This window comes from Fibrella aquatilis (assembly GCF_017353255.1).
Taxonomy (GTDB): domain Bacteria; phylum Bacteroidota; class Bacteroidia; order Cytophagales; family Spirosomataceae; genus Fibrella; species Fibrella aquatilis.
In genome coordinates, this window is sequence record NZ_JAFMYU010000002.1 from 343,214 (window position 1) to 458,556 (window position 115,343).

The 115,343-nt window shown below is 56.1% G+C and carries 95 protein-coding genes and 1 pseudogene (2 of these 96 running past the window's edge); 41 read left to right on the forward strand and 55 right to left on the reverse strand.

The window, feature by feature from the left end:
- The 6 genes from J2I48_RS03725 to J2I48_RS03750 form a co-directional block, all read left to right on the forward strand.
- A protein-coding gene (locus J2I48_RS03725) for a beta strand repeat-containing protein (RefSeq protein ID WP_207334048.1) crosses the window boundary here: on the forward strand, positions 1–6,720 show its 3' portion. 42 nt of this gene lie to the left of the window's left edge; the window shows 6,720 of its 6,762 coding nt (coding positions 43–6,762); its start codon lies off the left edge, out of view; its stop codon occupies positions 6,718–6,720.
- A 127-nt stretch (positions 6,721–6,847) separates the two neighbouring features.
- Positions 6,848–7,663 carry a T9SS type A sorting domain-containing protein gene (locus tag J2I48_RS03730; protein ID WP_207334049.1) on the forward strand — a complete coding sequence of 272 codons (816 nt, stop codon included), beginning with the start codon at positions 6,848–6,850 and terminating at the stop codon, positions 7,661–7,663.
- Between the two features lie 213 nt (positions 7,664–7,876).
- Positions 7,877–10,726: a DUF11 domain-containing protein gene (locus J2I48_RS03735; protein ID WP_207334050.1), complete on the forward strand. Its 2,850-nt coding sequence runs from the start codon at positions 7,877–7,879 to the stop codon at positions 10,724–10,726.
- A 4-nt stretch (positions 10,727–10,730) separates the two neighbouring features.
- Positions 10,731–12,317: a T9SS type B sorting domain-containing protein gene (locus tag J2I48_RS03740; RefSeq protein WP_207334051.1), complete on the forward strand. Its 1,587-nt coding sequence runs from the start codon at positions 10,731–10,733 to the stop codon at positions 12,315–12,317.
- Between the two features lie 168 nt (positions 12,318–12,485).
- Positions 12,486–13,934 (forward strand): O-antigen ligase family protein, encoded by a 1,449-nt coding sequence (locus J2I48_RS03745; RefSeq protein WP_207334052.1) that lies wholly within the window; start codon positions 12,486–12,488, stop codon positions 13,932–13,934.
- A 109-nt stretch (positions 13,935–14,043) separates the two neighbouring features.
- Entirely contained in the window at positions 14,044–15,225 is a 1,182-nt protein-coding gene (locus tag J2I48_RS03750) for a glycosyltransferase (RefSeq protein ID WP_207334053.1), read from the forward strand.
- Here the strand turns inward: J2I48_RS03750 and J2I48_RS03755 are convergent, their stop codons facing one another.
- The 5 genes from J2I48_RS03755 to J2I48_RS03775 form a co-directional block, all read right to left on the reverse strand.
- On the reverse strand, positions 15,226–16,182 hold the full coding sequence (locus tag J2I48_RS03755; protein WP_207334054.1) for an RpnC/YadD family protein: 957 nt from the start codon (positions 16,180–16,182) through the stop codon (positions 15,226–15,228). It lies immediately after the preceding gene.
- A 57-nt stretch (positions 16,183–16,239) separates the two neighbouring features.
- Positions 16,240–17,109 (reverse strand): alpha-1,2-fucosyltransferase, encoded by an 870-nt coding sequence (locus J2I48_RS03760; RefSeq protein WP_207334055.1) that lies wholly within the window; start codon positions 17,107–17,109, stop codon positions 16,240–16,242.
- 110 nt (positions 17,110–17,219) lie between these two features.
- Positions 17,220–18,173: a hypothetical protein gene (locus J2I48_RS03765; RefSeq protein WP_207334056.1), complete on the reverse strand. Its 954-nt coding sequence runs from the start codon at positions 18,171–18,173 to the stop codon at positions 17,220–17,222.
- Complete coding sequence (locus J2I48_RS03770) at positions 18,174–19,331, reverse strand: glycosyltransferase family 4 protein (RefSeq protein ID WP_207334057.1); 1,158 nt, start codon at positions 19,329–19,331, stop codon at positions 18,174–18,176. It lies immediately after the preceding gene.
- Positions 19,332–19,343: 12 nt separating this feature from the next.
- Positions 19,344–20,117 (reverse strand): 4'-phosphopantetheinyl transferase family protein, encoded by a 774-nt coding sequence (locus tag J2I48_RS03775; protein WP_207334058.1) that lies wholly within the window; start codon positions 20,115–20,117, stop codon positions 19,344–19,346.
- A 104-nt stretch (positions 20,118–20,221) separates the two neighbouring features.
- On the opposite strand from J2I48_RS03775, the gene J2I48_RS03780 reads away from it, so the two are divergent.
- Both J2I48_RS03780 and J2I48_RS03785 read left to right on the forward strand, forming a co-directional pair.
- Positions 20,222–22,300 carry a hypothetical protein gene (locus J2I48_RS03780; protein WP_207334059.1) on the forward strand — a complete coding sequence of 693 codons (2,079 nt, stop codon included), beginning with the start codon at positions 20,222–20,224 and terminating at the stop codon, positions 22,298–22,300.
- 75 nt (positions 22,301–22,375) lie between these two features.
- Positions 22,376–23,812, forward strand: a complete 1,437-nt coding sequence (locus J2I48_RS03785; protein WP_207334060.1) for an MOP flippase family protein — start codon at positions 22,376–22,378, stop codon at positions 23,810–23,812.
- Between the two features lie 43 nt (positions 23,813–23,855).
- Here J2I48_RS03785 and J2I48_RS03790 read toward each other — a convergent pair whose 3' ends face one another.
- The 6 genes from J2I48_RS03790 to J2I48_RS03815 all read right to left on the reverse strand — a co-directional run bounded on the left by J2I48_RS03790 (position 23,856) and on the right by J2I48_RS03815 (position 29,563).
- Positions 23,856–24,173, reverse strand: coding sequence for a hypothetical protein (locus J2I48_RS03790; protein ID WP_207334061.1), 318 nt, complete (start codon positions 24,171–24,173; stop codon positions 23,856–23,858).
- A gap of 99 nt (positions 24,174–24,272) precedes the next feature.
- The gene (locus J2I48_RS03795) at positions 24,273–26,837 is read right to left on the reverse strand and encodes a penicillin-binding protein 1A (RefSeq protein WP_207334062.1); all 2,565 of its coding nucleotides are present in this window, start codon (positions 26,835–26,837) and stop codon (positions 24,273–24,275) included.
- Positions 26,838–27,042: 205 nt separating this feature from the next.
- Positions 27,043–27,489, reverse strand: a complete 447-nt coding sequence (gene msrB, locus J2I48_RS03800; protein ID WP_374758147.1) for a peptide-methionine (R)-S-oxide reductase MsrB — start codon at positions 27,487–27,489, stop codon at positions 27,043–27,045.
- A 130-nt stretch (positions 27,490–27,619) separates the two neighbouring features.
- Positions 27,620–28,063 carry a DMT family transporter gene (locus J2I48_RS03805; RefSeq protein WP_207334064.1) on the reverse strand — a complete coding sequence of 148 codons (444 nt, stop codon included), beginning with the start codon at positions 28,061–28,063 and terminating at the stop codon, positions 27,620–27,622.
- Positions 28,064–28,147: 84 nt separating this feature from the next.
- Positions 28,148–28,663, reverse strand: coding sequence for a GNAT family N-acetyltransferase (locus tag J2I48_RS03810; RefSeq protein ID WP_207334065.1), 516 nt, complete (start codon positions 28,661–28,663; stop codon positions 28,148–28,150).
- A 105-nt stretch (positions 28,664–28,768) separates the two neighbouring features.
- Complete coding sequence (locus J2I48_RS03815) at positions 28,769–29,563, reverse strand: sugar isomerase domain-containing protein (protein ID WP_207334066.1); 795 nt, start codon at positions 29,561–29,563, stop codon at positions 28,769–28,771.
- Between the two features lie 155 nt (positions 29,564–29,718).
- On the opposite strand from J2I48_RS03815, the gene J2I48_RS03820 reads away from it, so the two are divergent.
- Positions 29,719–30,741 (forward strand): hypothetical protein, encoded by a 1,023-nt coding sequence (locus J2I48_RS03820; protein ID WP_207334067.1) that lies wholly within the window; start codon positions 29,719–29,721, stop codon positions 30,739–30,741.
- A 58-nt stretch (positions 30,742–30,799) separates the two neighbouring features.
- Here J2I48_RS03820 and J2I48_RS03825 read toward each other — a convergent pair whose 3' ends face one another.
- The 13 genes from J2I48_RS03825 to tilS all read right to left on the reverse strand — a co-directional run bounded on the left by J2I48_RS03825 (position 30,800) and on the right by tilS (position 47,459).
- Complete coding sequence (locus tag J2I48_RS03825) at positions 30,800–31,708, reverse strand: ROK family protein (RefSeq protein WP_207334068.1); 909 nt, start codon at positions 31,706–31,708, stop codon at positions 30,800–30,802.
- 120 nt (positions 31,709–31,828) lie between these two features.
- Entirely contained in the window at positions 31,829–32,632 is an 804-nt protein-coding gene (locus tag J2I48_RS03830; RefSeq protein WP_207334069.1) for an SDR family NAD(P)-dependent oxidoreductase, read from the reverse strand.
- A 110-nt stretch (positions 32,633–32,742) separates the two neighbouring features.
- A complete protein-coding gene (gene trxA / locus J2I48_RS03835; RefSeq protein ID WP_207334070.1) occupies positions 32,743–33,051 on the reverse strand; it encodes a thioredoxin in 309 nt (102 codons plus the stop codon).
- 353 nt (positions 33,052–33,404) lie between these two features.
- On the reverse strand, positions 33,405–34,916 hold the full coding sequence (locus J2I48_RS03840; protein WP_207334071.1) for a S41 family peptidase: 1,512 nt from the start codon (positions 34,914–34,916) through the stop codon (positions 33,405–33,407).
- Positions 34,909–35,265, reverse strand: a complete 357-nt coding sequence (locus J2I48_RS03845) for a hypothetical protein (protein WP_207334072.1) — start codon at positions 35,263–35,265, stop codon at positions 34,909–34,911. Before J2I48_RS03845 ends, J2I48_RS03840 begins: the two co-directional genes overlap by 8 nt.
- A gap of 279 nt (positions 35,266–35,544) precedes the next feature.
- Complete coding sequence (locus tag J2I48_RS03850) at positions 35,545–36,777, reverse strand: helix-turn-helix domain-containing protein (protein ID WP_207334073.1); 1,233 nt, start codon at positions 36,775–36,777, stop codon at positions 35,545–35,547.
- Between the two features lie 12 nt (positions 36,778–36,789).
- Entirely contained in the window at positions 36,790–38,253 is a 1,464-nt protein-coding gene (locus tag J2I48_RS03855) for a S41 family peptidase (protein WP_207334074.1), read from the reverse strand.
- Positions 38,254–38,304: 51 nt separating this feature from the next.
- Positions 38,305–38,964, reverse strand: coding sequence for a hypothetical protein (locus J2I48_RS03860; RefSeq protein WP_207334075.1), 660 nt, complete (start codon positions 38,962–38,964; stop codon positions 38,305–38,307).
- A gap of 193 nt (positions 38,965–39,157) precedes the next feature.
- On the reverse strand, positions 39,158–39,922 hold the full coding sequence (locus J2I48_RS03865) for an oxygenase MpaB family protein (protein ID WP_207334076.1): 765 nt from the start codon (positions 39,920–39,922) through the stop codon (positions 39,158–39,160).
- 14 nt (positions 39,923–39,936) lie between these two features.
- Positions 39,937–40,656: an OmpA family protein gene (locus tag J2I48_RS03870; RefSeq protein WP_207334077.1), complete on the reverse strand. Its 720-nt coding sequence runs from the start codon at positions 40,654–40,656 to the stop codon at positions 39,937–39,939.
- A 184-nt stretch (positions 40,657–40,840) separates the two neighbouring features.
- Complete coding sequence (rho, locus tag J2I48_RS03875) at positions 40,841–43,231, reverse strand: transcription termination factor Rho (protein WP_207334078.1); 2,391 nt, start codon at positions 43,229–43,231, stop codon at positions 40,841–40,843.
- 504 nt (positions 43,232–43,735) lie between these two features.
- A complete protein-coding gene (locus tag J2I48_RS03880) occupies positions 43,736–46,030 on the reverse strand; it encodes a carboxypeptidase regulatory-like domain-containing protein (RefSeq protein WP_207334079.1) in 2,295 nt (764 codons plus the stop codon).
- A 67-nt stretch (positions 46,031–46,097) separates the two neighbouring features.
- Entirely contained in the window at positions 46,098–47,459 is a 1,362-nt protein-coding gene (gene tilS / locus J2I48_RS03885; RefSeq protein WP_207334080.1) for a tRNA lysidine(34) synthetase TilS, read from the reverse strand.
- 76 nt (positions 47,460–47,535) lie between these two features.
- Between tilS and J2I48_RS03890 the strand changes: the two genes are divergently transcribed.
- Together J2I48_RS03890 and J2I48_RS03895 are read left to right on the forward strand one after the other, a co-directional pair.
- Entirely contained in the window at positions 47,536–49,899 is a 2,364-nt protein-coding gene (locus J2I48_RS03890; protein ID WP_207334081.1) for an OstA-like protein, read from the forward strand.
- A 103-nt stretch (positions 49,900–50,002) separates the two neighbouring features.
- Positions 50,003–50,647, forward strand: a complete 645-nt coding sequence (locus tag J2I48_RS03895) for a T9SS type A sorting domain-containing protein (protein WP_207334082.1) — start codon at positions 50,003–50,005, stop codon at positions 50,645–50,647.
- 424 nt (positions 50,648–51,071) lie between these two features.
- On the opposite strand, the gene J2I48_RS03900 is transcribed toward J2I48_RS03895, so the two are convergent.
- On the reverse strand, positions 51,072–51,893 hold the full coding sequence (locus J2I48_RS03900; RefSeq protein WP_207334083.1) for a thymidylate synthase: 822 nt from the start codon (positions 51,891–51,893) through the stop codon (positions 51,072–51,074).
- Between the two features lie 71 nt (positions 51,894–51,964).
- Positions 51,965–52,720, reverse strand: coding sequence for a lysophospholipid acyltransferase family protein (locus J2I48_RS03905; RefSeq protein ID WP_207334084.1), 756 nt, complete (start codon positions 52,718–52,720; stop codon positions 51,965–51,967).
- Positions 52,721–52,891: 171 nt separating this feature from the next.
- Here J2I48_RS03905 and J2I48_RS03910 point away from each other — a divergent pair, with 171 nt between their 5' ends.
- Together J2I48_RS03910 and J2I48_RS03915 are read left to right on the forward strand one after the other, a co-directional pair.
- Positions 52,892–53,836, forward strand: a complete 945-nt coding sequence (locus J2I48_RS03910; protein WP_207334151.1) for an acyl-ACP desaturase — start codon at positions 52,892–52,894, stop codon at positions 53,834–53,836.
- Positions 53,837–53,960: 124 nt separating this feature from the next.
- Positions 53,961–55,745 (forward strand): hypothetical protein, encoded by a 1,785-nt coding sequence (locus J2I48_RS03915; protein WP_207334085.1) that lies wholly within the window; start codon positions 53,961–53,963, stop codon positions 55,743–55,745.
- 105 nt (positions 55,746–55,850) lie between these two features.
- Here the strand turns inward: J2I48_RS03915 and J2I48_RS03920 are convergent, their stop codons facing one another.
- Positions 55,851–56,675: an SDR family NAD(P)-dependent oxidoreductase gene (locus J2I48_RS03920; RefSeq protein WP_207334086.1), complete on the reverse strand. Its 825-nt coding sequence runs from the start codon at positions 56,673–56,675 to the stop codon at positions 55,851–55,853.
- 205 nt (positions 56,676–56,880) lie between these two features.
- Between J2I48_RS03920 and J2I48_RS03925 the strand changes: the two genes are divergently transcribed.
- Entirely contained in the window at positions 56,881–57,174 is a 294-nt protein-coding gene (locus tag J2I48_RS03925; RefSeq protein WP_207334087.1) for a four helix bundle protein, read from the forward strand.
- A gap of 38 nt (positions 57,175–57,212) precedes the next feature.
- Here J2I48_RS03925 and J2I48_RS03930 read toward each other — a convergent pair whose 3' ends face one another.
- On the reverse strand, positions 57,213–58,850 hold the full coding sequence (locus J2I48_RS03930) for a putative maltokinase (protein WP_207334088.1): 1,638 nt from the start codon (positions 58,848–58,850) through the stop codon (positions 57,213–57,215).
- A gap of 87 nt (positions 58,851–58,937) precedes the next feature.
- On the reverse strand, positions 58,938–60,410 hold the full coding sequence (locus J2I48_RS03935; protein ID WP_207334089.1) for an amidohydrolase: 1,473 nt from the start codon (positions 60,408–60,410) through the stop codon (positions 58,938–58,940).
- Positions 60,411–60,504: 94 nt separating this feature from the next.
- On the opposite strand from J2I48_RS03935, the gene J2I48_RS03940 reads away from it, so the two are divergent.
- Positions 60,505–61,464 (forward strand): HNH endonuclease, encoded by a 960-nt coding sequence (locus tag J2I48_RS03940; RefSeq protein ID WP_207334090.1) that lies wholly within the window; start codon positions 60,505–60,507, stop codon positions 61,462–61,464.
- A gap of 40 nt (positions 61,465–61,504) precedes the next feature.
- Here J2I48_RS03940 and J2I48_RS03945 read toward each other — a convergent pair whose 3' ends face one another.
- Together J2I48_RS03945 and J2I48_RS03950 are read right to left on the reverse strand one after the other, a co-directional pair.
- Positions 61,505–63,406 (reverse strand): PD-(D/E)XK nuclease domain-containing protein, encoded by a 1,902-nt coding sequence (locus J2I48_RS03945; RefSeq protein WP_207334091.1) that lies wholly within the window; start codon positions 63,404–63,406, stop codon positions 61,505–61,507.
- Positions 63,393–64,241 carry a hypothetical protein gene (locus J2I48_RS03950; RefSeq protein WP_207334092.1) on the reverse strand — a complete coding sequence of 283 codons (849 nt, stop codon included), beginning with the start codon at positions 64,239–64,241 and terminating at the stop codon, positions 63,393–63,395. The genes J2I48_RS03945 and J2I48_RS03950 overlap by 14 nt, the downstream gene beginning before the upstream one ends.
- Before the next feature lie 76 nt (positions 64,242–64,317).
- Between J2I48_RS03950 and J2I48_RS03955 the strand changes: the two genes are divergently transcribed.
- The gene (locus J2I48_RS03955; RefSeq protein ID WP_207334093.1) at positions 64,318–64,833 is read left to right on the forward strand and encodes a hypothetical protein; all 516 of its coding nucleotides are present in this window, start codon (positions 64,318–64,320) and stop codon (positions 64,831–64,833) included.
- Here the strand turns inward: J2I48_RS03955 and J2I48_RS03960 are convergent.
- Positions 64,827–65,126, reverse strand: a complete 300-nt coding sequence (locus J2I48_RS03960) for a DUF2442 domain-containing protein (RefSeq protein ID WP_310587250.1) — start codon at positions 65,124–65,126, stop codon at positions 64,827–64,829. The genes J2I48_RS03955 and J2I48_RS03960 overlap by 7 nt on opposite strands.
- Positions 65,127–65,947: 821 nt before the next feature.
- Positions 65,948–66,409, reverse strand: coding sequence for an IS200/IS605 family transposase (gene tnpA / locus J2I48_RS03965; RefSeq protein WP_207334153.1), 462 nt, complete (start codon positions 66,407–66,409; stop codon positions 65,948–65,950).
- Between the two features lie 237 nt (positions 66,410–66,646).
- Between tnpA and J2I48_RS03970 the strand changes: the two genes are divergently transcribed.
- Positions 66,647–66,913 carry a hypothetical protein gene (locus J2I48_RS03970; RefSeq protein WP_207334094.1) on the forward strand — a complete coding sequence of 89 codons (267 nt, stop codon included), beginning with the start codon at positions 66,647–66,649 and terminating at the stop codon, positions 66,911–66,913.
- Positions 66,914–66,949: 36 nt separating this feature from the next.
- On the opposite strand, the gene J2I48_RS03975 is transcribed toward J2I48_RS03970, so the two are convergent.
- The 3 genes from J2I48_RS03975 to J2I48_RS03985 all read right to left on the reverse strand — a co-directional run bounded on the left by J2I48_RS03975 (position 66,950) and on the right by J2I48_RS03985 (position 71,130).
- On the reverse strand, positions 66,950–67,909 hold the full coding sequence (locus J2I48_RS03975; RefSeq protein ID WP_207334095.1) for a phosphatase domain-containing protein: 960 nt from the start codon (positions 67,907–67,909) through the stop codon (positions 66,950–66,952).
- Between the two features lie 220 nt (positions 67,910–68,129).
- On the reverse strand, positions 68,130–69,185 hold the full coding sequence (locus J2I48_RS03980) for an RNA ligase (RefSeq protein WP_207334096.1): 1,056 nt from the start codon (positions 69,183–69,185) through the stop codon (positions 68,130–68,132).
- 349 nt (positions 69,186–69,534) lie between these two features.
- Positions 69,535–71,130, reverse strand: coding sequence for a TROVE domain-containing protein (locus J2I48_RS03985; RefSeq protein WP_207334097.1), 1,596 nt, complete (start codon positions 71,128–71,130; stop codon positions 69,535–69,537).
- Positions 71,131–71,436: 306 nt separating this feature from the next.
- Between J2I48_RS03985 and J2I48_RS03990 the strand changes: the two genes are divergently transcribed.
- Positions 71,437–72,447, forward strand: coding sequence for a helix-turn-helix transcriptional regulator (locus J2I48_RS03990; protein ID WP_207334098.1), 1,011 nt, complete (start codon positions 71,437–71,439; stop codon positions 72,445–72,447).
- Positions 72,448–72,473: 26 nt separating this feature from the next.
- On the opposite strand, the gene J2I48_RS03995 is transcribed toward J2I48_RS03990, so the two are convergent.
- Together J2I48_RS03995 and J2I48_RS04000 are read right to left on the reverse strand one after the other, a co-directional pair.
- On the reverse strand, positions 72,474–73,433 hold the full coding sequence (locus tag J2I48_RS03995) for a VOC family protein (protein ID WP_207334099.1): 960 nt from the start codon (positions 73,431–73,433) through the stop codon (positions 72,474–72,476).
- A gap of 57 nt (positions 73,434–73,490) precedes the next feature.
- Positions 73,491–75,311 carry an outer membrane protein assembly factor BamB family protein gene (locus J2I48_RS04000; protein ID WP_207334100.1) on the reverse strand — a complete coding sequence of 607 codons (1,821 nt, stop codon included), beginning with the start codon at positions 75,309–75,311 and terminating at the stop codon, positions 73,491–73,493.
- Between the two features lie 172 nt (positions 75,312–75,483).
- Between J2I48_RS04000 and J2I48_RS04005 the strand changes: the two genes are divergently transcribed.
- The gene (locus J2I48_RS04005; RefSeq protein WP_207334101.1) at positions 75,484–76,038 is read left to right on the forward strand and encodes a hypothetical protein; all 555 of its coding nucleotides are present in this window, start codon (positions 75,484–75,486) and stop codon (positions 76,036–76,038) included.
- 113 nt (positions 76,039–76,151) lie between these two features.
- On the opposite strand, the gene J2I48_RS04010 is transcribed toward J2I48_RS04005, so the two are convergent.
- Positions 76,152–76,622 (reverse strand): GAF domain-containing protein, encoded by a 471-nt coding sequence (locus J2I48_RS04010; protein WP_207334102.1) that lies wholly within the window; start codon positions 76,620–76,622, stop codon positions 76,152–76,154.
- Between the two features lie 118 nt (positions 76,623–76,740).
- Between J2I48_RS04010 and moaA the strand changes: the two genes are divergently transcribed.
- Positions 76,741–77,721 carry a GTP 3',8-cyclase MoaA gene (gene moaA, locus J2I48_RS04015; RefSeq protein ID WP_207334103.1) on the forward strand — a complete coding sequence of 327 codons (981 nt, stop codon included), beginning with the start codon at positions 76,741–76,743 and terminating at the stop codon, positions 77,719–77,721.
- Positions 77,722–77,822: 101 nt separating this feature from the next.
- On the opposite strand, the gene J2I48_RS04020 is transcribed toward moaA, so the two are convergent.
- Positions 77,823–78,401: a type 1 glutamine amidotransferase domain-containing protein gene (locus J2I48_RS04020; RefSeq protein ID WP_207334104.1), complete on the reverse strand. Its 579-nt coding sequence runs from the start codon at positions 78,399–78,401 to the stop codon at positions 77,823–77,825.
- A gap of 116 nt (positions 78,402–78,517) precedes the next feature.
- Between J2I48_RS04020 and J2I48_RS04025 the strand changes: the two genes are divergently transcribed.
- The gene (locus J2I48_RS04025) at positions 78,518–78,985 is read left to right on the forward strand and encodes a Uma2 family endonuclease (RefSeq protein WP_207334105.1); all 468 of its coding nucleotides are present in this window, start codon (positions 78,518–78,520) and stop codon (positions 78,983–78,985) included.
- Positions 78,986–79,052: 67 nt separating this feature from the next.
- Here J2I48_RS04025 and J2I48_RS04030 read toward each other — a convergent pair whose 3' ends face one another.
- Entirely contained in the window at positions 79,053–80,243 is a 1,191-nt protein-coding gene (locus J2I48_RS04030; protein ID WP_207334106.1) for a Gfo/Idh/MocA family protein, read from the reverse strand.
- 228 nt (positions 80,244–80,471) lie between these two features.
- On the opposite strand from J2I48_RS04030, the gene J2I48_RS04035 reads away from it, so the two are divergent.
- The 3 genes from J2I48_RS04035 to J2I48_RS04045 are packed head-to-tail and all read left to right on the forward strand — an operon-like array spanning position 80,472 to position 82,970.
- Entirely contained in the window at positions 80,472–81,629 is a 1,158-nt protein-coding gene (locus tag J2I48_RS04035; protein WP_207334107.1) for an acyl-CoA dehydrogenase family protein, read from the forward strand.
- The gene (locus J2I48_RS04040; protein ID WP_207334108.1) at positions 81,613–82,383 is read left to right on the forward strand and encodes a PIG-L deacetylase family protein; all 771 of its coding nucleotides are present in this window, start codon (positions 81,613–81,615) and stop codon (positions 82,381–82,383) included. Before J2I48_RS04035 ends, J2I48_RS04040 begins: the two co-directional genes overlap by 17 nt.
- Positions 82,380–82,970, forward strand: coding sequence for a class I SAM-dependent DNA methyltransferase (locus J2I48_RS04045; protein WP_207334109.1), 591 nt, complete (start codon positions 82,380–82,382; stop codon positions 82,968–82,970). Before J2I48_RS04040 ends, J2I48_RS04045 begins: the two co-directional genes overlap by 4 nt.
- Here J2I48_RS04045 and J2I48_RS04050 read toward each other — a convergent pair.
- Complete coding sequence (locus J2I48_RS04050; RefSeq protein ID WP_207334110.1) at positions 82,950–84,101, reverse strand: glycosyltransferase family 2 protein; 1,152 nt, start codon at positions 84,099–84,101, stop codon at positions 82,950–82,952. The two genes, J2I48_RS04045 and J2I48_RS04050, sit on opposite strands and share 21 nt — an antisense overlap.
- 162 nt (positions 84,102–84,263) lie before the next feature.
- On the opposite strand from J2I48_RS04050, the gene J2I48_RS04055 reads away from it, so the two are divergent.
- Positions 84,264–85,721 (forward strand): nitrilase-related carbon-nitrogen hydrolase, encoded by a 1,458-nt coding sequence (locus J2I48_RS04055; protein WP_207334111.1) that lies wholly within the window; start codon positions 84,264–84,266, stop codon positions 85,719–85,721.
- Here the strand turns inward: J2I48_RS04055 and hslU are convergent.
- Positions 85,706–87,133, reverse strand: a complete 1,428-nt coding sequence (hslU, locus tag J2I48_RS04060; protein ID WP_207334112.1) for an ATP-dependent protease ATPase subunit HslU — start codon at positions 87,131–87,133, stop codon at positions 85,706–85,708. The genes J2I48_RS04055 and hslU overlap by 16 nt on opposite strands.
- A 213-nt stretch (positions 87,134–87,346) precedes the next feature.
- Here hslU and J2I48_RS04065 point away from each other — a divergent pair, with 213 nt between their 5' ends.
- The 8 genes from J2I48_RS04065 (at position 87,347) to J2I48_RS04100 (ending at position 98,318) form a co-directional block, all read left to right on the forward strand.
- The gene (locus tag J2I48_RS04065) at positions 87,347–88,075 is read left to right on the forward strand and encodes an SOS response-associated peptidase (protein WP_207334113.1); all 729 of its coding nucleotides are present in this window, start codon (positions 87,347–87,349) and stop codon (positions 88,073–88,075) included.
- Positions 88,076–88,125: 50 nt separating this feature from the next.
- Entirely contained in the window at positions 88,126–88,725 is a 600-nt protein-coding gene (locus J2I48_RS04070; RefSeq protein WP_207334114.1) for an RNA polymerase sigma-70 factor, read from the forward strand.
- A 144-nt stretch (positions 88,726–88,869) separates the two neighbouring features.
- Positions 88,870–89,961: a FecR family protein gene (locus J2I48_RS04075; RefSeq protein WP_207334115.1), complete on the forward strand. Its 1,092-nt coding sequence runs from the start codon at positions 88,870–88,872 to the stop codon at positions 89,959–89,961.
- A 55-nt stretch (positions 89,962–90,016) separates the two neighbouring features.
- Positions 90,017–93,013, forward strand: coding sequence for a TonB-dependent receptor (locus J2I48_RS04080; RefSeq protein ID WP_207334116.1), 2,997 nt, complete (start codon positions 90,017–90,019; stop codon positions 93,011–93,013).
- 95 nt (positions 93,014–93,108) lie between these two features.
- The gene (locus tag J2I48_RS04085; protein ID WP_207334117.1) at positions 93,109–94,005 is read left to right on the forward strand and encodes an AEC family transporter; all 897 of its coding nucleotides are present in this window, start codon (positions 93,109–93,111) and stop codon (positions 94,003–94,005) included.
- Between the two features lie 119 nt (positions 94,006–94,124).
- Positions 94,125–95,420, forward strand: a complete 1,296-nt coding sequence (locus J2I48_RS04090) for a cation:dicarboxylate symporter family transporter (RefSeq protein WP_207334118.1) — start codon at positions 94,125–94,127, stop codon at positions 95,418–95,420.
- Between the two features lie 165 nt (positions 95,421–95,585).
- Complete coding sequence (locus J2I48_RS04095; RefSeq protein ID WP_207334119.1) at positions 95,586–97,859, forward strand: NADP-dependent malic enzyme; 2,274 nt, start codon at positions 95,586–95,588, stop codon at positions 97,857–97,859.
- Between the two features lie 84 nt (positions 97,860–97,943).
- Positions 97,944–98,318: a hypothetical protein gene (locus J2I48_RS04100; protein WP_207334120.1), complete on the forward strand. Its 375-nt coding sequence runs from the start codon at positions 97,944–97,946 to the stop codon at positions 98,316–98,318.
- Between the two features lie 435 nt (positions 98,319–98,753).
- Here J2I48_RS04100 and J2I48_RS04105 read toward each other — a convergent pair whose 3' ends face one another.
- On the reverse strand, positions 98,754–101,102 hold the full coding sequence (locus tag J2I48_RS04105; protein WP_207334121.1) for a S8 family peptidase: 2,349 nt from the start codon (positions 101,100–101,102) through the stop codon (positions 98,754–98,756).
- A gap of 133 nt (positions 101,103–101,235) precedes the next feature.
- Here J2I48_RS04105 and J2I48_RS04110 point away from each other — a divergent pair, with 133 nt between their 5' ends.
- On the forward strand, positions 101,236–102,102 hold the full coding sequence (locus J2I48_RS04110) for a DMT family transporter (RefSeq protein WP_207334122.1): 867 nt from the start codon (positions 101,236–101,238) through the stop codon (positions 102,100–102,102).
- Positions 102,103–102,186: 84 nt separating this feature from the next.
- Here the strand turns inward: J2I48_RS04110 and J2I48_RS04115 are convergent, their stop codons facing one another.
- The gene (locus J2I48_RS04115) at positions 102,187–103,041 is read right to left on the reverse strand and encodes an OmpA family protein (RefSeq protein WP_207334123.1); all 855 of its coding nucleotides are present in this window, start codon (positions 103,039–103,041) and stop codon (positions 102,187–102,189) included.
- A 203-nt stretch (positions 103,042–103,244) separates the two neighbouring features.
- On the opposite strand from J2I48_RS04115, the gene J2I48_RS04120 reads away from it, so the two are divergent.
- Positions 103,245–104,279: a hypothetical protein gene (locus J2I48_RS04120; RefSeq protein WP_207334124.1), complete on the forward strand. Its 1,035-nt coding sequence runs from the start codon at positions 103,245–103,247 to the stop codon at positions 104,277–104,279.
- A gap of 152 nt (positions 104,280–104,431) precedes the next feature.
- On the forward strand, positions 104,432–105,556 hold the full coding sequence (locus tag J2I48_RS04125; protein WP_207334125.1) for an ATP-binding protein: 1,125 nt from the start codon (positions 104,432–104,434) through the stop codon (positions 105,554–105,556).
- Between the two features lie 22 nt (positions 105,557–105,578).
- Here the strand turns inward: J2I48_RS04125 and J2I48_RS04130 are convergent, their stop codons facing one another.
- Positions 105,579–106,331 carry a DUF5602 domain-containing protein gene (locus J2I48_RS04130; RefSeq protein WP_207334126.1) on the reverse strand — a complete coding sequence of 251 codons (753 nt, stop codon included), beginning with the start codon at positions 106,329–106,331 and terminating at the stop codon, positions 105,579–105,581.
- A gap of 150 nt (positions 106,332–106,481) precedes the next feature.
- Entirely contained in the window at positions 106,482–107,525 is a 1,044-nt protein-coding gene (locus J2I48_RS04135) for a glycoside hydrolase family 130 protein (protein WP_207334127.1), read from the reverse strand.
- Positions 107,526–107,742: 217 nt separating this feature from the next.
- Between J2I48_RS04135 and J2I48_RS04140 the strand changes: the two genes are divergently transcribed.
- The 3 genes from J2I48_RS04140 (at position 107,743) to J2I48_RS04150 (ending at position 108,918) form a co-directional block, all read left to right on the forward strand.
- Entirely contained in the window at positions 107,743–107,973 is a 231-nt protein-coding gene (locus tag J2I48_RS04140) for an adhesin (RefSeq protein WP_207334128.1), read from the forward strand.
- Positions 107,957–108,145 (forward strand): hypothetical protein, encoded by a 189-nt coding sequence (locus J2I48_RS04145; RefSeq protein WP_207334129.1) that lies wholly within the window; start codon positions 107,957–107,959, stop codon positions 108,143–108,145. Before J2I48_RS04140 ends, J2I48_RS04145 begins: the two co-directional genes overlap by 17 nt.
- Before the next feature lie 221 nt (positions 108,146–108,366).
- Positions 108,367–108,918 (forward strand): hypothetical protein, encoded by a 552-nt coding sequence (locus tag J2I48_RS04150; protein ID WP_207334130.1) that lies wholly within the window; start codon positions 108,367–108,369, stop codon positions 108,916–108,918.
- A gap of 22 nt (positions 108,919–108,940) precedes the next feature.
- On the opposite strand, the gene J2I48_RS04155 is transcribed toward J2I48_RS04150, so the two are convergent.
- Positions 108,941–109,585: a LysE family translocator gene (locus tag J2I48_RS04155; protein ID WP_207334131.1), complete on the reverse strand. Its 645-nt coding sequence runs from the start codon at positions 109,583–109,585 to the stop codon at positions 108,941–108,943.
- Positions 109,586–109,664: 79 nt separating this feature from the next.
- The gene (locus J2I48_RS04160; protein ID WP_207334132.1) at positions 109,665–110,213 is read right to left on the reverse strand and encodes an NUDIX domain-containing protein; all 549 of its coding nucleotides are present in this window, start codon (positions 110,211–110,213) and stop codon (positions 109,665–109,667) included.
- A gap of 51 nt (positions 110,214–110,264) precedes the next feature.
- On the opposite strand from J2I48_RS04160, the gene J2I48_RS04165 reads away from it, so the two are divergent.
- Both J2I48_RS04165 and J2I48_RS04170 read left to right on the forward strand, forming a co-directional pair.
- Positions 110,265–111,266, forward strand: a complete 1,002-nt coding sequence (locus J2I48_RS04165) for a cation diffusion facilitator family transporter (protein ID WP_207334133.1) — start codon at positions 110,265–110,267, stop codon at positions 111,264–111,266.
- A gap of 338 nt (positions 111,267–111,604) precedes the next feature.
- Positions 111,605–112,519 (forward strand): TIM barrel protein, encoded by a 915-nt coding sequence (locus J2I48_RS04170; RefSeq protein WP_207334134.1) that lies wholly within the window; start codon positions 111,605–111,607, stop codon positions 112,517–112,519.
- 103 nt (positions 112,520–112,622) lie between these two features.
- Here the strand turns inward: J2I48_RS04170 and J2I48_RS04175 are convergent, their stop codons facing one another.
- From J2I48_RS04175 to J2I48_RS04200, 6 genes and pseudogenes are all read right to left on the reverse strand, one after another.
- Complete coding sequence (locus J2I48_RS04175) at positions 112,623–113,048, reverse strand: BrxA/BrxB family bacilliredoxin (protein ID WP_207334135.1); 426 nt, start codon at positions 113,046–113,048, stop codon at positions 112,623–112,625.
- A gap of 110 nt (positions 113,049–113,158) precedes the next feature.
- Positions 113,159–113,470, reverse strand: a complete 312-nt coding sequence (locus J2I48_RS04180; protein WP_207334154.1) for an SUF system Fe-S cluster assembly protein — start codon at positions 113,468–113,470, stop codon at positions 113,159–113,161.
- Between the two features lie 11 nt (positions 113,471–113,481).
- The gene (locus J2I48_RS04185) at positions 113,482–113,901 is read right to left on the reverse strand and encodes a SufE family protein (RefSeq protein ID WP_207334136.1); all 420 of its coding nucleotides are present in this window, start codon (positions 113,899–113,901) and stop codon (positions 113,482–113,484) included.
- A gap of 3 nt (positions 113,902–113,904) precedes the next feature.
- Positions 113,905–114,096: pseudogene (locus tag J2I48_RS28625) on the reverse strand (type II toxin-antitoxin system RelE/ParE family toxin); the annotation flags it as partial.
- A gap of 89 nt (positions 114,097–114,185) precedes the next feature.
- The gene (locus J2I48_RS04195; protein WP_207334137.1) at positions 114,186–114,395 is read right to left on the reverse strand and encodes a hypothetical protein; all 210 of its coding nucleotides are present in this window, start codon (positions 114,393–114,395) and stop codon (positions 114,186–114,188) included.
- 23 nt (positions 114,396–114,418) lie between these two features.
- Positions 114,419–115,343 carry the 3' portion of a cysteine desulfurase gene (locus tag J2I48_RS04200; RefSeq protein ID WP_207334138.1) on the reverse strand. The gene runs 314 nt beyond the window's last position, so the window shows 925 of its 1,239 coding nt (coding positions 315–1,239); its start codon lies beyond the right edge, outside the window — the gene reads right to left on this strand; it ends in the stop codon at positions 114,419–114,421.

The following is a 115,343-nucleotide window of genomic DNA, read 5'->3' on the forward strand; positions in this document are numbered from 1 at the left end:
CTGATCGTGTTGATTGGGGTAAAAGCGGCCTCGGCTGCTGCACCACAGGTAGTCAAATACAAACTTACCCGCGACAATACGGGCACCTACCGGGTCTACATGACGGCCACGGCTTCGTTCACGTCGTCGGGAGCACCCAGTGCTCGGATCACCACGGGTCAGGTGACGGTGGTGGTGCCCACGGGTACGCTGCTCAACCTGCCCATGGGCACGGGTACGCCTACGGTGGCTAGCGTGGCCAACATGAACTGGGCCGCCAACACCCGCATAGACCAACCCGCAGAAGACCCGACGCACGATTTTATTTCGTTCGGGTTCAGCAATGCGGCTTACACGGTCTTTAACATCACCGCCAACACCGACATTCTGTTGTTTTCGTTTACCGACAACGGTACCTGTCCGGGACTGGTACGACTGCATGAAAATACAGTCAGCCCCTCGGCCGACTTGTTTCAGGGTGGCTCTACCAGCACCACGCCGGGCAACCAGCTGTCTATTCTGGGCAACGGCCTGGGCAATGCCTACGCGGGCACCTACGGCAGCGCCACCAACTGCGGTCTGGGCACGCCCGACCTGATCTCGACGGTGGGGCCGGTGCCTTCGCTGACGGTGGGGCAACCCGCCAGTTTGCCCGTGAGCCTGAGCAACATCGGCACGGCCTCGGCGGCGGGACCACTTACGTTTACCAGCCTGTTGCCGCCGGGTATTAACGCGCCCGTGTCGTTTACGTCAAACGGCTGGGGGTGCACCACCGCAGCACAAACCGTAAGCTGTTCAAATTCAACGTCATTGGCAGCGGGCAGTAGCTCGGCCTTTGCTATACCCATTACCCCGCAGCCGGCTTCGGCGGGTACAACGCCCACATTTTCGGGCACGGCTGGCAGCGCCAGCCCCGACGCTAACACCGCCAACAACATGGCCCCACCCGCAGCACCTGCCCAGCCTGTGGCCCCCGCTGCTACTACCGTTACGCCGGGAAGTCCTTGTTTGTCAGGTGATTGTGGTACGAAAATTCGGTACGGGCTAAAGGCCATTTCGAACGGCAATAGCTTCACCTACACCGTCTACATGAAGTCGGCCACGGCGTTTACGGGCATAAACGCCCTGGTGTCTACGGCTCAGGTGACGGTGCGCGTACCGGGTACGGTGACGGTGCTGGCCAACCAAGTAAACCTACAGGCGGGCATGAACTGGGCGCAGAATGCCTCGGTGCCTAATCCGGTTGAAAACCCGGCCTACTCCTACATTTCGCTCGGCTACAGCAACGCCAACAGCAACACCTTTGTGGTGGGCAGCAACGTCGAAATTCCCCTGTTCAGCTTTGAACGGGCGGGTAACTGCATCGGCGACGTGGGCCTGTGGAGCAGCACCGATCTGCTCACCTTTCCCAACCAGGAAAGCGCCAACGTGGGCAACGCCATGACCATGTTTGGCTACGGTAACTCAAACGCCTACGTCTGCAACTACACCTGTCCCATTGCCTGCCCCAACCCGGTGCTGGCCCTGGTGAAACAGGCACCGCCTACCATTGCCCAAAACGTACCCTTCAGCTACACCTTCACGGTCAATAACAGCGGCAGCGGGGCCTCTTCGGGCCTGACGAGCGTGGTCGATGTGTTACCCACCGGCCTGCAATTCCTGTCGGGTGGGGGCAACGGCTGGTCGTGCGCGGCGGTAGGGCAAACGGTGTCGTGTTCGTCGGCTACGCCCATTTCGGCGGGTGGCAGCAGCCCATTTACCCTGCTCGTGAACCCCACGCTGGCGGGCGGCCTGGCCAACTCGGCTACACTCACGGGCGGCGGGCAAACCTCGGCCATCGCGTCGGCTCCCTGTGCGCTGTGCCCGCCCGGTTCCACTACCTCAACAGTACTTGTGCAACCCGCCGATTTGGCCATTGCCATTCAGCAGCCTGCCAATCTGGTAGCTGGGCAAGCCACGGCGCTCAACCTGACCCTGACCAACGTGCTGTCGGGTGTAGCAGCTGGTCCTCAGTCGATTACGCTGACGTTGCCTGCGGGTGTCAGCGCCCCGACCACGTTTACGGCGGCGGGCGGCTGGGTCTGCACCACCACCGGCCAACTGGTAGTTTGCCAGAATCCGGCGAGCCTGTCCTTATCGCAAAGCCTGTCGCTGGCCATTCCCATCACGCCCTCGGCGGCGGTGATCGGGCAGTCGCTGAGCTTCGTAGCCACGGCGGCGGCAGCGTCTAACGAAACCAACCTGGTCAACAACAATACCTCCATTACCACTACGGCACTGGTAACCGGGGTTGACTTGGCTCTGTCGTTTGGTGCACTCAGCGCCATTCAGCCCAGCGTGCAGTTTCTGCTACCTGTGACCATTGGCAACGTGGGTGCGGCAACGGCTTCGGGTCCCTTAAACCTGCAACTGAGCCTGCCAGCGGGCTATTCGCTCAACGCGTCGGCTCTGCCCAGTGGCTGGGTGATGACCGCCTCGGCGGCGGGTGCGGGGGGGAGCACGGTCTACAGCCTCACCAATGCCAACGGCGCGGGCATCAGCGGCCCGGCGGGCAGTATCAGCTTCTCACTGCCCGTGGTGCCCTCGGCATCGGTGACGGGTTCGGCTACCTTCAGCGCCACGGTGGCCCCGCTGGCTTCCGAAATCGTACTGGCCAACAACAGCAACACCGTTACGGCCCCGGTGGGTACGCCCGACCTGAGTGTGGCGTTCGTGACGCCCGTGCCCACGTTTGTGGCCGGGCAACCCGCCACGGTGCCTTTTGTGCTCACCAACGTAGGTACAGGCATCGCGTCGGGACCGCTCACCACGTCGATCACGCTTCCGGCCAATTTCGCACTGAACTCGTTTACGGCACCGACTGGCTGGGTACTGCAATCGTCGACCAACAACCCTGGCGGCACTACTACCCTGGTGCTGGTCAACGCGGCGGGTAGCCTGAGCGCGGGCCAAAGCCAGACCATCAGCCTGGCCCTCACGGCGGGTGCGGCTAGTGGCGGACAGGCCGGACAGATCGTCGTCAGCGCCGCGGGCGTGGCAGGCGAAGTGGTGCTGGGCAACAATACTACCAGCACCAACACCAACCCGCTGGCTCCCAATGTGGCGGTTAACGTGCTGATGCCTAGTTCATTCACGGCCGGTCAGCCTTCCAGCGCCAGTCTTGTCTTTACCAATACCGGTTCGGCGCCCTACACTGGTCCGTTGAGTACGCAATTAACCTTGCCCCCCGGCGCTACGCTGGGGCCGCTGGCTCCGGGTTGGGTGGTGCAGTCGCAGACGACCAACGCCAATGGCAGTATCTCCTATGTGCTTTTCAACCCGTCCGTGACGCTCGGGATTGGCAGTACGCTGACGCTGCTGGCACCCATCACGCCCGCGGCCAACGTGCCCGGACCCCTGTCGGTGACGGTGGTGACGCCAACGAATCCGGCCGCTCCGTCGGGGGGGAGTACCACGGTGGTGGCTGGCCCGGTGCCGGTGCAGATCCCGACCGCGCCCAACGTATCGGTGGCGGTGGGGGTACCCTCGCCCACACTCACGGTAGGCCAAACGTCATTGCTGCCCATCACGCTGACCAACAACGGCAACGGTCCGGCCACGGGGCCCATCAGCACAAGCATTACCCTACCCGCGGGCCTGAGCCTGAACCCCGCGCAGTTGCCACCGGGCTGGGTCATTGGCGGCACCTCGCCGGGACCGGGTGGGTCTACGATCTACACGTTGGTGAACACTACGGCCTCGATTCCGGCGTCGGGAGGGACACTCTCGTTCACGCTCCCGATCACGGTAAGTCAGCCTGCGGCGGGCACCACGCCCACCATCACGGTGGTTACCCAGCCCACGGGTCAAACCGCCCCCGGCACGGGTAGCTACGTTAGCCCATCCATTACGGCTCCTAACCTGCTGATTACCATTGGTCAGCCGTCGCCCGCGCTGGTGGCAGGTCAGCCTTCGAGTATTCCGCTGACGCTGCAAAACATGGGCAACGGCCCGGCGTCGGGGCCACTGTCTATGCCCTTCACACTGCCCGCCGGGGTGTCGCTGAACACGGCGGCCCTGTCGCTGCCGTCGGGCTGGACCTACACCACGGCGGCTGGTCCCGGTGGCACCACCATCGTCACGTTCACGTCGGTTAACGCGGCTGGCCTGGGTGCGGGTGGTTCGGTGACCATCAACGTGCCGGTTATTCCAGCGGGCAGCACGGTAGGTACCACGCCGGTGTTCTCGGCCACCATTGCCCCCGTCAACGGCCAGACGACCTCGGCCACGGCTACCATGACGACCCAGGTGGCGGTGGTGGCTGGCCCGGCTCCCGACCTCAGCATCAGCGGGGCACCGGTGAGTTTCACGGTAGGCCAAACGTCGCTGCTGCCCGTCTCGATTCTGAACAATGGTAATGGCTCCGCTACGGGACCGATTACGGTACAACTGGCCGTACCCACGGGTATGAGCCTCAACGCCAGTGTGTTACCCGCTGGGTGGTCGCTGGCATCGACGTCGGCTATTTCGGGTGGTTCGCTCATTACGCTGATTAACAACAGCCTCACGATAGGGGCGGGGGCCACGGCCACGCTCAACGTGCCGCTGGTGCCTGCGCCGTCGCTGGCGGGCACCACCATGACATTCGGGCTGGCAGTGCAACCCGTGGCGGGCGAACTCGTGACGAGCAACAACACCAATTCGGTACAAATCACCGTGCCCGTGGCGGCTGTGGCCGTGCCTGACCTGAGCATTAGCGGTACGCCGGTAAGCTTCACGGTAGGCCAAACGTCACTGTTGCCGGTCACTATCCTGAACAGCGGCAATGCGGCCGCCGGTGGTCCGCTCACTATTCAGGTCGCCGTGCCCACGGGCCTAAGCCTCAACGCGGCGCAGCTGTCGGGGGGGTGGTCGCTGGTGTCATCGTCGGCTGTGTCGGGTGGTTCGCTCATTACGCTGGTCAACAACAGCCTCACCCTGAGTCAGGGGCAAAGTTCGGTGGTGTATGTGCCCCTGGTGCCGGGCGCGGCTCTAGCGGGTGCCACCATGACCCTGGGCCTGGGCGTCAATGCCGTGGCGGGTGAGGTAAACGTGAGCAACAACACCAGTTCGGTAGCCATCAACATGCCGGTGGTAGCGGGTCCGGCCCCCGACCTCGCCGTGTCTATTCCGGCGCAATCATTTATGCTGGCGGTCAACACCACCTCGTCGGTATCGTTTAGCGTGGTCAACGTGGGCAGTGTCGGGGCGGCAGGTCCGCTGACGCTCCAGTTTGCCATGCCCGCTGGTTTCTCTACCGCTACCAGCACGTTCAGCACGGGCGGCTGGGGCTGCGCCACGGTGGGCAGCGTAGTAAGCTGCACCAACGCATCGGGCCTGAGCGCGGGCGGCGGGTCGTTGCTGACTATGCCAGTGCGGCCGCTGGCGGGGGTGGCGGGGCTAGTGAACCCGTCGTTTGCCATCAACGTGGCGGGTGCTTCGGGCGAGACCAACCTGTTCAATAACCTGGCCGTGCTGAACATAACGGGCACCGTGGCCGTGGCCGATTTGGCCGTGAGCTTCCCGGCGCAGTCGTTTACGCTGGTGGCCGGTCAGCCGTCATTGGTGAACATCCTGGTGCAAAACGTGAGCGGTGTGGCTAATGCTATGGGGCCACTGTCGCTGACGCTTGCCATGCCTACGGGCTTCTCGGCCAGCGCCGGTTCGTTTACCAGCAACGGCTGGGTATGCACGCTCACGGGCACCACGGTCACGGCCACTTACAGCGGTAGCCTGTCAGCGGGTGGGTCGCTCAGCCTGACGGTGCCGGTGGTGCCGCTACTGACTAACTTGCTGAATCCCAGTTTTGTAGCCATCGTGGGCGCGGTAGCGGGTGAGCTTAACCTGGCCAATAACATCAGCCAGCTGAATTACGTCGGCATGGTGTTGCCGGGCAGCAACTTGTCGCTGGCGGTGCGGGTGCTGTTACAGGGTGCTTTCGACCCCAACACGGGCCTGATGCACGACAAGCTGCGGGTGGCAGGGCTTATTCCGGCGGGGCAACCCTATGGTTCATTGCCGTCGATGTCGTCGTACGTATTCATCAACAGCGGTACCGAAACGGTGTCGTCGGCGGTGCTGTCAGTGACGGGCACCAATGCCATTGTCGACTGGGTGATGGTGGAACTGCGCAGCGCGGCCAACCCCCTCACGGTGCTGGGGTCTAAGCCCGGCCTGTTGCAGCGCGATGGCGACGTGGTGAGTTCGGTAGATGGTGTCTCGCCGCTGACGTTCAGCAGCCTTGCGCCCGCGTCGTATTTCGTGGTCGTGCGTCACCGTAATCACCTCGGCGTGATGTCGGCGGCGGCGGTGCCCCTGTCGCAAACCACTACGACCTATGACTTCACCTACGCCACCACCCCGGCCAGCATATCGGCCACGGTCTATCTGAAACCGGGTGCGGGCACGGCGCCACAGTCTATAACGGCGGGGCGGTCAATGCTCTGGGCGGGCAACACCAACGGCGACGCGGCGGTGATTTTCCAGGGACCCGACCCCGACATCGACCCCATTTCGACGACGGTGATTCTGAGTCCGATGAACACAGGCCACATCGCCAACTACATTCATATCGGCTACGACATGACCGATGTGAATATGGACGGTACAACAGTATTACAGGGTGATCAGAATGAAGTCGACGTGATCTTCTTTAATGTCATGGGTCACCCTAATAATACTGGTCTGTTAGCCAATTTTATTATTCAACAACATTTACCATAAAAGGAATTTGGGATTGAGGATTTCGGATTTATTGCTTACGCTATCGCAAAGGTATTCTGGCGTAAGCAACAATCCGAAATCCGCAACCGCAACGGCGGACCGCCCCAATCCGAGATCAAAACTTGTCATGAAAAAACAACTCGCATTATTGCTATTGCTGACGGGCGCTGGCCTGATGGCTTCGGCTCAGGTGAAATTTAAAGTAAGCCGCCAAAATAACGATACGTATTTGGTGAGCATGGTGCCGCAGCAGTCGCTTGCTGCCAACGTCTCGATTACGGGCACGGTGCAGGTAACGGTGAAAATGAAGGCTTCCGAAGGCTTCGACCTCGCCGCCGTGCAGTCGCAGCAGGCGGGTGTGGAGTGGGACAATGGCACCCTGCTGAAAAGCCCCGACGGGGCCCGCGACTATGACTATTTGTCGGTGGCGCTGAAAAATATGGGTGCGCGTGGCCTCACGTTCGAAGCCAACAAGGAGGTGCCGCTGTTCACGTTTCGGAACGCGGGTAGTCCCGTTTCGAAAGTGCAACTCATTGATAATAAGATGGATGAATTGGTACTGGCGAAGCAAAACCGGTACAACGTGCTGAATCACATGAGCGTATTAGGCTATGGTCGCCGGAATGCGTATGAGGGAAACCTGCTGGCTGAGAACACCCTGACCGACAAAGTGGGGCTGCGGTCAGTGTTTCCAAATCCCGCCAATGACCACATCACCGTAACCTGGGACAACTACGTGAACGGCTACGAGGGCGAGGTGAAACTAGCCATCACCGACGCCGGTACCGGCCGGGTACTCAGTCGCGACACGGCCTACATGCGGGCGGGTGCCAACACCAAAGAGCTCAGTGTGGAAACCCTCAACGCCGGTGCGTTCCTGATCAGCCTCGAAAAAGATGGTGCCAAACTTGGTAACGGACTGAAATTTTTAATTGTCCGTTGACAAGCCATACTTCACTGTGAAATAATAGTCTTTTTAGGATCTAAAACGAGTGTTTTTTTGAGTAACTAAGGAGATAGCTAAACGAACAGGTTTGTTGAGAGAAAAATAAAAATTACTAAGCAATAAATGGCCTATTTATTGCTTAGTAATTTTTATTAGTCATTCGTTCATTTTCTACTTAACAGCCTCGGCCTTTTACCATTCTTTAGCAGTATGAAAACGTACAAACATTGTCTCCAGTTTATCATGCTGCTCCTGTTAGGCTGGCAGTCGGTACTGGCTCAGGTTACGTATAAAGTAGACATCGATCCAGCCGTCACGTCCACGATCCGGTACCGGGTTTTCATGACCTCGGCCCAGAGCTACACGGGTACGAACCAGATCATCAGTACGGCCCAGGTGACGCTGCTGATTCCCAACGGTGGCACGGCGGGTGGGTCGGTTAACTACATTGCCAACGTAGTGGGTAAGTCGGGCAAGACCCCGTCTAACCTGACCCAGCAGATGAACTGGAACCCCGCCATTGCCGGTGGCCCTGTTGAAAATCCGCAGCTTGACTACCTTTCGTTTGGGTTTAGTTACGGTGGCAACCCAGTGTCATTCAGCATCACCGCCAACCAGGCCATTGAACTGTTTCACTTCGACTATACCGGCCCCTGCCCCGGCGCTGTATACCTGATCGAGAGTGCCGCCAACAGCCCCAATCCCGACCCGTTTCTGAAGCCTAACTCGCTCGGCACCGGCCCGGAAAACCAGATGACCATCTACGGCTTCGGCACGCAAAACGCCTACGTAGGCAACCAGGGCGGCACCGCCGACTGCCGCACCACCTTCCCCGACCTGAGAGCGAGCATTGCCGGACCTGCCAACCTGGCACAGGGCGGCACGGCCAGTTATGCGGTGAACCTCAGCAACATAGGTGCGGCCAGCACCATAGGTATCTATTCCACAACGGTTGCTTTGCCCGCGGGCGTGAGCTTCACCAGCGGTGCGGGTGCGGGCTGGACTTTTAGCAGCAGCCTGCTGGGTAACGGCACCACCCAGGTAGTAGCCAAAGCCGCCAATACCGTCATTGGGGCGGGGGGTACCAACGCCTTCACACTCAACGTGGCCACGTCGGCCTCGGCGTCGTCAGGAGCGGCAGTCATCAGCGGCGGCGTGGGTGGCGGCAGTGAAATCAATCTGGCCAACAACGCGTTTTCACAGAACGTGAGCATTGGCACCGTGGCGGCCTCTGCCGACCTGGTAGCCAGCATGGCCGGTCCGGGTGGACTGGTGGCGGGCGGCACAGGTAGCTATGTGGTGAGCCTAACCAACATTGGCGGCGCAGCCACAGCCGGGGCTTATTCCACCACCCTCATTTTGCCCGCCGGGGTTACGCTCAGCAGCGGCTCTGGTACGGGCTGGAGTTTCGCCAGCACCCTGCTGGGCAACGGCACGACGCAGGTAGTAGCCACGGCCAGCGCGGCCATTGCCCAAAATGCTATGGGTGCGTTTACCCTCAACGTGGCCGTTTCTGGCGCGGCGGCTTCGGCAAACGTGGCCATATCGGGTGCCGTGGGTGGTGGGGGAGAAGTCAACCTGGGCAACAACGCTTTTGCACAAAACGTGACGATCACCGCCGCCGTAGGCACCAGCCCCGACATCTCGGTAGGCATCAACGGGCCGTCGGTACTGACGCAGAATAACCCTGGTAGTTACAGCCTCACGGTGACCAACGCGGGCAGCGGGGCCACCACAGGGCCAACTACCATTACGGCCAGCCTGGCAGCGGGCACTACCCTCAACAGCATCAGTGGCCCCGGCTGGAGCGTGACCACCACAGCCGGACCGGGTGGCACCACCCTCCTCACGGCCGTTTATGCCAACCCCATTGCCGGTGGCGGTAGCGTTGCCTCACCACTTATCCTGAACGTGACGCCTAATACCACCAGCGCCGTTGGCCTGACGGGCGCGGCCAGTACGCCGGGCGAAACCAACACGGGTAATAACAGTTTTGCCCTCGGCGTACCAGTAATCCCCGTGCAGGCCACCCTGCCACCCGACCTTTCGGTGTCGCTCACGGGGCCGTCGGTAATTGCGGCGGGTGTACCGGCCAACTTTGTTTTTGGCGTAAGCAACGGGGGCACTGGCCCCACCACCGGGCCGTCGGTGTTGACCATTCCGCTGCCTGCTGGGATGAGCTACATTGGGGCCATCGGCAACGGCTGGACCTGCGCCACCAACGCTACCCCGGCCGTGAGCTGCACCTATGTGGCCATTATTCCGGCGGGTCAGTCGGCCCCCAACCTGTCGCTGGGGCTGTCGGCGGCATCATCGCTGACGGGCACGAGCGTCAACTTACAGGGCACCATAAACACCCCCGGCGACCCTGTTCCGGGCAACAACTCCAGCACGCCCAAGTCGGTGGCTGTTACGTCCGCCGCAGCGGGCACCCAGGCCGACCTGACCACCACGGTATTCATGAGCACCCAGGCTCCCAACCAGTACGAGGCACTCACGGCCACGGTGGTGGTGACCAACCTCGGTCCGGCGTCGGCTACGGGCGTGGTGTCGCAGGTGACGTTGCCCACGGGCTACCCCATCACGTCGATTCAGTCAGCAGCGGGCACGGCGTTTACGTCGGGCAACGGGGTCTGGACCATTGGTTCGCTGGCGGCGGGGCAGAGCGTCACGCTCACCGTTACCATGTCAGCGGCCACGTCGGGGCAGGCTACGGTGGCCAGCAGCGTGACATCGACGGGCGGCAACGACCCTGCTTTGGCCAATAATGCGGCGCAGACTTGTTTTTCGGTGCCCTATAACCTGTGTGCCGGCGGCTCATTTGCGGCCACCATTCCGGGGGCCTACACCAGCATTCAGTGGTTCCGCAACAACCAGCCTATCAATGGGGCTACGTCCAACACGCTGACTATCACTCAGGACGGCACCTACACGGTGTCGACCACGGGCGGGGCGGGCACCTGCGCGTCGGGTTCGTGTTGCCCTATCTACGTGCGGCAGGCGATCAACTGCTGCGAACCATCGGCTTGTATTCCTATTACGATCCGAAAAACGAAGTAAACGCATGAGGTACCCACAAAGAGGCTGCTCCCACCTGCGCTGGTGGGGGTGGCTTTTGGTGTTCGGGCTACTGCCACTGGCGGGCCGGGCGCAGGTGACGCTGAAGATCGTGCTCGACCCCGACGAGGTGACGTACCGGGTCTACATGCGGTCGGCGGTGGCGTATTCGGGCATTCAGGGGCTGATCACCACCGCGCAGATTACGCTTTCGGTGCCGCATGGCGTGGGGCCTAAGCACTTCGAGATCAGCAACGTAACCTCGCCTGTTCCGAAGATGCGCTGGGCACTCAACGACCGGGTAGATGCCCCTGCCGAAAACCCCGACCGCGACTACCTGTTTTTCAGCTTCATCAACAACGCCTCGCCGCTGGTGCTGTTTCCCATTCCGGCCAACACCGACATCCTGCTCTTTCAGTTTACGCGCACCAGCCCCTGTTTGGGCGGGGTGCAACTCATCAGCAACGACACCGACGAGTTTCGCACGCCCAACTCGCGGGGCATCAACGTAGGCAACAGCCTGTCTGTGCTGGGCTTTGGTGGTAACGCCTACCGCCTCACCGACAATGCGCCCCCCACGGTGACTATTCAGGCCTCTGTCACGCAGCTTTGCGCGGGTGAACTGGTACGTTTTCAGGCTGTTCCGTCCGTGGCCGATCCCACCTACCAGTACCAGTGGTTTGCCGACGGCCGGGCCATCACGCCGGTGGTTTCCACGCCGGGGGTGAGCTACGCCTTTGCCAATCCCGCCGATGCCTACACGGCGGTGGTGCGGGTGAAGCTCATTAGTCCGGGCGCTACGCCCTGCCGGAGTCAGACGGTGTCGGCCAGTACGTCGCTGCTGGTGAAGCCCCTGCCCATGGCCCTGATCCGCAATGCCGACGCCCGTTGCGTGCCCCTGCCCACCCGGCTGGAGGCCTTGCCCGTGGCTGGCGCCACCTACGAATGGCGCAACGACGCAGGCCCTGTTTCGCCGGCGGCGGTTGGTACCGATCCCAGTTATGATGCCCCTGTTAGCGGTACCTACACGGTGCGGGTGACGCTTAACGGCTGCGCCGCCACCTCGCCGCCGCTACCGGTGGTGGGCGTGACGCAGGCCGAAAAAACAAGCGTCAGCATCGGGGCCGGACAAACCCTGCTGGCCGGACAGCCCGTTGCGTTGGAGCCGGTGGTAAGCAATGCCGTTTCGTTCTCCTGGACCCCCACCGACGGTCTCAGCAACGGGCGTATCCGCAACCCCGTGGCCCGACCTACCGGCACCACCACCTATACCCTCACGGCCTACAGTAAGGCGGGTTGCCCGGCGCAGGATACCGTCACGATCAGGGTGCTGCCGCCGCTGTTTGTGCCCTCGGCGTTCACCCCCAACGGCGACGGGCAAAACGATGTCTGGACGCCCATCAATGCTCAGCAGTACACTGATTATCAACTGGTTATTTTGAACAGGTGGGGGGCTGTGCTGTACGAAACCAGGGCAGCTACCCCCGGCTGGGATGGTCAGATCAACGGCACCCCCGCCCCCGCAGACACCTACCACTACCAGATTCGCACCCCCTTCCATGAGTACGCTGGCTCCGTCACGCTAATTCGGTAGGGGGTGAGTAGACTCAATACCCATCATTCACGCTGAATCACGTATTGTATGGCCCTGCTATGTGGCGAACGCGTTTAGTGAGGTTCTAAAGACCAGATAATGGGGTTTACTAGAAACGCATAACCCTTTACGCCGCACAACCTAACGGCGGCTACGTACCTTTGCCTTATGCTAGACCGGATTTACCAGCTTACCGACGGGTGGCGGCACAGCCGCCTGCTATTTGGCGTGCTGGGCCTGTTGCTGGCCGTGCTGGCGGGCTACCTCATCGGCAAAATGGGCATCATGGGCGGGCTGCTCGTTATTGCTTTGCCCGTGGGTATCGCTACGCTGGTGGCGGTGCTGCTGGAACCCAAAATCGGTATCTATATCTACGCCAACCTCAGCTTCCTGATCGGGGCTGCCCGCTTCATGGACGGCGATATTCAGGTGGGCCTGGGTCTCGACGGCCTGCTGGTGCTCACCTTCGCCGGTACGCTGCTCAACGCCAAACGCATGACCTGGAAACGGTTGAAAAACCCGGCCTTCTACTGCGTGCTGCTGTGGCTGTTCTACACCATTCTTGAATACTTCAACCCCGACTCGCCCTACCCGCCCGCTTGGTTCTACCACGCCCGGTCGTTCTCGCTCAGCTGGTCGTTCATCGCCTTTATCGTGCTGGTCAACCCCATCACCAAAAATGATGTCTGGCTGCTGATTAAAACGTGGCTGGTGTGGTCGGTGATTGCGGCGTTTTGGGGGTTCAAGCAGCAATATGGTCACGCCGTTGGTCTGCGCGACCTGGAGCAGGCCGAACTCAACTGGCTGGCGGCAGGTGGTGCGCGTACCCACATCCTCTGGGGGCAGTTGCGCAGTTTCTCGTTCTATTCCGACGCCGGGCAGTTCGGGGCCGAAATGGCGGGCGTCACGCTCATCTGCATCATCTTGCTCATGGCCGAAAAACGCTGGTTCTACCGGTTCCTGTACCTCGGTCTCACGCTGGTCATCTTCTGGGGCTTTGCCGTGTCGGGCACCCGGTCGGCCCTGTTTGTGCTCATTGGCGGGTTTGGGGCGTTTCTGGTGTTGCAGCGCAAGCTCATGCCCGTTATCTACAGCGCCATCGTGGGCATTCCGATCCTGTGCATTCTGCTCTTCACGCACCTCGGCGACAGCGTTTACCAGATCTACCGCATCCGTACGGCTCTGCGCCCCACCCAGGACGAATCGTTTCTGGTGCGGCTCGAAAACCAACGACGATTGAAAGCTTACCTGGCCGATTTACCCTTTGGCACGGGCATCGGCAGTTCGTCGGGGGCAGGAGTGCGGTTTACGCCCTGGCACTGGGCCGCTCAAATTCCGCCCGACAGCTGGTACGTGCAGCTCTGGATCGAAACGGGCATTGTGGGCCTCAGCATCTACCTGTTTGTGCTGGCGGGCATTATCCTGACGGGCATCTGGCAGCTTTGGCGGATTAAAGACCCCTGGCTGACTACCCTGATGCTCATTCTCCTCTGCGAATTTATCGGCATCTGCGTCGTGAGCTATTCAAACCCCATTCTAGGCCAATTTCCCACCAGCACCATGCTCTACATCAACTCTATGCTGTTCGCCAGCGCGGGAAGGTGGGAGAAGGAATAATTTACGAATTACGAATTACGATGTACGATTTCTGCTGACGCCAGCGTACTCGTGCCGCACCGGCGGACCGGTCAGCAGAAATCGTACATCGTAATTCGTAAATCAATACATGCAAAAATTCGACAGCATCATTTGCGTTGGGCAAACCACCTGGGAGGGCGACTTTCAGAAGGCGGTGGTGCAGCTTATGCGCGAACTTTCGGTACGGCACCGGGTCTTGTATGTCGACTATCAGCATACGGCCAAAGACCTGCTCATGGGTGCATTGGGTCGGCAGAAGGGGGTGCCCGTGAAAGCCATGTTTGGTCTGGCCAATGCCCTGACTACTAAAGACGGCAAGGATGGCAGCGCGGTACACGTCTGGCAGCCGCCCACTATGCTGCCTATCAACTTCTTGCCAGCAGGCATTCACGACCGGCTGCTGACGGTCAACGCGGGGCGGCTGGCGCGGGGACTACGGAGGGTAATGCAGCAACTGGGTTTTGAGAAGCCGCTGATTATCAACGGTATGCACCCCGTACTGGGCATGGCTCTGCTGGGCAAACTGAACGAAGCGGGCACGATTTATTATTGCTTCGACGAAATCACGATCTCGCCCTGGATGCGGGAGCACGGTGGTCGCTATGAACCCAACTACATGCGCCGCGTCGACGCCGTCATTACTACGTCAGAGGCCCTTCGCGAGGCCAAAGCGCAGGTGCAGCCCCGCACGTTCTGCGTGAAAAACGGCGTCGATTTTCCGCTCTTCAGCCAAACCCGCCTTCTCGCGCAGCAACACCCGCCCACCCGCCCCACCGTAGGCTACCTCGGCACCGCCGACGACCGCCTAGACATCGACATCGTAGCGCATTGCGTACGCACCATGCCCGACGTGACGTTTCAGTTTATTGGCGAAATCAAAGAACCGGCTATCACCGCGCGGCTGGGTCAGTATCCCAATGTGGTGTTCACCCCGCCGCAGCAGCCCGCGCTCTTGCCGCCGCTGTTGGCGCAGCTTACAGCCACCATGATTCCGTTCGTCTGCAACGCGCACACGAAGACGATTTACCCGCTAAAAATCAATGAATACCTGGCTGGGGGGCTGCCCGTTGTGTCAACGCCGTTCTCAAATCTGTCTGATTTTGAGGGTGTTGTGCCGATGGTAGCCACGCCCGAAGCCTTTGCCGCCGCCCTGCGCCACGCCCTCACCGACAATGACCCCGCCCGCGTTCAGGTCCGCATTGATATGGCCCGCGCTAACTCATGGGCACACCGCGCCGAAGAGTTCGAAGTGGTGTTTGGCCAGTTATAATCAGGCTAATTCCTGCCGTACCTGCGCCACGAAGTCCACATTGACTTCGGCCAGGTCGGCGATTTGATCATCGGAAAAAGCCGTTTGCCGAATCATATTGACAACCACCGCTCGGCTTTTGCCAATGCGCCCCTTCTCAATGCCTTGTTCCAACCCTTGTTCTAACCCTTGTTCCAACCCTTGTTCTAACCCTTGCTCAAGACCGGCTTTCCGCTCGCGGTAAAGCAAAAATTCTTCGAGTCCCATAGTCTGCTGGCGGTTTGTTAGTTGATCTAATGCTTGATCAAATTTAGTGATTGTTTCGGCCTCCTCAAACCGGATGTAGTACCGCAAAAAATTCAACAGCTGCCGAATCTTTTGCTTGTCGAACGACTTGGTTAACAGTGCTTTAGCTAAACTGAGCTTTAGCGAAAAGAGATCTTCTTCTGTTAGTTTTTTCTTTTGCAGAGCCAATTGTACAACCAGCGCCACCGCAGCAAACGGGTTATCGCTGGCGGCTAACTCAGCCGTATCCTGCGCCAAAATTTTGTAGCTATTGAATTGATATACCAGAGACGTGCCCAAAAAATCTTGCCGGTATTCGGTCGGCAGAAAAGCAGAGTTGCGGTCTGTTAGTATGGAAAAAGCGGTGATGGGTCGCCGGTACTTATCAAAAATTCGGGCGAAGTAAATGAACATACGCTCGGCAAAAGCAGCATCGGCGTAACCCTGAACTTCTACGTGCACCAGAATCCATTTCTCCTCGCCTTCACGCGTAAACACCTGTACTAGTTTGTCAACGCTACGGTTGCTAAAGGCATCGCCTTCGGGCGGGAAAAGCTGCTCCAGTTCTTTGTCCAGAAAAACAAAGCCCCGCTGCATGTCGAATACCTGGTCGGCATTTGGGATAAAAAAGCGCAAGAAATCATCGAAAATGTCCTCCAGAATAGCTTTCCAAAGCGTGTCGTCACGATTCATACACAGGGTATTTATAAACGGTGGGTGGTACTAAACATCTGGCTGTTGATGAGTTCATCACAACCTCAGCCACGACGCGGGCACTAAATCTTTGGTGTCCCAGGGTTTGTTGGCGAACCACCGCTGGGGGGCAATCACCTGTTTGTTGGGGTGGGGGTTAAGCCACGCGCCCCACCAGCTGAAGCTGCTGTTGGCAATGACGTGGTGGCGACACAAACTCATCAGTTGCAGGTCGTCGAGGTCGGCGTCGGGGCCGGTGTTGGTGACCAACACGTGCGGCTGTTCGGTGTGGATATTGGCCTGCACCCAGTTGGGGTCGTCGCTGAAAAGGAAGAACGTGGCGTTGGGAAACTGCCCCGTAAGCCTTGCCAAGGCCTTTTGGTAATAGTCCAGCCCCACAAACCCAAACGACTGGCTGAACTCAGGATGCGTGACGTAGTCGCCCCGCCGAATGTGAACTGAGATGGGTACCTCGGCCTGCGCGATCTGCTGTTGGTAGGCCAGAAAGGTGTCGCCCAGGGGCCGGTTGAAGGTCAGTTCCTGCCGAATCTGTGCGGCACTGTCGGCAAAATACTTCTCCGACTGCCAGAATCCCCACAAGATGGTGAACGGTGCCGCCGGACGGACCACCGCCGGGTCGAAGTGGAAATCCGCCTCGGAACGGGTGTCTATGAGCGGGCGCAGCGACCGGCCCGGCAACAGCCGCGTGGCCTTGGCCGCATAGAGCCAGGGTGACGAATCGAGCAGGTTGTACGGGATGGTAAACCGGTCGAGCTTGAACTTCCGGACGGTGTCGGTGGCGTATTCCTGGTGAAAATACCGCAGGTCGAACCAGAGCGACGTCTTCCCCTGCAAGGCTAGATGCCGCCCCAGCGCATACTGAAACAGCTGATTACCAAGCCCGGACGTGATTTTTGTGATAACCATGTTTTGATTTACGACTTACGATGTACGATTTACGATTTGTTGCTGTCGCCAGATTACGCTTGCTACAGCGTATTCGCGACAGCAACAAATCGTACATCGTAAGTCGTAAATCAAAACCTTCCCTCCACCAGCGTAAACACCTCTTCGCGGCTTTTGGCGTGGAGGATGGTGGCGCCGGAGAGGTTAGGAAACAGGTTGTTGTATTCATTGAATTCGTGCTCGAAACCGCCGCCGGGGTGCGACAGCAGGATGTTGGTGCCGCCAAAACAACTGGCCAGCGCTGCCGTGCCACCGTGCATCGATATGAAGTGGTTGCAGTTGGCATAGACCAGCAGTTGCAGGTGGTTAAAGTTTTGCACCGTGGCCGCGTGCTGATCGAAGAGGTCATTCATCAGCAGCACCTCTGGGTGGGTGGTGCGCAGCCAGGCATGTTCGCCCAAATCCATAATCTCGCTGTTGTCGTGCACAATCTGCCCACCCAGCGGCCGGTTATACACGATCTGATAGCGCGATTTCAGCCCCGAAATAAGCCGGTCCAGCGCCGGAATATCCAGAAAATTAATGGGCGGCTTGTCCCACTCGATGTTATACTTGTTGGCAATCACCAGCAGCGGTTTGTCATAAACAAAAACGTCGTTCTGGTAGTGGCTTTTAAACGGCACCCGCGCCCATTTCGAGAAGTCGTACGTCGGGGCGTGGGTCATGTTCGGAATACTGTAATTGCCGTATCCGGCCTCCCAGACCCGTTTTTCGTACTTCTCGACGTGGTCCGGGCTAAAAAAATAAAAGGGACGGGTGTTTTTGCTGGCCACGGTCTGTTTCAGCGTGCCGTTTAGAAAATGCCAGTACGCAAACGGCATGGCGTAGCGGATTTCCTGGTCAAATTCGCCGTAGAACTCGACTACTTTGTAGGGCGTTTTGGTCAGGAAATCGGCTCGCCAGAAGCGGAGTTGATTCAGCCGCGCGAAGTAATTGTCGCGCACGAAATAACGCAGGTCGGGCCGGATGCGGGGATACCGCAGGGCCGCCAGCACATACAGCGATTTCAGGAGCCATGATCTCATCTAGCAGGCCACTTCGTCATAAATTGTTACTAACTGCCGGGCCGTATTTTGCCACGAAAACAGGGCTGCCCGGTCCAACCCGCGTCGGCGTAGGTCGGCGCAGAGGGCCTCGTCGGTGAGGAGGCGGTGGAGTTGGCGGGCCATATCGTCGGGCGAGGCGGGGTCGGCCAACAGGGCGGCCTCACCGGCTACTTCGGGCATGGCCGACGTGCTGGCCGTGAGCACGGGCGTACCGCAGGCCATAGCTTCCAGAATGGGCAGGCCGAAACTTTCGCGCAGCGACGGACACAAAAACACCGTGGCCAGGTTATACACCACCGGCAGTACCGTGTTGGGGATATAGCCGCAGAGGACGATATCGTTGGTCAGCACCTGCCCGCCAATCTGCGCCAGCACCCCCTGCACGTAGGCGGGCGTGACGTTAGCTATCACCAGGGGTAAGGTTAGCTGCCCGCGCTGTTTCAGCAGCAGCAGCGCCCGCAACACATTCGGGACATTCTTCTTCGGGTCGGGGTTGCCCAAGAAAAAGATAAACTGCTCAGGAAGAGCATATTGCACTCGAACGCGGGTCAGCAGTTCGGCGTCGGTGATGACCCGAAACTGGCGGCTCACGGCGTTGTGCACGGTGGTAACCCGCGCTGGGTCGATGTGCAGGTGGTCGATGATGCGCTGCCGTTCAAAGTGCGACACGGTCAGGATGCGGGCGCTGGTTTTCACCACGCGGGGCACGTTCCAACGGCGATACACATTGCCAAACCGCTGGTACCAGGTGCCGCCCACCACCGCTTTCTCCAGGAAAATGATGTCGTGCAACGTGAGCACCACCGGTACTGAACTCCGCAGCGGGGCGGTGTTGGCGGTGCAGTGCAGCACGTCGAGATGCTGGCTTTTCAGAGCATTGGGCAGGGCCACCTGCTCCCAGATAGGGTACGGCCCGGTCAGCTCCACCACCGACACACCGGCCGACGTGGGTATGTCGGTTGAGGCACGAACGGGGCTTTTTGGGCCTGTGGGGGCCTGTTCCGGGGTGGGTTTGGTGAATACCACCAGTTCGTGACCACCTAGCTCGGCTAGGGCATGCAGCGTTTCGAGGGCCACAATGTCCATGCCGTGTTTGTGGGGCCGAAGCAGCCGCTGGGCTTCAAAACCAATGCGCATAAAGTGGGTAGGTCAAACGGTGAAGCAAGTTACGGGAGAATGGTCGGTGGGCAACGGCCCCGACCAGGCCACCGCCGCCGGGTGATGGGTGTCGACCCAAAAACCCGCCACGTTCCAGTTACCGGCGGCATTGGGTAGGGCGGTGGGTACAGTATGCGTGCCGGTCAGAACGGGTAGTTGGGGCAAGGCGTCGGTGATGCCCTGCCCAGTAGCTTTCACCAAGGCTTCCTTGCGGGTCCAGCCTTCGTAAAACGCCTGCCGGGGGTCGGCCTGTTCCACTACATACTGTTGTTCCAGGTTGCTGAATGTGCTGGCCATCAAAGATTTATAGTCAATGGCTGGCTGAATCGTTTCCAGGTCTACGCCCACAGGAGTCTGGGCCAGGGCCAGCAACACCCACTTGTCGGCATGAGCCAGGTTCATGTGCCAGCCGCCGTTATTTACCCAAACGGGCTTGCCGCGATACCCCAACTCAAGCGTCACCTGTTCAGGCGGTTGGCCGGTGAGCTTACCCGCCACCTGCCGAAACAAGGCACGGCCCAGCACAAACCGCTGCCGGTCGGCGGGTTGGTAAAACCGGTCGGCGCGTTGCCATTCAGTAGGGGTGAGCCAGTGGGGTGGGGGAGTAGCCAGCGGATGGCCAAGCGAACACCGGAATAGACTGATGGTGTTGTCAGGCACCTGACCAGGCATACTGCCTTGCCAAACGGACCACAAAACGGGGGGTATCAGCAGGCAGGAAACGGTGGGCATCAGCGCGTACGGCAAGCCGGAGAGAACAGACAAATCGGGTGACGTTTGTTGGGGTTTAGAGTCAAAAAACGGCCTTTGGTCACGATATAGGCCATTTTTCGCCTTAAGGTCCGCGTTTTTGTACCCTAACGGATTGTATGAAATACCTCCTGTTGCCGGTTGCCGCCATTGGCGTAATGGTACTGCTCAACGCCCCTTCCACGCCCACCCGGCCCGCCGTGGCGCAGCCGCCCGCCAGGCTCCACCGCATTCCCATCGACCCCCGGCGGTGGTACCAGGTGGTCAACGCCAGCACCGGCCTGCACGGGTTGTTCGACGGGGTGTTGCAGGAAAACGTGAATACCGGCTGGAGTAAGCTATTGCCCAACTACGACGCTTACTACCCCCTGCGCCCCGGCGAAACCATGCGCATCGACAGCATTCGCCTCTACGATTTCGCCGACCAGAACCTCGACAAGCCCATGACCCTTTTTGCCGTCACCGACACTTGGCAGCGGGTGCCCATTGCGCGGTTTACGGGGGCCAGCTATAACGAATGGGTCGGGCCAGATCCGGCCAATCCAGGTGTGTTTGCCCTAAAAACGCCCGTAGCCAACGTGCGCTACCTGGTGATCAACACCTGGGGAGCCTACCCCGCCGAGATGGAGTTATACGGCACCTATACCCCCGGCAAAGATCCGATGGCCACGCCCGTTCCAATCCGAAAAACGCCGTTTGGGCAGGCGGTGGGGGTAAATATGTTTGAATGGAACCTGGAAGAAGCCGCCCGGTCGTGGGAGATCGACGAGAGCCGGGTGCCTGCTGTGAAGGGGTTTGCGGCCGTGCGGCACTACATGGACTGGGATAAGCTGGAGGGCGAACCGGGGCAGTATACCTATAACCTTACCCTGCATGGCGCCTGGAACTACGACGCCCTCTACACCCGCCTCAACGCCGAACACGTGACCGTGCTGGCCTGCCTGAAAACTATTCCGAAGTGGTTAGAAAACCTGTACCCAGCCGGTCAGCGCGACTACGGCAACAACCCCGTTCGCTACGGCAGCGACCTGAGCAAACCGGCCTCCTACGCCGAGCAGGCGCGGGTGGCGTTTCAGTACATGGCCCGCTATGGTTTCAACAAAAAAATTGACCCGAACCTGATCAAAATCAGCACCGTAAAAACCTGGATGCCCATGAACGAAAAGAAAATCGGGCTGGGGCTGATTCGGTATATCGAGTGCGAAAATGAGCGCGACAAAACCTGGAAAGGCCGCGACGGCTACCAGACCGCCCGCGAATATGCCGCCAACCTGTCGGCATTTTACGACGGCCACAAAGGCGCACTTGGCCCCAATGCGGGCGTGAAAACCGCCGACCCCGGCGTGACAGTGGTGATTGGAGGGCTGGCCGCCGCCACCACCGACTACGTGCGAGCCATGGTAGACTGGTGCCGCGAGTTCAGGGGATACCGGCCCGACGGGCGTGTGGACCTCTGCTGGGACGTGATCAACCAGCACCTCTACGCCAACGATGCCCACAACTCCCAGGGCATGGTGGTGGGCGGCAAAAAAGCCACGCGCGGGGCCGCCCCGGAGGTAAGCGGGGTGGGGCTACAGGCGCGGGAGTTTGTGAAGCTGGCACACGAAATAGGTTACGACATGCCCGTCTGGATCACCGAAGCCGGCTACGACACCAATCCCGGCAGTCCGTTTCACGCCATCGCCATCGGCCCGAAATCCGTGCTCGACACCCAGGCCGACTGGACCCTGCGCACGGCCCTGTTGTATGTACGGACAGGTATTGACCGGGTGTTTTTCTACCAGCTCTACGACGAAAACCCCGCCGACGGCACCCAGTTTAGCTCTATGGGCCTCATCAACGGAAACAAAACCCGCAAGCCCGCTGCCGATTTTCTGCATCAGGCCAACCAGCTCATTGGGGCGTATCGTTACCAGCAGACTATGGCGGCAGACCCCCTGGTTGACCGCTACGAACTGGCCGGAAAACAAGCCTACGTGCTCACCATTCCCGACGAGCGGGGCCGCACCGCCACCTATCAGCTACGGATTCCCCAAGGCGACAGCGTGCGGGTGTGTACGCCCAGGGCGGGCCGCGAAACCATGCCCTGCATCCGGCAGCTAAGTCAGACCGGAAGTATTCCCGTTTTTGTTTCTGAGACCCCTACCTTCGTGCTGCATTCACCACGTAACATTTCGCCGGTTTCTTCGTCTAAGTGATACGCAGAGCAGCGTGCGCCAGCTAGTACATACCAGGCACAGTATCCACCACAACATCCCACGAGTCAGTAACGTATGAGTTCAACCAATGCGGCCATGAACGGGGGCAAGTGGATCACCATCGCCACGGTGGTATCTACGGTTCTTCAGTTTGCGCAGATAGCCGTTTTGACTCGTTTGTTAACCCCAGCGGCTTTTGGTCTGGTGAGCGTTAGTAGCTTGATAATCACGTTCTTTCAGCTGTTCACCAACCTCGGCTTTTCCAATTCAATCATCTACAAACAGGAGAGCGACCGCACCGTGCTGTCGACGCTCTATTTCCTGAATCTGCTGGTTGGGCTGGTCATCTTTGCCGCCGTTCAACTCTCGACACCAGCCATTGCGGCCTTCTACAACCAACCCAAACTGGACCGGGTGCTGCACCTGTCGTCGATCTATTTTCTGATCGTCTACTTCGGGCAGATCTACCTGTTTCTGATGGAAAAGGAATTGCGGTTCCGGTCTATTGCCAGCATCGAAATCATTGGCGCGGTGGTGGGCACCATCACCACGGTGGCCCTGGCCTACAGCGGCTACCATGAGTTGTCGCTCATTATTGGGCAACTGGTGATGCAACTGGTGAAGACCACGGGGCAAATCATGCTGGGACGCGGGCTGTTCAAACCGTTGCTCAGCTTCTCGCTGGCCGAAGCCAAAGACCACCTCCGGTTTGGCCTTTACAATCTCGGCGACGGGCTGCTGGGCTTCGTGCAGTCAAATTCCGATAACATTCTGATTGGCAAGATGTTGGGCGTAGAAATGCTGGGCTACTATACTATTGCCTACCAGCTGGCCATCTTCCCGATCACCAAGCTGAACCCCATTATTTTGCAGGTGGCCTACCCCATTCTGGCCAAAATGCAGGGCAACAACGCTGAACTGAAACGGGCGTATCTGAAAATCCTGGATATCCTCAGCTATTGCAACATGCCGCTGCTGGCGGGCCTGTTTGTCACGGCCGAAAGTGTGGTGCCGCTGGTGTACGGCCCCGGCTGGGAAAAGACCATCGAGCTAATCCACATCTTTGTGTTTGTGGGCCTGTTTATGTGCCTCAGCCACCCGCTCTTCACGCTGGCGTTTACCAAGGGCAAACCCAACCTATTGTTCTACCTGAACTTGGTAACGCTGGTGATGAAAATTCCACTCGTCTATTTCCTGGGGCAGTACTACGGCGTCATTGGCATTGCCACGGCCTTTTTGCTGGCTACGCTCTTCAACCTGCTGGCCAACTTCGCCATTGTACATTACTTGATTGGCGATTTTATGGGCACGTTTCTGAAAAACATTGTCCGCCCCACGGTCTTTTGCCTGCTTATGGTGAGTGCCGTAACGGCCTACAAAGCCGTTTTTGGCCATGAAGGTTCTATCAACACCATCGCCGAAATCGCCCTTGGCGGGGCCATCTACGCAGGCCTTACCCTGGCCTTCAAACTCTCCATTCAGGAGCTAAAAACCTACCGCGAGGCGCTCTAGAAAGTAGGTAATGGGCAGTTGCAGACAACAGGGTTAGCACCCGCTACACCCCGTGTTGTTCTTCATCGGTAGGTCCTGCGCCGGTGTTGCCTTCGGTAATTACTTTTTGCGGCGTACCCACGGTTGGGGCGGCGGGAGGTGCCCCGGCTAGCCCGACACCGCTGCCATCGAGGGCATAGGCCAGCGCATTAGCCAGATCATCGGCGGGGGTTTCTTCGCCTGCTTTCGGTTTCTCTATGCCCGATGGGTTTACCTCGGTGGGTTGATCCTTAGTAAGGCCATCGGCGGTTTGGTCAATCACCTGTTCGTCGGCGTTGGGGTCGGTTTCCATGCCCGTGGGCACGTTTTTGAGGTCTTTCATAATAAGAGGTTCAACGTTTAATGTCTAAAGTTGGCAGACGCGAAAATGCTCCTGCGTCAGCCAACTTTAGACATTAGACATTAAACGTTGAACCTCTTGTTATGGTTTTTGCCTGCCGGTGGTGTCGGTGGGTTCGGGTATGGCTACGGGTGGGGGCACGTTGAGCGAATCGGTCCCGCCGCTGCCGCCGTCCGTATTGGTCGAATCGGATTCCACGCTTTCATCACTATAGCCGTCGTCCTCATAGACACAGTCGTCATATTGTTTCTGAATGTCAACGGTGGCTTTGGGGAATGGCCCCTGCAAATCGCGGAATTTGGGATCGGCGTACACTTTTTCCAGAAAACCACCTACAATGGGCAGGGCTGTTTTGGCACCCTCGCCCATGTCTGTAGACCGGAAGTGGATACTGCGGTCGTCGCCACCCACCCAGGCACCCACCACGAGCTTGTCAGACACCCCTACAAACCAGCCGTCGGAGTTGTTGGAGGTGGTACCGGTTTTGCCGCCCATCTGATGGTTATGCTTGAAAAGATCAAACGACCACAGGTTTTGCGACGTGCCACCACGCTCCTGCAAGCCGCCCTGCAACATATACAGCATCAGATAGGCCGATTCGGGCCGAATGGCGGGCCGGCGCTCAGGTTTAAACGACTCGATTTCTCTGCCATCCCGGTCTTCAATGCGCTGAATCAGCATTGGTTTGGTATACTGCCCTTCGTTCACGAATGAACAATAAGCCGACACCAGTTCATACAGCGACACGTCTGACGACCCCAGGCCGATAGACGGTACGGCATCGAGCTTGCTGTTGATTCCCAACTTGTGGGCGTATTCAACCACGCGCTCCGGCCCCACCATGTCGGTGAGTTGAGCCGTGATCGAGTTGACCGACCGGGCCAACGCCCGGCGCAGGGTCATGTTGGAATAGGTGAAGCCCCCGCCCGAGTTTTTAGGCTCCCAGACCTTGTCTTCGCCGTTTTCGCGGTAGGGCTTGCGAAACGGCTTGTCCCGAATCCGGTCGCAGGGGGTCATGTTAAAGGCCGTGTCGTCGATGGCCGTGGCGTAGACAAACGGTTTAAACGTTGACCCCGGCTGGCGTCGGCCCTGCTTCACGTGGTCATACTTGAAATAGTCGTAATCAAGGCCACCCACCCAAGCGCGGATAAAGCCCGTGTGGGGGTCCATAGCCACCATGCCTGCCTGCAAAAAGTGCTTGTAGTAGGCAATGGAGTCGTAAGGGGTCATGCTGGTTTTGCGGGCATTGTCTTTGCCGTTCCAGTCGAAGACTTTCATGGGCTGCTTTTTCACCTTCATGTAGTAATCGACCGAGTCGGGGTAGATCTGGAATTTCTTCACCAGGCCTTTGTACCGTTCGGTGCGGCGGGCCACCGAGTCGATAAAGCCGGGTAGTTCGTTACCGTCTTCGTCGGTCCAGGGGTTACGGCCTTTCCAGTGGTTGTCGAAGGTCTTTTGCAGCCGTTTCATCTTCTCGGCGGTGGCTTCTTCGGCATACTGCTGCATCCGCGAGTCGATGGTGGTGTGAATGCGAAGGCCGTCGGTATAGAGGTTGTAGCCGTTTCTATTGCCCCATTCGGTCACGAATTCAACCACGGCATTTTTCAAATAGCTGGCCGGGCCGGCGTAAGGGTTTTCGGGCGTGTAGTCGGTAAGCAGGGGCAGTTCGCTGATCGAATCGGCCTGGGTTTTGGTGATGTACTTGTATTTGGCCATCTGCTGAATCACCGTATTCCGCCTTTTCAGCGAGTTTTGGGGGTTTTTCAGTGGGTTGTAGTACGTCGTGGCCTTTTGCAGGCCTACCAGTACGGCACCTTCCTGTACGTTCAGGCTATCGGGCGTTTTGCCGAAAAACGTCTTGGCGGCAGTCTTCAGCCCAAACGAGTTGGACCCAAAATCGACGGTGTTGAAGTAGTAGGTCAGAATCTCCTGTTTGGTGAAGTTTCGTTCCAGCGTCAGTGCCATCAACCACTCTTTCGACTTGTAAATTACCTTGCGCACACCCGGAATGCGGTTCAGGAAGCCATCGTTGGTACGGCGGCGGGTCTTAAATAGGTTCTTGGCCAGTTGCTGCGTAATCGTAGAGCCGCCCCCATCGCGTCCGAAGCTAAACGCTGCCCGGCCAATGGCGCGGGGGTCAATGCCGCCGTGGTCGTAGAAGCGGGCATCCTCGGTCGCTACGAGGGCTTCAATCAGGTGCTTCGGAATATTTTCGTACTTAATGGGCGTGCGGTTTTCGGCATAGAACTTGGCAATCATCTTGCCGTCCAGCGAATAGATTTCCGATGCCTGGTTGAGCTTGGGGTTGCGCAGGTCTTCTACGCTGGGCAGCGCACCCGTGAGGTAGAGAAAATTGGTTTGGAGCACAAAGACGTAGCCAATCAGAAACAGCAGAAACATAAGGCTGTATTTGGCCAGGCCGCGCAGGTACGGATAGTACCAGCTGTTTGGGTCTACATACTGATGAACGAAGGTCCTGAACTGTTCGCGCCGGGCCATCAGGCCGTCTTTCCAGGAACTCACGCGCTCTTCGCCAATGATGCGTGAAACGCCCGCGCCCAGCTGCGTACGTCGGTGTCGGGCACGCTGCCGAAAGGAATTAACACCTCGCTGCACAGCCCGAAGCCGCTCTCTATGGATACTCATATATACGTTTGGGTAGTCTGAAACCTGTTACGACAGGTAGTCAGCAAAGATAACGTAAACTAGAGCCAAACAGATAAAAAGCCCCCTCCGCAAGCTACGGAGGGGGCTTTTTAGAGTTTACAGTTTGCTGTTTTCAGTCTTCAGTTGCTCTGCAAGGGTAATCCACGTGCGAAGCAACTGAAGACTGAAAACAGCAAACAGAAGACTACTTTTTTGCAAATGTCATCGCCACACCGTTCATGCAGTAGCGGAGGCCGGTGGGTTTAGGGCCGTCGTTGAAGACGTGGCCGAGGTGCCCGTTACAGACCGAACAAAGCACTTCGTCGCGGTCCATGCCGTAGCTGTTGTCTTTGCCCACTTTCACCGCGTTTTTGCTAATTGGCTCATAGAAGCTAGGCCAGCCCGTGCCCGATTCAAACTTGGTCTTATAAGAGAACAGTGGGTTGTGGCAGCCTGCACAATAGAACGTGCCGTCTTCGTGTACGTTCAACAGGGGGCTGGTACCGGCGCGCTCGGTGCCGTGTTTGCGCAGCACTTCATACTGGTCGGGCGTTAGCTGTTTCTTCCATTCGGCATCGGTTTTCACGACGGTCTTGCCGCCCGGCGGGTTTTGCCCCTGACTGTACAACGCGGCCGATTCTTTAGCCGACATATTGGTTTGGCAGGCAATGGTTGCCAGGATAGCAATAACTAAGGTGCTGTTAACGAGGTAGTTCATTGGATGGTTAGCGGTGATGAAGCTGCTGCTTTGCCGCTACCTAATAAACGTAAAATTGGCGCAATCAGTTTTTCACCACCAGCCACACCCCCGCCAGAATCAGGATGATGCCCAGCAGCCGCCAGCCATTGGCCGAATGTTGCGCAAAGCCCAGCAGGCCATAGTGATCCAGCACCACAGCAGCGATCAACTGCCCAGCCACGCTCAGGCTCACCAGGTTGGCCGTGCCAATGCGCGGCACCGACAGAATCACGGTGGTCACATATACGGCCCCGATCACGCCGCCTGTGTACTTCCACCACGCCAGCGACCGAAGCGTGGTCATAGGCGGCAGGCTCCCCCTCATACCCAGGTGCAGAATGAGCAGGGTAACGAACCCCGTACCAAACGAGATCAGTGCCGCTAAAACGGGATTATTCAGCCCCAGCCGCAAGTTTGAGTTGACCCCCGCCTGAATAGAGATGGCTACACCAGTGAGGAAAGCAAGGAGGAGAAAGAGTGGGTACATAAGGCAATTAAGAATTAAGACTGCAGAATTAAGAATGACTGACGCGAGAACACAGTTGCGTCAACTATTCTTAATTCTGCATTCTTAATTCTTAATTCCTTTCGCCAGTTCCCACCACATTGTGCGGTCATCCTCGGCGAAGGGGTGGAAACTGTTGTGGCGGAGTACGGCCTGCGAGGCGGCGTTGGTGAGGTCGGTTTCGGCGGTGACGCGACGTACGCCTGGTTGGTTGAGCGCCCAGGTTACCAGCCCGCCTACGAGTTCGGTCATGTAGCCACGCCCTTGAAAAGTAGGATAGGTGCCGTAGCCGATCTCGATGGTCTGTTCTTCGTCGGGGGCACCTTTGAATTTGGCGTCGGCCACAAACTGATTTAGGGTCCGGTCGCGGGCAATCCAGATGGTGTCGTAGAGGGGTTGACGGTTGGGGTTTTGGAGAAACGGAATCGTGAAGTGCTTCAGGATGCTCAGCAGCGGTTCGGTCACCTCGCGGTGGCCGGGCAACGCGCCCAGTTCATCTTCCAGCAACGTCCCCCCGGCCAGGTGTAGCCGCAACTGTTCCAGAGTTAATGGTCTGATCGACAGCCGGTTCGTTTCAATCATAGCTCGTTGAGGGAGGTGGTCACGCGGTGCGTCAGAATGTCGATCAACTCATTATTCATATGCTCAGAAATAACAAACCAATAAGGTTTTTGAAACCTTATTGGTTTATTCCCCGCTCACATAACTCGCCGTACCTACCTTTTCATACAGCTTGGCCAGGCGATGGGCATGTTCGTCGTAGGCGGCTTCAAAGAGCGAAACGGCCCGGTCGGTACCCACTACTACACTGGCACTAAGCACGTTGGGTGGCCGGCTGGCTTCGGTGAGTAGCTTCGCGGTTTCGGCTTTGAGGCAGTTAATGAGCACGGCTCCACCTACAGTGCTGCCGGGGGCCACGGGCGTGTCGAGGCCCGGCACGGTCACCATTGCATCACCGACGGGGGCGCCGGTGTCGAGGATGAGGTCGGCGAAATCGCTCAGCTTTTTGCCGTCGGCACGCTTGCTCATGCTTTGGGCGGCGTGCTCCTGCGTGACCAACGCAACTACCTTAATGCCCTGCTGCTGAAACAGTTCGGCCATCTCGATGGGCACTACGTTGCAGCCGCTGGACGAAATGATGAGCGCTGTATCCAACTTGCTGAGGGCGAAATTTCGGAGAATACGGTTGGCCAAACCGGGTACATTTTCCAGAAACATGGCCTGCCGCTGTCCATTGGCCCCCACTACCAGGTTATGGAAGGTAAGCGAGAGTTCAACGATGGGATTGAAACCAGGAAACGACCCGTAGCGCGGCCACATCTCTTCCACCATAATACGGCTGTGGCCCGAACCGAAAACGTGTACCATACGGCCCGCCAGGATGCTGTCGGCAAACCACTGGGCACCCTGCTGAATCTGTGCCTCCTGCGCCGCCACCGTATCCAGTATAGCGCGGCATTTTTGGATATAATCTTGTGTCATAAGGTGGGGATGTTTTTAATGTAAAATGAAGAATGTAAAATGGGTGTTAGCGGGTCGGCTTCGCGCCTGCAACACTGAAAGCGCGAAGCCGACCCGCTAACACCCATTTTACATTCTTCATTTTACATTCATTCTCCAACCCTAATAAGCCCTCCATGCCCCTTATCTCCCGAAAAAAACTGGTTTATCCCATTCGCCAGCCCCTGCGCGACTACCTGACGCACTACAACCGCGAACATAAACTGCCAATTCAGTACAGCGACCTGCTGCGCTACGACAACTCGGCGTCGCTCTTCGACAAGCGCAACCGCGACACGCTCTGGGAAACGGTTTATTTTCCGGCATCAGAGGCCAACGACATGCTGCTGGGGCTGAAACAGATCTATGCAATCCTGAAAGCCGACGGCGACATGTCGGTCACGGGCCACCTCACCATCGACCGGGTTGATCTGTGTAGTTATGGCAACACCCAGCCGTTTCGGGTGCGGGTGCGAAACCTGGTGAATGACAATTTCGACTATTTCTATATCAAAAACGCCGATGCCTCGCGGGTGTATGGCCTTGAATTAGAGCATATTCTGTCGCCAAACCGTATCAGTTACCTCACCAGCGGGCAGACCCTGATTGAAGAACACATTGCGGGGATTCCAGGCGACATGTTTTTTGAGCAGCAAATGAACGACGCCGACCGGAACCCCGTGCGGCTCTGCAAGGAGTTTGTTAAATTCAACGAACGCTGCTTCGTGCGCCTCCTGGGCGACATGCACTCCAGCAATTTTGTGGTCGACGTGACGCCCGATTTCGACGAGGTGTACTACCGCATCCGCGCCATCGACTTCGATCAGCAGTCGTATGAGGGGCGCAAGTCGGTGTATATGCCGCAATACTATCGGCAGAATGCGCCCATTATCAAGCTGGGTACCGAATACCTGACCCCCGAAAGCGTGCGGCAATACCAGATCGAAGAACGATCGCTGATGGCCGGGCGGCTGCGGGTAGAGCAAGCCCGCATCGGCGACCTAATGGCGGCTATGCGTTTCGACGCCATCGCCCCTGAACCCAACGTTCGTCAATTGGCTGACTCACTTGACCGGCATTACCATACCCGCCTGTTCGACACGGGCCGCAGCATGGGTGACCTCGTCTGGCGCAGCCTGGAACTACTGGCAGGGCATTGATTTGGTTATTGGCCGAGGCAAAAACAATCCATCCGCGTATTATCAGTTAATACAAACCCTACACCACTTCCTGAATGGCAAAGCTTGCGGCACCGATGGCGCCGGCCATGTCGCCGAAGTGGGCGATTTTGATGGGGGTAGTCAAACCGCCGGGACGCCATTCGTAGGCATCCATAAAAGAGGTGAGCGGCAGCAGCAAATCAGCATCGGCCTGGGTGATGCCGCCGCTTAAGACCACTACGTCGGGCGAGAAACAGTTGATCAGCGAACAAATGCCTACGGCTAGTTTCCGCACCGACGATAGCCACACCCATTGCGCAAACGGGTTGCCCTGTTTGTAGGCTTCCAATAGTTGGTAGGTACTCGTGTAGCGCCCCAACGACCGTTTTTCAATGGTGGCGTTGCCGATGGCATCTTCCAGACTGCCCGGCAGGCCCATAATGTCGCGGTCGCCTTCGGTGTCGACCGTGATGTGGCCGAGGTGACCCGCCCGCTGACTATTACCCTGGTACAGCCTCCCGTCTACGAGCAGTCCGCCGCCCACGCCCGTGCCTAGGGTTAGCAGCAGTACGTGGCGACTGCCTTTAGCCACGCCAAAGCGCGTTTCGGCCATGAGCGCGGCATGGGCATCGTTAACGACATACACCGGCGCGTTCAGAAAATCGCCCCAATGGAAGCCCTCTAAACCAGGCAACCGACCCGGCATGTAGGCAATGCAACGGTTCGTCTCGTTGGGCAAACCCGGTGCCGATAGGCCAATTGCTTTAATCGTACTGCCTTGATCGTCAGTTGGTTTCACTAAGTCGGCATGTTGCTGTAATTCGGCTACGGTTTCGGCCACAGCCTGTTTCCAGTCCTTATCGCCGTGGGTGGGGTGATAGAGTTGCTTCACCATCTCGCCGGTGTCGATGGTCATCAGGACGCCCTTTATCCAGGTCCCGCCAAGGTCAATGCCAATTGCAAACATGAGGGTAGAGATTTACGAATTACGATGTACGATTTACGATTTTTGCTGACGCGTCAGCTTGCTGTAGCGTAAATGGACGCGTCAGCAAAAATCGTAAATCGTCCATCGTAATTCGTAAATCTAGAGATACTGTCCTTCGCTCAAATCCCAGCCGCCATCGACGGTGAGGATTTGGCCGGTGGTGAAAGCAGACTGGTCGGAGAGGAAATACACGGCGGCCCCGTCGAGATCTTCAGGTTTGCCAATGCGGCCACCGTCAAGGGGTTGCTTGGTTTTGATAAACGACATAATGGCCTCGTCGTTGGCGGCGCGTTGGGCCATCGGCGTTTCAACCAGGGCCGGAATAAGGCAGTTAACGCGGATGTTCTGCGGGGCGTAGTAGGCTGCAATAGAGCGCGTGAAGCCAATCACGGCTGCTTTGGCCGCTGCGTAGGCGTGGGTGACGAAATAGTTAGGCGAGGGTGAATAGCTCAACACCGACCCAATGTTCAGGATCACGCCCGGCCAAGGTTTGCCATCGATGCCCGCCGCCTGAAATGCCCGGATCGCTGCCTGATTCGACAGCATCAGCGAGGTGAGATTGAGTTGAAACGTAGTATTCCAACCTTCCAAAGTCAGGTTGTGCAATGGCCCGTCGCCAAAGCGACGCCCCGACCCGCCAGCCACGTGATAGAGGCCATCGAAGCCCCCGAAGATGGTTTGGCAAAGCTGAATGGCCTTGATGGCCGTTTGCGGGTCGGCGGCATCGCCGCTCATAGCCAGACCGTTACCGTTGAGGAGTTTTTCGGCGGCGGCGCAACTGTCGGGATTGCGCCCCACCACTACCACTTGCGCGCCCTCGCGCACAAAAGCCTGCGCGGCCGAGAGGCCCATGCCGGTGGTGCCGCCCACCACCACGATTCGTTTGTTAGTCAGCCAAGTCAACGCTGTTTACGATTTTACGGTTTACCGGTTGACGAGCTACCAGCCCACGCCAACGCATGTGCTAGTTAGCCCCGCAACGGCAAACGGCAAACCTCTGGCAGCAAACTTTTCTACAAATGAGGCTTTACGGCGGCCTCCAGTTTGTTCAGGGGCTGAGCACCGGTTTGCCGCCATACCACTTTGCCGTCCTTAAATAAAATCAGCGTAGGGATGCTCTGAATCTGATACTTATCGGCGGCAGCGCGACTACGGTCAATGTCGACTTTCACGATCTTGAGCTTGTCGCCCGTGCGGTCGGCAAGTTGTTTGAGGGTAGGGGCCATAGCCTTGCAGGGGCCGCACCAGTCGGCATAAAAATCGACCAGCACGGGTTGGCCACTCTTAATAAGTTCGTTGAAAGGAAGGGGTGCCTTGTTCATGTGTGTGTTGTTTACAACCAAAACAGACCCCTTCGGGCCAACGTTCATTTTTTTGAGCGAAGGGCGAGGGAGTTGGTTGGTAGTTGGTGGTTGGTAGTTGGCTGACGCCCAGTCCGGCGTTCCGGCCGCGCGTCAGCCAACTACCAACTACAAACGAACACGGCTTGGCGATGTGGCGGAATTTGAAAATCGTCAGCCCGTAACCGCTGCTGAATAAAGTTACAAAAATTCATTGTTAATTCTGCTGTTCATTAGTATTCCGTCGGCTGGAACTGAAGCTGATCAGCGAACAAAAAGCTGAGAATATATTTGCCGCCCCGCCATATTGTCAAACCGCCTGTTGTGTGCCGTTTTTATTTCGCACTTATCATCTTTTTCACAAACTCAATCTCTGTGTCAATTCCTTTGAGTTTATCCTTAATTGTCGGTATTATTTTATAGTCTAAAAAGTTTACTGGTGGTATAGTGAAGGGTTTGTCAGTACCACCACCTGTAACTGGTATAGTTACTTTTATTTTGCTATTTGGTAATACAACATTTAAACTCCAACCACCACTGCCTACACCTGCATCCATATCATCTCCATTGTCTTCGCCAACAACTTTGACAAAGCCATTGTCCCGTTGAATTAAGTGTTTCATTTTGCCTGCAAAAGCAAAGCCTGCGGAAAATGTCAAACCGTTTTGCAATAGAAAAACTTTTCCGTTGTAGGCATTTGGCATTAGTGGCTTTCCTTTTGTGTCGTGTTCGGTATACTCTGGTTTCAACTTGAACCTTCCATCAGGCAATTTGTCAATTAGTGCATAAGGATTGTATTGAAATACCATTAGAAGTTGTTTGTTCTGTTCAGTTTGCTCAACATACTTTATTTGAGTGAACTTATCACTTTGTATAAAAGACAAGCCTTGATTGTTGTCTTTGGGAATGGCTCTAAAATAACTGGTTGCAAGTTGCCAAGTATCGTTACCACCTTCATTGTTTCGTATATCCACAATTAAATTTTCAATTCCGTCCTTTTTAATTTGGGTGAACATTTTTTCTAATAATGAAGCAAACTTTACACTATCATTTTCTACTCGTTGTGGTGCAAAGGTCTCAAACTTTACATATCCTAATTTTAATTTTGGTTCAATTTGTTTGTATTCAATAAAAGTATCCCAAGCGCCAATGTCTTTACCTGTTTGTTCTTTGTAAGCATTGGCAATAGTTTGTGGTAATTCGGTTTGCACGGTAATTTTTACCTTTGATTTTTTACCAAATGGAATAATTTCTACCAGATAATTTTCGGATGGATAAAGCACTTGTAATAAGTACTGAAACTGGTAGTAAGTGCCTAATACTTGATACTTAAAAGTGGTATTTCGCCCATTGGCAAAAATGTAGTTGCAAAATTCCTTTGAAAGTTCTGCCGTTGTTTTGCCATTGATAGCTACAATTTCACTTCCATTTGGAATTGATTTGTTGCTGCTGCAATTATTAATGATGTATAGCTTTTTATCCAAAAACATTAGAACAAAAGGCATATGTTTTCTGCTTTTTGGTAAAGTTCCCATTTTGAAGTTAATACCACCTTCGCCATTTGTCATACCAACACCATCGTGTCCGTGTTTTAATGCAGCCATACAATACCTTAATTTCAAATTAAATAGCTCTGTACTCGTATTCTCATTTAATGTATTATAAACACTGTCATGAAGCACTTTAAATCGTTCAGGAGTTATAAACCAATTTAACCCGGCATGCATTTCTTGCACACTAGTTCTAAATATATTGAAGTCTTCCTGTTGTTGGGAAAGTGTCAATTGCTGCTGTGCTTTTGCTTGTTGTAAAACCAAAAGCAAAAAAATTAGAATTAGCTTATTCATTGATTTTGTAATTAATGGTTAAGGTATTTGGATTGAAATTTTTAATAAAAAGATGCCCATCAGTTGGAATGAAAACTGTCTGACTGCTATTAGCTTGAAGCGATGGATTAATCCATTTTTCGATACCGTTATTTTTTACATAATAAATCTCACAGGATTGATTAGCGTTTGAGTTTGTCAATACAACATCAAAACTTGGGTGCTTGATGTCCTTCCAAACTCTAAGTTCTCCTTTTGCTGGAACTTCAAGATTGCCCGATTTTGGTTGAATGCTTGCAAGGTTTTTGCTTGAATTACAAGCGTTAGCAATTACAATAATTGCTAAAAAAACGAAGATTATTTTTTTCATGGTAGTTTGGTTGAAATGATTTACAAATGTGTCATTATTACTGTTGTAAGTCGTCTCAAATTAGATTTTGTAGGTCTCAAATTATGATTTGTGTCGGATTTTGAGGTGTCTATAAAATGGCACACAACTACCAACCACCAACCAACTCCCCCGCCCTGCGCTTATTTTCTGAAAAATAACCCCACAATGTGGCAAGGCTGAAACTATTCGGACGGTTTGGTGGTTCACCTATCATATCCCAATAACAAGCCCCGGCAGATAACCTGTCGGGGCTTTTTTTTAGGCTACCGTGGGCACGACACTGGGTTCGGTGATCTTGGCCTTTTCGGCAAATTCTTTGGGCATCAGCCCCGTAAACTTCTTGAAAGCCCGGTTGAACGTTGCTTTGGAATTGAACCCGCAGTCGAGGGCAATGCCGAGCAGGCTCAGGTGCCGGTTCACCGGGCTGCTTACTGCTGCCTTGAACGCCTCGACGCGGTAGCTATTCACAAAATCATTGAAGTTCTTGCCCACTCCCGCATTAATTACCTGCGACAGCGCCACTGGGTTGGTGTGCAGCCGCCGGGCCAGATCCGCCAGCGACAGTTCAGGCTCCAGGTAGGGCCGTTCGGTGGTCATAAACGTCAACAGTCTGGCGTACAGCATTTTATAGTCGTCAGACAATTCAGGATTTATAATTAACTGATTACTAGCTGATTGGCTTTGGGTCGGGTCTGCATCAACTGGTGCAGAAAGAGTATAATCAGCTGGTATAACGTCGTTTGCTGTAGCTTGAAAAAGCAGGTGCCGGGTGGGTTGTGGCTGGGCATAGCCGGTAATGCTGGCATAGTAGATCAGCACCACCGTAGCCACATCGTCCCACCAGTTTTGCCAGTACGATAGTCCGTATAGCACACTCAGCAGGTTCATTAGCAGCGACAGTACTGCCGTGACCGTCAGCCCGATCAGGAAGTTGCGAAACCACCGGAAGCTGATGATCTCAGTGTCGGAAAACTGGGTTTTTATCCAGTCGCGGTAGGCCCTATACAACCCCAAAGCCCGGTAGAGGTAATACAACTGCGAACCTATACCAACCGCATAGAAGAAATCGCCAATATAGTAGGGGTCGTGAACGGTGCGTTCCCACTGAATGACGAAATCATGCCCGAAGGAAAATACGACCAGCTGATACGTAGTCTCGATCAGAAAGGGGGTGGCATGAACAAAATCGGCCCTGGTGAAGTGGAAATCAGCATTTAGCTGACTTCGGAGGTAGAAATAGCAGAGCGGCGGAAAGAGCAGACCCAAGTTGCGGGGAAAAAACTCGAGTTGCCGCCACAAGATCTCGATGCCGCCGAAGCCCAACATGTAAACCCAAATATTGAAGCAACACCCCACCAGCACCCACCCCAGCAGGCTATCGGAGAGGCGTTCTTCACGCCGCCCGCGCACCCAAAGCAAGATGGCATAGACCCACCCCTGCATAAACCCAAATAGCAGCAGTACCGAATAGATATTGAAGTGAAAATCCATAAGGTGGGCTATTCAGTTATGCTTCTCAATCAGCTTTTGCACCATAACCAGTTCCGTGTCTACGCCGTTGAGCGCGTCGAGCAGGCTGGGTTTCACATACACGTCGGGCATGATACCGGCGTCGGGGCGTTTGGCCGCTTCGGCGTAGTCCATACCAATGAGCGGCACATCGACTTCGATTTTCGTGTTCGGCAGTTCAATGAAAAACAACGCGCCCGCCGTAATGCCCTTCTGGTTGCCGCCTGTTTGCTGCCCTACCAGCGTGGCCAGCTTGTGCTCTTTCATAGCCGCCGCAAACTGCAACGCTGCCGAACTGTTGGTGGCACTCGTCAGCAAAAATACACGCGCCACAATCGGTTTGTAGTTCGGGTCAAGGGGTTTTGGTTGCCGCTCATTTACACTCCGATACTGCCCGCTGGCCGACTTAATAAATTCATTGTCAGTACGATAGCGCCATTGGTAGGCCCATTTGTTCAGGATATACGGATTCAGTGTAGAGTCCATGCAAACATAGGCCCAGCTATTCTGCTGTTCATTGATGACGATGGGTTTCGTGATCAGGTGACGAATCAACTGCTTCCCGTTCCAGCTATCGCCACCCTCGTTATCGCGGATGTCGATGATAAGGTTTTGCCCCGATTTTTGCCCGAACTCAGTGGCGGCGGCTTCGTAGAACTTGCCAAAGTTGAAGGGTTTGTTATACGCAGCAAACGTGTTGATCCGCAGAATGGCTGTAGCCGGATTGAGCCAGCGGAATGTAGCCACGGTATCGGTACTGATGGTGTATGCCTTCCGAATCTGCTCGTTCCGCACCACATGCCGCATGCCCTGCACGGTTACAGCCAATGGTTTGCCCGTGCGCAAGTTGGCCAGTTCCAGCCTGAAAGCGGGCAATCCTCTTGGGTAAAGCATGGGAAACAGCACATCGAAATACTCGAAGCCTTGGCCGCTGATTTCCAGCAATCTAAGCCGCTTTCCATTGTTCGCCCCATCAGCGCGAACCAGCGGTAGCATGGTGTTGATGATCGTGGCCACGGGCGTTCCGTTGATGGTCTTCACTTCCATACCTACCGCCACCGCCGGGTCTATACTGTGCGTCACAAGCATCCGGTTGTCGATCAGCCGAAACTGAAACGGCAGGCAGTTATCTTGCTCAAACAGGGCTTTCACGGCCCCTTCCTGATTGTAAAAGTTGGGGTACGAATGGCCGCATTTTAACTGCGCTGTTAGCTGCATAACACTCAGATACGCGTCCGTCAGCGACTGATCGTGATTCAAAAGAGCCTGACAATCAATGAAATAACGGTCTATGGTGGCTGAGTCGGCGTATTTATATAGGCCGGGGTGAAGCGTTTTGTAGGCTTTTTGCAAAACGGCAAAATCGGCCTGAAGCTGCGCTTTGGTAAAAGTCTGCTGAGCCGAAAGGGAGCCGCAAAGAAGCAAGAGGCCAACGAGAATAGTGAGACAAGGGCGCATAGGGTGGGGTGGCGTTGGGCAGGATAGGCCTGCCCAACGCTCATTAGCAAGTTAATCAGCGATGTTGAACGATTGGCCGGCGTCTTCTTTCTTCACCAGAAGAAAGGGTTTGTTGCTGTCGATCCGTTTTCCGGCCATAATCACATCAACCTGTGCATTGTCGGCTAGATAGAGTTTAGTGCCAACGGGAAAACGTTGCCGCGACGAACCGTAAGGCCCCATAATAAAGATAGTAGTGCCGTTGCCAGGCTGACCTGGTTCATACGAAACGAGCGCTACTTTCTTAGGCCACAGGCTGTTGTTACGTATTCTGAAACTGACCATGTTTGGCGTACTGGGCTTTACCCGCTCGGTATTTACGGTCTTGCCTGCATCGTCGGCCGTTACGGTCAGGATGTAGCTGTCGTTGGTTTCGCCATCGGCGCTGAAATAGAGTTTTGTACCCACGGGCCAGTTTTTGGGTGTGGTCTCATTCCGGTTCATGGTGAACCCATAGGCAATGCCAGGGCCATAGGCCCGAAACATGCAATGCCGACCGGTGGTGTTTTTCAACGAAAACGAAACCCGCTCGGCAGATGGCGCCAACGGTGGGGGCACATCGGCTGGCTGATTAGGTTGGCCGGGTTGAGTCGGCGTTGACTGCGCCATGCCGTTGATAGACAAGATAAAAAACAGCGTTATACTGGCGAGGTACTGGATGCAGGTTTTCATGGACTTCGTGCGGTTTGGCTTGCGTTTAATTACCGAACAAAGGTGCCAGATACCCCGCCCCCAGTCGTCGCAAAAGAAATTTGAGACGTATCAGATCATGAGTTGAGACTTTTTTAGATTCGAGAAGCAAGAAGTGAGAATCAAGAAGAAAGAGATGAACATAGCCAACTTCTTGTTTCTTGCTTCTTATCTCTCACTTCTCCTTCACTTCAAGTGCCTGAATACGAGACAAATAGGCGGTGGGGAGCAGTACACGCTGCATGACCGAGCGGAGCTGGAGGGCGTTGGCAAGGCCGTAGAGCCAGAGCGTTTTAGCCAGTAAGGGACGGGCGGGCAGGTCGAGCAGTTGGCGGACGTGGTCGGGTACCAGCAGCGCCTGCGCCTGCCGGAGCAGGTTGTAGCGCCAGCTGCCGAGTTCTTCTTCGTAACGTTGGAAGAGCTTGTCGGTAAAGGCGCTGCGGGCCAGGTCAGTGTCGAGGTGTCGCATCCGGTCGGGTAGCCAATCAGCGTAGGTGGTGGGCAGGTTGGGTACGCCCATGCCGATACCAACCTGCGAAAACGTGTCGAAAAGCTCAGTGCGTTCGGCGTTGGTGAGGGGACGATGAAGCAGCGTGTAGGCCCGCTCTGAATAGTCGATGAGCATATAGAGCACGTCGCGGTAGGCCCAGTCGGGAATGGCATAACCCCGCTTGTTTTCTACTCCGGCATGAATACTCGCCATACGGCCTACGGCCTGCCGGGCCTCGGCGTCGCTCGAAAACACGATTTGCTGGGCATATTGCACCGTCGAAAAAAGCCGCCCGATGGGGTCGGCGGGTAGTTTTCCGGTGAAAAACAGCCAGTCGACAGCCTTGTTGAGGGCAAATTCGGCCGCCGAACCCGCAAAAATCAGCAGGATTACGTCGGCGTCGCCCCAAATGCGGCGCACGATGGAGTTATGGGGAACGAAGGGGGGCATTGGCCGGATAGTTGTTACTTCGCCAAAACAACGAATTCTACGCGACGATTCTTACGCTTGTTTTCTTCCACGTCGTTGGGCGCAGCTGGCCGTGAACTGCCATAGCCGTTGTGCCGCAATCGGGCTTCGGGTATCCCTCTGGTAATCAAATAACTGGTAATCACTTTGGCCCGCTGTTCCGACAAAAGCTGGTTCAGCCGCCGGTCGCCAACGTTGTCGGTATGGCCCGCAATTTCAATCTTAAGCGTGGGCGCGGTTTGCAACGTACGCAGCAACTTATCCAGCTGATCGTACGATTCGGTGCGCAGGTGGTAGCTGCTTTGGTCGAAAAACACCTTGTCGAGTTGAATAGCCTGCCCTTCTTTGAGGTTCCGAAACACGGTGTCGGCCTTTTCCATCTGCACGGCATAGCCGTAGTTGGCGCAGGTGTCGCAGGTGACTACCATCACCTCTTCGGCTTCGAGGTAGCCGGGCACGTTCACCACTACGTTGAGGGTATCGGCGCGGGTGAGCATGAACGTGTATTCGGTGCCGGGGCGGCTGGTACCCGCGTAGTTCTTCTTAGCCAGAATGGCCCTGATTGCGAACCGGGCGGGTAATTCAGCCTCCGTTTTTTCGTCGACCGCCTTAATAGCAAACAGCGTTTTAGTGGGCTTGGCAGACAGTGTCTTCTGGGCAACGGCAAGGGTTGCCGTCAATGAGAACACAAGGAAGAAAACAAGCTGGAAACGCATAAGAGAGAGGGCTTAATCTAGCGTGAGTTGTAGATGAGTAGAGCGCGAAGCCATACCCGCACTAATCAGCCACATGTCGATCATCATTAACCCGTCAAATTTCGGGCCGAATAGGCGATAGCAAAACGGTCAGGCCCGGAAATTACCCGACCTGACCGTTTGTAGTATATTGAAAATGAGTAGATTACCTATTCATTGAGATTAAAAACTCGTCGTTGTTGCGGGTGCCGCGCATCCGGTCGAGCAGGAAATCCATGCTTTCCATAGGGTTCATGTCGGCCAGGTGTTTGCGCAGAATCCAGACGCGTTGCAGGGTTTCGCGGTCCAGCAGCAGGTCTTCCTTGCGCGTGCCCGACGCCATCACGTCAATAGCCGGGTACACACGCTTGTTCGACAGCTTGCGGTCCAGTTGCAATTCCATGTTGCCGGTGCCTTTGAATTCCTCAAAAATCACCTCGTCCATTTTCGACCCCGTGTCGATCAGCGCGGTGGCAATGATGGTGAGCGAACCGCCGTTTTCTACGTTGCGGGCCGCGCCGAAGAACCGCTTGGGCTTGTGCAGCGCGTTGGCATCGACACCACCCGACAAGATTTTGCCCGACGACGGTACCACCGTGTTATAGGCACGGGCCAGCCGGGTAATCGAATCGAGCAGAATCACCACGTCATGACCACATTCGACCATCCGCTTGGCTTTTTCGAGTACCATGCTCGCCACTTTCACGTGCCGGTCGGCCTGCTCGTCAAACGTTGACGAGATCACTTCGGCGTTGACGCTGCGGGCCATGTCGGTCACCTCTTCAGGGCGTTCGTCGATGAGCAGAATGATGAGATAGACTTCGGGGTGGTTTTTGGTTACGGCGTTAGCTATCTCCTTGAGCAGCACCGTCTTACCCGTTTTGGGCTGGGCCACAATCATGCCGCGCTGCCCTTTGCCGATGGGAGCAAACAGGTCCAATACGCGGGTCGAAAACTGATCGGGACGGGTGCTGAGCTTGAGTTGCTCTTCGGGGAATAGCGGCGTGAGGTATTCAAACGGAATCCGGTCGCGTATTTCTTCGGTCGTCTTGCCGTTGACGGTATGCACTTTCAGCAGGGCAAAATACTTCTCGCCCTCTTTGGGTGGCCGGATGGAGCCGTTAATGGTGTCGCCGGTTTTCAGGCCAAACAGCTTGATCTGCGAGGGCGACACGTAAATATCGTCGGGGCTGGCGAGGTAGTTGTAATCGGCCGACCGCATGAAGCCGTAGCCTCCGTCAGACATGATTTCCAGTACGCCTTCGTTGTCGATGATCCCGTCGAACTCCTTCACGTGCTGATTGTACTGGCGGCGAATGCGCTGACCGTACTCGATCTGCTCTCGTGTAGGCTGGTGCCGGGCTTCGGTTTCACCATCCGGATTTTCCACTTCGCCAACTTGTTCGGGAGCCGTTGGGGCTATGTCGGTTTCGCCGCTTCGGGTCATCATACCCGGCGTTTCGTCGCTCACAACGGTTGGCGTAACAAATTCTTCTTCTGGTTCCGCGTTGAAATTCGTTGCCGATTCGTCGCGGACAAACCGCCGCTCGTTTGGCAGACCCTGGTTGGGCCGGGGCGACTGCTGCGGATTCTGCGACCGGTAGTTTTCGCGCAGTTCGCGGCGGGTTGGTCCCTGGCTGTCGTTGCGCGGATTGTCGCTGCGGGGTATATCGTTCCGGTTGCCGTCGCGGTTGGGTTGCCGGTTCATGGGCGCATTGCCAAAGCGTTCTGGGCGGCCGTTGGGGTCATTGCGCATTCCGCCCTGACGGGGGTCAGCAGACCGGTTGTCGCGGGGGTTGCCGTAGCCGTTGTTGTCGCGGGGGCGGTCAGGTGTGCGGCCGTTGCGGTCGTCCATTCGGTTACCCCGGTTATCGGCGTTGCGGTCAGGGGCGTTGGGAGTCCGGTCTGTGCGGTAAGCGTCGTTGCGGTTTTGCCGGTTGTCGCGCATACCACCATCGCGGGGAACACCATCGTTGTTTCGCTGTCCGCCCTCATTCCGGTTCATGGGTGGCCGCGAACCATTGTCGCGGGCGGTGCTGCTGTCTGATCGGGTGGGGCGGTTGTCCATCCGCTGGCGGGGTTCGCGTTCGCGCTGCTGATCGCCGTCGGCTGGTGCGTTCTGGTCTTCAACAACTGAAACAGGCGTTTCCTGTGTAGGAGGGGCTATTTCGGCGGGTATCTGGCTGGCAACTGCTTCGGCGGCGGGGGCTACGTCAGTGGCGCGTTTGGCCCGTTGGCGGGGGCGGGGTGCCGCTCCGGTAGCCTCAACGGCGGGTATAACGACCACCTCGGCGAGGGCTGTTTCGGGTACTGTTGATGCCACAGAAACGGTGTCGGCGGGGGTGGGCTTTCGGGCGCGGGTGGCGCGTTTAGGGGCCTCGTCGGCTACGGGTGTGGTAGCTGCTTCGCCCGGTTCCGGGCGGCGTGATTGTTCGTCGAGCAATTTATAAACGAGATCTTTTTTCGTGTATTTGGTCGTATTAGTCATGCCAAAGTCCTTGGCAAGACCCTGAAGCTCCGGGAGGAGCTTATGGTTCAACTCATCAATGGTATACATACGTAAGGGTTAGCGCAGGGAGCAAGCTAAAGCCGGGGTAAAAGGGGTAGGTGTAATTAGGTTGTACAGCAACTGGCGGGGCCAGTAGGCGGGTGGTAAACCCGGAGGTGGTCAACAACGGCGTGTTTGTGAGGGTTGGCCTAAAGACCTGGGCTGATGTGGTGGCAGCAGCCAATTAATCAGTAACGTAAAAGAGCAACGATGGATCGTGCAGCAGACTAAGAAAAAACGGTTGGTGAACTACCCCGCCTGCCGGGCCTATAGATTGACAAATGTAGTACAATCCAATTAATTATCTATGTAACGCTTCTTTGAGAAAAATGTTTCCACAGAAGGGATTTTGGATTGGGGATTGCGGATTTCGGATTGTTGCTGACGCACGGGTTTGCGCTGGCGTAAGCAACAATCCGAAATCCGCAATCCAAAATCCAAAATCCCTAAATGGCAAAGCGCAGGCCATCATGACCTGCGCTTGCTGAAACCTACCTCACAACACAAACTTGTCTATTTCACGGCCAGGATCTTGAACTCCGTTCGCCGGTTTTGCTGGTGCTCACTTTCGCTACAGTTCACCCCGTCGCTACAGCCGTTGACCGGATCGCTTTCGCCATAGCCGTGGGCCGTGAGCCTGTCGGCCGAGATACCACGCGAGGCAATGTAGTCGAGGGCGGCGCGTGCCCGGTTTTCCGACAGCTTCATGTTATACACGTCGCCGGAACGGGCATCGGTATGTGACCGCAGTTCAATCTTCATTTCCGGGTATTCTTTCAGTAGCGTCACCACGCGGTCTAGCTCGCGGGCGGCGTCGGGCCGGATAAAGAACTTGTTGAGGTCGTAATAAATGTTTTTCAGCTGAAACACATCGCCTTCACCATAGAGACTAAGCGAATCGGGGGCGGCGCGTTGCGTCTTTTTGGCCAGCTTACTCTTGTCGTATTTGGCCTTCTTGGTGGCGTAGCGGTCTTTTTGGGCTGTGATAGTATATGGCGCGTTGGGCTTCACGGCAAACTCATAACCACCGTCGGGACCAGTCACCACGGTCTTCTCCGACTTGTCTTTGTCGTTGCGGAGCGTCACCTTCACCCCTTCGGCGGGCCGCTGGTTCACTTCCGTCTTCACCACACCGCGCACAATGGTGTTCTCGCTCTTTTCCAGGTAAATGGATACGTTCACCTGCGGCCGGTTCGACTGCGTCAGCGTCGAGAACTTGGCCGTGTTGGGGGCGTAGCCTTCTTTTACCACCTTAAACTCGTACTCGGTGTTGGCGTCGAGGCAGAGATCAGTTTTGCCTTCGTTGCTGGTTACTTTCAGGTCCTGGTTGGTGCCGTTGCGCACAATCCGTACGTCGGCGGCTTCCAGCGGCGCACCCGATTTGGCATCGAACACCAGGATGTTCAACTGTTTGCAGGCCCGGTTGAAGGTGTAGATGTCGTCGTCGCTGATGCCCTTGCGGCGGTTGCTGCTGAAATAGCCGCGCGTCCGTCCCCGGTCGGTGATGAGGCCGAAGTCGTCTTTTTCCGAGTTGATGGGGTAGCCCACGTTCTGCACGCCCCGGTAGGCCACACCGTCTTTGAGTTCGGCATAGAAAATGTCGAGGCCGCCAATGCCTTCGTGCCCATCCGACGCAAAATAAATGTTGCCCGTCTCGTCGACGTAGGGGAACATCTCGTTGCCTTCGGTATTGATGTCTTTGCCCATGTTCACGGGCGTACCCCACTGCCCGTTGTTGAATTCAACGACGTAGAGGTCTGTGCCGCCAAAACCACCGGGCATATCCGAGACGAAATACAGCTTCTGATCGTCGGGCGAAAAGGCGGGGTGGCCTACCGAATATTCCGAACTGTTGAAAGGCAGTTCAGTCACGTCGTGCCACTTGTTGTTGCGGTTCACGGCCGAATACAGTTTCAGCTTACGAACGCCGTCGGTGCTTTTGCCGGTCTTGCCTTTGCTGCCGTTGTTGCGGGTAAAGACAATGAAATTCTGATCGTGGGTAAACGTAACCGGACCCTCGTGGTATTTGGTGTTGAGTGTGCGGCTAAACTTCTCCGACTTGGAGGTGGGTTTGGTTTCGGCTTCAATCTCAATAGACTGGTCGGCGGCGGGGCCACCACCACCCAGCACGGCCGTGCCCTGCGGACGAATAACGGGGTCGAAACCGGGAATACGCAGTTGGTTGGTATCGGGAAAGAAATACAGGTCCAGAAAAGGCGTTTGGTTCCAGTTGAACACCCGCTTGATCACGCCGCCCTCATCGCGCGACGAGACAAAGACAATGCCCTTTTTGTAGTACATAGGACTGAAATCGGCCTGCCGCGAGTTGATAGGCAGGTTCTGAATCCGGTACGACGACGAGTCGATGTAGAACCGGCTCATGTCCATATATGACACCGTGAAGCGCCGCCCACGCAGGTCGTCGCCCTGTTTCTGCCCAAATTGGCTGTACATCTTCTGCGACTCGCGGTGCTTGCCGTTGGCGGCCAATGCCTGGGCGTAGTAGAGATAGAGTTCGCTTTCCAGGTCGGGGTAATTGGCAATCAATTCGCCATAGACCCGCTCGGCATTGCGCGAATCCTGCAACTTCCGATAGCAGAAGCCCAGCTTGGTCAGCGCCTCGCGGGTTTCGGTGGCATCTTTCGGTTTACTGCGCAGAAAGTCTTCATATAGGCGCACAGCCGTCAGGTAGCTGTAATTTTCATACTGCTTGTTGGCTGCTCGTAGCCGCCCGCTCTGTGCCTGAAGCGACAGTGCCGTCAAGAAAAGCCCCGCCACTAAAAGCAGGACCCGTATAGGTCGGTTCATGAGAGTAACAGATTTAACTATGGGTCTCTTCGTGGATTGTATCAAAATGAGTGCCAAACTCCAAATTTTAGCGTTGTAACCTAAAATTGATTAGTTGGCGTGATTGGTCTGTAACGCGGGCGTTGTGGGCCATGCGTACCCCCAGCACCCAGCAAATGGTTTTAGCGCTCTCCAGCACCCAAACGTGCTCACGTTCAGGCAGTGGCAGCTGTTGTTCCTGTAGCAAATCGCTCACCAATTTTGATCCGTTCATGCCCAGTGGTCTGAATCGGTCGCCCTGCTGCCAGGGCCGGATAAGCCAGGGAAAGGGGAGCAACGCACGATCAAAAAGGGCTTCGGTGGGTGAGGTCGGCCAGGTGCCGGTCCAGCTTTCGCGGTCGACTGGCGTAACGGTGAGCCACCCGGCCCAACCCAGGTTAAGGGGTTCGTTGGGCCATTCGTTCACCAAAATGGGGATGTTGGGTATGCTGTAGCGGGGGCCTAGCCAGAGGCGACCCTGATGGTGTGTGAGTTGATGTGAGGCTGAGTAAAACACTTGTCCTGTTTTGACGGTGCCTAACCCGGTTTGGTCAACACCCGCCCAGCATTGCGCCAGCGCGTCGGGCGTGAAGCCATAGGGACGTAGCCACTGATTTAACCGATAGAGTGGCTCTTCTATTCTACTAAGCTGTTGGCAATCAATAAAATAGCCCTTGAGTGTTGGCGTGGCGCAGGCAGCAAACGACCGATCGAGTTCGGCCTGAAGTATTTTTTCAGCTGCCTGAATCTGGCCAATCGTGCGGGGCAGCGTTTGCAGCAAACCGGGGTTGATCTGTTCCAGGGCGGGCACCACCTGATGCCGAATCCGGTTGCGGCTATAGGCATCGGTGGCGTTGGAGGCATCGTCGCGCCAAACCAACTCCTGCGTTTGGGCGTAGGTCTCTATCTCGGCGCGGGTAGCAAACCAGAGGGGCCGCACCACGCCCTGTTCATTCTTGACAGGAATACCGTGCAGCCCCGCCAGCCCGGTGCCCCGCGTGAGGTTCAGGAGCATGGTTTCCAGCACGTCGTTGAGGTGGTGGGCCGTAGCAATGGCGGCATAACCGTGTTCATGCCGGAGGGCCTGAAACCAGTCGTAGCGCAGCTGGCGGGCCGTAAGCTGAATAGACTCCCCCCGTTTGGCGGCTTCGGCGGCAGTATCGACCCGGAGTTGGTGAAAGGGAACACCGTAGGCCTCGGCCCTGTTTTGCACCAGGGCGGCGTCGGCGTCGGACTCGGCCCCGCGCAGACCAAAGTTGACGTGGGCGATGGCGAAGGCGAAACCACAGCGGTGCAGCAGGTGAGCCAGCACCACCGAATCGACGCCCCCGCTCACGGCCACCAGTACACGTTGGCCGCTGGTGAAGAGTTGATGTTCGTTAATAAATGCTAAAAAGCCCTGTTCCAGCACGCGTTGGCGTAGTTTTGTTTTCTAAGGAGACAGAAGACTGTAAAACAGAAGACTGCTTTCCAAAGACTCGTTTTCAATGGATTTACAAAAATACAATCTTTCATTGCGTTGGCTGCTGACGGCGTTGCTGCTGGTGGTGGCACCGTGGGCGGTGGCGCAGGTGGGTCGTCCGCCCATGATGGGTGGCGGGCAGCCGGGCACGGGTACCGAACTGGTGCAGCTGATTCATGCCGACTCGCTGATTGGGTTAAGCTCGCCGGGGGTGTCTATCAAGCGGGTGGTCAACAACGTGAAGTTCAGCCACAAAGGGGCATTGCTCTACTGCGACCTGGCTATTCAGAACAGTACCAACAACGTGATTGAGGCCTATGGCCACGTGCGCATTGTACAGGGCGACACCGTGACCGTGCAGGGCGACACTATGTATTATTACGGCAACACCCGCTCGGCCACGGTGCTGCACCGCGTGGTGCTCAAAGACCGGAAGATGACACTGACCACTGCCCGCCTGGACTATGACATGGCCAACGGGCTGGCGCACTACCCCACCAAAGGCCGCATTGTGGATAAAGAAAACGTGCTCACCAGCGAAGAGGGCTACTACAGCACCCGCACTAAAGAGTTCACGTTTATTCGCAACGTACGGTTGGTGAACCCCCAAACTACGCTCATTGCCGACTCGCTGCTCTACAACAGCGCCACTAAGGTTGCCACCTTCCAGGGACCAACGAAGATTATCAACAAAGACGGGACGCTACAGGCCCGCGATGGCACCTATAATACCACCACGCGGGTATCGAATTTTCGGCAACGTGCCACAGCTTATACCGACAAATACACCCTCACCGGCGATACCCTGAACTTCGACAATGTGACCGAACTGGGCATTGCTAAAGGCAACGTGGTCATGGTGGCCAAGGAAGATAAAACGACCATTACGGGCAATCAGGGCCGTTATAATGGCAAACTGGGCATCACGCGGGTAACGGGCAACGCTGTGGTGCGCACAGTGAGTGCCCAGGATACGCTCTACATGCGTGCCGACACCCTGTTTTCGTACGATACGCCGTCGGGGAGTAAGGAGAAAAAGCCGCGCAAGCTGGTGGGTCAGAAAAACGTGCTCGTGTTTAAGCCCGACATGCAGAGCCGTTGCGATTCACTGGTGTACACGGCCGTTGATTCGAGCTTTTATTTCTACAAAAAGCCTATTGTCTGGAGCCAGAATTACCAAATGGAGGCCGACACGATTACGGCCCGGCTGAAGAGCAATCGGATCAACACGCTGCTGCTACGGGGGCGGTCGTTTGTGGTGTCGCAGGATACGATGAAGTTTTTCAACCAGATCAAGGGGCGGTCTGTCACGGCTTATTTCAAGTCGGTGTCTGACACGCTGAAGCCCAGAGTGGTGCGTATCGTGAAGCGCACTAAAGGAGCCGCCGGCACGGGTAAGCCGGGCACGAACAAGCCCGCCACTACGCCTCCCACCTACACCACGGCGCTGGTGGGGGGCAGCCCTACTGGCAGGCCGCCCAAAGTGGAAGAGAAAACGCAGCTGGATAAGGTGGTAGTCGAGGGCAACGGACAGAGCATTTATTTCGTAGTGGATGATAAAAATGTGTTCACGGGAATGAACCGCGTTGACTGTAGCAAAATGACCATCGAATTTGCAAAAGGGAGGGTGGGTAATATTCGGTTTTATGGCCGTCCCGATGGCATATTGACCCCCCCCAAACAACTAACCAACGACAAGAAAACGCTCGACGGTTTTCGGTGGCGCGTGAACGAAAAACCCACCAAGGCCAATGTGCTCGGCGAGACGCCCTACGGCCCCGCTATGCCGAAAACCAGCCCGCCACCGCCGCCCAGTCAGGTTATTGCCGATGTGTCTGACCGGGTTCCATCGCGGACGTCGTCTGTTATGAAAACGGCCACTATGTTAGGCCTGCCAACGTCGGTCAGCGCCGTGAAGGTGGTGTTGGCGCAGCCCGCAACGGCGAGTGTGGTGGCTACAGCCACAGCTACGCTGGCTAAATCCCTGCCCGCAAGTACTACGGCTGTAACAAGTCTTATCAGCACCTCGGCGGTCACTGTGCTGCCCAAGGTTGCCTTACTGACTGATAGTCTGACGACTGATTCAGCAGCCATAAGTGGATTGAAAAGCGTGATTGCGCCAGTTATCCCAAAGGCCGACAGTGCTCTGTTGACCGTGCCTGTTTCGGCAACGGTCGGTGCGGCGAAAGCAGATGTTAAAAAGACAATGCCTGCCAACATGGGTGCGGGAAAAACCAACGTTCCGCCGCCGGTTAGTCAGGATCCGTTGCAGACAAAAGATGTCTCTGACCTGGAAAAGGTTTTAAATAAAAAACCATTGCATAAAAAGGGCATTAAAGTTGATGCAATTAATAAACCTTTAGAATCTAAATCGGGTCAAAAGCAGTAAATCGCTTTAAGAATTAACAATTTTTCACCCATAACCGCGTTGGTTTTGACTTATTCCCTGAGTACGTTTGTAAGTCGTTCGGTTAACGCGTTGATTATCAAGCATGAAACAAATTTTACTGGCATATGGGCTTTTCATCGGTCTGCTGTGGACCACTTCGGCGCGGGCGCAGGAACCGGGGCGGAGTCGGCTTGAGCTGGGCCGAAAGAACAGCCCGGCTTCGGTGGCGAATACCAGCAGCAAACCACAGCGCCTGCTGATGCCCCGGCCCATGCCCATGTCGCCGATGGACCGTCTGCTTACGCAGGGTCGTAACGACATGCTCCGCGCCTATTACCGATCTATTTTGTTGGCTCCTACGGCTGTGAAAGCAACCACGCCCCGTTTGGGTGTGGCCACGCCAGAAAGCACCATGACCAGTCAGCCCGTTATGGACCGGCAGGCCGATGATGCTGTGCGGTCGGAAGATCAGATGTACAGTAGCAACCGCCTCACGGTATCGAACATCTACCCCAACCCGGCGCATGATGTGGCTGAAATAGACTACACCATGCACAGCAGCGTGGGCGACGTAAACATTACGCTCCTTAACGTATTAGGCACCCCCGTAGCTGAGTATTCGCTGGACCGCAACGAGCGGAAAGTGCGTATTCAAACCCGCGATATGCCCACTGGCTATTACTTCTATCAACTGTCGGTAGAAGGGGTGAAGGTGGCTACCAAGAAACTGCTGGTGAAGCATCAGTAATTCAGAAGTAGCGGCAACAATTGCCATTACAGGTCGTTTTTGAGAACGTAATAAGTACCTTGTCACCTTAAAACCACGAGCACCATGGCTAAAGCACAAGACGCCCGATCTGAAAAGAAAAAAGAACCTGCCAAATCGCCGAAAGAAAAAAAGGCGGCTAAGGCTGAAAAGAAACAAGAAAAAAGCCGCCGTCAGGATTAACCTCCGGCAGTGCACAAAAAAGGCCTCACCACTACTGGTGAGGCCTTTTTTGGGTTGATAGTTGGTGGTTTGTAGTTGCTTCGCGCTACGTGCCCCTCGACTGCGCTCGGGGTGACAACAACCTTGAATCAATTCAAGAACTTGGATCTATCTGCCTGTCACCCCGAGCGCAGTCGAGGGGCACGTAGCGCGAAGCAACCACAAACTACAAACCACTACCCCCCTACACCGCCACGGGGGCTTTGATAGCGGGCCAGGGGTCGTAGTTTTCCAGGGTGAAATCGTCGTATACGAAGTCGAAGATGGCTGTCACGGCCGGATTGAGACGCATGGTGGGCAGGGGACGGAACGAACGCGACAGCTGGGTTTCGACCTGTTCTAAGTGATTGATATACAAGTGTGTGTCGCCGCCCGTCCAGATAAATTCGTGGGCTTCATAACCACATTCCTGCGCAATCATCATGGTGAGCAGGGCGTAGGAGGCTATGTTAAACGGTACCCCCAAAAACACATCTGCCGACCGCTGGTAAAGCTGACACGATAGCTGCGGTTTTGTCTGCCCCTTTTCTGCATCGGCGGGGGCCACGTAGAACTGAAACAGCAGGTGGCAGGGGGGCAGGGCCATACTGGGCACGTCGGCGGGGTTCCAGGCCGAGACAATCATCCGCCTAGAATCGGGTGATTGTTTCAGCTGGCGGAGCACCTCACCCAGCTGGTCGATCACGCGGCCGTCGGGGGCCTGCCAGCTGCGCCACTGTTTGCCATATACGTCGCCGAGATTACCGTTTTCGTCGGCCCACTCGTCCCAGATGCTCACGCCGTTGTCTTTCAGGTATTTAATGTTGGTTTCGCCCCGAATAAACCACAGCAGTTCGTGGATGATGGACTTGGTATGGACTTTTTTGGTCGTCAGCAGGGGGAATCCTTCCTGGAGGTTAAACCGCATCTGATAGCCAAATACGCTGATAGTGCCCGTACCGGTGCGGTCGGTTTTGCGGGTGCCGTTGGCCAGAATATGCCGTAGCAGGTCGTGGTACGCTTGCATGGGGGTGGGGTTTGGTACGCGAAGGTAAGGAGCGTAGTGCAAAGAGCAGAGAGCAACAGTCTCTCTTAGCTCTAGGCTCTTAGCTCTACGCTCTCTGCTCTCAGCTTCTCCGCAATGGCCGTGCGGGCGCGTTCTACAACGTGTTCGATGCTGGCGTCGGTCGGATCGATGGGGGAAAGGACCGTCCACGACATGCGCGTGAATGAGCGGAGGGGAAACAGGCCGCGGGGGTTGAATTTACCCGTGTTGGCAATGGCAATGGGCACTACGAGCGCGTCGGGAGCTTTTCTGAGCAAAATGGCCAACCCGGCACCGGCAAATTCGTTGGGAACGTTAGAGGCACTGCGGGTGCCTTCGGGAAAGATTACTACCGAGCAATGCCGTTTGTTCAATTGTTGTCCCAGTCGGCTCAGTTGCCCCATGGCCTGCCGGGCATCTTTGCGGTCGATGAGCGCGGCTCCGCTCCGGCGCAGGTTGTAGGAAATGCTGGGGATACCGCGACTCAGCTCTATTTTGGCCACGAACACCGGGTTCTGGCGACGTAGGAACCAGATAAGCGGCGAGATGTCGAAGAGGCTTTGGTGGTTGGCTACGAAGAGCAGCGGGCGGTTGGTGGGCAGGGGGGCGTCGTACTGAAACCGGAACGACGAACCGGTCAGTCGCCAGCCGTAGGTAATGAAGGCGTTAAGCAGATCAGCCACCTTTTTTTGGGCCGCCCGCCCGCCCAATCGGTGCGCTACCACCTGGGCCATATGAAAGACTAACAACACCAGCCCGAAGTAAAGTAGATAAACTGGCGAGAGTAAGTAGTCAATAAGCTTTTTCATGGTATCGTTGAGGTGAATTTCAGCAGACTATGCCCCAAAAATAGGTAACAAGCCAATTATTATGCTTTACTTTTGTAAGGGCGCACCGCCGCCTCTGTCCGGTTTTAGGCCAGAGCGCTGAGGCAACGTGTCTGTAAATGAACACCTACCGTGACCTTCAGGATCGAAGTGATGCAGTTTATCGGGGCCAAAATGGATGCCCTCATAACCGAATTTTTAAAGCCTATTGAGACTAACTGGCAACCCGCCGATTTGTTGCCCGATTCTACGCGTCCCACATTTCTGGAGGAAGTGCGGGTCTTGCAAGAGCAAGCGCAGGCCTTACCCTACGACTACCTGGCCGTGCTGGTGGGCGACACTATCACCGAAGAAGCGCTACCCACCTACGAGGCCTGGCTGATGGACGTGGACGGCGTTGACCAGACAAACCCTAAAGGCTGGTCGCAGTGGGTGCGCGGCTGGACCGCCGAAGAAAACCGTCACGGCGACCTCCTCAACAAGTTTTTGTACCTGTCGGGCCGGGTAAACATGCGGGCTATGGAAACCTCGACCCAGTACCTCATTGCCGACGGCTACGACATTCAGACTGGGCGCGACCCCTACCGCAATTTCGTATACACGTCGTTTCAGGAGCTGGCTACCAACATCTCGCACCGCCGCACCGCCACGCAGGCCAAGCAGTCGGGCAATGCGTTGCTGTCGCAGATATGCGGGGTGATTGCCGCCGACGAAATGCGCCACGCGAAGGCCTACAAGTCGTTTGTGGCCGAAATCTTCACCCACGACGCGTCGGGTATGATGCTGGCGTTTGAAGATATGATGCGCAAGAAGATTGTGATGCCCGCCCACATGCTGCGCGAAAGCGGCGTGAACCTGAGCAACACCTATTCGCACTTCTCCGACGCCGCCCAGCGCATTGGCGTATACACCGTCCGCGACTATATCCAGATCCTAGAGTCGTTGCTGAGCGACTGGAAAATCGATGCTATGTCTGACCTGTCGGACGACGCTCAACGCGCCCGCGACTACCTCATGGCGCTCCCCGCCCGCCTCACCCGCCTCGCCGACCGCACCCGCATTCCCAGCCTGGCCTATGAGTTCAGCTGGATAAAATAAAAAAGGAGGAGAGGGAAGAAAGGGAGGAGGGGGAGGAAAGGGGGGCTTCGTGCGTTGGTTAAGTGCCTACAGCGCGAAGCTCCCTTTCCTCCCCCTCCTCCCTTTCTTCCCTTTCCTCCTTTTTATGAACACTCCCACGCGCCTGCTCTTTTTTAGCTGCCTCAGTCTGCTGATACTGCTGGGATTTCGGCTACGACCTATACCACAAACCATCGCCGACACGACGCCCGCGCTGCCCTTGTCGTCTGATTTGTGGGTGGCTACGGATGGGCTGGGTAGAACCCTGCCTACTGCCGCCGAAACCGGTGCGCCGAGGGCCAAACACGTTGGTATCTTTTATTTCCTCTGGCATGGCGAATATGCCGTTAAAGGAGGTGTTTACGACATCAGCAAACTACGCCGCGCCAACCCGAAATCGCCCAAATTTGGGCCGGAAGGGGCTTTTCACTGGTGGGGCGAACCCGAAATTGGCTACTACCGCGCCGACGACCCCTGGGTGATTCGGCGAAATTTACAACTCCTTACCGACGCCGGTATTGATTTTCTCTTCCTCGACGTTACCAACCGCGATACCTACCTGCCTACCGTGCGCAAGCTCTGCGACGTATCGTTGCAAATGCGCGGTGAAGGTATTCCAACGCCCGCCATTGTCTTTATTACCTATACTAAAACGGCCGAGACCGTGGGCGACCTGTTTACCCACTTCTATACCCTGAAGCAGTACGAGCCGCTCTGGTTTAGGTGGCAGGGTAAACCACTGATTCTGAGCAATCGGGCCGAGGTGACAGACCCCACGCAACGCGACTTTTTCACCTACCGCTACAGTTGGGCCTGGACCCCCGCCGAAACGGTAGCGCACCACTGGCAGTGGATCGACGATACGCCGCAGAACTACGGCTGGGACACCAACCCGGCTGTGCCCGAGCAGATTCCGGTGGCGGTGGCGGGACATCCTATCCGTAATATCGGCAAGAGCTACGCGCAGGGGCGGCAAGCACGGATTGATAAAAATGCGCTAACCCCACAGACAAGCGCAGGCCGTTATGTGGGCGAACAGTGGAAACGTGCCCTAACGGTGAACCCCCAACTGGTAATGGTAACGGGCTGGAACGAGTGGATGGCGCAGCGGTTTGTAGCCCGTCCCGATGCCAAGGGTAATACCACCGATTTTCTGGGCATGAAAGCCGATTCGGGGCAGTCGTATTTTGTAGATCTCTATAACGAGGAATTCAACCGCGACATAGAACCCATGAAAGGCGGTTACGGTGATGCCTACTACTACCAACTGGTGGCTAACGTGCGCCGTTTCAAGGGGCTAACCCCAATCGCCAGCGTTGGCCCGAAAGCGGGTATCAAGGTCGATGGTGCGTTTGGCGACTGGGCTGCCGTAACCCCCCGATACCGCGACTGGCCCGGCGACGTAGCCCACCGCAACTGGCCTGGTGCCGACAAGAAAACGACCTACACGAACCGTACGGGCCGAAATGACTTTATCGAAGCGCGCACGGCCTTCGATGAAAAGCAGGTATTTTTCTGGGTAAAAACGTACAAGCCACTCACCAAACCCGGCCCGAACTGGCTATTGCTACTGATTGACACTGACGGTAAAAAAAGCACCGGCTGGCAGGGGTATGATCTGGTTGTGAACCGGTCTGTTACCAGCGCCACCCAAACCACGGTGCAACGCTGGCAGAATGGCCGCTGGCAGGCCCCCGCGCCCATCAGCTACCGGGCAGCGGGTTACCAACTAGAACTGGCCCTGCCCCGTACACTCTTTGGCACAGGCGCCCCTCATTTCGATTTCCACTGGGTCGATAATGTCCCCCTGACCAACGGCCTGACCCCCTTCTTCACCAACGGCGACAGCGCCCCCGACCGCCGGTTCAACTACCGGTTTGTGGGAAGGTGATTTTAGTGGTAAGTGATGAACGATGAGTGGTGAGTTTGCTGCGGTCCGACGTCTCGGCGCCAGCGTAATTACTCGTGCGGAAGCAAACTCATCACTCACCGCTCATCACTTACCACTAAAATCAAACGCTTTCTGAATTTGGCTTTTGATGATGGACACGTAACGCGTTGGAAATAAACGCGTTACCCATTCAATCTGGCGGGCGTCGTTGCCGATGAGGACGCGTGCTTTGCGGCGGGCAATGCCGTTCAGGATGATTTCGGCGGCGCGGGCGGGCGTCGTTTTGGCAGCGTCGGCAAAGGAGGCGGCTCCTTGCTGGTGCATGGCTTCGGTGACGAATCCGCCTTTGCCAATACGGGCGGCAGCGGCGATGTTGGTTTTAATGCCTCCCGGATGCACGCACGTAACGCCAATACCCGTATCCAGCAGCTCCATGCGCAGTACGTCGGAGAAGCCGCGCACGCCGAATTTGGCCGTGCAATAGGCCGACTGGTTTTCGACCCCCGCCAAGCCAAATACGCTGCTGATGTTTACGATCTGACCCCGGTTGTGCTGCTGCATGTAGGGCAAAAACGCTTTGGTCATCCGGACGACGCCCCAGAGGTTGATGTTTAGCAGCCACTCGAAATCAGCCAGATCAGTCGTAGCAAATGGCCCGCTGCCCAGGGCCACGCCCGCGTTGTTGATCAAAATCAGCGGCTTTGCCGGGTTCAGCATGGGGATGATATTAGCCGCAAATGCCTGAATAGCCCCCGCATCGGCCACGTCGAGGCGGTGGGTTTGGAGCTTGCCGCCCGTCAGTTGATTGGTCTCGGCCAGCGTAGCCTCGTTAACATCAGTGGCGATAACCGTGGCCCCGGTCAGGGCCGCCTGCCGGGCCAGTTCGCGCCCAATGCCTGAGCCAGCGCCGGTGATAAGGAAGGAAGACATTTACGAATTACGATTTACGATGTACGAATTACGATTTTTGCTTACGCATCTCTAGCAAACTACTAATGAATTGACTAACAATTCATTACTTAGCTTAATGAATAGCATTGAATTGAAGAGTCGAACGAAGTAGTTTTCGATGATGATCATTGAATTGGTTGGACAACTGCCACATAATGCCACATGAAAAGCTATCGGTAACCAATTGATTCGTTGTGGAACATCTATTGGTGCCAATTATCGAGCGGCCTGTCGAGCAAAATCACCAGCTGATTTTATTGCCAAGATTGATATTGTTGAGGAGGAAGCCGACGAATCTTGCTACTGGCTAGAGTTAATTGGTGAAGCAAAACTATTGCCCAGAGAAGCTATTGTCAGTGCTTGGCGCGAAGCCAACGAGCTAACCGCCATCTTCACCAAGATCAGTATTACATCAAAAGCTAACAATGGCCGTTTCGCTCATAAAGGTAGTCAACCGGAAAAAGTAGAGCGTGGTTAGCGAAGCGCGAAGCCAAATCGTAAATCGTAATTCGTAAATCATACCAGGTGCAACGGCGCTGAAGCCATTTGCCGGTGCTGCCCGCCGGGCTGGAGTTTCTCTATTTCGCGGATTACGTCAACGATGCCTTTGAGGGGGATTTTCACCCAGGTGGGGCGATAGCTGATTTCGTAGCCCAGTTCGTAGACCGCTTTTTCCAGTAAGTAAATGAGCAGCAGGTAGTTAATCTCGCCGTTGTCGTAGAACATGGGGTGGGGCGAACCGAACGTGTCGAGGTAGGCGTCGAGGTAGGTGTCGCGGATGAGTTTGTACCAGCGGTCCGACACCACCTGTAGCGTGGCGGGCGAAATACCCTCGGTTTCGGCGGCGTTGAAGAGCTTGGCCGATACGGCGTAGTGGTACGACCGGATCATGCCCGCCACGTCTTTCAGGGGCGAATGCTTGATCTTGCGGTCGGCAATGGTGCTTTCGGGTTCACCCTCGAAGTCGATGATGACGTAGTCGTCGGGGAGGGCCAGCACCTGACCCAGGTGGTAGTCGCCGTGGATGCGGACGCGGCACGAACCGAGTGGGCGCGTCTGGAAATCGGCCACAAAATCGTCGATCATCTCTTTGGCTTCCATAAACACCCACGCCAGCCGTTGCGACTGCGCGTCGAGGCGGTCGTAATTGTTCACCAGCAGGTCGTAGCGGCGCTGAAGGAGGTCGGTGAAGCGGCCGGTGAGGAACTGGCGGTAGTCGTCGGTGAAGGGTTCGGCCTGGAAAGCGGGATCGTCGGTTTTTTTGTAGAGGGCCAGGTGCATTTCGGCGGTGCGCCTGCCCAGCAGGGCCACTTTTTCGAAGACATCTTCTTTCACGGCAAAAAGCCGGTTGGGCACGGCGTAGAGGAAATCGTTGAGGTAGTCGCCGGTCATGTCCCAGCTGTCTTTGTTATTGGCTACCATCCGCTGCATCATGCCCAGCGTGACCACTTCCTGACCGGGCTGCTGCCACGTGAAGTGGCCCGCATAGGCCGGAATAGCCTCAAAACCACCCGTTTCGGTCAAAAACGCCACCATCTCCACCTCCGGGTTGGTCTGCGCAAACAGCTTCCGGTACAACTTCATGAACAGCAGTTCACCCTGCGAGGCGTAGCCGAACACCAGCGCCGAATTGCTCGAATCGACGGGCAGTACGCGTGATATCAGCGCGTCGCCATCGGCTCCATCCACCAGGCCTTTACCCCGTTGGAACGTAAGCTGCCCCGCCTCGGCGGTCGGTTGGATGACCACGTCATTGGCGGCCAGGTGCCAGAACAGCGCTTCCCGAAAAGCACCCACGTAGATGGCATCGACCAGGTAGCCGCCCTGCCCGGCGAAGGTGGCGGTGGTCAGGATGCCCTTGTCGGGAATGGCGTCGGTGGTGGTTCCCTCTGGTACAAACGCCAGCGGCAACTGGTATTGCTCCGGTTCGCCATCGGCGTAAGTAGCCTCGATGATAACCAGGTAAAACGGTTGACTGTCAGCTGGTTGGTCTGACAACGCCAATACCGATTGCACCCGTACGCCGGTCTGCTGACGGGCTTTTCCGGCAAACCACCGGCAGGTGTTGACATAGGCGGGCAGCACGTCGGCGGCGAGCCTGGCGTGCAGGTCCGTGTCAGTAGCGAATGTTGAGAAGGGGAGGGTTGAGGTCATTTTACAGTATGCAATTCTACAGTATGCAGTGGGCAGTGGCAGTGGGCAGGCTTCGCGCACTAGGGCGCGAAGCCTGCCCATTGCTACTCATTTCCTATAATCCAATGCGGGTTTTCGGTCACCTAACAGGGCTTCGTACTTGAAGTTGGCGCCGCGTTTCTGGAGCCATTCGGCGCGGGCTTTCTCGATCAGGGCGGGGGTGTTGTAGAGATCTAAAGCCGTCAGCGCCAGTGTTTTAGCGGCTACGATCATGCCTTTCTGGCCGATGCTCATGCCACTGGCGGCTGTCGATTGCCAGCTGTGGGCGCTGGAGCCAGGCACCCAGGTGGCGGTTTGCAGGCCCACCGTCGGCACCGTCCAGCTCACGTCGCCCACGTCGGTAGAGCCGCCGCTGGTGGCGCTTTCCGAGGCGTCGCGGAAGTCTTTGATCTGGGCGGCGTTGGTGATGGGTACGCGCTGATCGGCGGGGAACGACTCGCTGATTTTTTGGGCGAAGGCCGTTTCTTCGGGCGTGTAGGTGATGCCGCCTACCGTTTTCAGGTTGTTGTGCATGGCCTCGGCCAGGGTCACGTTGGGCAGCAGGTTGAATACGCCCCCCAGCACCTCCCACGTCACCTGTGTGCCGGTGCCCTTGGCGGCCCCTTCGGCGGCGTTTTCAATGCGTTTCCAGACGCTTTGCAGGATGTCGCGGTCCTTGTGGCGGGCGTAATAATATACCTCGGCAAAGGCGGGCACCACATTGGGCGCGTCGCCGCCCTTGGTGATCACGTAATGGATGCGGGTGTCGGACGGGACGTGTTCGCGCATCATGTTGACCATCATGTCCATGGCCTCTACGCCGTCGAGCGCCGACCGGCCCCGTTCGGGTGAGGCGGCGGCATGGGCGGCAATGCCCCGAAACCGGAATTTGGCGTTTTTGTTGGCCAGCGACGTGCCCGCGTCGGCGGCGTTTTGGGCACCCGGATGCCAGTGCAGCACCACGTCGACGTCGTTGAAGAGGCCTTCGCGTACCATGTAGACCTTACCCGCGCCCCCCTCTTCGGCGGGACAGCCGTAGATCTTGATCGTGCCCGCGTGACCGGCCTTGAGCCAGTTTTTCACCTGCACCGCCGCCGCCACCGAGGCCGTGCCGAAGAGGTTATGCCCGCAGCCGTGCCCGCCTTTCTGGTTGGGGATGGGCGTGAAATCGGGTTTGGCTTCCGTGGCGAGGCCCGGCAGGGCGTCATATTCGCCCAGGATGCCGATGACGGGTTTGCCCGACCCGTAGGTGGCCACAAAGGCCGTGGGGATGCCCGCCACGCCCGCCGTCACGTCGAAACCTTCTTTTTTTAGCTGTTCCTGCAATAGGAGCGCGCTTTTCTCTTCCTGGTAGCCCAGTTCGGCAAAGTCCCAGATCTGTTTAGAAAGACCCGCGTAGTCGGCAAACCGCTTGTCGAGGTCGGCGATGATAGCCTGCTTGTCGCGGTCGGTGCCGGGGGCAGCCGTTTTCGCCGGTTTCTTTGCCTGGGCAAACGTCAGCGCGGGCAGCAGCAGGAGGGAGACGAGGAGTTGTTTAGTCATGTGTAGGTTGATTGTTCCTAAAAATACCAATTTACCCCACAGCCCCGGTAGTCGATGCCACATTGCATCTTTGCCAACTGTTCCGTTCCTCGTTATGACCCCGCCCCACGCACCCCGACTAGCCCATTATGTCCGCCAGTTTAGCCGCCTGAAACAGGGCGGCACCAAGTACGGCAAGGCCCCGCATAAGCCCGTTTTGTTGCTGACAATCACGGAGTTACTGGAAAAAGGCCTCATCACCGACAACCGCGTGGGCGTGACGCCGGAACTGGTGGCGACGTTTAAAGAAAACTTTGTCCTGCTGGCCAAGGCGGGCCACAACGACGATTTTACGCAGCCATTTTTTTACCTGAAAAACGAAGGCTTCTGGTTCCTGCAACCCAAACCCGGCTATCAGATCGACCTCTATATCCGTAGCGTGAACACGCTGAGCGAACGCCTCGACTACGCTCATTTCGCCGACGACCTCTACGGGCTGCTGACGGATACGTACTCACGCATAGCTCTGAAAAACACCCTGCTGGATACCTATTTCCCCGCCCGCAAAGCCGAGTTTCTGCGCGTCAAAAACGCCGGACGCAGCTACCTGGGCGACCTGGAAACGTATCTGCTCAACGAACCCACAGGCACCTACCAACCCGCCTTTACCGCCGACGATGAGGAAACGCGCTTTGTGCGTGGTGGACTATTCAAACGCCTAGTGCCGCAGGTCTACGATTTCACCTGTGCCATTTCCGGGATGCGCGTGATCACCACCGGGGGCGCGTCGTTGGTGGAGGCCTGCCACATCGTGCCCATCAGCGTATCGGGCAACGACCACGTGAGCAACGGCATTGCCCTATGCTCAACCCTGCACACCGCCTTTGACCGGGGCATGATCGGCATCGACGCCCAATACCGCGTCCTGATCTCCCCCGCCCTCACCGACAACCCCGCCAGCCCCTACAACCTCCACCAATTCGCCGGACAATCCCTCCGCCCACCCCACGGCCAACATCACTACCCAAACAGGGAAGCGTTCGCGTGGCATCTGCGGGAGCGGTTTAAAGTGTAAAAAGAGTTTTTGCTGAAGCTAAGCCTCGATGACAAAATAATTAGCGGATTATGAATATTCGACAATTACTCCGTTGTTCATAGTCTTTTTTAAATTGCTGGTCGTCCTTTACACGTCTTTCTGGATCATACACAATAAACAGTTTGAATGCGTCAAGAGGATATTTCATTAAATCAGATGCAATTTGATCTGTTACCCGACTTGGAGGCATTGTTTTACGGATATATTTTGATTCGATGAATAAATCTTCATCCGCATTAGTGTAAGAATGATCAGGAATGACTGTAGAGAAGGAAAAACGAACTGTAGGATACTCTCGCTCGTAATCTTTTCTGTCTCGTTTTAGTATAGCTTGGATATGACTATTTAGTACATTTTCATGCGAAATTTTTTGATCAGATATAGCAATAGGCAGTGTTTTACTCAGCATATCGGCAATTTCATTAGCTAAGCATTCTACTCTATCAAGTTGAAATCGCCTTCCATTTACAATAGTATAAATTGAATTTTGTATCGCTGGCCTATATATAGAATCGTGTAAAAAAGCCATTCGTCTATAAGCACGTTCAACTGCTGTTGAGTGACGTTGATATAAATTGTGTAGGTCGGATATTTCATCTTCTTCACAAGTATCTTTAGACAAGAATTCCGTTATTTCAGAAAGTGGATCGAGATACGTGTTAATAAAATCACCAAAATGTGTTTTCGCAAATGTGTTAGCTTGACGAATATAGTCGACGACATGCGTTCGAGCATCTGATGATTGAAAGGATTCTGTAGTTAAATCAAAATCATAGATTGTATCATATTGTTCAAGTTTTGTAGCATACATAGCAAAACGGCGGTCTACACATTGAGAACAATATCCGCAATGTGTGGCGCTCGTATTATTTTTAAATTTCTGAAAAGTTTTAGTACATGTTACCGTTTTAGAAATAATGTCCTGCTTATTGTATGTTTTTATAACGTCTACAACTTCTGATTTAGTCATATGTAAAAACGGATGTTTGATTGTAAAATTTTTCCCAAACACTTGAGTAAATAAATTTTCTAACAGGGCAAGTGTCTTAGGATGTGTAGTTCGACTTGCCCGACCATTCATTAAGTCCTGTCGTTTACTTAGATTAATCGAAGTAATGCCATTTTCGTAAATGTTCAGCACGTCTTGCCCATAAGCCTGTGCAAGAGCAAATCCTACAGCGGTGTATAGAAAAAAGCGAGTACGCTGTGTTTCTTCAGCTGCTCGCTCTTCTTTAAGGGTACATTCAAGTGGATGATATCTCAGCCGGTTTGGATATGCTATTTGCAACGCCTCAAATACCCTTTTCTGGACTTGAGTGGTAAGTGTGTTGGACCTATGACTTGTAATAACAACTTTTTGTGACGTTTGCTCTAAAAGTGATATTACACCAGCTAGAGAATCTAAACCACCCGAAAATAAAGCTACAGGACAAATGTCTGTTGAGTTAATTTCGGTGGTCGAATACTCTGGGCCATGGAATAGATTAGTTATCGGATCGCCTCCTATACGTTGTGTAAAGTAAAAGTCGTAAGATAGATCACCCGTCATAAAAGATAAAGCTGCTACAATTATCGTTTTAGCTTCTTCTTGTTGCCAAAAAGACAAATCACGGACAGGTATACAGAAGATTAAGTCACGCGACCAGCTATTATATTCTACTTGATCAGTTTTCCCCCGTTTTATAAGCCGGTCTGCACCATAAATGAAAGAAGCTATTTCTATTAGATCACGAGTTCGTTCAGGTAACTTAGGCATTAGATGCGAGGCGAAACCTTGGATGTTAACTGTAAGGTTTCGGTTAGACAAACCTTCACGACCCACTAAACTCAGAATTCGATGAGCCGGAATATTTCCTGCCAACGATTGAGGTATAGTTACGCCATCGCATAAAATAATATGTCGTGTATCAGTCTTCGTCATTGAGATTAAACACGAGATTATTCTTTAGTTTCTTTATAGCGTAACCTACAAATCCTTTTACATCATTACTGCTAGGAAACTGCTTCAATGCATTTTTGTTATACCAACCAGCGGCAAATTGCTCGGTAACTTTAGTTGTTTCAAAAGCACTTTTAGAAATCTCGTTTAAATGCTTATCGAGGCGATTGTTAAAATCATTGCGATCAAACAAGGTTTTGAATGAAGCTGATGCTTCTCTTTCTAGAAAATATCTCAGATAACGACCAATGAAATTTGAAAAATATATTCTAGATATTTCACTGAATCCTCCTGCATCTGCTGCCCGCCTCCAAGGTTCAAATGGATCTGCTTCGCCACCGAAGAAAAGTGTAGTTTGTTGCTGTTCCTGCCGGGTCCAAATGCTAACAGTATCTATTAGAGCTTGCGAAGCAATAGTTGCATATTCATTGCTTTCACAATTAGCTTGGTTGAACTGTTTAATAGATCGCGCTAGTTCTAGTAGGGAAAAGGAGGGAGATAGGGTAATGCCGTTTTTTTCTAGATAAGTGTACGGATCGCCTTGTCTTGAAGCGTGTAATAAGTTGAGTAGATAAGAGAATGAGGATAGCACTCCCTTGTCTTGATTCATTCGCTCTAATTGACTTACAACATTTTTGGTTGTCTTATTGGCAATAGAAGCGACGTTATTATTTTTTGGTGAAAATTCGGTAAGCTCGTTCACGATATTGCGCCACCGTTTGGTGTTAGGTAAATGACCAATGCGCTCATGACCCATCGTGCTTACAATTGAAGAGTTATAATGTTTAAGTGCTGAAATATACTTTATTGTCATCATAGGATGACTTTTGCGTGTCAATCTTTTTTTAGATCACCCACATTTGGCAGTTTTTTAAGGAACATCAGCTATTCACATGAGTTTCTATGATAACATCCGCATTGCTTCGGCTCAATTACCACTCACGCCAGCAGACGTTGATCGGCTGGGGGTGGGCATGATTACGTTCCAGACAAAATCATTGGAGGATAAGTACGGGGTATATGACATTACGGGCGAGGGGTATCTGGAAACAGTAGCCGCTATGTCTGCTAGCGAATGGGAGAGCAAAACGCGCTGGCATGAAGTCCGCCTGGTCGATGCGCACGGGTATGTTGTATTCTACACGGTCGTTGATGATCACTGGTTTTGCTTCAAAGCCCGCTTTCGGGAGGGGCGCATGACGGAGGTATTTAGGCTGGGCCACAGGCCCGAAGTGCATAGCCGCACCTGTACGTGGGAACTGGAAATACCCCTTGACGAACTTAAACCGGCGTATGATGCGGAAGCAATTCGCTACGAACTGAGCCAATTAGATGCTCGCGAATGGGCGCACATGGAAACGGAACTCGCTGATTTTGAGCAGCAGTTTCCGAACGAGGATTGTCAGTAGACAGCCGGGGCTATATACCCTTGGTGTAATTGGGTCACTGGAAAGATAAGATCCCAGTCTTTTCCCCATACTACGTTGCCGCGTTCGATGCGGAAGCGTTTGAAATTGGCTAGTCGGCGATACTTATTGTGCTGAGGATGAGGGTGATCTAACAAAAAAGGTCCGAAGTCAACCGTTTGTGAAGTGCCATCAGAAAAAGTCAACTGTAGCCTGTGGTGGCCCGCATATTCGGCTTGGGTAACAGCTAACGTTCTCATCATAGTGTTTCTATAATGACCGGGTGATGATGTCATTAAGGTAAATCATCCACGAATTTAAGCAGATTGGCGCGTCTGTCGGCTGAGATAGTAGAGGAGAGAGCATGCGTATCAATCTTGTGCAGCTGTGGATTTCGTATGGGTTTGATAGCGTAGCGTTGAGAAATGGCCTAGACCAATCCTGTATATCCTGGCTGCACAACACAATGCTAGTCAGGTGGCGTACCTACGGCACGCGGGAACGGGGAAGCCTAATCTTACAGCTACCGACGCTACGCTATTACATCCCTACGGGATAGGCAGTTACACAAGATTGACGCACCTGTAGAAAGGATGATTCGCAGACGATTAGCCGTACGTGCTCTCCCGGCGGAATAGCGTACCGTCAGCAAATCAAGCCGCCGTTGGTGTGCCTGCTCCAGGTCCAATCGGGACATCATAGCGCAGCGTCGGTAGAAAGGGGTAGACGTTCACGCTCCCATTGTCCCATCGGGACAAAACAGCGTCAGCGTCGGTAGATAGGGGGATGGATTGTGACGTTTCCCAGCGTGCCGTAGGTACGCAACCTGTAGCGTACCTACGGCACGCTGTGGATGTAAGGGCGATTTGGGAATACTACCGACGCTGCGCTGTTACATCCCTACGGGATACCGATCTACGCTATTTTATCCCTACGGAATAGGTAGTTACACAAGGTTCACGCACAAGGAAGAAGGATAAACCGTGGACGATCGGTCGCACACCCTGTCCCATCGGGACATCATAGCGCAGCGTCGGTAGAAGGGGGTTGGCGTTCACATCCCCATCGTCCCAGCGGGACGAGATAGCGTAGCGTCGGTAGGGTTAAGGGCGGGGCGTTAATCGAGGGGTTTAAACAGAAATTGCTCGTCATAATCGATGCCGAAAATGTCCAGGAAACGGCGGTATTCGTCCAGGAAGGTGCGGGTTTGGTGGTGTTGCTCCTGATTGTCGATGTATTGAATCAGCGCGGGTAATTGGCTTTTGCCGTACGAAAACGCGCCGTAGCCTTCCTGCCAGGCAAACTGGCTGCGGGTCATTCGCTTTTCGTTGATCCATTTCGATGAGCTTTGTTTGAGTTGCTGCATCAGATCAGACAGCGATTGGGTGGGGCGCATCCCGATCAGGATGTGGATGTGGTCGGGCATGCCGTTGATGGCAATCAGTTTGTGATTGTAGTGCTGGATTATGCCCGTCATGTAGTTGTAGAGTTCGTATTTCCAGGTGGGCGAAATGACGGCGGCGCGGTATTTAACGGCGAAAACGAGTTGCAAATGGATTTGGGTGTAGATGTTGGGCATGACGGTGGTTGCGGTGGTGTTGTCCCATACGGGACAATGCAATGATAGGGAATGATGCGGTTTCGGTTGCGTTTGCTACCGACGCTGCGCTGTGTCGTCCCGCTGGGACGGTGAGGCTAACGCCCGTGCCTTTGGTTGACGTGAATTTTTCGCGAAACCGGAATCTGTTGTGGCGGGATTTAAACAGATGGGCGGGTTGGTGGTCTAATGGGGGTATCAACCAAACAGACTTCGGTTATGAAAACGCTTACGATTGATCTGAAATCATTCTGCCTGGGTATCCTCGCCCTGGGCGCATTACTGGTGTTGGTCAATTTCAAACCGGCGGGCCAACCCGCCCCGCCCACCGACGAGGTTCGCCGGTATCAGGTCGTGACGGGTGAACGCGGGGTGACCATCCTCGACACGAAAACCGGGCGATTTATTGTGGACCCCTACGGCTTCTCGAACCCCCGCTGGACAAAAGGCGATTTCGAGGAGATACACGCCCGGCCCTCGAAATGACGTGACAGAAGTTATGGATGACTACGGTTAGCTTCCTCAGAAGTCGCCGTAGTCTACCTGGAGGCAGGTGAGGCCGAGGTCGCGGCGCCAGAGCGAGACGACCTGGTCGCGGTCGTCCAGGACCAGTTCTACGAAATAACGGCCCCGGATGTGGGCGTCGAACAGCTCGCGTTTCACGATGGCGTCTTTGCGCATGTCGTTTTGTTTGCGCATAAACAGTTGATAATCAGCCGTTTCCTGCCAGCCAAAATGCCGCTCCAGCCACGCCACGGTCTCGGCGCGGGCGGCACCGTCTCGGCCCGACATGAACACCACCGCACAGCCCGCCGCCCGCATGGCCCGCACCACACCCATGACGGGCAGGTTCGGTTTGTCGCGCCCCACGTTAGTCCAGTCGAAGGGGGAGCGGTCGTGGATTTTGGCCACCGTACCGTCAATATCCACCAAAATGCATTTGGGCAGGGCGGCATCCTGCGCCAGCGGGTCGGCGGTGGGGTGGGGGCGGGGGTAGGTCAGGCGTTGCGAGAAATCCATGTTTTTCCGCAGCAGTTGCAACCGGCTGTGCTGCTCCCGAATCACGGTTTCGCCCACCACGTCGGGCCGTTGCCGGTCCCGCTCAATGGCGGTGGTCAGGGGCACGTCGAACACCTGAAACGACACGTCCACGGGCCGTTTGGCCGTAGCCTGCGCTTCAGCCAGTTTCAGCACCTCGTTGATGGACTTTTGCCGGAGGTGCGTATTGTCGAGCACCACGTTCCAGCCACCGTCGAGGGCGGCTTTCAGGGCCGCGTCGAGCAGCGCGGTCACCAGGCGCTCGATCCGGTTTTTGGGTTTGTCGTCCCATGTCCAGTACTCGCCCAGCGATACAGGAATGAGGCTCCGGCGCAGGTCGTCGCGGTTGAGGCGCAGGTAAGAAGGGTTGTCGCGCACAAACTGCCGCGCAAACGTCGATTTACCAGCGCCGCTGATACCGATGAGGAGAAGGAGGTGGGGCATAAAAGTCGTAAGTCTGAAGAAGTCGTAAGTCGTAAGTCGGCTGGCGCGAGCATTTCCCGCACCCTGGCCTGTGTCTCCACAGGCCTACTCCTGCGTAAGCCATCCGGGCCAGTCGGCTGACGCGAGCGTAGGCCTGTGGAGACACAGGCCAGGGGGACGGAAAGTGCTAAGTCTGGAAAGCCTATGCTATACGACTTTCCAGACTTAGCACTTTCCAGACTCAGGACTCTTTGTTCATAAACGGCCGTTCGTAGGGGGGGCGGAGGAGTTTCCAGATCGTGGAGGAGTAGTCGCGGTTGTCGAGCATCAAAAATAACACGGCGGGGTAACGTTGCGTCTGGAAATAGAGGGCGGTTTCTTTTCGTGATTCACGCACCTGGAAAGCAAACCAGCAGTCGGCTTCGATGGCTTCATACTGAGCGGTAAAATTGGCCACGGTGGCTTTCACCCAGTCGTAAAACTCGTCAGGAACGCGCTCCAGGATGGCGTCGAACGGCTGGTTGGTGGCCAGGTATTCCCAGATGTTGCGCGACGAAATCTGGGTCAGAATCCGGTGCAGGCGCACGTATTCGGCCATTTTCACCTTCACCCGGAACCCCGACGCAAACCGGATCACAAAGCCCTCTTCGTTGTCTAGTTGCACCGCCCGGATGGCCGCCAGGTCGGTGTAGCCGTCGAACCGGCGCACGAGCGGGAAGCCAATGTCGGGCAGGTCGGCGTGGTCGGCTCCGGTGGCGGTGTCGATGACACCCAGCAACACGAGTGCCTCGCGGTCGCCGTAGTCTACCACAATGCGGTTTTCGGGGTAGATGATCTCGAACAAATACGTCTTCGTGGGGTCGAGGCGGGGCAGCACGTGGGCATAGCGCGTATGCAGCAGGTGGGTGGCGCGTTGGGCCTGCTCGCTCATAAACGACCCCCGCGAGGCAATGTGGGGCATTCCGTCGTGCCAGTACAAAATCCCCAGCGACCCGTCGAGCTTTTCGTAGGCCACAAAGGGTTCGGGGCCGTCGGTCGTTACGGGGGGTGTCCACTCCGGGCCGTGCTCGTCGAGGTTAAAGAATTTGCCGAAAGGCCGCGCCACCACCTGCCCCTGCCCGTTCAGGATGAGGCCCCGGCAAGCCAGCGTGTGCTCGTCCCAAACGCCCTCATACTGCGCCTGAGCGGTGTAGTTCAGGATGTATAACTCGGCGGTGGGGTGCTGACGAACCATCACGTAGCCATTAGCAATGTGCTGACGGAGAGCGGGTTGCAACGTGTTGATGAAGGAAGTCATGGTTGTAATAAACCTATAAGGTTGAAAAACGGGGGCGCCTAGTCCTTATAGGTTGGAGGAACAGATTGAAGGAAAAGCCAGGCAACGGGCGGGCCGGGTGTTTAGTCGTTTACAGCGAAGTAACCGCAGCGGCGGACCGTCCGGACCTACGGCACTGGCAAAAGAAAACAGGGCAATGGGCGAAAAGAGACTATAAATCTGCGCTCTGTATTGAGCTACGCCGGCTTTCACCAACGGTGGGCCTGGCTACCCACAACCTCAGAATCCCGAAGTAACGCTTTTCTACGGCACCTGTAGTATGATTATCAATGGATTAGCTACGTTGTGAAAGGGATGAGGCAAACCCCTTTCACAACGCCACCGCATCAATCGCGTCGAGTGCTGTCTGGCCGTTTTCGGCGGCAACAATCAGCGCGAACAGCTTATCGCTCCAGCCGCTGATGGTATAGATCCCATCGGTGGCCATCGTGTTGCCGTAGCCTTTCAGATCAACGCTAAACGTTTTCACTTCGGGGTTGATGGTGCGGTACTGCGCAAACAGCTTGTCGAAGTCATCGGCCCGGCGCCCGCGTTGGCCATACCAGTTGCACGACCGGCCAATTTGACAATCGGAAAAGATCACGATCCGGTCTACGATTTCGCGCGACTTGATCAGCTTTTCCAGCATGACAAAAATACCTTCTTCGGTGGCCCCGCCGCACTTACCTGCCTCGCGGCTGATGCGGTCGAAGTTATTGAAAAGCGTGGCCGACCGGCTCAGCTGGGGTGTAATCAGCCGTTCGCCAAACAAACCCAGCAGGGTGCTTTCGGCGCGGGTCCAGTAGAGCACGGCAAACAGATTGGCAATGTCGGCCGTGGTGCGGCGGCTCATGGCCGACACTGCCGACCGTCCCCCTACGTCGCCAAACATGCTACCCGAATTATCGGACAAGATCAGCGTTTTCCCCGCCGCAATGGGCAGGTATGCCACTGACTGCACCAAGGCCTTTTCCAACGCCTGAATCAGCTTTTTAACGGCCCATTGCGCGTTGCCAAACAGGTAAAACACGCTTTTTTGGGTAGCTACTGCTTTCAATTCTGCATAGGCCGACAGGTAGCGGAACGGTAATTGTTTCGCCTGCTGCACGGCCCGCTCATGGGTAATCAAGGCGCAAACCTTATCGATATGAGCCATGTCGATGTTGGCTTCCAGCATGTTCCGCAGGTTACGAAGCATGGCCATGTAGCCCAGCTTATGGCTGTCGATCAACTCGTGCCATTTGGTACGCACGGCTAACTGCTTTTCTTTCTCCGAACCAAACGCCTGCTGTCCTAACGCGCTCAACTCGGTTTCCCAGGTATAAGGCGTCGATAGCGTCCGGCTGGCCAATTGGTCAAAAATCGCCTGCTGCGCTTCATCTTTGGCTTTGGGGTGGACCAGAAACAGGGCATCTCGTAGCTGAACCGCCGTTTTCCGCTCGTACTTGGCAAATTGGTAGGCGTCGAACCGGTTGAAGGCCAGGGCCAGTCCTTTTTGAAGTTGTTTCGAGAGGCGGTTCAGCTTTTTAGCACCGGTACGGGCGTTGGCTAATTGGTAGTAGGCCAATAGTTCGCTGATTTCATCGGGGCGTTGTACCACACGGGCAATTGTCCGGCTTACCAGATCATCGCCATTATGGATTCTTGCCAGTTCGCCCACCAGCACCAAAGGCACCGAACGCAGGTACATAGCTTCGCGGGCATAGACCGCCAGCCGAGCTACAAACAGCGGATCGACTTCGCCCACCAGCAACTGAATCAGCGCCAGCCGGTCATCTGCTTTCTGGTAGTATGAGTCAGCCAGCATGGTGGTTGTCACGGCGGTGTACAGTTCCATTTCTGCCGACAGCGTATAGGCTTTTGCCCCCATGTGGTTGAGGGTTGTAGCGTCGGCATGGTCTGCTGTGTTGGTGGTGTTGAAACGCATTGTCGTGGTTGCCGCCGGTGCTGTTCCCCGTTCGACATGACAAAGGTTTTACCCACCTGCGCAGTGTATTTGCGCAGTTGAAAAAAAGTGCAATTATTTTTGGCGACGACTGCCTATTTTCGGGGGAGTTACTGTGCCGCATTGCTAACGCTAATGGCTGACGCGCGGCCCTTCGACAGGCTCAGGGTGACAGGCAAATAAGAGCAATCTCAACGAGTTGAATCAAGGTGGTTGTCACCCTGAGCCTGTCGAAGGGCCACGCGTCAGCCATATGACCAGCCACAATCCAGATTAACTACCCACCCTATGCCCGCCAACCGCAACGCTCTGATTCGTTACCGCGCCATTGATGCCTGTCTGACCAACCGGTTTCGGCAGTGGACGCTCGAACTGCTCATTGAAAAAGTAGGCGAGGCACTCTACGAATACGAAGGCATCTTCGCCATCAGCCGCCGCACGGTGCAGGCCGATTTGCAGATGATGCGCTCAGACAAACTGGGCTACAACGCGCCGATCATAGTGGTTGACAAGAAGTATTATACCTACGAAGACCCTACCTACAGCATCACCAACGGCCCTTTGTCGGGGCATGACCTGGCGCAGATTGGCGAGGCCGTAGATGTGCTGAAGCAGTTTAAGGGCTTTTCGCACTTCCAGAACCTGGCGGGCGTGGTGCAGAAGCTGGAGGCGCACGTGTTTGCGGCCACGGCTAATCAGCAGGCGGTGATCGACTTCGAGACCAACGACAACCTGCGCGGCCTGCCCTACCTCGACCCGCTCTACCAGGCGGTGGTAGAAGGCCGGGCGGTCTGGATTACCTACCAGTCGTTTCGGGCCAAAGAGCGGCAGGTGTTTCCGTTCCATGTCTGGTGGCTGAAAGAATTTCGCAACCGCTGGTTTGCCGTGGGGGTAACGGGTAACCGGAGCGCCATCACCCACCTCGCCCTCGACCGCATGGTCGACGTGCAGCCCGCCCCCGACCTACCCTACCGCCCCAACCCCGGCCACGTTCCCGCCCACTACTACCGCCATGCCATTGGCGTCACCATTGGCGAGGTGCCCACGCTGGAGGTGCTGCTTCGGGTAGACCGGCAGCAGGCGCCATACCTGGAAACCAAGCCCCTGCACGCCACCCAAACCGTATTGGAGCGCCACGACAACGGCGATGTGACCATTTGCCTGCACGTGCAGCATAACTACGAACTGGAACGCGACATTCTGGCCTTCGGCGAAGGGGTAGAGGTGCTGTCGCCGGGTGAGCTACGCGACCGCATTGGCAAGCGCCTCCGCCGGGCCTTCGGGCAGTATGCGGGGTAGTTATGGGTGCTGGAGGGGATACTGGCTCATTTGAGCTGTAATTCGCTTATGCTGAGCAAATTACCGTCGGGGTCGCGTAAGAAAACGGTGGTGGACTGGCGTGTGGAAACCGGCGCGGAGAGAAACTTAATCCCTGCCGCACGGAGCCGTTCATACTGCTGACGGAGGCCACTTAGTTCAAAGCCAATGTGGTTATAACCAATCGCTGTAAACGGCAACGGGGCCGAGCGTGGCTGGGTGGGTGGGTTGTTGAACTGCCAGATTTCCAGCAGCATAGTACCCGTTCGGAACCACGCTGCCCGCAATTTCAGGCTGTCGATATTAGCAATGGCATCGAGCTTGGGGCTGTTCTGAATATTGTCGATGCGGTTGTGTGGCCCGTGTCCCAGCAGTGTTGTGTAAAATGCCGCCAGCCGGTCAATGTCGGGTGTGACAATGGCCACGTGGCCCAGCCAGACTGAATCGGCAAAAGGTGGTTTGTCGAGTTGTTCCAGTTCAAACAAAATGCCGTCGGGGTCATGGGCGTAAGCGTATTGAATGCCATATCCCCGGTCTACGGGCGCTGTGCCCCGGCTGATGATGCGCCCGCCCGCCGCTTTGGCCTTGCTATATAACCCCGCCGCCGCCCGCGACTGGTAGCACACGTGGGTGATGCCCGGTCCCTGAATAGGCATGGTGCCCGGCGACGTTGCCGCCCCGTCGAACTGCATCAACTCCACTTGCCCGTTTGGTCCACGAAGCAGCGCCGCCCTGCGTGCGGTATGCCGTATGCCGCCTTTTTTTTCGGCCAAAATGGGTTTTGTAACCCGGTAGCGGCGTGTTTCGGTCAGGCCAATGGCGTGGGTATAAAAAGCAACGGCCTTATCCAGGTCCCGCACCGACAGGCTCACCCGGTTGATGCCCCGCACGGCTATCGAGTCAGTAACCGGCTGCGCCGAAGCGAATTTGATAAGGCAGAAAAGGGGTAAGAGGAGGAATAATTTCATGGGGTTGGGAGGATTGACCAATGACGCCCGCAGAGCTAAATGACTAATGACCAATAACTACTTCACCGTAAACGCCAGCAGGACATTGCCTGCTTTTTCGTTGAATTTGGCGTAGCCGGAATTGATAAATAGTTGATTGCCTACCACCACTGGCCCGGCCGAGTCGATGGCACCGCCCCCGGCGGCGAGGCCGTTGACGGCGGTGAAGGATTGGTTGGTGTCGTAGGCCCACAGCACCCGGCCATCGGTGGTTGAATAGGCGTGGAGCATTCCGTCGAGCGCCCCGCCGAAAACGACACCGGGAATAAGCGTAATCGCCGCCGACAAACCCGGCCCGCAGCCCCATTTAGTGCCCGGCGGGCAACGATTTTTCTCTATGGCCGACCACTTGATACGCCCATTGGCCACGTCGAGGGCGTGTAGGCCCGGAAAGGCGGGTTTGGCGGAGTCGGCGGGCCAGGCTTCGCGGTCGTTGATGGGTACGTAGAGTGTTTGTCCGTCGCTGGTCATGCCCCAGTGAACACCGCCCATGATGCCGCCGCGCCCTACGCGCTGTTGCCAGATTACGGCCCCGCCTGCGTCGGGGTCAAGGGCATAGACCATGCCTGATTTCTGCCCTGCCAGCACCAGGTCGGGCTTTCCGGGGCGGCTGACCAATAGGGGTGGTGCGCCAAAATCGTAGTCAGGACCGTGCTGATCGGGGCAGTTGGCGAGACCCGGTTGGGTGCAGGCGGCATTCCAGGCGTCCTGACTGATGGTCTGATGCACCCACCGAATGGCGCCGTTGGTGAGGGAAAGGGCCACGATGGCGTCGCTGGTGGGGGAGGCGGGGCGGCTGTAGTTCTCGCCGGTGCCGACGTAGAGTACCCCCCGCTTGGGATCAATAGTGGGACTTGACCAGACCGGTGCCCCCGACGGGCCGTAGGTTTGGGTGCCTGCCGAATTGAGTTGGCGGGGTGTGGGCTCGTCGGTCATGTACGTCTTCCAGACCAGTGCCCCGTCGTCGGCGGCCAGGGCCACCACGGCCCCGCGGAAGGTGCAACAGGGGTATTTGGCGCTGTAGGCGGCCACAACTTCGGTAGAGGAAAGCGGCACAAACAGCCGGTCGCCATACACTACCAATGACCCGGTGATGGTGGCCTGTGCATGCTCATCGACCCGTTTGCGCCAACGTAACTGCCGTGTTTGCAGGTCCAGTGCGTAGACGTTGGCTTTGAAATCGCTGAAATACAGTCGGTTAGCCAGCCCTCTTTTGTCAGTGCCAACCACTATGGCTGAGCGTATTTCGGCATCGGCCTGAAACGTCCAGCGGACGCAGCCTGTGGCCACGTCAAGCGCGTATACCGTGCCGTGCTGACTGGCCGTAAAGAGCGTGTTACCCGCCACAGTAGGCTGCACCCGTGCCCGCGTGGCGTTGGGAAACGCAAAAGCCCAGTTGAGCCTGAGCGTTCCTACGTTACTTGCCGAAATGCCGAGGTCAGGTGCCGACTGGAAACGCCGATTGTTCAAATCCAGGCCCCAGCTAGTCACACGGCCCTTTTCGGGGCTGCTGCTTACCAGCGAATCGCACGGCCCCAGGGCCAAACGGGCATTAGGCGAGTCTGTTTTCGAGAGGTAGTCGGCCACCAATTGGCGTTCGGCAGGGGAGAGGGCAGCCCCCTGCGCCCGCATCACACCCGTTTCCAGGGCCGCTATGATGGCCGCCGACGATAGTTTTTGGAGAGCTTCGAGCCGGGGTGCTTCAGCCACCGACCCACCGTGACAAACGGCACAATTGGCTTTGTAAATAGCCTCGCCTGTGGGTGGGGCAGGGCGGGCCAGAAACCCCGTAACTGCCATCAGCAAGCCTATTGCCACCAGCCATTTTATCGTCTGCATAAGGGGGTACGTTAAGAAGGGTGAGCGCTGGCTAAAGAAGGATTCATTTCCTCAAACATACCGCTGGCAGACAAGGCCTTAGCCGATAGTATAAATTATTTTCAGAACCGGCGCAACCTAAAATTTACTTGGTCCGTATTGCTGGCGAACTCTTTAACCAAACAATCATAATATGAAGATTAGTATTGCTTCCGCTATTGCCCTGCTTGCTGTCAGCACATTCTCATGCAACAACGCTGACTCTGTCATTAAGCCAAACGCCAGCGCCCGGCAAGGGTCGTCGGGTGGTGGTGGCACCACCCCAACCCCAGCGCCCACTGGCTCATTGCCCGTTTTGGCACCCAACCCAACGCCCATCAACAACCTTGGCCCCATTATGCCCACTGGTACCTGGACGGTGAAAACCTATTACCGCGCCTTTACCGACAAAACCACCGACTACACGGGCTACACACTGGTGTTTGCACCAAATGGTGTCGTTACCGCTGTTGATAGCCAGGGTAATTCGTACAGTGGTGGCTGGTATGCCACCATTGGCGGTCAGGTAGCCTACTATGGGGGTGCCATTTCTATCACGGCGCTGACCATGAACTTTGGCAAGTCGGCACCAAGCAAACTCAGCCGTTTCAATGCCACCTGGAACGTGAATCTGGCCACCACCACGAGTGATGTTGTGCTGGATAATTTCGAGCCACTGTCGGGCGAACGCGTTGAATTCAGCCTGTAACCGAGCTAAGAACACCCCATCACCTGGTACACTTACCCTATCTTTTTAGTCAGAAACGGCAAAACCGGCTCAACCAGGCCGGTTTTGCCGTTTCTGGTTCATTTATTTCCCCGCTACACCAGTGCCTGGCTCACGGCCTCGCCGATGTTCAGGAGGGCTACTACTTCTTCGTCGGTGAAATCGTAGGGTACGGGTTTAGCAATGCCGAGGGTGCCGTAGAGTTGACCGTTGAACAGAACCGGTACGGCAATGGAGCCCTCCACTTTGGTATCCCGCGCCGCTGGCCGCGCCACGCCCGACTCGTCGGTCTGGAGGTTGCAGAGTTGGACCGCCTCGCGGCGTTCGGCGGCAATACCAGCCATGCCTTTGCCTATGGGGATCTTTTCAATTTTGGGTACAATGAAGGGGGGCAGCCCGGCGTAGGCCACGAGCGTCAGCAGGCCCGAATCAGGGTCGAGGCGGTGGAGTGTGCCGGTGGTGCAGTCGAAGGTTTGCAGCGTCTGGGCCAGAAAAGCATTCCAGTCAGGCTGGTCGGTGGGGGTGGCCGGGATCAGCGTATCGAAAATGGGCTGGGTGTCGAGCATGGTATTGCTGGTTGCAGTTGGGAAGTAAAGACAGATTGACGGTTGCAAAAGTCTCCTTTTTTCGGGCCATATTTACCGTCTTAGCAACGATACCCCCGCCCGAACTGTTCTGCTGCTGATGCTTTTCGACAACCACAATCGCCCCATCACCTACCTGCGGCTCGCCGTAACGGACCGCTGCAACCTGCGGTGCTTTTACTGCATGCCCGAAACGGGGATCAAATACCTGCCCAAGCAGCAACTGCTTACCTACGAAGAAATGGAGCGGCTGGTGGCAGTGCTGGCCCGCATGGGCGTGTCGAAACTGCGGCTTACGGGGGGGGAACCCTTCGTGCGGGCGGGGCTGATGGGCTTTCTGGAACGTCTCTCGGTGATTCCAGGCCTGGACGAACTACATATGACCACCAACGGCGTACTCACTGCGCCCCACGTGGCCGATATGGCGCGGCTGGGCGTGAAATCGGTGAACCTCAGCCTCGACTCCCTCGACCGTGCCCGCTTCCATCAGATTACCCGCCGCGACGAGCTGCCCGCCGTGCTCAACACCCTCGACGAGCTGCTGGCCCACAATATCCGCGTAAAAATTAACGCCGTGGTGATGGACGGACAGAACATCGGCGACCTCTACGCCCTGGCCGAACTGGCTCGTAATCAGCCCATTGATGTGCGATTTATTGAAGAGATGCCGTTCAACGGCGAAGGCAGTCATTACCCCATCCTGACCTGGACGCACCAGCGCATTTTAGGGGAACTGCGTTCATTCTATCCCGATCTGCAACCTCGCCCGTCGGCACCCCACGCCACGGCCACTACCTGGCAGGCCCCCGACCACGTGGGCACGATGGGCATCATTGCGGCCTACACGCGCACGTTCTGCGGCTCGTGCAACCGGATTCGCCTCACGGCGCAGGGCAGTCTGAAAACCTGTCTCTACGACAACGGCGTACTCGACGTGCGGGCCTTACTGAGAAGCGGTGCTACCGATGCCGACCTGACTGCTGCCTTCCTGAAAGCCTTCGCCCACCGCCCCGCAACTGGCTTTGAAGCTGAGGCCCTCCGCCCCGAAGTCACCGAGTCCATGTCCACAATTGGGGGATGAGTGTATAGTGATGAGTGGTAAGTGATGAACGGTGAGTTTGCTTCCGCCAGCGTAATGCTCTTGCGGAAGCAAACTCACCGTTCATCACTTACCACTCATCACTATACACTTACCCCTGCCCTCTTGCCTTCTTTCAGGATATTGATGAACGCCTGGTTAAAGGCGGGGATGTCGTGGGGGTTGCGGCTGGTGATGAGGTTGCCGTCGGTCACTACTTCGCGGTCTACCCAGTTGGCCCCGGCGTTGCGCAGGTCGGTCTGAATACTGGGGTACGAGGTTAGTTCTTTGCTCCGCACTACGTCGGCTTCGATGAGCAGAATAGGCGCGTGGCAGATGGCCGCTACGGGCTTTTTTGTCTCAAAAAAATGCTGGATAAACCGCACCGCCTGTGGGTCCTGCCGGAGGGTATCGGGGTTCATCACGCCGCCAGGTAGCAGCAGGGCGTCATAGTTAGCTGGGTCGGCACCGGCCAGGGGTAGGTCGGTGGGGAAGGTGTTGCCCCAGTCGGTTTCATCCCAGCCGCGTACTTCGCCGTTTTTGGGCGAAATCAGGTGTGTTTGAAAGCCTTCGGCCTCCAGCGCCTTCCGTGGCTCGGTCATTTCGACTTCCTCGAAGCCATCGGTCAGCAAAATCGCAATCTTCTTCTCGACGCTGCCGTCGTCCTGCCGTTGTGGTGTCATGATATCGTTGAGTTGGTTTTTTATGACTCAACTAATGTGACGGCAAAGGGTTGGGAAACGGTACTAGGTGGTCTAAAAAGGTGATTTTGACTATATTTGGGGAAACTCAGGCTGATATGGAAACCAACGCATTCGACCTAATCGAAGAATACCAATCCGAGGACATCATGTCACTAAATCATTCTAAACTGATTCACCGCCTTAGCGTGGCACTGGATCGGTATGAAGAAACGTATGATATCCTGCCTGAACTGGAATTGGAGCTGCCCACGGGTAAATGCAAACCCGACGTGGCCATTTTTCCCAACCTACCCGTCGACTGGCTTAACGACGTGATCTATTACAATCAGCCCCCCATTATTGCTATCGAAATCCTGTCGCCTAAGCAGGCCTTGACTGATTTAACAGACAAGGCTTATAAGCAATATTTTCCAGGTGGAGTGCAGGCTGTCTGGATCATTGTTCCCACGACCCGCATCATTCAGACATTGCTACCTGACGGCTCCATTCAAACCATTGCCAGCGGTATCCTGCGTGACCCAGTGACGGGTATTGAATTGGATTTGGGATATCTGTTTAAGTAGAGCCGATTTGTCAGACCGTACCAAAAAAGCCCGTCCAGACCTGCTGGGCGGGCTTTTTTGGTGTACACTACACCTCCCGCTCTATAATCTTCCCGCTCGCTTTTTCTTTTAAAATGAGTTTCTTTTTGCCGTAGTGGGTCATTTCTTCTTTGATCAGGTAATGGTCGGCGTCATACTCAACGGCACCACTAGCCTGGGTGAGGCCCTCCTGACCGCGCCAGACGGGGAGGTTGACTGGTTCCCACTGTTTGGTCTCGGCCGATTTATAGGCGGCGTCCAGAATGGCGTTGACCACGTAGCCGTCGTAGAAGGTTTCGGCGGCGTCGCGGCCCTCTTCCACCGCCCGGAACATGTCGGTAAACATGTGATTATAGCCCAGATCATTGACTTCATCGCCCACGGGAAAGAGCCAGCCCGCGTCTGATTCGGCTTTTTCAGCCACGTAATCGCCTGCTTTGCCGGTGGTAAACATCTCGAAGCCCGTGCGCAAAAAGTTGTTGATCCAGATGGTGCCTTCGGTGCCCATGACCTCATCGCGGAGGTCCATGCCACCCCGGAACGTCCAGCTTACTTCAAATTGACCGATGGCTCCGTTTTCGTATTTAACCAGGGCAATAGCGTGGTCTTCGGCGTCGATGGGTTTCACCTGCGTGGCGGCCCAGCACATGACTTCTACAGGCCGCACGTCTTTGCCAATAAAATTCCGGGCAATTTCCACGCAGTGGCACCCCAGATCGAGCATGCAGCCGCCACCGGCCTGCTCTTTGTCCCAGAACCAGTCGGAGTGGGGGCCGGGGTGGGTCTCACGTGACTTGGCCCACAAAATGCGCCCCAGCGAGCCAGATTTGACGGTTTCGAGGGCTTTCAGAAACTTGGGCGAATAGCACAGGTCTTCCAGGTAGCCCCCAAAAATGCCCGCTTCTTCCACTTGTTGCATCATAGTAAGCGCCTCGGCGGCGGTGCGGCCCAGGGGCTTGGTGCAGACCACGTTTTTCTTGTGTTTGGCGCAGAGAGCCACCGCCGGGGCGTGGAGGTTGTTGGGCAGGGCAATGCACACCAGCGTCACGTCGGGGTGGGCAATAACGGCCTCCATGTCGGTAGACTGAAACGTGCAGCCGTAGTCGGCGGCGAATTTTTGGGCGGTTTCTTCGCGGCGGGCGTAGATGGCCACTACCTTGTCGCGGCTGCGCTGCCCTTGGAGTGATTCGGCATAGAAACGGCCAATGAAGCCGCCGCCGAGCATGGCGATTTGTTGCATTTTTTGGAGTTTAAAACGGTCCGCCGCTGCGGTTTAACGTCTAAGGGCCAAAGTTGCTTCGCTTACTTAGCTTCTCATGTGTAAGGGACGTTTTTCATTCGTCTCTAAACCTATGGACAATCGTTCGCCCTCTTGCTCATTTTTTTGGGGCATATGCTGCGCCGTCGGGTTAGTGATAGACACACCACAACGCGGCCTTTTGTTGCGCTGGTAGTGGTCCCAAATCCTATGATCTCACGTGAACAGTCGACGAAGCAAACGGCCTATACGGACCCCGAAGCACTGGCGGAGGTACTAGCCCATGTGGCCGACCTGGCTACCGAAACCGATACCGAAGGCGATTTTCCGGAAGAGGCTTTCCAATTGCTGGCCCAGGCGGGTTTGCTGGCGGTGACCCTGCCCGGACAGCCGCTTGATCATACGCAGGGGCATACGGCCCAACTGCTTACCCTGCTCAAGCGCGTAGGGTCGGCCAACCTGGCGGTGGGGCGCGTGTACGAAGGCCATATCAACGCCCTGCTGCTGGCGCAGCTCTTCGGCAATCCCGAACAACGCCAACAGTGGCATGCCGACGTGCGGCAACACCACCTTTTCAGCGTCTGGAACACCCAGGCCGACGACGGTATTCTGATTCATGAACTCGGCGGCGGACGCTACGAACTGGAGGGCTACAAGACGTTTTGCTCCGGGGCCAACTGGGTTAGCCGACCGCTGGTAACGGGCGAACTAATGCGGCAGGGGCATAAATCGGGCTGGCAGATGTGCATTATCCCTACCGAACGGATAGCACCTCTGGAAGCTGACGCGCGTTTCTGGAAACCCCTAGGCATGCGGGCGTCGGCTAGTTTTAAGCTCAATTTTACGGGTATCGTTCTTGACGAAAGCGACCTGCTGGGCAAACCCGGTAACTACTTTCAGCAGCCTTATTTCAGCGGTGGGGCTATCCGGTTTGCTGCCGTGCAACTGGGTGGTGCTGAAGCCCTGCTGGAAGCTACGAGGTTGATGCTGCGGTCTATGGGGCGGGTCGATGACGTGTTTCAGCAAATGCGGCTGGCCGAAATGGCCTGCCAAATCGAGTCGGGTAATCTATGGCTGACCCAAGCCGGGGCTAACAATGATGCTTGGCTACACGACGGCACCGACCCGGCCAGGATTGTGGCCTATGCCAACATGACCCGCACCGCCATTGAGGCCATCTGTTTACGAGTAATGCACCTCTGCGAAAAGTCGGTGGGGGCGCGGGGCCTGCTGCGGCCATTGCCTTTTGAACGTATTCACCGCGACCTCACCATGTACCTCCGCCAACCTGCCCCCGACGCCACGCTGGTGGATATTGGCCGGTGGGTAGGTCACCAAACCACCGCCACCCATGACCTCTGGACCTAGCCAACTACCCCCCAGCCTGGCCAGTTTTTTGCGCGAAGATCCCGTGCCGCTCGATGCCCGGTCGCTGGACCGTACGCTGGTGCTGGCCCCCCACCCCGACGATGAATCGTTGGGGTGCGGCGGTACACTGGCTTTGCTCCGCAAAGCGGGCTATCCCGTGCACGTGGTGTTTGTAAGCAACGGCACCCTGTCGCACCCCAATTCGCCCAGCTACCCCCCCGACCGTCTGCGCGACCTGCGCGAAACCGAAGCTATTCGGGCACTGGACGTGTTGGGTGTTCCGGCAGGCCAAACCACGTTCATGCGCCTGCCTGACCGGCATGTACCCCTGCCCGATAATGCCGATTTCGGCAAAGCGCTAGATGCGTTAATGGCTGTTATTCAACAATTTAAGCCATCTACAGTGTTGGTGCCCTATGAGCGCGACCCGCACCCCGACCATCGCGCAACCTACGCGTTGTTGCAGGCAGCGGTAGCGCGTTTGGCCCAGCCGGAAAAGCCCCGCGTGCTCGAATACCTAATCTGGCTTTGGGAACTGGGCCGTCCCGACGACCTGCCCAAACCCGGCGAACGGCTGGTGTTGCAGGTGGCTATCGACAGCGTAATGCCGCTGAAAAAACGGGCCATCGACGCCCACCAGTCGCAGGTAACGCGGATGATCGACGACGACCCCACGGCTTTTTACCTTTCGCCCGAACTGTTGGGCCACTTCGACACACCCTACGAGCTTTTCGTGGAAAAATCACCCGTATGAACACCCCCAAAGACACCCTCACGCCCGACTACTTTGACGCCGTTTATCGCGCCAACGAAGACCCCTGGCAGTTTGCCAGCAGCCCCTACGAGCGCGATAAATATGCCGCTACGGTGGCTGCGCTGCCCAAAGCAGTCTACGATTCGGCTTTTGAAATAGGCTGTTCCATTGGCGTTCTCACTCAACAGATGGCCCCCCGTTGCCGCCAGTTACTGGCCGTCGATGTGAACGAAGCGGCGTTGAAGCAGGCCCGGCAGCGGCTGGCCGGTCAGCCCCAGGTACGCTTTGCCCAAATGGTGCTGCCCGGCGAATTCCCCGACGAGATGTTCGACCTGATTTTGCTCTCGGAAGTGGGGTACTACTGGTCGATGGATGACTTGCTGAAAGCACAAGCGAAAATCATTGCCCACCTCCGGCCCGGCGGCCATTTGCTGCTAGTGCATTGGACGCCCCCCGTACATGATTATCCCCTCACCGGCGATGAAGTACACGAGGCGTTTATGGTTAAAACTGGCCCCGGTCAGCCCCTGCGCCACCTGCTGCACCAACGACATGAAACCTACCGATTAGATTTGTTTGCTGCGTAATGTGGCAATAGCTTCAATAATGGGTACGCAGGGTAGAGGCTGGGTTTCGGAGTAAAGGGTAAACTGGTTTTCGGCTATTTCCCAAAATTGACCGAAGTAGGTGCTGGTGGCCATCTGCGCCAGTAACCACCCCGCCGAAACGCCCAACTGCGAGGCAGCGGGGCGTAATTGGGCCATGCAGTTGGCGTCGAACCGGTGTGCCCAGGCTTGTCGCAACTGGTGCCGCAACTGAAACCGTGCCAGCGACCGCGATGGGTTCTCTACTTGCTGACACTGCCCCGCGCTACGCTGGCAGGCCCACTGCTGTAACTGCCACGACAAGCCTACCTCGACGCGCCCCTGCAACCGCGCCGACGTATAGACGCGCACAGCAGGACTACGGCGCACTTTGGCGTCGATCCGGCACAGGGCTTTCACCAGGGCGTCGTCTTCCAGGTACCGCACCACCGGCAGTCGGCCCGCCCGGATGTAGGCCTGACACGTAACGGCCAGACTAGCCCCAAAATGCTGAAAATGCCGCGGCCAGGGGTCGTAGGGGCAGGGGTCTATACGGGCCTCGGCTTGGGCCAGCAGGTGCCGGTAGGTGGCATCGCGCAGGTGCGGCAGGCGGGCGGGGCCATCTTCACGGTGGGTGAGGATACGCCCCCCCACGGCATCGGCCCCCGCGTCGATTTCTCGAATAATCTGACTAATCCATTGATCATCAACCAGCGTGTCGCCATCTGTGGAGGCTATGATACTCCGCGAATGGCCCGCCAGCAGCAGCCGTCGGCAGGCTTCGTCCATCAATAGCCGCCGTACGGTGCCAATGTGAGCCCGTTCAGCGCCGAGCTGGATGTTGGCCACGTGCAAGGCAAAATTGGGATGTTGTCGTTGGTAGCGTTGCACACAGGCGAAGGAGTCGTCGGTACAGTTGTTGGTCAGCACCAGCACCTCATACAGCGTTGGGTCGAGGGGGTGTCCTGAACAGGTCAGCTGGTTACGGAGGGCATCGAGCGTGTGGGCAATAATGGCCGATTCGTTCCGCACCGGCACCACCACCGAGACACGCAGATTGGGGCTGGGGGGTAAGGCAAACAGGTAGTCGGCAGGGGTGCCATCATCGGCAAGAGTTCTGTATTCGGCCAGCATGGGTCATCACCACCAGGCGGGCTACTAAATCAACCCGGTGTTGTAGTCCGAACCTGGATATACGTCTATTGTTGGCATAATCTGATTGAACAGAACAGAGCATCGCGGGTGCGTTAGGCTATCTAGTTGATAAAGGGTAGGTTGCGTTATCGTACTCTGTCTATGCCTGCCCCCGTTGCCACCCGCCACCGGCCATTACTCTTTATTGTTGGCCTATTTTTTCTTTATTTCAGTAACGGTAGTCACGCCTGGGCTGTGGCCCCGTGGGTAGCGCTGCCCTGTCTGCTGCTCGTCACCCGGACACTGCGTCCCTGGGCAACCTACGTGCTGATGGCCGTTTCGTTTGGCGTAGTTACACAGGCATCGCTCTGGCATTTTGCCACACAAGATGCCCGCCAGCTATTGCATTACGTTCCGTTGGCGGCTGGGCTGCTGTTTGGCCTGCCCTACGCCCTCGATACGGCTGCTTTTGGTCGAAAGAAGCCTCCGGGCTGGCAAACGCTGGTGTTTCCGCTGGCTTACACCTGCCTCGAATTTGCCGTGGGTTCGCTCAATCCATATGGCACCATGGGTATGCTGCCCTATTCGCAGTTGGGGTTTTTGGCGCTGGCGCAACTGGCCTCGGTCACGGGCATCTGGGGCATCACGTTTCTGCTCACCTGGTTTGGGTCGGTGGTAGCTTATGAGGCGGCGCAGTACCTGGCCAAAGGCCACCTGGGGCAAGTGGGAGCTGTTTATCTGGCTTTTTTTGGCGTAGTGGTATTGTTTGGCAGCTGGCGGCTGTCGCAGAAAAACCCGCCTGGTGGTGCCCGCGTAGCCAGTCTTCACGTGCAGGACCGGGCCGGGCTGAGCCGTTTATGGACCCTGCGCCAAACAAACCCCGCCGCCTTCCGCGTCACCTCCGACAGTGTGATTCACCAGCTGCTACTGGCTACCCGCCAACAGGCGCAGGCGGGCGCACAGGTGGTGGTCTGGAGCGAAGTGTCGCCCCCCATCTATGCCGCCGACGAACCCCGCCTGCTCGACTCGCTCAAGCGGCTAACGCGCGAAACGGGCGTCATGTTGGTGGCCAGCCCGTACGTCTACGAAACGGCGCCCAAAAAAGACCAGAATAAGCTCTGGCTGATCGACCCGGCGGGGAACCTGGTGTTTACCCACCTGAAATACGGCGGCAACATCATTGAAGGCTGTGAGCAGGGCAATGGACAGCTACAGGCTGCCAACACGCCCCTGGGCAAGGTGTCGGCGGTGATTTGCTGGGATGGCGATTTCCCCCACGCCATGCGGCAGGTGTCCAAACTGGATGCCGGTCTGCTGCTCATCCCCGCCGCCGACTGGCAGGCTATTGATCCCCTGCACACGATGGTGGCGCAGTTTCGGGGCATCGAAAATGGCTGTTCGGTGGTGCGCCAAACGCTGTCGGGGCGGTCGGTTATGGCCGATCCCTACGGGCGGGTCATTACGCAGATGGACCACTTCGCCACCACTCGCTGGTTCATGCAGGGGCAACTACCCACGCAGCGCATCCCCACCCTCTACGGCCTCCTCGGCGACTGGTTTGCCTGGCTGTGCGTGGCGGGGTTGGCGTTGGTGGTGTGGTTATCTTACAAAATATACTGACTCAGATCGCGGTTTTTCACCATGCCGTTGAGGCGTTCCTGCACCAGTGTTCGCGTTACGCTGACGGTTGAGCCGCTGAGAATGGTGTCGGGGATGTCGAACATAAACTCGTTGAGCAGCTGGCTGAGTACCGTTTGCAGGCGGCGCGCACCGATGTTCTCTACCTCGGCGTTTACCTCGAAAGCGATTTTGGCCAGTTCGCGCAGGGCTTCGTCGTCAAAGTTGAGCGTGACGCCTTCGGCCATAAGCATGGCCTCATATTGCTTGGTGAGGGCATTGCGGGGTTCTTTCAGGATCTGGTAGAAATCGTCTTCCGACAGGCTCTGTAGCTCCACCCGGATCGGGAAACGGCCCTGCAATTCGGGAATCAAATCGCTGGGTTTCGAAACGTGAAACGCCCCTGCCGCCACAAACAGAATATGGTCGGTCTGGATGACGCCGTATTTGGTATTCACCGACGAGCCTTCTACGATGGGTAACAAATCGCGCTGCACGCCCTCGCGGCTCACGTCGGGGCCACCCCCGCCGCCGCTCCGGTTGGTGGCGATCTTGTCGATTTCGTCAATGAAAATAATGCCCGAATCCTGCGCTTTGCGGATGGCTTCCTCCTTCACCTCGTCCATGTCGATGAGCTTGGCGGCTTCTTCTTCCAGCAAAATCTTGCGCGCTTCGGCAATGGTCACCTTGCGCTTTTTACCCTTTTTGGGCATCATGCCGCCAATCATTTCCTGGATATTCATCATCGACAGCTCATCGATAGAGCCGCCCATGACGCCAATGCTGGGCGTTGAGTTCTGATGCACGTCGATGTCTACCTTCCGGTCGTCGAGTTCACCTGACTGGATTTTCTTCCGAAACCGTTCGCGGGTACGCTCGTTGAGTTCGGCGTCTGAATCGGGTATGGCATCAATAACGGCCTCACCATCAGGTTGTTCCTGGTGGTCGAAGCCCAGGTGATTACCACCTGTCACGCTGGGATTTTTCACGGGCGGAATCAGCATGTCGAGGATCATGTCTTCCACGATCTGCTGCGCCCGAATCTGCACGGCCTCTTTTTTTGCCGCCCGCACCATGTTCACCGCCTGCTCGACCAGGTCGCGCACCATACTCTCTACGTCGCGGCCCACGTAGCCTACTTCGGTAAATTTCGACGCTTCTACTTTTACAAAAGGCGCGTCGGCGAGTTTGGCCAGGCGGCGGGCAATCTCGGTTTTGCCCACGCCCGTGGCCCCAATCATGAGAATGTTGTTGGGCGTAATCTCGCGCTGCATGTCGGCGGGGGCATTCATCCGCCGCCAGCGGTTGCGCAGGGCAATGGCCACGTTGCGCTTGGCCTCGTGCTGGCCGATGATATATTGATCCAATTCGGCAACAATCTGCCGGGGGGTTAGGTCACGAACGGTTGAAGGCATGCTAGCTAGGGAAGTGGGAAGGGGTTGCATTCCCATATCAAAGTAACACAGTTATCGGGGAACAGTTAATAATGTACAATGAACAATGTATAATGAACAATGGCTTCGCCGGTCCGTCTCTGAGTGTAAAGCGCGAGGCTGTTGTACATTGTACATTGTTCATTGTACATTATACATTACGGTCCGCCGCTGCGGTTTATCCCCTACCAGCCCATGTGTTACCACACTTCCCTTGCCGTTGATGCGGCTGAACTCGAGACGCGGTTTAGCGCTGCCATGCCCGAAGGCCTCCATACGGGGCCGCAATACCACGTCAACGCCTATGCGTTTCCGCGCTACCCGATCATCACGCGGCAGCAGCCCGATGCCTTTCAGGGTATCCGCTGGGGACTGATTCCGCACTGGGTGAAGTCGAAAACCGATGCCGACAAGCTGCGGGCGCAAACGATCAATGCCCGGTCGGAGACGATCTACGAAAAACCATCGTACCGGCAGGCAGCAGGGCGGGGCCAACGCTGCCTGATTCCGATCACGGGCTTTTTTGAGTGGCATACCGACGAGCGAAAACAGAAGTACCCGTTTTATATCAACACCACCAACCAGCCCATTGCCAGTATAGCCGGACTCTGGGACGATTGGGCCGACCCCGAAACCGGCGAGGTGCTAACCACGTTTTCGCTGCTCACCACTGATGCCAACTCCCTGCTGGCGACCATTCATAATACCAAAAAACGGCAACCCTGCGTGCTCACCCGCGACCAGGAACACGCCTGGCTGCACGAAAACCTGACCGAAAAAGAAGCCATTCAGTTGTTGCACGAGATATATCCGGCCAACCAAATGCACAGCCACACCATCAGCAAACTGATTACCTCCCGCACCGAAGACAGCAACGTGCCCGGCGTACTGGCCCCGCAAACGTATCCGGATTTGGCGATGTAGCGTTGGCTTTTTCTGATAAAAAGTAGGGCTATTTGCTTTATTTTTGTTCTATGCCTGCCATCAAGCCTATCGCACCCTTCAGCACGTCTGCCCGCACAGATGAGCAATTGGTGCTGGCCTTGCAACAGGGTGACCGGCAGGCGTTTGCCGAACTATATGACCGGTATTGGGCCGACCTGTTTCAACTGGCAGCCCGCAAACTGGCCTCGCCCGAACTGGCCGAGGAACTGGTACAGGACCTGTTTATCAGCCTCTGGCAACGGCGCGAAACGCTGGTTATCACGCAGGTAAACCGCTACTTATTTTCAGCCCTGAAATTCTCGGTTATTGACCACATCCGTACGCAGCAGGTGCATGAGCGGTTTGTGGATCATTACCTGACCATCACCAGTCCCACCACCGAACCCGAAGATGCGCTGGCCCTTCAGGACCTGACCCGGTCTATTGAACAGGGGCTACAAACGCTGCCCTCCACCACGCAGCAGGTGTTTCGCCTCAGCCGGTTCGAGCACCTCACTATCCCCGAAATTGCTGCCCGACTGGGCGTGTCGGAGAAGGTAGTGGAATACCACCTGGGCAATGCACTGCGGGCCATGCGTCGCCACCTTCGTACCTACGGCGTTGCGCTGGCGGTATGGTGGGCGTGGTAATGAGTATGGCTTTTTTCTAAGTAAAACCCCCACATTCTTACCAATTTATATAACTATTCAACGAATATTCTTTTTTATTTAGGGTCAACTCCCGTGCAGTTCGACTTGCTTGTATGAATGGCTACCCGCCATTTAGTCCATGCAATGACGCAGTCACAATTCAAACAACTCTTGCGCCGCTACCTCGACGGACAGGCTTCCGACGAGGAACTCCGCCTGATTGACCGGTGGTATGATTCGCTGAATGAATCGGTTACCTACCAGTTCTCCGCCGACGAACAAACCCGGATTAAAGCCCGGATGTGGGCCACTATCGACGCCCAAACCAGCGCAGAATTGCTGACCGAAACACCTATACGGCCACTACATGATACGGTATCTGGCCAGAAACTGCTTTGGCGCAGACCGTTTGCCGTGGTTGCCGCAGCGATGGTGCTGCTGGTAGGCGGTTGGGTTGCCATTCGGGCATCCCGCGCGCTGGAAGAACCATTGGGGCCGTTCAAGGGTGAACTGGCCACGGTCTCGGCAGGCCTGATCGAGCGCACCAACACCACGAGCCACGCCCTCCGGCTGACCCTGACCGACGGGAGTTCGGTGGTGCTCACGCCCAACAGCGCCGTGCGTTACCCCGCCCGGTTTGCGCCCGACCACCGCGACGTGTACCTGACGGGCAGTGCCTTTTTCAGCGTGTCGAAAGACCCCCAACGGCCCTTCCGGGTATCGACAGAGCGGGTGGTGACTCAGGTGCTGGGTACGAGTTTCTGGATGAAAACCGCCCCCGACGCCGACCGTGTTGACGTCGATGTGATTACGGGTAAGGTGTCTGTATTCGCGCGTAAACCGGCCGCCGCCACCGCCACGGCCAAGCAGGTTAGCCCCGGTGTGGTGCTCACGCCCAACCAGAAAGTGACCGTTTTTGGTGACGACCTCTGGCAAACGGGCCTCGTGGCCAAACCCGAACCCATCCGCCCCGACCAGCCCGATGCGCCCGCTCCTATGATCACGCTCACGTTTAACGAAGTGCCATTGCCCGCCGTGCTGAGCCGCCTTGGCGAGGTTTACGGTATCGATATGGACCTGGCTAATGCGGGTCTGTCGGCCTGCACCTTTTCGGGCAACATCAGCAACCTGCCCCTCTATACCCAACTCGAGCTTATCTGCCGCGCCGTTGGTGCCGACTACGCCGTTCGTGGCACGCGCATCCTCATCAGCGGAAAGGGATGTGGGCGGGACTGACGATGCCGATTTTTAAACGCTTTTCTCATTGCTAACTTGTTGATTACTAACCACTATGAACCAATTTCTATTGCTAAACCGCATCCTTATGCGAAGTTTCGCCTCGTTTGCGCTGGCCCTGCTGGCCATCACCGTCACGCTGGCCCGGCCCGGTATGGGGCAGGACGTGCTGAACAAACCCGTGACCCTGACGCTTGAAAACGTCGAACTGCGCGACGTACTGGCCGGGCTGGAAAACCAGGCCGACGTGCGGTTCATTCACAGCCCCACAGCCATTCAGGCCGGTCGCCGGGTGTCGGTGGCGGCACGGCACGAGCGGCTGTCGGTGGTGCTCGACCGGCTGCTGACGCCCCTGGCTATCGACTATTCGGTAGTGGCGGGGCAGATTTTGCTGAGTGTTCACCAGGCTAACGCGGCAGAAAGCCCAAAAAACGACGGCAGCCCCGCCCCGCAGGAGCAATCCTACACAGGGCGGGTGATCACGGTGGCGGGCGACGCACTGCCCGGCGTGAACCTGGCCATCAGAGGTACCAACCGCGGGGCTAGTACCGACGTCGACGGTAAGTTCAGGATTGCGGCCAACCCCGGCGAGGTGCTGGTGTTCTCGTTTATCGGCTACGCCAATCAGCAGGTGACGCTGGGCGATCAGCTCGATCTGCAGATCAAACTGGTTGAGTCAGCCGACCTGTTGCAGGAGGTAACGGTGATTGGTTCACGCGGTCGTCCTCGTACCGACGTTGAGCGCCCTGTACCCGTCGATGTGGTGAGCAGCAAGGAGTTACAGGCTACAGGGCAGGTAGACCTGGGGCAGATGGTGCAGTATAATTCACCTTCGTTCAACTCGGCCAAGACAGGTGTCAACGGCGTGGCCAACTACGCCGACCCTGCCACCCTCCGTGGCCTCTCGCCCGATCAGGTGCTGGTGCTGGTAGATGGCAAACGTCGCCACCAATTTTCGGCGCTGAACCTGAACCAGACGGTGGGCCTTGGCACGGTGGTCACTGACCTGAACTCGATTCCGGCACTGGCGCTTGACCGGATGGAAATCCTGCGCGATGGTGCCGCTGCCCAGTACGGGTCAGATGCCATTGCGGGCATTGTGAACCTGGCGCTGAACAAGAGCGTGGGCGTGGGCACCTTGAAAACGCAGTATGGTCAGACCAGTAAAGGTGACGGCGCGGGCTACCTGACGGCGCTCAACTACGGCTTCCGCCTGGGCAAGCCCGGCAGTTACCTGAACCTGACCATGCACTACCAGTATACGGGGGGCACCAACCGGTCTGACCCGTATCTGGGTAATATCTACAACGCCACGAAGGCCAAAGAAGACAGCATCCGGCGGGTGCGGGGGGTATGGCCAGTGGGGGCACCGTTTACGGTGGGTGTCTATGGCAGCAACCAGACCAAGGCCTTGCAGGGGTTTTATAACCTGGGTATGCCCCTGAGCCGGGGTTGGTCGATCTACAGCTTCGGCGGCTATTCGCGGAAAGACATTCTGGCCTACGGGTTCTTCCGCAATGCCACGCCCAGCAACGCCAACTCCACGCCCGAACTTTTCCCCGACGGCTACGTGCCCCAACTGCCCGGCACCAGCGTGGACTACTCGACCGTGGTGGGCCTGAACCGCAAAGTAGGTGCGGGCTGGAACCTCGATTTCAGCACCGGCTACGGCTACAACTACCTCGACATGTGGGCCAACAATACCACCAACCCATCGCTGGGGGCGGCTTCGCCCACCAATTTCTACGTGGGCCGGTCGGGGTTTGGGCAGAGCACTACCGAGGCCAACCTGTCGAAGAACTACACGGGCCTTTTCGGGACTAAATCGTTGAATCTGGCCTTCGGCGGGCAATATCGTGTGGATCAATTTGAACTGGCTCAGGGCAGCGCCGAGTCGTATAGCGTGGGTCCGCTGGCCAAAACCAAAAACAAAGCGCCTGGTTCAAGCGGCCGCCCCGGCATTGCGCCCGAAGACCAGACCAATACCACCCGCAGCAACCTAGGCCTGTATGCCGACGTAGAAAGCGACCTCAGCGACCGGTTGCTGGTAGCCGCCGCCCTGCGCTACGAAAACTACAGCGACTTTGGCAGCAACGTGTCGGGTAAGCTGGCCGCGCGGATTAAACTAAGCGAGAGCATCTCGCTCCGGGGGTCGATCAACAAGGGTTTCCGGGCACCGTCGCTGCAACAGACATTCAACAGCCAAACCACCTCTACGGTGCAATCGGGTGCCATTGTGCAGACCAAGCAACTGCCCAGTAATGATGCCCGGCTGGCGCAGATTGGCATTGAAAACCCCAAAGCCGAAACCTCGTGGAACTACAATCTGGGTCTGACTGCCAAAGCCGGGAGTGACTTCATCGTGACCCTCGACGCGTACCAGATCGACATCACCGACCGGATCATCGAGAGTGAGCGGATGATTATCAAGGACATCACAGCCTTGAAAACGCGGTTTGTGGGCCTGAGCGAGATTCGCTTTTTCACCAACGCGATCAATACCAGCACCAAAGGCATTGACTTTGTGACGAGCTACAAACACAATTTCAGCCCCCGCAGCCGGTTCAATGCCAGCCTGGCTTTCACGCTGAACCAGACCAAGATCACGAGTACTAAAGCCACCCCATCGGCCCTGCAACTGGATACTCCCAAACCGATTCTGTTGATCGACACGGTGAGCATTGGCCTGATCGAAACGGCACAACCCCGCCAGAAGATCCTGCTCTCGCTGGGTTACAGCTACGGCAAAGTGGGCCTGAACGTGCGCTCGTCGTACTTTGGTGAGGTAACGGCCTGGGAAAAACCCGCCGGTAAACCCCACGTGAGTCAGACCTTCGGCGGCAAAAACCTGGTCGACCTGACGGTGATATACAACCCCATCAAGGCCCTGTCGATTTCGCTTGGCGGTAACAACATCTTCGATGTCTACCCCGACAAAGTGATTGCCACCTCGGCTGCCTATTCCAACGGCGAAATTCCCTACAGCCGCAACGTGAGCCAATTCGGCTTCAACGGCGCCTACTACTACGCCAACGCGACGATTACGTTTTAATGTAAAAATAGCCCCCCAGCCCCCGAAGGGGGAATGCTTACGCAAGCGCAGTTCCCCCTTCGGGGGCTGGGGGGCTACTCTTTCACCATTCGTCAATGGCTTCCCTCGCGCTCCTGCTAACCTGCCTTTTCCTTGGCGTTACGTTGCGGCGGTGGTTGCCGGAATCGGCGCCGCTGGTGCTGAACCGGGTGCTGGTGGGCGTATTTATTCCGGCGTTGACGCTGCTCTACGTGGCCGAACTGCACTTCGACAGTAGGCTGCTGTTGCCCGTTCTGGCCCCGTACCTCGTTTTTGGCGGTGGTTGCGCCTTTATCTGGACTATCGGCAGTCGGCTGAGTTTCGACCGGGCCACGCTGGGGGCGCTGCTGCTCACGGGGGGCATCAGCAGTATCTCGTTTGTGGGGTTTCCTATTTTTGAGTGGGTTTATGGTCGGCCGGGGCTAGAGGCGGGTATCCTGATGAGTCAGGCCGGGACGTTTGTCATCTGCGTCACCTTCGGCGTGGGGTTGGCTTCGTGGCTGGCTGCCGAAGAGCCGTCGGTGGGGAAGATGCTGCGCGACATGGTCCGGTTTCCGCCGTTTCTGGCGTTTGTAGTGGCCCTGCTGGCTAATGTGCTGGGCTACGTTCACCCACCCGTTGTGCGCGATTTGCTCACCAAACTGAGTAGCCCATTCACGGTTATTGCCCTATTGTCGGTAGGCATGCAAATCCGATTTCGAGTGCCAAAGCAGAATAAAAACGCACTGTTATTGGGCTTAGGCTATAAATTGCTGCTGGCTCCGCTGCTGGTATTCGTGGTTTACAAACTGACGCTGAGCCAACACGGCTGGCTACCCGACCTCTGCGTGCTGGGTTCGGCGCTGGGACCCATGAACACCGCCGCCGTGCTGGCCACCCAATACAACCTCAACCCATCCCTGGCTGCCCAAATGGTCGGCCTCGGTATTCCCCTTTCGTTTTTTGGTATCTACCTGATTTATAATATGTTATGAGACGTTGGAGGCTGGATGTTGGATATTGGATGCTGGATGCTGAATAGTGAATATTGAGTGTCTAAGTCCAATTCTAGCATCCAATGTCCAACATCCAGCCTCCAACGTCTATCTGTCCTATGAAAAAACTCGTTACGAACCTCACCTTCTGGGTACTCACCGCCATTACGCTGGGTGTGTTGCTGGGCCATTTTCGGCCTGATCTGGCGCTGCTGCCTATTCTCGATGCGCCGCTGAAAGGCCGGTTTATGGGGCAGGAACTCACCATCGGGGCCGCCATCAGCGAATTTCTGAGCGGCTGTTTCATCAGCCTTGTCAAGCTCTTTATCAGCCCCATCATTTTCCTCACCATCACGCTCGGCATTGTCAGCATGGGTGATTTGAAAAAGGTGGGCAAAGTGGGGGCGAAGGCCCTGCTTTATTTCGAGGTCGTAACTACTGTGGCCCTGCTCATCGGCGTGGTCGTAGCCAACGTCATCCGCCCCGGCGATGGCGTGGTGACGTCGGCCTTGAAAGGAGGCGATATTTCCAAATATACCAAGACCGCACAGGCGTTCAGCTGGTGGAAATTTCTGATGGACAACGTCACGCTGCAAGTGCTGATCGCGGCCATCGTTGTTGGTATCATTCTGAGCCAATACGCTGGCCGTGAGCGTATTGTGGCCGTGATGAACCGGTTGTCGAAGATCATTTTTGTGGGCTTGCACAAGGTGATGCTGCTGGCGCCCATCGGTGCATTTGGCGGTATGGCCTACACCATCGGTAAGTTCGGGCTGGGTACGTTGCTGCCCCTGGCCAAGCTCATGGGTACGGTCTATACCACCATGGCCCTGTTCATTTTCGGGGTACTGGGCCTGATCCTGCGCTCATGTCACGTGCCGCTGCTGGGGTTCCTGCGCTACATCCGCGAAGAACTGCTGATCGTGCTGGGCACGTCGTCGTCAGAGGCGGGGTTGCCCTCGCTGATGGAAAAACTCGAGCGCATGGGCTGCGCCAAATCGGTGGTGGGGCTAGTGGTGCCTGCGGGCTACTCATTCAACCTCGACGGCACTACAATCTATCTCTCCATGGCCACGATCTTTCTGGCCCAGGTCTTCAACGTGCAACTCAGCTGGGAGCAGCTGCTCACGATCATCGGCATCCTCATGGTGACCTCAAAAGGGGCCGCAGGGGTCACCGGCAGCGGTTTTGTGGTGCTGGCCAGTACGCTCACGGCCATCAACGTGATCCCCGTAGAAGGCCTGGCGCTGCTGCTGGGCGTAGACCGGTTTATGTCGGAAGCCCGCAGCATCACCAACTTCATCGGCAACGGCGTGGCCACCGTCTGGCTCGCCAACAACGAAAAAGCCTTCGACCGCACCGCCATGCAACGCGCCTTCGGCGAGGTAGAGAAACTTGAAAAAGTAACGGCTTAAGGCGGGGAAGGGTGTAATTTTGAGGTTAGTTTAATTCGTTGGCTCGGCCTGGCCCCCCGCCCTAAAGGGGGCCTTGCTTGCGCACAAGTAGCCAGGCTGACGACTTTACGCGCAAGCAAGGCTCCCTTTAGGGCGGGGGGCCAGGCCGAGCCAACATTTAAGTTCATGACCAACACTTCCTCAGCCAATAAACTCCGCGAAGACGCCCTGCATTACCACGCCAAGGGCCGTCCCGGAAAGATTGAAATTACCCCCACCAAAGAAACTGAGAATCAGCGCGATCTATCGCTGGCCTATTCGCCAGGAGTGGCCGAACCCTGCCTCGCCATCGCCGATCAGCCCGAACGCGCCTATGATTACACGGCCAAGGGCAACCTCGTGGCGGTCATCTCCAACGGTACCGCCGTGCTCGGTTTGGGCAACATCGGGGCCGTGGCATCCAAGCCGGTGATGGAGGGGAAAAGCCTGCTCTTCAAAATCTACGCCGACATCGACGCCTTCGATATCGAGCTGGATACCACCGATGTCGAGGAGTTTATCCGCACCGTTAAGATCCTGGAACCCACCTTTGGCGGGGTCAATCTGGAGGACATCAAAGCTCCCGAATGCTTCGAGATTGAGCGGCGGCTGCGGGCCGAACTGAACATCCCCGTCATGCACGACGATCAGCACGGCACGGCCATTACCTCTGGCGCGGCCCTGCTGAATGCGCTGGAAATAGCTGATAAACAGATTGATACGATCAAACTGGTGGTGAACGGAGCCGGTGCCGCCGCCACCGCCTGCCTCGATCTCTACGTCGATCTGGGGGTGTTGCCCGACAATATTACCGTGTTTGATAAGGATGGACTGCTGACCAAAGACCGGACGAATCTGGTGGGCAATCAGTATAAATACACCACCGACCGCCACCCGGAGGGCTACACCCTGGCCGACGCCATGGTGGGTGCCGACGTGTTTCTGGGTCTGAGCGTGGGCGGGGTTGTTTCGCAAGACATGATCAGGAGCATGGCCCCCGGCGCTATTGTCTTTGCCATGGCCAACCCCAATCCCGAAATCACCTACGAAGACGCTACCGCCGCCCGCCCCGACATCATCATGGCCACGGGCCGGTCCGACTTCCCGAATCAGGTCAACAACGTGCTCGGTTTTCCCTACATCTTCCGGGGGGCGCTCGACGTGCGGGCTACTGAGATCAACGAGGCCATGAAACTCGCCGCCGTGCGTGCCTTAGCTACGCTGGCTAAACTGCCTGTTCCTGAAGCGGTTAGTCGTAGTTACGGCACCGATGGCCTGGTCTTTGGCCGGACGTATATCCTGCCCAAGCCCACCGACCCACGGCTGTTAACCATTGTGGCCCCTGCCGTTGCCAAAGCCGCGATGGACTCGGGTGTGGCGCGAAAACAGATTACCGACTGGGCCGATTACGACATGCAGCTCTCGCGGCGGCAGGGTCTCGACAATTCGTTTATCCGTCGCCTCACCCGGCAGGCGCAGCAGTCGCCCAAGCGCGTGGTGTTTACCGACGGCGAAAACCTGAGTGTGCTCCGGGCCGTGGCTGAGGTGCGCGAGCAGAAAATGGCCATACCCATTTTGCTCGGCAACCCGCAGACGATCAACAAGATACTCGCCGACCATAATATGAACCTCGGCGATACGCTCATCATCGACCACCGGTCGCCGAAACAGGATAAGGTGCGGGAAAAGTACGCGCAGTTGCTCTACGAAAAACGTAAGCGCAAAGGCCTGACCCTCATTGAGGCCCACAACCTCATGCGCGACCGCAACTATTTCGGCACCGTGCTGCTGGAGATTGGTGAGGCCGACGTGCTCATTTCGGGCCTCACGCGCAACTACCCCCAAACGCTCCGCCCCGCCTTGCAGGTCATTGGTCGGCAGCCGGGCATCCGCAAGGTGTCGGGTATGTACGTGTTGCTGTCGCGGTTTGGGCCGTTGTTTCTCTCGGACACCACGGTGAACATGAACCCCACCACCGACGAGATCGTGGAGATTGCCGAGACTACCGCCCACGCCGTGCGCCGATTGGGCATTGAACCCCGCATTGCGCTGCTCTCATACTCTACGTTCGGCAGCGCCACCGGCGACGATGCCGAGAAGATGCAGGCGGCCACCGCCATTCTCCAGGCCCGCCACCCCGACTGGGTTGTGGACGGTGAAATGCAGGCGCACTTGCCGTTCAATCAGGAGCTTATGCGCGAGTCGTACGCTTTCTCGCCCTTCGCCGAGCAGCCCGCCAACGTCCTTATTTTCCCGAGCCTGGCGGCATCGAACATTGCCTATAACCTGCTGAAAGAGATTGGCCGCATCGAGAAAATCGGCCCCGTGCTCATGGGTATCCGCAAGCCCGTCCACGTCCTCCAGCTAGGCAGCACCGTCCGCGAAATCGTGAACATGGTAGCCATTGCCGTGGCTGATTAGGGGTGGGTTTTGGTGCGGTCTAGTTGCAGCAATCAACTTTCAGCAAAACGCGTTATCATTGTATCAAGCTAAAAAAGAATAGAAGTGGATAAAAAGTTGGAGGAATCACTGAAACTCGATCTCAAGCGAAAGGTGGCACACACGGGTTTGAGGATGTTAGTGTTTTCTAGGGATGGACAAAGCATTGTGTTCCTACCGTCTCTTAACCTAACAGCTTATGGTGATTCGGAGTCAGAAGCTACTGACATGCTACAAATTGTACTCAAAGATTACTTTGATAACTTGTTTGCGTTGACAGAACAGCAGGCGATGCAGGAGCTAAAGCAATATGGCTGGATCCGTAAACCGTTTTTGGCTAAGCAGTTGCGAAATGTACAATTCCTTGACGTAGAGACTATTAAACAGAATTTTGAGCTGCCAGCCGAAACCCAAATTCGGGAGGAGTACATGACGGCATAGATGGGCAAGATTGATTCCGTAACGGTCCGATGTTGGATTGCCTTTCTTGAATTTAAGGGGTGTAGCTATAAATCGACTGAAGCATCTCACGAAAAATGGCGATGCCCAGGTTGTGTCAGATCCATCATCTTCCGGGGCGCTCAAAAAGAAATCCCGTTCTTCCACATTGCTTCTAATCTGAAGTCGATGGGCGTTGATAAAAAAGAGTTTAAGGATTGGCTCGAGAAAAATTGTTGATGGTACAAATCCACAAGCCCGTCCGCGAAATCGTGAACATGGTAGCCATTGCCGTGGCTGATTAGAGCTGGATTTTGGTGGTTTTTTTATCATCCCGACGACAGGAGGTATCTAGTTTCCTAATGCAGAATCTGCCCGAAGGGAGGTAGATCCCTCCTGTCGTCGGGATGACAAAAAATCACCAAAACCCACCCCCTCTCACCGCACCACTACCCGCGTAACGTGCTGTTTGCCAGATGAATCGGTTATCTGGAGAAGGTATACGCCGATGGTTAACCGGGTAGTGGGAATCTGTTTGATGACGCCTGAAAGCGGAGCCATCCTGATGCGCTGACCGCTGGGAGATATCCAGATACCGGTGGCTTCCGGGGCTTGTATCACCACCGAAACGGGTTGCCCCAACTCGACCGGATTTGGGAACACAACCTGTTCGCTGGGTTGGATATTAAACACAGTTTCTTCGTCGGTCAGGATGGTTTCGCCGGTTTGGGTGGTGAGCCTGACGCGGTACCGGGTTGCTCCGCTGCCGGGTGGCTGGTCGGTGAAGGTGTAGGTGGTTTGGGTAGCGGTAGGCGTGATCGTTTGCAGCGGCGTGAAGTCGCTCAGGCCCGTGGCACGTTCCAGCACAAGTGGCCGCAGGTTCCAGGTAGTGCCCAGGTCGAGGTCGAGGCGGACGGTGTCGGTCACGGTTTGGCGGGCCAGCCAGCCGGCTACGTAACAGCCAACGCCCTGCCGCTGGTAGTTGATGGTGAAGCCCGGCTGCGTGGGTTTTCCGGCCAAAATAGGCGAAACAGCCACGTAGAGGCCATCTTTAGGTGTCAGAAACGCTACTGTGTCGGTGATCTGGCGAATTGGTTCCAGATACAACGGTCCCAGCTTATAGAGTTGCCAGGCCGTTACGCCGGGTTGCCGTGCCCAACTCACCGCCGCCCGTTCGGGGCAGTTCAGCAGCACCCGCAGTGACGTAGACTGGACCAGCGCGAAGGTGTCAGAGACGAATGTGCCCACACCCGTTACCAGCCGTACCCGCGCCCGTTGGCTTCGGTTGGGGGTTGTCCACCACACAAGTTGATCGGCCAACGCGATGTCTTCGGCCACGGGTTGCCAGGTGGTGTCGCCCACGGTTTGCGCTGATAGAGTGCCCCGAACGGTTTTGTCGCCGCGCCACCGCCACCGAATGGGTTGCGCCTCGCCAGTGGTAAGCACCGCCCCAGCCGTGGGGCTTGCCCAAGTCAGCACCGAGTCGATGGCGTAGGCGACGGCGTAGGGCTGCGGTCCGTCGGGCAGGGCCATACCTACCACCCGTACCCGATACACGCCCGGCACCGGCTGTTGCACCGACACTTGTTCTACGTTGTTCACGCGGTCGGTGCCGCGCCGGGCGGGCAACCGCACCGAGTCGGGATGCAACGCCGCCGACAACACCCAGGGCCGGATGGGGGCGGCACCAGCGGGCGGGTCGAGCAGCAAGTCGAGGTTTTGGCGCAGGGTGGGCGTGGCGGCGGGGGTATCGTGCCAGGCTAGTGCCACTGTGAGCCGGGCTATGTTGGGCGGCACCACCAGCGTAAACGACTGCGTGGCTCCACTGCCAACGCTGCCCGTTTGGTACTGTTTGTTGGCCGCTACCGTCACGGCTCCCAGCGCGTCGAAGTTGCCAAAGCCAGCTTCGTGGTCCGGTCCGGGTAGGCCTATGTCCTCGCAACCGGCTATCAGACAGGCTTTTACCCACGCTGACGAAGGCAACTGCCCCTGCTGATCGCGGTAGGTTTGTTGCAACAACGCCGCCACGCCCGACACCAGCGCTGCCGATTCGGACGTGCCGTTGTCGCCGTAGGCCACCAGTTCGGGTTTAATGCGCCCGTCGATGGTTGGGCCGCGTGAACTGCGGGCTTCCAGCACCCCCCGGCTGCTGATGCCGCCCACCACGAGCGTGTTTTTGGCTTGTTTGAATTCGCCCGTTAAGGTCATAAACGGCCCCGGCAATGGCCCGCCCGTGGGTGTTTCGGCCCCGCTATTACCCGACGAAAACACATGCAGCAACGTGGGTTGCTGGGCTACCTGATCGTCATAGGCGCGGGCGTCGCGGCCATAAAAACGCTCAATGGCCACGCCGTAGGAATGATTCTGGATCGACACACCCAGCCGCCGTAGTTCGGGCAGGGTGTCAGGCGCAAGGCGGTCGTAGGAAGCCGACACCAGCCGCACCCCCCGCGCCACCCCCCGGCTGCTGGGAGCCGTGTTGCCCGCGCCTGCCAGCAGGGTTGCCATGGTAGAGGCATGGTCGGAAAACGATTTAGCCAGTGGCGTAATGACCAGCCGTCCCCGAAAATCGATGTCGGCGGTATCGAAAGGCTGTTCTTTCACCGACACCACCAGGCCCGCGCCGGTAAGGGCAGGATAGCGCAGCCGCACCGCCTGAAGCCCATGCTGGCTGAAATCATAATTGCCAAGGGCTTTGCGGGCCTGTCTGTCTTGCGCCCAAACAGGAACCAACCCACCGCCAAGCCACAGACAAACCAGTAACCGTACTACATACAAACGCCGCATACTTGTAAAAATAGAACGTTTTCTGTTTTCTGTTTACTGTCTTCTGTTACTTCGTGCCCAACTGGCCCTCAGCCAAGCACGAAGCCGGATCGCCGGACCGAACAGAAGACAGCAAACAGTAAACGTTTTTTTGATGAATGAGAAAAAGGCCAGCCCAATCTGGCAGGGACTAGTTTTTGCCATGCTGTGGGCGTCGGCGTCGGCGGCTACGAAATTCGGGGTGCTGTCGGTGGCCCCGCTGGTGCTGGCGCAGGTGCGATTTATGCTGGCGGGGGTGGGTATGCTGGGTTTCGCTTACCTGGTGCAACGGAGTAACCCCATGCCTAACCGCACCGAATTTGGCCGACTTACCCTGTTTGCCCTGCTGAACACCACCATCTACCTGGGCGGCTTTGTACTGGCACTCAAACAGGTGTCGGCAGGTATCGGGAGCTTGTCAACAGCTACTAACCCCTTGTTTATCAGCTTGATGTCGGCCGTTTGGCTGCGCCGGAAGCTACGCTGGCAGGAGGGAGCGGGGATTGTGCTGGGTTTGCTGGGCGTGGTGGTGGCTACGATTCCGCTGCTCGAAGATGCCCACGCCACAGTGCAGGGGCTACTTATTCTGCTGGGTAGCATGGTGTCGGTATCGGCCGCTACGGTCTACTACGCCCGCTTCGAGTGGCGACTGCCGCCGCTGGTGATCAACGGCTGGCAGGTGTTTATTGGTGGCCTGCTACTACTGCCCTTCACGCTGCTCACCACCGATTTCACCGCGCAGCACTACGACATCCGGTTTTGGGCGTCGGTGGGCTGGCTCATCATTCCGGTGTCGGTGGTGGCGTTGCAACTGTGGTTCCGGCTGGTGCGGGCCGATGCCGTCCGGGCGTCGCTGTGGCTGTTTCTATGCCCTATTTTTGGCTTTGCCTACTCGGCCATCCTCCTCGGCGAACCCATCACCTGGTACACAGTAGTCGGCACCGCGCTGGTCATTGGGGGATTGGGGCTGGGGAGAAAGTGAGTTTTGAGTTTGCTGTTTGCTACGCCGACTGGCGAAGCAACCGCGACGGCGGACCGTTTAGAAGTTAGGCATTGAACGTTAAACTCATTGCTTCACAATCGTCATTTCCACCCTGCGGTTAAGCTGGCGGCGGCGTTCGTCGTTGTTGGTAGCCACGGGGCGGGTGCCGCCGTAGCCGCGCGTCTGGATGCGGTTGGCGGCGATGCCCTTCCCAACCAGGTAGGCCTTTACGGTTTCGGCGCGTTGCCGCGACAGGGTCACGTTCTGGTCGAAATCGCCCTGGTTATCGGTATGCCCGGCCAGCTCGATCACGATGCCAGGGTTTTGCGACATAAATACCAGCACCCGGTCAAGGTCTGACTTGGCTTCGGGCAGCATCTCGGCGGTGCTTTGGTTGAACTGAATGGCGCGTAGCTCAACGGGGCGGTCAGTTATGGTAAGCGGGGGTTTGGGCGGCGTCACCACGGGTGGCTTCGTGGCGGGCGCAGCGGCCACTTTGGGTGGGGTAGGGGTGGGTGCTTCCGCCGTTTTTATTGGCCCCGACGCCACGCCCGTTGGTGGAGGAATAATAGCCCTGGTCAGCAAAATAATCTTGCCAAAACGGCTCGTTGCACGTCCTTCGGTGTAGTCGATCCGTTCTTCCGTAGGTATGTATCCCTTTGCCTGCGTCACCACCCTCGACTGTTCACGCGGGTTCAGCTCGATCCGGAAGCTACCATCCTGCGCCGCAAATTTCGACTGAACGTTGCGGCCTTTTTCGTCGTAAGCCATGATGGTGGCGCCGCCGATGGGCTGGCGCGTGGCAGCGTCGAGGATCAGCCCGTCGAGCGAGGCCTTGCCGGGGGGCGGCGTTTTGGCTACTGGTCTGGACTGACTAACGGCTGGCCGGGCAATAGACAAAAACAGGCCAATGAGGAGGCACCATGGGAATCTATTCATACAAAAAAAGCAACGATAAAGCTGGCCGCAAAAGTACGCCGAACCACCCGATAAATCAGCTTTCGGGCCGCTGGCGCATGGCCTGAAAAGAGGCCTGAAAATAGTCGAAAAATAGTTTGTAATACATTGATAATCAAAAAGTTGAATATGAGTCCGGATGGCGCGAAAATGAACGTGTAGAATGCCTCTTTTGTTAGTAGAGTATGAGAGAAATAACCAACGTGTCGATGACTACCATGCCCATGCAGGCTCCTGTTCAGCCCGCACAGCCGGTGGACGAAACCTGGCGGAAGTCTATCCCTGCGCAGGTGTTTTTGAATCACTTTTTTGCGATGGATTACCACATCCAGCATCAGAACGATCTGTTCGATCTGGTCAAGTTTCCCATCTTCCGCCAGTTTGGTGGCCTTGGTGCTGCCGATAACAAGGCGCTGGAAAAGCTGCTCCTCAACAGCTGGAGTGCTGAGTACGCGCTGCGCATTACGCCCGTTGTCAATGATGAGCAGTACCTCCAAAGCTCGTTGCATTGGACCTTCCCGCAGGCTTATTACAGCTGCCTGTTCAGCGCCCGTGCGTTTCTGGCTGTGCAGGGCATCAACGTCAGCAATGAAGAGCTGATTCGTAAGCGGATCGGCAACATGGTGGTGCGTGGGCATTACCCTGCCTCGGTGGGTTACTACGCGCTCGGTCCCATCAACAGCTACCGCATTCAGCGCCTGCCCATGGCCAAGCGCATTGCCGACTCGGGCCGGGATCTGCTCTTGCCTTCGCGCCATTCATCGGCGCAGATTGAGGTGGCGCAGTTCCTGAAAACCACCCGCGACCAGCGGATCAAGGCACTGCGCAATGCCGTGCAGAAGAACCCCAAAACGGCGCTACGGTCGGCCCGTACGGGCGAGATCTTGCAGAAGTTTGGCCCGGAGCAGTACAAGCAGTTGGCCAAGCAGATTGGCTATACCACCTATTTCGATATGCTCAGCCGCCTTCGCATCTCATCGACCAACCGCGAGATCGAACGGTTCGTCGATTCGGAGGTCGACGTGCGGTTGTTCCACCAGAGCCTGGTCAATATTGTCTCACATGTGAACTCGGTGCATGAAGCCTACGTGGCCAAGGCGCTGGGGATAGACGCCTACCGTCAGTTGATTGCCAAATTACCTACCTACTTACAGGAGAGCTTTGTGCGCGAACGCCTCAATACCGTCATTGAGCCGATGCTGGCCGCCGCCCAGGCGTAATGCTCCTCTTTTTATATAGCAAAACCCCGCTGTGCTCTACACGGCGGGGTTTTTGTGTTTTAGTAAGGCCTTGTAAGAAATAGTAAATTTGGTGATCGTATTCTATAAATTATAGTAAATTCGTAGAATACGATCACCAAATTTACTATTTTATGATTGGAAGGCTTCTGGAGGCCCAGTTACAACAGCGCTGGGACTCAGGCAAAGCACTGGTGGTAATGGGGCCACGTCAGGTAGGAAAGACAACGCTACTCACAAAACTCTGTCAGGAAGCCGGGGCTTTTCAGCTGCTCAACGCCGATGAAGCCGATGTGCGCAATCAGCTCGAAAACGCCAGCCTGCCCAGGCTTCGGCAACTTATTGGCAATAGCCAGACCCTGTTCATCGACGAGGCGCAACGGGTTCGTAATATCGGCTTGACGTTGAAGTTAATTACCGACCAGTTGCCGCAGGTACGGTTGCTGGTTAGCGGCTCGTCGTCGCTTGATTTGGCTAACGAAATCAACGAGCCGCTGACAGGGCGAAAATTCGAGTTTCGGCTGTACCCAATTGCCTGGAAAGAACTGGTCGACAGTCTAGGTTTCATGGAAGCGCATCGTCAGTTAGAAACTCGGTTGTTATACGGTTTCTACCCCGACGTGGTCACGCACCTTGGTGATGAACGGGCCATCCTGCAACAACTTAGCGGGAGCTATCTGTACAAAGACATTTTGACGTTTGGCGGCATCCGTCGGCCCGAACTGCTGGATAAACTGCTCGTTGCGCTGGCGTTGCAGGTAGGTGCGGAGGTGTCATACAATGAACTGGCCCGTACCCTCCAAATCGACCGAGCCACCGTCGAAAGCTACATCAGCTTGCTGGAAAAGGCATTTATTGTATTTCGCCTTCAGCCGTTCAGCCGTAACCTTCGCCATGAGATCAGCAGTAGCCGAAAGATTTATTTCTACGATAACGGCATTCGCAACGCTATTCTGGCCGATTTCAAACCGTTGAGCCTCCGTGCCGATGTAGGGGCCTTATGGGAAAATTTTCTGGTCAGCGAACGGCAGAAAGTGCTTCATTATACCGGGCAGTGGGCACGGTCATACTTCTGGCGTACCCATCAACAACAGGAAATCGATTACCTGGAAGAACAGGATGGGGCTGTGTGTGCCTGGGAGTTTAAGTGGAACCCGAAAGCCAAAGCCCGTTTTCCAAAGCCATTTCTGGAAACGTATACGCCTACCCAAACACTGGTAATCCATCGCGATAATTTCGATGAATTTGTAGGGGCTTAGCCAGATTAGACAGGCTGGTAGCTTACCGCAGCGTAAACCCATCTAGGGCAACTTCCTGGCTGCCGTCGCTGTTAGTTTTGATGCTGTAGCGGGTGGGATAGTAGCCGGGCTTTTCGTACTTGGCGGGTAGCTTGATGGCTTTTTCCATGCTCGGCGACGTTTTCAAATAGCTCAGCGCCACCATCTGCTCCCAGAACGTGACCTTGCCATCGTACGAACCATACACGAACGTCTCGGTAAAAGGCTGCCCCTTAAATTCCGGGCTTGTCACATCCGACCAGTGAGCGCCCATGCCGGGTACGCCACCGGGGCCTTTCACAAAATCAGCGTGCAGGAAGGTGGCGGCGGGTAGCTTGTCGAACTTGGTAGGGGCCTGCGGATAAGGCGGGATGGCCATTACCTCGGCCATAGGCTGAATGTAAAAGTGAAAATCGAAGTGAGGCACCGTATAGATTTTGTCTGGTTCGTGGCCCTGCGGATTCCAGTTAATCATAATGTGCTGGAAGGGCGTTTTGGTGGTTGCCTCAGTAGGCAGGGCCAGCATAAAATCGGTGCCGGGCATGGTAGCAGGCAGGTTGTCGAAGGCCGTTTTTGTTAGCGTAAACCCAATGGATAACGGGTTGCCCTGTGCATCGAGCGATGCCCAGGAGGTAGCTGTGCCGGCGCCCATGTTTACGGGTGTACCATAGACGCGTTTTGGTGGAGTACCACTGTCGATAGAAGAGCAACCACAGAGCAGCAAAGTGGCTAGGAGAGAGCTGAGGAGGTATTTCATGAGGTGGTTTGATTAAGACTTTTATCAGAAAGCCGCTAATCTCCACCTTTTTGTTATACACCCCAATGAAGCGTATTTACTTAATTAGTAAGCGGTTGTTGTAGTAATAATACGGTAGTATATACCACCCCTTACCCGCTAACTGCCGCCCTATTTTCGTTCGAGTATAGCCAGTCCCACTCCCGAATCGGCGGCACCGTAGTAGACCAGCCAGCTTCCGTCTGGTTGCGCTACCCAGCCGTTGCTGAAGACTACATTGGGGAAAAAGCCTTCACGCTCCCAACTCAGCTCGGGCGTAAGCAAGGGCGCGGCCGACCGGTCGAGCAGTTGGCCGGGGTTGTTCTGGTCAAGCAGGGCCAGAGCCAGGGCGTATTCGTGGGTTTGGCTGGCACCGTGGTAGAGCAGCAGCCAGCCGTCGTCGGTCAGCACGGGTTCGGGACCGGCCCCTATTTTCTGAAATTCCCACGCTTCGCCCAGCGCACCGAACACAAACCGGTGGTTGCCCCAGTGCACGCCATCGTCCGACTCGCAAATCCAGACCGACGGCTTGCCAATGTCTGATACCATAGGCCGATGAAGCATCATCAGCTTGCCGTTTACACGCTGCGGAAACAGGCAGGCATCCTTGTTGGGCGGTGGCAGCACCATGCCCACACGTTCCACGTGCACAAAATCGGTGGTCTTGGCCAGCCCCACGCCCGGTCCATTTTCTGACACCGCCGTGTAAGTGATCCAGTACGTATCGTCGATTTTGGTGATCCGAGCATCTTCTACCCCAAACGACTCGTCGGGGCGGGCGGGGAACAGGAACGGCTGCGGGTCGATGATGAAATGTACGCCATCATAGCTGCGGGCCAGGCGCAAATGGCTAAGCGACGTGAGGTACGTTTGTCCGTCAATGGTCAATACGCGGGGGTCATACGGCTCAGCCGGTTCGGGAAAGCGCTTCACCATTAGTTCGGCCTCACCCGTTTTGGGGTCGAACTGCACAATGGGCACGGCAATGGTGTTGGGCTGATCGGGGTCGGGCAGGGGTGCTTCGGCCACGCGCAGTAGCAGGATTATCTCATTGCCAAAGCGGCAGGCGGCGGGGTTAAATGCTCCCAAGACCGCAAAGCCTGGTTCCGACGGGGTCACGTCGGCCGTAACCAAGATAGGCTGATCGTTATGGCGGCGCAGGGTGTAGTTTTTCATAGGGAGGAAGGGGAGAAAGGGGGAGGGGAGGAAAGGAATAAGGGAGAAAAGCAAGCTAACGTATCAGCAGATAGAGCGTGTCAGCATTCCCCTTCCTCTTTTTCTCCTCTCCTCCTTTCCTCCTTTTTTTGTTCCATTGGCTCAATTCAGCAATTTATTCATTAACCAACGGCCCGTCTGGATGTTATTTGGGCGGAACATAATCCCAACAACCAACATGGCTTACACACACGACCTACTAGAGGAAGATCAGGACGACACACTGATGATGGCCCCCGACCGTGGCGGTGCCGAATTTGGCGATGAAGGCTCAGGTGCCACCAGCGGCTACGGCGACCTCACCGAAGACGACCTGGCCGAAGATGACGACATCGGCGACGACGTGCTGGAAACCGACCCGGATGATGACCTGATGGGCGACGACCTGGACGATGACGACGATATTTAACCAGACGATGATGCAACCAGCACCTTCAACACCCCGGCAGGACGATGGCACCGCCCCCGATAGTGACACCCAATCGTCGGCCGACTCAGCTCAGGGTGAGCGTAATAACCCGGAAATAAACGAAGAGAAAACCGGAAGCCGGGTTAATGAACCAGCAGAAGGAGAGGCGTGACAGTATAGAGTAAAGATCAGTATGCAGTATGCAGTGAGCTTACACTAGAGAAATGTGCTATAGTAAACTCACGGCATACTGATCTTTACTGCCTACTGTCACGCCTCCACTCAACGTCTAAAAACTCCATGATACAATCAAATTGGAATAAAATCCATAGACTTACAATTTATAGTCTATCTGTATCTCTTCTGCTGGGTTCCTGCAACAAACCGGACAACATGGCGCCTGAACAGCCAATGCTGGGACAGTATGAGATTGCAGACATTCGTTATTTTCTGGATGCCGGAGATCGGATAGACACCGTAGCTGTGCAATTGAAGGGACTAAGTTTGCAGAACCCAGACAACATCTTGTCTAACCAGCAGATTGAGGCCAGCTTCGATGAGCTGGTTAAAACGTCGGCATTCACCGTAGATCAGGCAAATGCATTGCCCCAAGAGGTAACGCTAAGCCAGCTAGAGGTGAAAGTGCCCGCATATGGCTACAGCAATGGTTCGTTCAACTATACAACTCAATTGTTTGCCCTAAGCCCCGTCCAGCAACAGAAACCTTACGAAGGCTACAAAAAGCAACGTCAAACGATTCGGGTTCCGGCTAAGTCCAGGATAGACATCAGCCGCCAAATCGACGCATATAAGCTTAACTGTTCTTTTCAGGCTATGCTGCTAAACAAAACAACGGGCCAGCGCTACCCACTGAGTGGCAAATGGACAGGCTTGTTAGCCTACAACAATCTATCTACCACCCTGAATCAATCCCCGCTACAGTAGCTTGCATACTGCATACTAATCTTCACTGCATACTGTTAATCAGGTGCACCAGTGGGTCGTGGAGCTTAACCCAGGCCAAGCGGGCGGCTACGATGATGAATACCACACCCGTGACGCGATTGAAAATCAAGGCTACGCGGGGTGTGAAAAAACGCTTCAGCTTATGAGCATAGATGGCCAGTGCCGACTCGGCGGTAGCTACCCCCACAAGAGCCAACACCATAAACACAACCTGCTGCGTGGTGTCGTAATTCAATGAGTGCCGCAAAATACCTGCAATGGTCACCCACGATACGAAGTTGATGGGGTTTAGGGCGTTGAGCAGAAAGCCCGTGGTGAAATAGTAGGCATAATTGCCGAATTTGGTTTTGGGATAGGCCACGCGGGGCGTTCCCTTGATGATGTTGACCAACCCGAGTACCACCAGAAAAACTACCCCCACAAACGCCAAAATAGGCTCCAGCTCTTTGGAATGGGGAATCATCGACGTACCCAGTAACGCAAACGTGACGTAGATACTGTCGCCGAGAACCACGCCGAGAGTAATAATCAGTCCGGCTTTGTAGCCATTGTCAACACTATTCTGAATCAGCGAAAAAAAGACGGTGCCGAACGTGAGACAGAGGCCAACGCCCGTCAGGAAACCATAAAGAATGGGAAGAATCATGCGTTGAAGTAGTGTGGCAGCGTCGAACCGTTTGTTCGACTACCTTGAACAAACAAACGCCCAAACAGACAAACAGTTTTCAGATCCCCCGCAACCGGGCTACCAGTAGTAGGCCCGCCATGCTGATGGCGTCGGTAATGCGGCCGTCTATCACCATCTGTACGGCTTCGGCCAGAGTTACTTTCATCAGGGCCAGATCTTCGGTTTCTTCTGGGGCATCGGGGCCGGGCGTCAGGTCTTCGGCAATGTAGATAAATCCTTCTTCGTCGGTGGCCGAGTTAGAGGTGTGAATGCGGGCCACTTTGGTCCAGCGGGCGGCCACGAAACCTGTTTCTTCCTGCAACTCGCGCTGCGCCGACGCCAGCAGGTCGGTACCCAGGGGTGAGCCGCCTTCGGGGATTTCCCACGAGTATTCTTCCAGTGTATACCGGTATTGTCCCACCAGGTAAGTATAGCCGTCGGCGTCGATGGGTATTACCCCAACGGCTTTATTTTTAAAACTAACCACCCCGTAGATACCGTTAGTACCGGTGGGCGTAATCACATTTTCGTGCCTGACGGTGAGCCAGTTATTCTCGTACTTAACGGCCGAATCGAGCGTTTGCCAGGGGTTTTCCGTTGTGTTCATGGCCCGAAAATACGAACGTTTTGGCCCGTAAGCCGTACCTTTAGTCTAAGTATGACGCTATTGAATCAACCAAAAACGCGCTGGATGGCCCTCTCTCTGGGGGTGAGTATTGTCCTGCTGATCCTGAAATTCACCGCGTTTGCCCTCACCAACTCCACCGCCATCCTAACCGACGCGCTGGAGTCTATCGTCAACGTCATTGCGTCGGCCTTTGCACTCTACAGCCTCTATCTGGCGGGCCTCCCGCGTGACCAGAACCACCCCTACGGCCACGGCAAAGTAGAGTACCTGTCGTCGGGGTTCGAGGGGGCGCTAATCCTGTCGGCGGGGCTGGTCATTATCTACGAGGCGGTGATGAGCTTTCTGGAACCCCACCCACTGAGCGATCTGGGCTGGGGCGTGGGGCTGGTAGCATTTACCACGGCGGCCAACGCCTTGCTGGGTTACGCGCTGGTGCGGCAGGGCAAAAAAACGGATTCAGCCGCCCTTGCTGCCGACGGCCATCATTTGCTCATCGACAGCGTGAGTAGTATTGTGGTGGTGGTGGGCGTGGGCTTGGTTATCCTCACCGGCTGGCTCTGGCTCGACCGGGCGCTGGCCCTGGTGCTGGCCCTGTTTATCATCTACAACGGCTGGTCGCTGGTGCGACAGTCAGTAGGCCGCCTGCTCGACGAGACCGACGCCCCCACCATCGACCGGGTAGTGACCGTGCTCAACACCGACCGCCAGCCTAATTGGATCGACGTGCACAACCTGCGAGTGCAGAAATACGGCGCCGACCTCCACATCGACTGCCACCTCACCTTACCATACTATTGGGACCTGGCCAAAACCCACGAAGAGGTGCATCGGTTCGAAGAAACGCTACAAACGGGTTTCGCCTCCGAAGTCGAAATCTTTGTCCACGCCGACCCCTGCCTTCAGGAGTGCTGCCACTACTGCCGCGTAGCCAACTGCCCCGTCCGCGCCCACGAGTTCGTCAAAGACGTAATCTGGACCGCTGAGAACCTCCCCCTGAATCAGAAGCATTTTGTGCCGGTGGTGGGGGAATGAAGGATAAAAAGAGGAAGGGAAGGAAGGAAGAAAGGGTGGCTGACGCGTCAGTATTCTGGCGTCAGCCACCCTTTCTTCCTTCCTTCCCTTCCTCCTTTTCTCCTTTTTTTCTTGACATATTCGCGGAAAAAATTGTACCTTTCGCCTGTATCAAGTTGTTGCCGGGGCTACTCGCACTGCCACCAAGCTGATACTCAGGTTGTATTCTGAACTGGAAAGGTGGGTTGCGCTACAACCCGCCTTTTTTTATGCCCCGAAATGAGGCCATTGACTCCTTTTCAGAACATAGAGCAGGCGGCTGTCTGGTGAGAAAAACGGCCCCTTCATCTTACAGCTGTATGAACACAAATCGACGCTTGTTTATCAAAACTGCCTCGGCCATTGCGGCGGGAGTGGCATTACCTGCCTGGGCTTCGGCTACCGTGGCCAAACCCTCTTTCGAAATATCGCTGGCCGAATGGTCATTGCACAAGGCGCTCTTTAGCAAAAAAATCACCAACCTCGATTTTCCGGGCATAGCTAAGAAAGAGTTTGGCATCAGTATTGTCGAATACGTGAACCAGTTTTTCAAAGATAAAGCCCAAGACAAAGCCTATCTGGACGAACTGCTCATGCGCTGCCGCGACAACGGCGTGAGCAATCACCTCATCATGATTGATGGTGAAGGTCCCCTGGCCGACCTCGACGCTACCCGCCGGAATCAGGCCATTGAGAATCATAAAAAATGGATCGAATGCGCCAAAACCCTGGGCTGCAAGACCATCCGGGTCAATGCGCAGGGCAGCGGTAATGCCGAAAACGTGGCTAAAGCAGCCGTGGAAGGCCTGGGCAAACTGGGCGAAATTGGTAAGGCGTCGGGTATCAACGTAATCGTGGAAAACCACGGCGGCGTTACCTCAAACGGTGCCTGGCTGGCGGGGGTAATCAAGCAGGTGGATATGAAAAACGTAGGTACGCTGCCCGATTTCGGCAATTTCTGCATCAAGCGCGTTGCCGGGCAGTTCACCTGCGAAGAGTCGTACGACCGCTACAAGGGCGTGCAGGAACTCATCCCCTACGCCAAAGGTCTGTCGGCCAAGACCTACGATTTCGACGAGCAAGGCAACTGTGTCGAGACTGATTACGTCAAAATCATGAAGATCATCAAAGACGCCAAATTCAAAGGCATCATCGGCATCGAATACGAAGGCGACAAAGTAGACGAATACACCGGCATCCGCAAAACAAAGGAACTGCTGGAGCGGGTGGGGTAAAAACTAGTGGTGAGTGGTAAACGATGAGTGGTGAGTTTGCTGACGCGTCTTTACTTGCGTCAGCAAACTCACCACTCATCGTTTACCACTCACCACTAGTTAACTACGCTTTCTCGCAGAACTCTTCCAGGGCCATTTCCAGGTGCTGGGCAATCATCTGGGCTGAGCGGCCTTCGATGTGGTGCCGCTCGATGAAGTGGACCAGTTCGCCGTCTTTAAAGATGCCAATGGCGGGCGACGATGGGGGGTAGGGGAGCAAATACTCGCGCATCTTCTCGGTGGCGTCGAGGTCGGCACCGGCGAAAACGGTGTAGAGGTGATCGGGCTTCACGTCGGTGAGTGAGAGCGCGGCTTTCACACCGGGGCGGGCAGCACCGGCGGCGCAACCACATACCGAGTTCACCACAACCAGGGCGGTGCCTTCGGCGTTGGCCATGGCGGCGTCAACGGCATCGGCGGTTGTCAATTCCTGGAACCCCACGCTGGTGAGGTCTTCCCGCATGGGGGCAACTAAATGAGGAGGATACATATTGATTTACGATGTATGATTTACGAATTACGATTTCTGACTTCAGAGAGATGTTAGAATTACGCTTACAACCTACAAATCGTAAATCGTACCTCGTAATTCGTAAATCCCTACATAAAACCAAGTTCAAGTTTGGCTACTTCTGACATCATGTCGGAGGTATAGGGTGGGTCGAAGGTGAGTTCCACGCTGACGTCGTTGACGCCGGGCACGTCGCGCACCTTTTGCTCAATCTCGCCGGGAATTTCACCTGCCGACGGGCAGGAGGGCGAAGTAAGGGTCATAAGCACATAGACGTTATTGACGGGGAAGATCTTGATGTCGTAGATTAGGCCCAGCTCATACACATCTACGGGAATTTCGGGGTCGTAGACACTCTTAAGGGCCATAATGACCTGCTCTTTCAATTCCGCTTCGTTCAGGATAGTGGCAGTCATAGGGCGTTTTCTTTAGCAAATGATTTCATACGCTGAATCATGGAGGCCATCCCCCCGGCGCGGCGCGAGGTAACCAGGTTGCTTAGGCCAATGCGGTCAATGAAGTACAAATTGGCATTGGCTACTTCATCTGGTTTTTGGTCCGACAGCACCCGGATAAGCAAGCTGACCAAGCCCCGGCTGATCTGCGCGGTGGGTTCGGCATCAGCTTCAAAATGCACAGCATCAGCCTTTAGTTCACTGTTCAGCCACACCTTCGACTGGCAACCGGGAATCAGGTTCGCGTCTACGTGCAGATGCTCGGGCAACGGCGGCAGTTTCTTACCCAGGTCGATGATGTACTGCGTTTTATCCAACTGATCGTCGAAGAGGTCAAACTCCTCAATGATTTCGTCTTGTTTCTCGTTAATGGTCATTATTCAAATTTTACCGAGTGGCTGTAGCATGGAGCGTACAGTTACTATCGTTACTGTGTCGTTCTGAAATGTATAGACTAGCCGATATTGCCCGGCAACTACTTCCCGTATAAAAGACACATTGAATTCGGGTACGATTCGTCCCATTTCTGGAAAAGCCAGCAACTGCTTTAACTTCTTGTCGACTTCATCAGCCCAACTATCAGCATATTTAACACTTCCCTCCTATAAATAACCGTACACATCGCGAGCTGATTCTTTCGCTTTGTCTTCCTAAACCAGTGTCACTTGCGCCATGAACGAATCTCAAGCATAGCCTGCTCATGCGGAGTTATGTGGCCTAAAGAAGCTTGCTCAATACCACTTGCCACGCTCTGCATAAACAGAATGTGCTCAATCAAAGCATCAGCAGAGACCTTTTCGGGTAATTCCCTAATACTATTAAGCACTTGAGCTTTGTCTAAAAGCGTTTCGGTGGCTACGTGAGCTGACATGTTTAGGGGAGTTTAAAGGTTAGTTACGCCATCATAGTTTTCACGCGCTGAAGACCTTTAACGAGGCGGTCGATTTCGTCGGTTGTGTTGTAAACGGAAAACGAAGCCCGCGTGGTTCCGGCAATACCCAGGCGGCGCATCAGCGGCTGGCAACAGTGGTGACCCGTCCGTACGGCAATGCCCTGCTGATCCAGAATCACGCCCGTGTCTTCGTGGTGAATGCCATCCAGCACAAACGAAATCACGCTCACTTTCTCCTTTGCCTGCCCGATAACGCGCAGGCCGTCAATACTTTGCAGCGCGTCGGTAGCGTAGGCAAGCAACTCATGTTCGTGGGCGGCGATATTGTCTTTGCCCAACGTGTTGACGTATTCGAGCGCGTTGCGCACGGCAATCACGTCGGCAATGTTGGGCGTACCGGCCTCGAACTTGTAGGGAATGTCGTTGTAGGTCGTTCGCTCGAACGTCACCTCCTTGATCATTTCGCCGCCGCCGCGCCAGGGGGGCATGGTTTCGAGCAACGCCCGCTTGCCATAGAGCACACCCATGCCCGTGGGGCCGAAGAGCTTGTGGGCCGAGAAGACATAGAAATCACAATCCAGTGCCTGCACGTCGATCTCGATATGCGTGGTGGCCTGCGCTCCGTCGATGAGCACCACCGCCCCCACGGCATGGGCCTTGTCGATAAGGTATTTGACCGGGTTGATGGTACCGAGCGCGTTGGATACATGCACAACAGACACGATTTTGGTGCGTTCGGTCAGCAGCTTTTCGTACTCGTCGAGCAGCAGTTCGCCCTCGTCGTTGATCGGGATCACTTTCAGCACACAGCCACGCTCTTCGCAGAGCATCTGCCAGGGCACGATGTTGGAATGGTGCTCCATGGTCGAGATCAGGATCTCGTCGCCTGGCCCCAGGTACGTCCGGCCATAGGTCTTGGCCACCAGG

Excerpts from the sequence above, each read along its gene's own strand:
- J2I48_RS03765 (WP_207334056.1), bottom strand. The coding sequence starts at position 18,173 with ATGAGATCATGGCTCCTGAAATCGCTGTATGTGCTGGCGGCCCTGCGG.
- J2I48_RS03740 (WP_207334051.1), top strand. The coding sequence starts at position 10,731 with ATGAGGTACCCACAAAGAGGCTGCTCCCACCTGCGCTGGTGGGGGTGG.
- J2I48_RS03930 (WP_207334088.1), bottom strand. The coding sequence starts at position 58,850 with ATGACCTCAACCCTCCCCTTCTCAACATTCGCTACTGACACGGACCTG.
- msrB (WP_374758147.1), bottom strand. The coding sequence starts at position 27,489 with ATGTCGGCTAAAGAATCGGCCGCGTTGTACAGTCAGGGGCAAAACCCG.
- J2I48_RS03980 (WP_207334096.1), bottom strand. The coding sequence starts at position 69,185 with ATGACTTCCTTCATCAACACGTTGCAACCCGCTCTCCGTCAGCACATT.
- J2I48_RS04070 (WP_207334114.1), top strand. The coding sequence starts at position 88,126 with ATGCCTGCCATCAAGCCTATCGCACCCTTCAGCACGTCTGCCCGCACA.
- J2I48_RS04150 (WP_207334130.1), top strand. The coding sequence starts at position 108,367 with ATGGCGCCTGAACAGCCAATGCTGGGACAGTATGAGATTGCAGACATT.
- J2I48_RS03935 (WP_207334089.1), bottom strand. The coding sequence starts at position 60,410 with ATGACTAAACAACTCCTCGTCTCCCTCCTGCTGCTGCCCGCGCTGACG.
- J2I48_RS04145 (WP_207334129.1), top strand. The coding sequence starts at position 107,957 with ATGACGACGATATTTAACCAGACGATGATGCAACCAGCACCTTCAACA.
- tnpA (WP_207334153.1), bottom strand. The coding sequence starts at position 66,409 with ATGCCCAACATCTACACCCAAATCCATTTGCAACTCGTTTTCGCCGTT.
- J2I48_RS03955 (WP_207334093.1), top strand. The coding sequence starts at position 64,318 with ATGAGTTTCTATGATAACATCCGCATTGCTTCGGCTCAATTACCACTC.
- J2I48_RS03850 (WP_207334073.1), bottom strand. The coding sequence starts at position 36,777 with ATGGATTTTCACTTCAATATCTATTCGGTACTGCTGCTATTTGGGTTT.
- J2I48_RS03750 (WP_207334053.1), top strand. The coding sequence starts at position 14,044 with ATGCAAAAATTCGACAGCATCATTTGCGTTGGGCAAACCACCTGGGAG.
- J2I48_RS04030 (WP_207334106.1), bottom strand. The coding sequence starts at position 80,243 with ATGCAACAAATCGCCATGCTCGGCGGCGGCTTCATTGGCCGTTTCTAT.
- J2I48_RS03945 (WP_207334091.1), bottom strand. The coding sequence starts at position 63,406 with ATGACGAAGACTGATACACGACATATTATTTTATGCGATGGCGTAACT.
- J2I48_RS03865 (WP_207334076.1), bottom strand. The coding sequence starts at position 39,922 with ATGCCCCCCTTCGTTCCCCATAACTCCATCGTGCGCCGCATTTGGGGC.
- J2I48_RS04020 (WP_207334104.1), bottom strand. The coding sequence starts at position 78,401 with ATGACACCACAACGGCAGGACGACGGCAGCGTCGAGAAGAAGATTGCG.
- J2I48_RS03805 (WP_207334064.1), bottom strand. The coding sequence starts at position 28,063 with ATGTACCCACTCTTTCTCCTCCTTGCTTTCCTCACTGGTGTAGCCATC.
- J2I48_RS03755 (WP_207334054.1), bottom strand. The coding sequence starts at position 16,182 with ATGAATCGTGACGACACGCTTTGGAAAGCTATTCTGGAGGACATTTTC.
- J2I48_RS04095 (WP_207334119.1), top strand. The coding sequence starts at position 95,586 with ATGACCAACACTTCCTCAGCCAATAAACTCCGCGAAGACGCCCTGCAT.
- J2I48_RS04050 (WP_207334110.1), bottom strand. The coding sequence starts at position 84,101 with ATGCTGGCCGAATACAGAACTCTTGCCGATGATGGCACCCCTGCCGAC.
- J2I48_RS04155 (WP_207334131.1), bottom strand. The coding sequence starts at position 109,585 with ATGATTCTTCCCATTCTTTATGGTTTCCTGACGGGCGTTGGCCTCTGT.
- hslU (WP_207334112.1), bottom strand. The coding sequence starts at position 87,133 with ATGCCTTCAACCGTTCGTGACCTAACCCCCCGGCAGATTGTTGCCGAA.
- J2I48_RS03790 (WP_207334061.1), bottom strand. The coding sequence starts at position 24,173 with ATGAAAGACCTCAAAAACGTGCCCACGGGCATGGAAACCGACCCCAAC.
- moaA (WP_207334103.1), top strand. The coding sequence starts at position 76,741 with ATGCTTTTCGACAACCACAATCGCCCCATCACCTACCTGCGGCTCGCC.
- J2I48_RS04110 (WP_207334122.1), top strand. The coding sequence starts at position 101,236 with ATGAATGAGAAAAAGGCCAGCCCAATCTGGCAGGGACTAGTTTTTGCC.
- J2I48_RS03985 (WP_207334097.1), bottom strand. The coding sequence starts at position 71,130 with ATGCGTTTCAACACCACCAACACAGCAGACCATGCCGACGCTACAACC.
- J2I48_RS04025 (WP_207334105.1), top strand. The coding sequence starts at position 78,518 with ATGGAAACCAACGCATTCGACCTAATCGAAGAATACCAATCCGAGGAC.
- J2I48_RS04125 (WP_207334125.1), top strand. The coding sequence starts at position 104,432 with ATGATTGGAAGGCTTCTGGAGGCCCAGTTACAACAGCGCTGGGACTCA.
- J2I48_RS04040 (WP_207334108.1), top strand. The coding sequence starts at position 81,613 with ATGACCTCTGGACCTAGCCAACTACCCCCCAGCCTGGCCAGTTTTTTG.
- J2I48_RS04130 (WP_207334126.1), bottom strand. The coding sequence starts at position 106,331 with ATGAAATACCTCCTCAGCTCTCTCCTAGCCACTTTGCTGCTCTGTGGT.
- J2I48_RS04045 (WP_207334109.1), top strand. The coding sequence starts at position 82,380 with ATGAACACCCCCAAAGACACCCTCACGCCCGACTACTTTGACGCCGTT.
- J2I48_RS03915 (WP_207334085.1), top strand. The coding sequence starts at position 53,961 with ATGAACACTCCCACGCGCCTGCTCTTTTTTAGCTGCCTCAGTCTGCTG.
- J2I48_RS03735 (WP_207334050.1), top strand. The coding sequence starts at position 7,877 with ATGAAAACGTACAAACATTGTCTCCAGTTTATCATGCTGCTCCTGTTA.
- J2I48_RS04105 (WP_207334121.1), bottom strand. The coding sequence starts at position 101,102 with ATGCGGCGTTTGTATGTAGTACGGTTACTGGTTTGTCTGTGGCTTGGC.
- J2I48_RS03990 (WP_207334098.1), top strand. The coding sequence starts at position 71,437 with ATGCCCGCCAACCGCAACGCTCTGATTCGTTACCGCGCCATTGATGCC.
- J2I48_RS03760 (WP_207334055.1), bottom strand. The coding sequence starts at position 17,109 with ATGGTTATCACAAAAATCACGTCCGGGCTTGGTAATCAGCTGTTTCAG.
- J2I48_RS03795 (WP_207334062.1), bottom strand. The coding sequence starts at position 26,837 with ATGAGTATCCATAGAGAGCGGCTTCGGGCTGTGCAGCGAGGTGTTAAT.
- J2I48_RS04170 (WP_207334134.1), top strand. The coding sequence starts at position 111,605 with ATGAACACAAATCGACGCTTGTTTATCAAAACTGCCTCGGCCATTGCG.
- J2I48_RS03905 (WP_207334084.1), bottom strand. The coding sequence starts at position 52,720 with ATGAAAAAGCTTATTGACTACTTACTCTCGCCAGTTTATCTACTTTAC.
- J2I48_RS04080 (WP_207334116.1), top strand. The coding sequence starts at position 90,017 with ATGAACCAATTTCTATTGCTAAACCGCATCCTTATGCGAAGTTTCGCC.
- J2I48_RS03730 (WP_207334049.1), top strand. The coding sequence starts at position 6,848 with ATGAAAAAACAACTCGCATTATTGCTATTGCTGACGGGCGCTGGCCTG.
- trxA (WP_207334070.1), bottom strand. The coding sequence starts at position 33,051 with ATGAACAAGGCACCCCTTCCTTTCAACGAACTTATTAAGAGTGGCCAA.
- J2I48_RS03820 (WP_207334067.1), top strand. The coding sequence starts at position 29,719 with ATGCCCCTTATCTCCCGAAAAAAACTGGTTTATCCCATTCGCCAGCCC.
- J2I48_RS03860 (WP_207334075.1), bottom strand. The coding sequence starts at position 38,964 with ATGAAAACCTGCATCCAGTACCTCGCCAGTATAACGCTGTTTTTTATC.
- J2I48_RS03810 (WP_207334065.1), bottom strand. The coding sequence starts at position 28,663 with ATGATTGAAACGAACCGGCTGTCGATCAGACCATTAACTCTGGAACAG.
- J2I48_RS03975 (WP_207334095.1), bottom strand. The coding sequence starts at position 67,909 with ATGCCCCACCTCCTTCTCCTCATCGGTATCAGCGGCGCTGGTAAATCG.
- J2I48_RS03910 (WP_207334151.1), top strand. The coding sequence starts at position 52,892 with ATGCAGTTTATCGGGGCCAAAATGGATGCCCTCATAACCGAATTTTTA.
- J2I48_RS03815 (WP_207334066.1), bottom strand. The coding sequence starts at position 29,563 with ATGACACAAGATTATATCCAAAAATGCCGCGCTATACTGGATACGGTG.
- J2I48_RS04055 (WP_207334111.1), top strand. The coding sequence starts at position 84,264 with ATGCCTGCCCCCGTTGCCACCCGCCACCGGCCATTACTCTTTATTGTT.
- J2I48_RS04175 (WP_207334135.1), bottom strand. The coding sequence starts at position 113,048 with ATGTATCCTCCTCATTTAGTTGCCCCCATGCGGGAAGACCTCACCAGC.
- J2I48_RS04195 (WP_207334137.1), bottom strand. The coding sequence starts at position 114,395 with ATGTCAGCTCACGTAGCCACCGAAACGCTTTTAGACAAAGCTCAAGTG.
- J2I48_RS04135 (WP_207334127.1), bottom strand. The coding sequence starts at position 107,525 with ATGAAAAACTACACCCTGCGCCGCCATAACGATCAGCCTATCTTGGTT.
- J2I48_RS03960 (WP_310587250.1), bottom strand. The coding sequence starts at position 65,126 with ATGACATCATCACCCGGTCATTATAGAAACACTATGATGAGAACGTTA.
- J2I48_RS04115 (WP_207334123.1), bottom strand. The coding sequence starts at position 103,041 with ATGAATAGATTCCCATGGTGCCTCCTCATTGGCCTGTTTTTGTCTATT.
- J2I48_RS03995 (WP_207334099.1), bottom strand. The coding sequence starts at position 73,433 with ATGAAATTATTCCTCCTCTTACCCCTTTTCTGCCTTATCAAATTCGCT.
- J2I48_RS04090 (WP_207334118.1), top strand. The coding sequence starts at position 94,125 with ATGAAAAAACTCGTTACGAACCTCACCTTCTGGGTACTCACCGCCATT.
- J2I48_RS03855 (WP_207334074.1), bottom strand. The coding sequence starts at position 38,253 with ATGCGCCCTTGTCTCACTATTCTCGTTGGCCTCTTGCTTCTTTGCGGC.
- J2I48_RS03895 (WP_207334082.1), top strand. The coding sequence starts at position 50,003 with ATGAAACAAATTTTACTGGCATATGGGCTTTTCATCGGTCTGCTGTGG.
- J2I48_RS04120 (WP_207334124.1), top strand. The coding sequence starts at position 103,245 with ATGAGAGAAATAACCAACGTGTCGATGACTACCATGCCCATGCAGGCT.
- rho (WP_207334078.1), bottom strand. The coding sequence starts at position 43,231 with ATGTATACCATTGATGAGTTGAACCATAAGCTCCTCCCGGAGCTTCAG.
- J2I48_RS03940 (WP_207334090.1), top strand. The coding sequence starts at position 60,505 with ATGACCCCGCCCCACGCACCCCGACTAGCCCATTATGTCCGCCAGTTT.
- J2I48_RS03785 (WP_207334060.1), top strand. The coding sequence starts at position 22,376 with ATGAGTTCAACCAATGCGGCCATGAACGGGGGCAAGTGGATCACCATC.
- J2I48_RS04185 (WP_207334136.1), bottom strand. The coding sequence starts at position 113,901 with ATGACCATTAACGAGAAACAAGACGAAATCATTGAGGAGTTTGACCTC.
- J2I48_RS03890 (WP_207334081.1), top strand. The coding sequence starts at position 47,536 with ATGGATTTACAAAAATACAATCTTTCATTGCGTTGGCTGCTGACGGCG.
- J2I48_RS04165 (WP_207334133.1), top strand. The coding sequence starts at position 110,265 with ATGACGCTATTGAATCAACCAAAAACGCGCTGGATGGCCCTCTCTCTG.
- J2I48_RS04160 (WP_207334132.1), bottom strand. The coding sequence starts at position 110,213 with ATGAACACAACGGAAAACCCCTGGCAAACGCTCGATTCGGCCGTTAAG.
- J2I48_RS03745 (WP_207334052.1), top strand. The coding sequence starts at position 12,486 with ATGCTAGACCGGATTTACCAGCTTACCGACGGGTGGCGGCACAGCCGC.
- J2I48_RS03920 (WP_207334086.1), bottom strand. The coding sequence starts at position 56,675 with ATGTCTTCCTTCCTTATCACCGGCGCTGGCTCAGGCATTGGGCGCGAA.
- J2I48_RS03780 (WP_207334059.1), top strand. The coding sequence starts at position 20,222 with ATGAAATACCTCCTGTTGCCGGTTGCCGCCATTGGCGTAATGGTACTG.
- J2I48_RS03870 (WP_207334077.1), bottom strand. The coding sequence starts at position 40,656 with ATGCGTTTCCAGCTTGTTTTCTTCCTTGTGTTCTCATTGACGGCAACC.
- J2I48_RS03950 (WP_207334092.1), bottom strand. The coding sequence starts at position 64,241 with ATGATGACAATAAAGTATATTTCAGCACTTAAACATTATAACTCTTCA.
- J2I48_RS04140 (WP_207334128.1), top strand. The coding sequence starts at position 107,743 with ATGGCTTACACACACGACCTACTAGAGGAAGATCAGGACGACACACTG.
- J2I48_RS04065 (WP_207334113.1), top strand. The coding sequence starts at position 87,347 with ATGTGTTACCACACTTCCCTTGCCGTTGATGCGGCTGAACTCGAGACG.
- J2I48_RS04010 (WP_207334102.1), bottom strand. The coding sequence starts at position 76,622 with ATGCTCGACACCCAGCCCATTTTCGATACGCTGATCCCGGCCACCCCC.
- J2I48_RS04005 (WP_207334101.1), top strand. The coding sequence starts at position 75,484 with ATGAAGATTAGTATTGCTTCCGCTATTGCCCTGCTTGCTGTCAGCACA.
- J2I48_RS03825 (WP_207334068.1), bottom strand. The coding sequence starts at position 31,708 with ATGTTTGCAATTGGCATTGACCTTGGCGGGACCTGGATAAAGGGCGTC.
- J2I48_RS04075 (WP_207334115.1), top strand. The coding sequence starts at position 88,870 with ATGACGCAGTCACAATTCAAACAACTCTTGCGCCGCTACCTCGACGGA.
- J2I48_RS03880 (WP_207334079.1), bottom strand. The coding sequence starts at position 46,030 with ATGAACCGACCTATACGGGTCCTGCTTTTAGTGGCGGGGCTTTTCTTG.
- J2I48_RS03970 (WP_207334094.1), top strand. The coding sequence starts at position 66,647 with ATGAAAACGCTTACGATTGATCTGAAATCATTCTGCCTGGGTATCCTC.
- J2I48_RS03845 (WP_207334072.1), bottom strand. The coding sequence starts at position 35,265 with ATGAAAAAAATAATCTTCGTTTTTTTAGCAATTATTGTAATTGCTAAC.
- J2I48_RS04035 (WP_207334107.1), top strand. The coding sequence starts at position 80,472 with ATGATCTCACGTGAACAGTCGACGAAGCAAACGGCCTATACGGACCCC.
- J2I48_RS04085 (WP_207334117.1), top strand. The coding sequence starts at position 93,109 with ATGGCTTCCCTCGCGCTCCTGCTAACCTGCCTTTTCCTTGGCGTTACG.
- J2I48_RS04000 (WP_207334100.1), bottom strand. The coding sequence starts at position 75,311 with ATGCAGACGATAAAATGGCTGGTGGCAATAGGCTTGCTGATGGCAGTT.
- J2I48_RS03900 (WP_207334083.1), bottom strand. The coding sequence starts at position 51,893 with ATGCAAGCGTACCACGACCTGCTACGGCATATTCTGGCCAACGGCACC.
- J2I48_RS03840 (WP_207334071.1), bottom strand. The coding sequence starts at position 34,916 with ATGAATAAGCTAATTCTAATTTTTTTGCTTTTGGTTTTACAACAAGCA.
- J2I48_RS03770 (WP_207334057.1), bottom strand. The coding sequence starts at position 19,331 with ATGCGCATTGGTTTTGAAGCCCAGCGGCTGCTTCGGCCCCACAAACAC.